This is a genomic window from Bombella dulcis, assembly GCF_026385505.1.
Lineage (GTDB): Bacteria > Pseudomonadota > Alphaproteobacteria > Acetobacterales > Acetobacteraceae > Bombella > Bombella dulcis.
Map to the genome: position 1 here is coordinate 1 of NZ_JANIDV010000005.1, position 114,115 is coordinate 114,115.

Annotated in this window: 98 protein-coding genes, 4 tRNA genes and 1 other RNA gene (1 of these 103 cut by a window edge); 66 read left to right on the forward strand and 37 right to left on the reverse strand. The window is 59.1% G+C overall.

Annotated features, from left to right (window positions below; translation table 11 throughout):
- Nucleotides 1-37: 37 nt before the first annotated feature.
- Nucleotides 38-877 (reverse strand): N-acetylmuramoyl-L-alanine amidase-like domain-containing protein, encoded by an 840-nt coding sequence (locus NQF87_RS07450; protein ID WP_266127786.1) that lies wholly within the window; start codon nt 875-877, stop codon nt 38-40.
- Between the two features lie 22 nt (nt 878-899).
- A complete protein-coding gene (locus NQF87_RS07455; protein ID WP_266127787.1) occupies nt 900-1,919 on the reverse strand; it encodes an MBL fold metallo-hydrolase in 1,020 nt (339 codons plus the stop codon).
- 153 nt (nt 1,920-2,072) lie between these two features.
- Here NQF87_RS07455 and NQF87_RS07460 point away from each other — a divergent pair, with 153 nt between their 5' ends.
- Nucleotides 2,073-2,567, forward strand: a complete 495-nt coding sequence (locus tag NQF87_RS07460) for a hypothetical protein (RefSeq protein ID WP_266127788.1) — start codon at nt 2,073-2,075, stop codon at nt 2,565-2,567.
- Nucleotides 2,568-2,600: 33 nt separating this feature from the next.
- On the opposite strand, the gene clpA is transcribed toward NQF87_RS07460, so the two are convergent.
- Both clpA and clpS read right to left on the reverse strand, forming a co-directional pair.
- The gene (clpA, locus tag NQF87_RS07465) at nt 2,601-4,931 is read right to left on the reverse strand and encodes an ATP-dependent Clp protease ATP-binding subunit ClpA (RefSeq protein WP_266127789.1); all 2,331 of its coding nucleotides are present in this window, start codon (nt 4,929-4,931) and stop codon (nt 2,601-2,603) included.
- An 84-nt stretch (nt 4,932-5,015) separates the two neighbouring features.
- Nucleotides 5,016-5,336 (reverse strand): ATP-dependent Clp protease adapter ClpS, encoded by a 321-nt coding sequence (gene clpS, locus NQF87_RS07470; RefSeq protein WP_266127790.1) that lies wholly within the window; start codon nt 5,334-5,336, stop codon nt 5,016-5,018.
- Nucleotides 5,337-5,717: 381 nt separating this feature from the next.
- Here clpS and NQF87_RS07475 point away from each other — a divergent pair, with 381 nt between their 5' ends.
- The 8 genes from NQF87_RS07475 to NQF87_RS07510 all read left to right on the forward strand — a co-directional run bounded on the left by NQF87_RS07475 (nt 5,718) and on the right by NQF87_RS07510 (nt 13,636).
- Nucleotides 5,718-6,704, forward strand: coding sequence for a D-alanyl-D-alanine carboxypeptidase family protein (locus NQF87_RS07475; protein ID WP_266127791.1), 987 nt, complete (start codon nt 5,718-5,720; stop codon nt 6,702-6,704).
- A 175-nt stretch (nt 6,705-6,879) separates the two neighbouring features.
- The gene (gene map / locus NQF87_RS07480; RefSeq protein ID WP_266127792.1) at nt 6,880-7,680 is read left to right on the forward strand and encodes a type I methionyl aminopeptidase; all 801 of its coding nucleotides are present in this window, start codon (nt 6,880-6,882) and stop codon (nt 7,678-7,680) included.
- A gap of 72 nt (nt 7,681-7,752) precedes the next feature.
- Nucleotides 7,753-9,531, forward strand: a complete 1,779-nt coding sequence (ggt, locus tag NQF87_RS07485) for a gamma-glutamyltransferase (protein WP_266127883.1) — start codon at nt 7,753-7,755, stop codon at nt 9,529-9,531.
- An 81-nt stretch (nt 9,532-9,612) separates the two neighbouring features.
- Nucleotides 9,613-9,709: signal recognition particle sRNA small type (gene ffs, locus NQF87_RS07490), an RNA gene on the forward strand.
- 101 nt (nt 9,710-9,810) lie between these two features.
- Nucleotides 9,811-11,883, forward strand: a complete 2,073-nt coding sequence (locus NQF87_RS07495; protein ID WP_266127793.1) for a DNA polymerase III subunit gamma/tau — start codon at nt 9,811-9,813, stop codon at nt 11,881-11,883.
- Nucleotides 11,884-11,934: 51 nt separating this feature from the next.
- Entirely contained in the window at nt 11,935-12,258 is a 324-nt protein-coding gene (locus NQF87_RS07500) for a YbaB/EbfC family nucleoid-associated protein (RefSeq protein WP_266127794.1), read from the forward strand.
- Between the two features lie 26 nt (nt 12,259-12,284).
- Nucleotides 12,285-12,881, forward strand: coding sequence for a recombination mediator RecR (gene recR / locus NQF87_RS07505; RefSeq protein WP_266127795.1), 597 nt, complete (start codon nt 12,285-12,287; stop codon nt 12,879-12,881).
- A 2-nt stretch (nt 12,882-12,883) separates the two neighbouring features.
- Nucleotides 12,884-13,636: an SDR family oxidoreductase gene (locus NQF87_RS07510; RefSeq protein WP_266127796.1), complete on the forward strand. Its 753-nt coding sequence runs from the start codon at nt 12,884-12,886 to the stop codon at nt 13,634-13,636.
- Here the strand turns inward: NQF87_RS07510 and NQF87_RS07515 are convergent.
- Together NQF87_RS07515 and NQF87_RS07520 are read right to left on the reverse strand one after the other, a co-directional pair.
- On the reverse strand, nt 13,572-14,264 hold the full coding sequence (locus NQF87_RS07515; protein ID WP_266127797.1) for a hypothetical protein: 693 nt from the start codon (nt 14,262-14,264) through the stop codon (nt 13,572-13,574). The two genes, NQF87_RS07510 and NQF87_RS07515, sit on opposite strands and share 65 nt — an antisense overlap.
- On the reverse strand, nt 14,245-14,562 hold the full coding sequence (locus tag NQF87_RS07520; protein WP_266127798.1) for an FYDLN acid domain-containing protein: 318 nt from the start codon (nt 14,560-14,562) through the stop codon (nt 14,245-14,247). Before NQF87_RS07520 ends, NQF87_RS07515 begins: the two co-directional genes overlap by 20 nt.
- 227 nt (nt 14,563-14,789) lie before the next feature.
- Between NQF87_RS07520 and aroA the strand changes: the two genes are divergently transcribed.
- The 6 genes from aroA (at nt 14,790) to NQF87_RS07550 (ending at nt 26,432) form a co-directional block, all read left to right on the forward strand.
- Nucleotides 14,790-16,118 (forward strand): 3-phosphoshikimate 1-carboxyvinyltransferase, encoded by a 1,329-nt coding sequence (gene aroA, locus NQF87_RS07525; protein WP_266127799.1) that lies wholly within the window; start codon nt 14,790-14,792, stop codon nt 16,116-16,118.
- The gene (gene cmk / locus NQF87_RS07530; protein ID WP_266127800.1) at nt 16,115-16,768 is read left to right on the forward strand and encodes a (d)CMP kinase; all 654 of its coding nucleotides are present in this window, start codon (nt 16,115-16,117) and stop codon (nt 16,766-16,768) included. Before aroA ends, cmk begins: the two co-directional genes overlap by 4 nt.
- A gap of 263 nt (nt 16,769-17,031) precedes the next feature.
- Nucleotides 17,032-18,741: a 30S ribosomal protein S1 gene (rpsA, locus tag NQF87_RS07535; RefSeq protein ID WP_182040949.1), complete on the forward strand. Its 1,710-nt coding sequence runs from the start codon at nt 17,032-17,034 to the stop codon at nt 18,739-18,741.
- Nucleotides 18,742-18,975: 234 nt separating this feature from the next.
- Nucleotides 18,976-22,356 (forward strand): glycosyltransferase family protein, encoded by a 3,381-nt coding sequence (locus tag NQF87_RS07540; protein ID WP_266127801.1) that lies wholly within the window; start codon nt 18,976-18,978, stop codon nt 22,354-22,356.
- A complete protein-coding gene (locus tag NQF87_RS07545; RefSeq protein WP_266127802.1) occupies nt 22,353-25,373 on the forward strand; it encodes a glycosyltransferase in 3,021 nt (1,006 codons plus the stop codon). The genes NQF87_RS07540 and NQF87_RS07545 overlap by 4 nt, the downstream gene beginning before the upstream one ends.
- Before the next feature lie 33 nt (nt 25,374-25,406).
- Nucleotides 25,407-26,432: a CgeB family protein gene (locus NQF87_RS07550; RefSeq protein WP_266127803.1), complete on the forward strand. Its 1,026-nt coding sequence runs from the start codon at nt 25,407-25,409 to the stop codon at nt 26,430-26,432.
- Between the two features lie 82 nt (nt 26,433-26,514).
- Here NQF87_RS07550 and NQF87_RS07555 read toward each other — a convergent pair whose 3' ends face one another.
- Complete coding sequence (locus NQF87_RS07555) at nt 26,515-29,253, reverse strand: M16 family metallopeptidase (protein WP_266127804.1); 2,739 nt, start codon at nt 29,251-29,253, stop codon at nt 26,515-26,517.
- Nucleotides 29,254-29,400: 147 nt separating this feature from the next.
- On the opposite strand from NQF87_RS07555, the gene NQF87_RS07560 reads away from it, so the two are divergent.
- Nucleotides 29,401-29,931: a hypothetical protein gene (locus tag NQF87_RS07560; RefSeq protein ID WP_266127805.1), complete on the forward strand. Its 531-nt coding sequence runs from the start codon at nt 29,401-29,403 to the stop codon at nt 29,929-29,931.
- Entirely contained in the window at nt 29,921-30,457 is a 537-nt protein-coding gene (locus tag NQF87_RS07565; protein WP_266127806.1) for an MliC family protein, read from the forward strand. Before NQF87_RS07560 ends, NQF87_RS07565 begins: the two co-directional genes overlap by 11 nt.
- A gap of 153 nt (nt 30,458-30,610) precedes the next feature.
- Here the strand turns inward: NQF87_RS07565 and metE are convergent, their stop codons facing one another.
- Nucleotides 30,611-32,938, reverse strand: a complete 2,328-nt coding sequence (gene metE / locus NQF87_RS07570; RefSeq protein WP_266127807.1) for a 5-methyltetrahydropteroyltriglutamate--homocysteine S-methyltransferase — start codon at nt 32,936-32,938, stop codon at nt 30,611-30,613.
- A 276-nt stretch (nt 32,939-33,214) separates the two neighbouring features.
- Between metE and NQF87_RS07575 the strand changes: the two genes are divergently transcribed.
- Both NQF87_RS07575 and metF read left to right on the forward strand, forming a co-directional pair.
- Nucleotides 33,215-34,183, forward strand: coding sequence for an ArsR/SmtB family transcription factor (locus tag NQF87_RS07575; protein WP_266127808.1), 969 nt, complete (start codon nt 33,215-33,217; stop codon nt 34,181-34,183).
- 26 nt (nt 34,184-34,209) lie between these two features.
- The gene (metF, locus tag NQF87_RS07580; RefSeq protein WP_266127809.1) at nt 34,210-35,088 is read left to right on the forward strand and encodes a methylenetetrahydrofolate reductase [NAD(P)H]; all 879 of its coding nucleotides are present in this window, start codon (nt 34,210-34,212) and stop codon (nt 35,086-35,088) included.
- Nucleotides 35,089-35,193: 105 nt separating this feature from the next.
- Here metF and infC read toward each other — a convergent pair whose 3' ends face one another.
- From infC to NQF87_RS07600, 4 genes are all read right to left on the reverse strand, one after another.
- Nucleotides 35,194-35,754: a translation initiation factor IF-3 gene (gene infC, locus NQF87_RS07585; protein WP_266127810.1), complete on the reverse strand. Its 561-nt coding sequence runs from the start codon at nt 35,752-35,754 to the stop codon at nt 35,194-35,196.
- 114 nt (nt 35,755-35,868) lie between these two features.
- Entirely contained in the window at nt 35,869-37,815 is a 1,947-nt protein-coding gene (gene thrS / locus NQF87_RS07590) for a threonine--tRNA ligase (RefSeq protein WP_266127811.1), read from the reverse strand.
- Nucleotides 37,816-37,972: 157 nt separating this feature from the next.
- Nucleotides 37,973-38,908, reverse strand: a complete 936-nt coding sequence (locus NQF87_RS07595) for a glycosyltransferase family 9 protein (RefSeq protein ID WP_266127812.1) — start codon at nt 38,906-38,908, stop codon at nt 37,973-37,975.
- Between the two features lie 28 nt (nt 38,909-38,936).
- Nucleotides 38,937-39,572, reverse strand: coding sequence for a nucleotide exchange factor GrpE (locus NQF87_RS07600; protein ID WP_266127813.1), 636 nt, complete (start codon nt 39,570-39,572; stop codon nt 38,937-38,939).
- Nucleotides 39,573-40,281: 709 nt separating this feature from the next.
- On the opposite strand from NQF87_RS07600, the gene rapZ reads away from it, so the two are divergent.
- From rapZ to NQF87_RS07625, 4 genes are all read left to right on the forward strand, one after another.
- Nucleotides 40,282-41,211, forward strand: coding sequence for an RNase adapter RapZ (gene rapZ / locus NQF87_RS07610; RefSeq protein WP_407652027.1), 930 nt, complete (start codon nt 40,282-40,284; stop codon nt 41,209-41,211).
- Nucleotides 41,208-41,750: a Fur family transcriptional regulator gene (locus tag NQF87_RS07615; RefSeq protein ID WP_266127814.1), complete on the forward strand. Its 543-nt coding sequence runs from the start codon at nt 41,208-41,210 to the stop codon at nt 41,748-41,750. The genes rapZ and NQF87_RS07615 overlap by 4 nt, the downstream gene beginning before the upstream one ends.
- A gap of 200 nt (nt 41,751-41,950) precedes the next feature.
- Nucleotides 41,951-43,351, forward strand: coding sequence for a sugar porter family MFS transporter (locus NQF87_RS07620; protein ID WP_266127815.1), 1,401 nt, complete (start codon nt 41,951-41,953; stop codon nt 43,349-43,351).
- Between the two features lie 151 nt (nt 43,352-43,502).
- The gene (locus NQF87_RS07625) at nt 43,503-44,936 is read left to right on the forward strand and encodes a sugar porter family MFS transporter (protein WP_266127816.1); all 1,434 of its coding nucleotides are present in this window, start codon (nt 43,503-43,505) and stop codon (nt 44,934-44,936) included.
- A 118-nt stretch (nt 44,937-45,054) separates the two neighbouring features.
- Here the strand turns inward: NQF87_RS07625 and NQF87_RS07630 are convergent, their stop codons facing one another.
- Both NQF87_RS07630 and NQF87_RS07635 read right to left on the reverse strand, forming a co-directional pair.
- Nucleotides 45,055-46,581, reverse strand: coding sequence for a glycosyltransferase family 2 protein (locus NQF87_RS07630; protein WP_266127817.1), 1,527 nt, complete (start codon nt 46,579-46,581; stop codon nt 45,055-45,057).
- Nucleotides 46,582-46,612: 31 nt separating this feature from the next.
- A complete protein-coding gene (locus NQF87_RS07635) occupies nt 46,613-47,671 on the reverse strand; it encodes a quinone-dependent dihydroorotate dehydrogenase (protein ID WP_266127818.1) in 1,059 nt (352 codons plus the stop codon).
- A 141-nt stretch (nt 47,672-47,812) separates the two neighbouring features.
- Here NQF87_RS07635 and NQF87_RS07640 point away from each other — a divergent pair, with 141 nt between their 5' ends.
- The 7 genes from NQF87_RS07640 (at nt 47,813) to hflX (ending at nt 55,452) form a co-directional block, all read left to right on the forward strand.
- A complete protein-coding gene (locus tag NQF87_RS07640) occupies nt 47,813-48,094 on the forward strand; it encodes a hypothetical protein (protein ID WP_266127819.1) in 282 nt (93 codons plus the stop codon).
- An 88-nt stretch (nt 48,095-48,182) separates the two neighbouring features.
- Entirely contained in the window at nt 48,183-49,232 is a 1,050-nt protein-coding gene (dusB, locus tag NQF87_RS07645; RefSeq protein WP_266127820.1) for a tRNA dihydrouridine synthase DusB, read from the forward strand.
- Nucleotides 49,232-49,972 carry a helix-turn-helix domain-containing protein gene (locus tag NQF87_RS07650; protein ID WP_266127821.1) on the forward strand — a complete coding sequence of 247 codons (741 nt, stop codon included), beginning with the start codon at nt 49,232-49,234 and terminating at the stop codon, nt 49,970-49,972. Before dusB ends, NQF87_RS07650 begins: the two co-directional genes overlap by 1 nt.
- A gap of 17 nt (nt 49,973-49,989) precedes the next feature.
- A complete protein-coding gene (locus tag NQF87_RS07655; RefSeq protein WP_266127885.1) occupies nt 49,990-52,368 on the forward strand; it encodes a sensor histidine kinase NtrY-like in 2,379 nt (792 codons plus the stop codon).
- Entirely contained in the window at nt 52,358-53,785 is a 1,428-nt protein-coding gene (gene ntrX, locus NQF87_RS07660; protein WP_266127822.1) for a nitrogen assimilation response regulator NtrX, read from the forward strand. The genes NQF87_RS07655 and ntrX overlap by 11 nt, the downstream gene beginning before the upstream one ends.
- 11 nt (nt 53,786-53,796) lie before the next feature.
- Nucleotides 53,797-54,024, forward strand: coding sequence for an RNA chaperone Hfq (gene hfq / locus NQF87_RS07665; protein WP_266127823.1), 228 nt, complete (start codon nt 53,797-53,799; stop codon nt 54,022-54,024).
- 105 nt (nt 54,025-54,129) lie between these two features.
- Entirely contained in the window at nt 54,130-55,452 is a 1,323-nt protein-coding gene (gene hflX, locus NQF87_RS07670; protein ID WP_266127824.1) for a GTPase HflX, read from the forward strand.
- 61 nt (nt 55,453-55,513) lie between these two features.
- Here hflX and NQF87_RS07675 read toward each other — a convergent pair whose 3' ends face one another.
- The gene (locus NQF87_RS07675) at nt 55,514-56,968 is read right to left on the reverse strand and encodes a SulP family inorganic anion transporter (RefSeq protein ID WP_266127825.1); all 1,455 of its coding nucleotides are present in this window, start codon (nt 56,966-56,968) and stop codon (nt 55,514-55,516) included.
- 266 nt (nt 56,969-57,234) lie between these two features.
- On the opposite strand from NQF87_RS07675, the gene NQF87_RS07680 reads away from it, so the two are divergent.
- Nucleotides 57,235-57,310 (forward strand) — tRNA-His (locus tag NQF87_RS07680).
- Between the two features lie 45 nt (nt 57,311-57,355).
- Here NQF87_RS07680 and NQF87_RS07685 read toward each other — a convergent pair.
- Complete coding sequence (locus tag NQF87_RS07685) at nt 57,356-59,002, reverse strand: hypothetical protein (protein WP_266127826.1); 1,647 nt, start codon at nt 59,000-59,002, stop codon at nt 57,356-57,358.
- Nucleotides 59,003-59,333: 331 nt separating this feature from the next.
- On the opposite strand from NQF87_RS07685, the gene rplM reads away from it, so the two are divergent.
- The 3 genes from rplM (at nt 59,334) to NQF87_RS07700 (ending at nt 61,630) form a co-directional block, all read left to right on the forward strand.
- On the forward strand, nt 59,334-59,804 hold the full coding sequence (gene rplM / locus NQF87_RS07690; protein WP_266127827.1) for a 50S ribosomal protein L13: 471 nt from the start codon (nt 59,334-59,336) through the stop codon (nt 59,802-59,804).
- A gap of 11 nt (nt 59,805-59,815) precedes the next feature.
- Complete coding sequence (gene rpsI, locus NQF87_RS07695; protein WP_043558030.1) at nt 59,816-60,319, forward strand: 30S ribosomal protein S9; 504 nt, start codon at nt 59,816-59,818, stop codon at nt 60,317-60,319.
- Between the two features lie 225 nt (nt 60,320-60,544).
- Nucleotides 60,545-61,630: a branched-chain amino acid aminotransferase gene (locus NQF87_RS07700; RefSeq protein WP_266127828.1), complete on the forward strand. Its 1,086-nt coding sequence runs from the start codon at nt 60,545-60,547 to the stop codon at nt 61,628-61,630.
- A gap of 28 nt (nt 61,631-61,658) precedes the next feature.
- Here NQF87_RS07700 and NQF87_RS07705 read toward each other — a convergent pair whose 3' ends face one another.
- The 7 genes from NQF87_RS07705 to NQF87_RS07735 form a co-directional block, all read right to left on the reverse strand.
- On the reverse strand, nt 61,659-62,417 hold the full coding sequence (locus NQF87_RS07705; RefSeq protein WP_266127829.1) for a tetratricopeptide repeat protein: 759 nt from the start codon (nt 62,415-62,417) through the stop codon (nt 61,659-61,661).
- Nucleotides 62,418-62,425: 8 nt separating this feature from the next.
- Nucleotides 62,426-63,862 carry an ATP-dependent nuclease gene (locus NQF87_RS07710; RefSeq protein ID WP_266127830.1) on the reverse strand — a complete coding sequence of 479 codons (1,437 nt, stop codon included), beginning with the start codon at nt 63,860-63,862 and terminating at the stop codon, nt 62,426-62,428.
- Between the two features lie 56 nt (nt 63,863-63,918).
- The gene (locus tag NQF87_RS07715; RefSeq protein WP_266127831.1) at nt 63,919-64,194 is read right to left on the reverse strand and encodes an ATP-binding cassette domain-containing protein; all 276 of its coding nucleotides are present in this window, start codon (nt 64,192-64,194) and stop codon (nt 63,919-63,921) included.
- A 97-nt stretch (nt 64,195-64,291) separates the two neighbouring features.
- Nucleotides 64,292-64,378, reverse strand: a tRNA-Leu gene (locus NQF87_RS07720).
- A gap of 16 nt (nt 64,379-64,394) precedes the next feature.
- Entirely contained in the window at nt 64,395-65,066 is a 672-nt protein-coding gene (locus NQF87_RS07725; protein WP_266127832.1) for a M48 family metallopeptidase, read from the reverse strand.
- Between the two features lie 6 nt (nt 65,067-65,072).
- Nucleotides 65,073-65,567: a YcgN family cysteine cluster protein gene (locus NQF87_RS07730; RefSeq protein WP_266127833.1), complete on the reverse strand. Its 495-nt coding sequence runs from the start codon at nt 65,565-65,567 to the stop codon at nt 65,073-65,075.
- Between the two features lie 19 nt (nt 65,568-65,586).
- Nucleotides 65,587-66,489, reverse strand: a complete 903-nt coding sequence (locus NQF87_RS07735; protein ID WP_266127834.1) for an extracellular solute-binding protein — start codon at nt 66,487-66,489, stop codon at nt 65,587-65,589.
- A 498-nt stretch (nt 66,490-66,987) separates the two neighbouring features.
- Between NQF87_RS07735 and NQF87_RS07740 the strand changes: the two genes are divergently transcribed.
- From NQF87_RS07740 to NQF87_RS07755, 4 genes are all read left to right on the forward strand, one after another.
- The gene (locus NQF87_RS07740) at nt 66,988-67,431 is read left to right on the forward strand and encodes a hypothetical protein (protein WP_266127835.1); all 444 of its coding nucleotides are present in this window, start codon (nt 66,988-66,990) and stop codon (nt 67,429-67,431) included.
- Between the two features lie 336 nt (nt 67,432-67,767).
- Nucleotides 67,768-67,962, forward strand: a complete 195-nt coding sequence (locus NQF87_RS07745) for a DUF1656 domain-containing protein (RefSeq protein ID WP_266127886.1) — start codon at nt 67,768-67,770, stop codon at nt 67,960-67,962.
- Between the two features lie 15 nt (nt 67,963-67,977).
- Nucleotides 67,978-68,889 carry an HlyD family efflux transporter periplasmic adaptor subunit gene (locus NQF87_RS07750; protein WP_266127836.1) on the forward strand — a complete coding sequence of 304 codons (912 nt, stop codon included), beginning with the start codon at nt 67,978-67,980 and terminating at the stop codon, nt 68,887-68,889.
- Nucleotide 68,890: 1 nt separating this feature from the next.
- Complete coding sequence (locus tag NQF87_RS07755) at nt 68,891-70,399, forward strand: efflux transporter outer membrane subunit (protein WP_266127837.1); 1,509 nt, start codon at nt 68,891-68,893, stop codon at nt 70,397-70,399.
- Between the two features lie 5 nt (nt 70,400-70,404).
- Here NQF87_RS07755 and NQF87_RS07760 read toward each other — a convergent pair whose 3' ends face one another.
- Nucleotides 70,405-71,364, reverse strand: coding sequence for a glycosyl transferase (locus NQF87_RS07760; RefSeq protein ID WP_266127838.1), 960 nt, complete (start codon nt 71,362-71,364; stop codon nt 70,405-70,407).
- Nucleotides 71,365-71,483: 119 nt separating this feature from the next.
- Between NQF87_RS07760 and NQF87_RS07765 the strand changes: the two genes are divergently transcribed.
- From NQF87_RS07765 to NQF87_RS07790, 6 genes are all read left to right on the forward strand, one after another.
- Nucleotides 71,484-71,642 carry a hypothetical protein gene (locus NQF87_RS07765; protein WP_266127839.1) on the forward strand — a complete coding sequence of 53 codons (159 nt, stop codon included), beginning with the start codon at nt 71,484-71,486 and terminating at the stop codon, nt 71,640-71,642.
- Nucleotides 71,642-72,550: a J domain-containing protein gene (locus NQF87_RS07770; protein ID WP_266127840.1), complete on the forward strand. Its 909-nt coding sequence runs from the start codon at nt 71,642-71,644 to the stop codon at nt 72,548-72,550. The genes NQF87_RS07765 and NQF87_RS07770 overlap by 1 nt, the downstream gene beginning before the upstream one ends.
- 149 nt (nt 72,551-72,699) lie before the next feature.
- Nucleotides 72,700-72,852, forward strand: coding sequence for an archaellin/type IV pilin N-terminal domain-containing protein (locus NQF87_RS07775; protein WP_266127841.1), 153 nt, complete (start codon nt 72,700-72,702; stop codon nt 72,850-72,852).
- Between the two features lie 55 nt (nt 72,853-72,907).
- Nucleotides 72,908-74,473: a peptide MFS transporter gene (locus NQF87_RS07780; protein ID WP_266127842.1), complete on the forward strand. Its 1,566-nt coding sequence runs from the start codon at nt 72,908-72,910 to the stop codon at nt 74,471-74,473.
- Nucleotides 74,474-74,672: 199 nt separating this feature from the next.
- A complete protein-coding gene (locus tag NQF87_RS07785; RefSeq protein WP_266127843.1) occupies nt 74,673-76,259 on the forward strand; it encodes a carbohydrate porin in 1,587 nt (528 codons plus the stop codon).
- Between the two features lie 149 nt (nt 76,260-76,408).
- The gene (locus NQF87_RS07790) at nt 76,409-77,764 is read left to right on the forward strand and encodes an outer membrane beta-barrel protein (protein ID WP_266127844.1); all 1,356 of its coding nucleotides are present in this window, start codon (nt 76,409-76,411) and stop codon (nt 77,762-77,764) included.
- Between the two features lie 45 nt (nt 77,765-77,809).
- Here the strand turns inward: NQF87_RS07790 and queF are convergent, their stop codons facing one another.
- Complete coding sequence (queF, locus tag NQF87_RS07795; protein WP_266127845.1) at nt 77,810-78,298, reverse strand: preQ(1) synthase; 489 nt, start codon at nt 78,296-78,298, stop codon at nt 77,810-77,812.
- Nucleotides 78,299-78,449: 151 nt separating this feature from the next.
- On the opposite strand from queF, the gene typA reads away from it, so the two are divergent.
- Nucleotides 78,450-80,270, forward strand: coding sequence for a translational GTPase TypA (gene typA, locus NQF87_RS07800; protein ID WP_266127846.1), 1,821 nt, complete (start codon nt 78,450-78,452; stop codon nt 80,268-80,270).
- Nucleotides 80,271-80,404: 134 nt separating this feature from the next.
- Nucleotides 80,405-80,698 (forward strand): putative quinol monooxygenase, encoded by a 294-nt coding sequence (locus NQF87_RS07805; protein ID WP_266127847.1) that lies wholly within the window; start codon nt 80,405-80,407, stop codon nt 80,696-80,698.
- An 88-nt stretch (nt 80,699-80,786) separates the two neighbouring features.
- On the opposite strand, the gene NQF87_RS07810 is transcribed toward NQF87_RS07805, so the two are convergent.
- A complete protein-coding gene (locus NQF87_RS07810; protein ID WP_266127887.1) occupies nt 80,787-81,815 on the reverse strand; it encodes an NAD(P)/FAD-dependent oxidoreductase in 1,029 nt (342 codons plus the stop codon).
- Nucleotides 81,816-81,974: 159 nt separating this feature from the next.
- Here NQF87_RS07810 and tsaE point away from each other — a divergent pair, with 159 nt between their 5' ends.
- The 6 genes from tsaE to NQF87_RS07840 all read left to right on the forward strand — a co-directional run bounded on the left by tsaE (nt 81,975) and on the right by NQF87_RS07840 (nt 91,910).
- Nucleotides 81,975-82,448: a tRNA (adenosine(37)-N6)-threonylcarbamoyltransferase complex ATPase subunit type 1 TsaE gene (gene tsaE, locus NQF87_RS07815; protein WP_266127848.1), complete on the forward strand. Its 474-nt coding sequence runs from the start codon at nt 81,975-81,977 to the stop codon at nt 82,446-82,448.
- Nucleotides 82,445-85,516, forward strand: a complete 3,072-nt coding sequence (addB, locus tag NQF87_RS07820; protein WP_266127849.1) for a double-strand break repair protein AddB — start codon at nt 82,445-82,447, stop codon at nt 85,514-85,516. Before tsaE ends, addB begins: the two co-directional genes overlap by 4 nt.
- Nucleotides 85,513-89,193 carry a double-strand break repair helicase AddA gene (gene addA / locus NQF87_RS07825; RefSeq protein ID WP_266127850.1) on the forward strand — a complete coding sequence of 1,227 codons (3,681 nt, stop codon included), beginning with the start codon at nt 85,513-85,515 and terminating at the stop codon, nt 89,191-89,193. Before addB ends, addA begins: the two co-directional genes overlap by 4 nt.
- A 244-nt stretch (nt 89,194-89,437) precedes the next feature.
- Nucleotides 89,438-89,767, forward strand: a complete 330-nt coding sequence (gene trxA, locus NQF87_RS07830) for a thioredoxin TrxA (protein ID WP_266127851.1) — start codon at nt 89,438-89,440, stop codon at nt 89,765-89,767.
- Nucleotides 89,768-89,882: 115 nt separating this feature from the next.
- On the forward strand, nt 89,883-91,073 hold the full coding sequence (gene rnd, locus NQF87_RS07835; RefSeq protein ID WP_266127852.1) for a ribonuclease D: 1,191 nt from the start codon (nt 89,883-89,885) through the stop codon (nt 91,071-91,073).
- Nucleotides 91,074-91,226: 153 nt separating this feature from the next.
- A complete protein-coding gene (locus NQF87_RS07840; protein ID WP_266127853.1) occupies nt 91,227-91,910 on the forward strand; it encodes a GcrA family cell cycle regulator in 684 nt (227 codons plus the stop codon).
- Between the two features lie 81 nt (nt 91,911-91,991).
- On the opposite strand, the gene NQF87_RS07845 is transcribed toward NQF87_RS07840, so the two are convergent.
- Nucleotides 91,992-92,459, reverse strand: a complete 468-nt coding sequence (locus NQF87_RS07845; RefSeq protein WP_266127854.1) for a bactofilin family protein — start codon at nt 92,457-92,459, stop codon at nt 91,992-91,994.
- Nucleotides 92,460-92,751: 292 nt separating this feature from the next.
- Here NQF87_RS07845 and NQF87_RS07850 point away from each other — a divergent pair, with 292 nt between their 5' ends.
- Entirely contained in the window at nt 92,752-93,738 is a 987-nt protein-coding gene (locus NQF87_RS07850; protein ID WP_266127855.1) for an adenosine kinase, read from the forward strand.
- 70 nt (nt 93,739-93,808) lie between these two features.
- On the opposite strand, the gene hpnK is transcribed toward NQF87_RS07850, so the two are convergent.
- From hpnK to NQF87_RS07870, 4 genes are all read right to left on the reverse strand, one after another.
- On the reverse strand, nt 93,809-94,645 hold the full coding sequence (gene hpnK, locus NQF87_RS07855; RefSeq protein WP_266127856.1) for a hopanoid biosynthesis-associated protein HpnK: 837 nt from the start codon (nt 94,643-94,645) through the stop codon (nt 93,809-93,811).
- Nucleotides 94,646-94,811: 166 nt separating this feature from the next.
- Entirely contained in the window at nt 94,812-96,236 is a 1,425-nt protein-coding gene (gene hpnJ / locus NQF87_RS07860) for a hopanoid biosynthesis associated radical SAM protein HpnJ (protein ID WP_266127857.1), read from the reverse strand.
- 84 nt (nt 96,237-96,320) lie between these two features.
- Nucleotides 96,321-97,505: a bacteriohopanetetrol glucosamine biosynthesis glycosyltransferase HpnI gene (gene hpnI, locus NQF87_RS07865; protein WP_266127858.1), complete on the reverse strand. Its 1,185-nt coding sequence runs from the start codon at nt 97,503-97,505 to the stop codon at nt 96,321-96,323.
- Between the two features lie 144 nt (nt 97,506-97,649).
- Complete coding sequence (locus NQF87_RS07870; RefSeq protein ID WP_266127859.1) at nt 97,650-98,315, reverse strand: ABC transporter substrate-binding protein; 666 nt, start codon at nt 98,313-98,315, stop codon at nt 97,650-97,652.
- Between the two features lie 357 nt (nt 98,316-98,672).
- Between NQF87_RS07870 and hpnH the strand changes: the two genes are divergently transcribed.
- The 5 genes from hpnH (at nt 98,673) to NQF87_RS07895 (ending at nt 102,575) form a co-directional block, all read left to right on the forward strand.
- Nucleotides 98,673-99,872: an adenosyl-hopene transferase HpnH gene (gene hpnH, locus NQF87_RS07875; RefSeq protein ID WP_266127860.1), complete on the forward strand. Its 1,200-nt coding sequence runs from the start codon at nt 98,673-98,675 to the stop codon at nt 99,870-99,872.
- Between the two features lie 75 nt (nt 99,873-99,947).
- Entirely contained in the window at nt 99,948-101,240 is a 1,293-nt protein-coding gene (locus tag NQF87_RS07880; RefSeq protein ID WP_266127861.1) for a hemolysin family protein, read from the forward strand.
- 286 nt (nt 101,241-101,526) lie between these two features.
- The gene (gene dksA, locus NQF87_RS07885; RefSeq protein WP_266127862.1) at nt 101,527-101,940 is read left to right on the forward strand and encodes an RNA polymerase-binding protein DksA; all 414 of its coding nucleotides are present in this window, start codon (nt 101,527-101,529) and stop codon (nt 101,938-101,940) included.
- A 56-nt stretch (nt 101,941-101,996) separates the two neighbouring features.
- Nucleotides 101,997-102,071 (forward strand) — tRNA-Thr (locus tag NQF87_RS07890).
- A 150-nt stretch (nt 102,072-102,221) separates the two neighbouring features.
- Nucleotides 102,222-102,575, forward strand: a complete 354-nt coding sequence (locus tag NQF87_RS07895; RefSeq protein WP_266127863.1) for an arsenate reductase — start codon at nt 102,222-102,224, stop codon at nt 102,573-102,575.
- A gap of 291 nt (nt 102,576-102,866) precedes the next feature.
- Here NQF87_RS07895 and NQF87_RS07900 read toward each other — a convergent pair whose 3' ends face one another.
- A complete protein-coding gene (locus NQF87_RS07900) occupies nt 102,867-104,405 on the reverse strand; it encodes a glycosyltransferase family 2 protein (RefSeq protein ID WP_323670723.1) in 1,539 nt (512 codons plus the stop codon).
- Nucleotides 104,395-104,868 carry a hypothetical protein gene (locus tag NQF87_RS07905; RefSeq protein ID WP_266127865.1) on the reverse strand — a complete coding sequence of 158 codons (474 nt, stop codon included), beginning with the start codon at nt 104,866-104,868 and terminating at the stop codon, nt 104,395-104,397. The genes NQF87_RS07900 and NQF87_RS07905 overlap by 11 nt, the downstream gene beginning before the upstream one ends.
- A gap of 143 nt (nt 104,869-105,011) precedes the next feature.
- Between NQF87_RS07905 and gap the strand changes: the two genes are divergently transcribed.
- A complete protein-coding gene (gene gap, locus NQF87_RS07910) occupies nt 105,012-106,034 on the forward strand; it encodes a type I glyceraldehyde-3-phosphate dehydrogenase (RefSeq protein WP_266127866.1) in 1,023 nt (340 codons plus the stop codon).
- A 2-nt stretch (nt 106,035-106,036) separates the two neighbouring features.
- Nucleotides 106,037-107,230 carry a phosphoglycerate kinase gene (locus NQF87_RS07915; protein ID WP_266127867.1) on the forward strand — a complete coding sequence of 398 codons (1,194 nt, stop codon included), beginning with the start codon at nt 106,037-106,039 and terminating at the stop codon, nt 107,228-107,230.
- Between the two features lie 169 nt (nt 107,231-107,399).
- On the opposite strand, the gene rpoH is transcribed toward NQF87_RS07915, so the two are convergent.
- Nucleotides 107,400-108,305, reverse strand: a complete 906-nt coding sequence (gene rpoH, locus NQF87_RS07920) for an RNA polymerase sigma factor RpoH (RefSeq protein WP_266127868.1) — start codon at nt 108,303-108,305, stop codon at nt 107,400-107,402.
- Between the two features lie 220 nt (nt 108,306-108,525).
- Nucleotides 108,526-109,536 carry an RluA family pseudouridine synthase gene (locus tag NQF87_RS07925; protein WP_266127869.1) on the reverse strand — a complete coding sequence of 337 codons (1,011 nt, stop codon included), beginning with the start codon at nt 109,534-109,536 and terminating at the stop codon, nt 108,526-108,528.
- Here NQF87_RS07925 and NQF87_RS07930 point away from each other — a divergent pair.
- On the forward strand, nt 109,520-109,945 hold the full coding sequence (locus tag NQF87_RS07930) for a hypothetical protein (RefSeq protein ID WP_266127870.1): 426 nt from the start codon (nt 109,520-109,522) through the stop codon (nt 109,943-109,945). The genes NQF87_RS07925 and NQF87_RS07930 overlap by 17 nt on opposite strands.
- Nucleotides 109,946-109,954: 9 nt before the next feature.
- Here NQF87_RS07930 and NQF87_RS07935 read toward each other — a convergent pair whose 3' ends face one another.
- Nucleotides 109,955-110,281 carry an ArsR/SmtB family transcription factor gene (locus NQF87_RS07935; RefSeq protein ID WP_266127871.1) on the reverse strand — a complete coding sequence of 109 codons (327 nt, stop codon included), beginning with the start codon at nt 110,279-110,281 and terminating at the stop codon, nt 109,955-109,957.
- 159 nt (nt 110,282-110,440) lie between these two features.
- On the opposite strand from NQF87_RS07935, the gene NQF87_RS07940 reads away from it, so the two are divergent.
- Complete coding sequence (locus tag NQF87_RS07940) at nt 110,441-111,520, forward strand: alkene reductase (protein WP_266127872.1); 1,080 nt, start codon at nt 110,441-110,443, stop codon at nt 111,518-111,520.
- A gap of 71 nt (nt 111,521-111,591) precedes the next feature.
- On the opposite strand, the gene rlmB is transcribed toward NQF87_RS07940, so the two are convergent.
- On the reverse strand, nt 111,592-112,395 hold the full coding sequence (gene rlmB, locus NQF87_RS07945) for a 23S rRNA (guanosine(2251)-2'-O)-methyltransferase RlmB (RefSeq protein ID WP_266127873.1): 804 nt from the start codon (nt 112,393-112,395) through the stop codon (nt 111,592-111,594).
- Nucleotides 112,396-112,470: 75 nt separating this feature from the next.
- Between rlmB and NQF87_RS07950 the strand changes: the two genes are divergently transcribed.
- The 4 genes from NQF87_RS07950 to NQF87_RS07965 all read left to right on the forward strand — a co-directional run.
- Nucleotides 112,471-112,556: transfer RNA gene (locus NQF87_RS07950), tRNA-Tyr, on the forward strand.
- Between the two features lie 447 nt (nt 112,557-113,003).
- Nucleotides 113,004-113,348 carry a hypothetical protein gene (locus NQF87_RS07955; protein ID WP_266127874.1) on the forward strand — a complete coding sequence of 115 codons (345 nt, stop codon included), beginning with the start codon at nt 113,004-113,006 and terminating at the stop codon, nt 113,346-113,348.
- 121 nt (nt 113,349-113,469) lie between these two features.
- Nucleotides 113,470-113,847 carry a hypothetical protein gene (locus NQF87_RS07960; RefSeq protein WP_266127875.1) on the forward strand — a complete coding sequence of 126 codons (378 nt, stop codon included), beginning with the start codon at nt 113,470-113,472 and terminating at the stop codon, nt 113,845-113,847.
- A 141-nt stretch (nt 113,848-113,988) separates the two neighbouring features.
- Nucleotides 113,989-114,115, forward strand: the 5' portion of a protein-coding gene (locus tag NQF87_RS07965; RefSeq protein WP_266127876.1) for a hypothetical protein. It continues 29 nt past the right edge of the window; only the first 127 of its 156 coding nucleotides appear in the window; its start codon is at nt 113,989-113,991; its stop codon lies off the right edge, out of view.

Below are 114,115 nucleotides of genomic sequence, written 5' to 3' on the forward strand. Positions count from 1 at the left end.
GTTGAAAGTGATGAGTGTTGAGGATCTTTTTGAGTTGTTATTTTATTGGTTGGTACACTAGTAACCCCCGTCGTTCTTTTAGGTAATTATCTAGGGGGCTATCTACGACATAACGATGTTCGGGTAGGGACGACGCGTTGCGGAAAAATAGTTTCTTCTTATGCCAAATGGCCAGGCCAATATGAAAAACATCCAGTCCTGGTAGTGGACTGTAAATTCCAAGGACATCACCGGTTTTTATCCGTCCATGCACGCCACCGGCGTGAAGATCACTCAGAAATGGATGTGTCGGCAGATAAGTGATGAGGCGTTTCCTGAGTGGAATGCCGGGGAGGTAACGTTCTGACGTAGTACGCTGAGACGTTCCGGAACCATCAGCGGGCAGTTTCAGGTTCAGTGTTTTTTCCACGTGTTGGGCATAAGGGAATGTCACGCTCAGGTCATGGCAGAGAACGGGTGTGCCATGCAGCCAGTCGCTCAGAAAATGGCGTCGTTCTGCAAAAGCAACGTGATGATGACGGTAGCGTGTGGCAATCAAGGCATGGATGAACTGTTCGACAGTAAGGCTCTGACTGGCGGCCAGAACAATTTCTACGAAGGTCATGCAGTTCACGCCACGCCATGACAGGATGAGTTCTTCTGGCGTGGTATTAGAGCCAATGAGAGGCGCGGCCAGATAGGGCGTGCCCTTCATGCGCTGTGAGATCAGTACAATACGTTCCTGTCTTGATTTAAGAGGAGCTATGGAGACGAGGTGACTGATCTGCTGGCGGGTTGACTCCGACAGAGCACTGAGGGGCGGTGCGTCAGCCAGAGACGGGTTACAAAAAATCAGGCCTCCCACACCACAGCCGGTGAGGAAGGCCCGTCTCTTCATCAGGGGTCCGCAATTGTAACTGTCAGACAAGGTAACGTGCGCTCTGTTCTGCCATCATAAAGTGAATGCCAATGTCATTCCCGTCCTGAAGCTCCCGGTAAATCTGCTGGACAGGGTTCCCGTTATCATGGAACGTCTCTTTCACATGGCTGATCAGCACCCGCAGACCACGGATGTGATGGCGGCCACCGCAGACATGTCCGAGGTCCCGCAGGCTTTTCAGAAGGTCTTTGGGGCGAAGCTGGCCGCACAGAGCATCGTCAGGCTGCCCGTCCGGATAGGTGACCCCCATGATGATGGTCCGCAGCTTATCTTTCTGTACCAGCGGGGAGACAGCCTTCCAGAGGTCAAGAAGGTTCTGTGGTCCATCAGGCTGGTCGGCCTGCGTGTCACCCAGATAAAGGATGGCCTGCCCATGATGCTGGATCAGGAAAGCCGTGGAGGTCGTGCTGGCATGGCTGAGAGGCCAGGCCGTAACGTCCAGCTTGCTGTTTTCAATGGTCTGGCTCTGCCCTGGTTCCATGTCCCTATAGCTGTATTTGCTGATACGGGGTTCAGGGCCTTTATCCCCCATGACACCCCAGACACGGCCATTGAAGAGATTTTCGGACAGGATGGCATTGGTCTGCGGTAGGGCATGGATGGGTTTCGGCGTATCTTCCGGGGAGGACAGGACCAGCCCGGCCACATGGTCGAGATGAGCATGGCTGATCAGATAGGCACGGACACTCTGCTTGAGGACATGCCCCGCACGGCTCAGCGAAGAATCCGGCATGATGGGAATGTCGTCCAGAACACCTCTGGCCTCGGCTTTTTTCAGTCCATGCCCCAGGGTACCGGCATCACAGATGACAGATTCACGTGTTCCCAAGGGGCGCACCAGATAGGAGGAGAGGTTGCCATCAGCCACGCCGCTCCGTACCCCAAGAGCCACGATTTCAAACACGGGATGGCTGTCAGCAAAGGTGACGGGTGTTTCTGCTGTTCCTGTCTGTGTTTTCTTCAGCCGGTCACGGAGTGTTTTCAGGTGATGTAGGGGCATGGGTCTTGTCCTCCCTGGCAGTCAGACGGGTGACGGAAGCGTCTGGTCGTGAATGTGGTTGAGCCGTTGCGGCGTCATCCAGTAATGATGGATGTCATCAAGGATACTCCCGCCTCGTCCATGGGGAAAGGGGGAAGAGGAGAAGGAGGTGCTATGCGATCTGTTCATTCTGCCCTGTTGGGGGTCGTGCTGCTGGGCGCACTTACAGGTGGTGTGGGTGTCGGGCAGGCACGGGCTGAATCCACCATGCCGGCACAATGTGACAACGGCCAGTTCGTGAAAGACCAGACGGCCTATGCACAGCAGTTTTCCCATAGGCAGGTGCCTTACGGCCAGCATCTGGATCTGCCGGAGCATGTCTGTGGCACTGTTGCACAGGTATATCGGGCACGGCGTAGCCGGAGCGGTATGCATGGCTATTTTCTGATGGCCATTCCCGGTGGGAAACCGATCCGGGTGGTCTCCAATCTTGATGAAATGAAGGCCCCCTCCTGGCCGTGGGTGAAAACCGGGGATCAGGTCGAGGTCCAGGGGCGGTATTATTACGATGGCCCCAGCCGGCAGGGGCTGGACTGGACCCATCACGGAACAAGCCGCAAATGGCCGTGGGCCGGTTATGTCACCGTGAACGGCCAGCGTTACGAGTAAGAATGACGGGACTGTCGCTCCGGCTGAACGGGTTCAGGCCGGGGCGAGCGTCTTCGTAGGGCGGCGGCCCTGCCTGTCCGTGGCAGCCTGCGAAGTGGAGGAGATGGCGAAGGTCAGCTGTCCATCCCGTGCCCCGATCCTGACGGACCCTCCTTCCGTCAGTCTGCCGAAGAGGATTTCCTCGGCCAGTGGCTTCTTGATGTGGTTCTGTATCAGGCGGCCGAGGGGGCGGGCACCGTTCGTCCGGTCATGGCCATGTTCAGCCAGCCATGCTTTGGCAGCAGCCGTAAGATGCAGCGAGACATTTTTGGCGGCCAGCATGGTGGTCAGCTGTTCGATGAATTTCTCCACGACGTGAGAGACGACTGCCGGCGTGAGGGGCGAGAAGGGAATGATGGCATCCAGCCGGTTACGGAATTCCGGTGAAAAGAGCCGTTTGATGGCTTCCTCATCATCGCCGGAACGTGCCGTGCGGGCAAAGCCGATGGCTTCCCTGGAAAGGTCGCTGGCTCCGGCATTGCTGGTCATGATGAGAATGACGTTACGGAAATCCACCGTCTTCCCGGTATTGTCCGTCAGCTTGCCGTGGTCCATCACCTGAAGCAGAATGTTGAACAGGTCAGGATGGGCCTTCTCGATTTCATCCAGCAGCAGGACGGCATGAGGTGTCTGGTCTATCGCACTGGTCAGCAGGCCCCCTTGTTCAAAGCCGACATAGCCGGGGGGCGTCCCGATCAGGCGGGATATGGAGTGGGCTTCCATATATTCGGACATGTCAAAGCGGATCAGTTTGATGTCCAGTGAGCGGGCGAGCTGACGGGCAGCTTCCGTCTTGCCAACTCCCGTCGGGCCGGAGAAAAGATAGCTGCCGATGGTTTTCTCCGTATCACGCAGCCCGGCACGGGACAGTATGACGGCGGAGGACAGGGCATCCAGGGCATCATCCTGTCCGTATACGGCCTTGCGGAGGTCCGTCGGCAGATGGCGGATGGCCGTGCGGTCATCCGTGGAGAGGTGACGGGGCGGGATATGGGCAATCCGGGACACCGTGGCCTCGATGTCCTTCACGCCGACCGTGCGCCGCCTGCGGCTGCTGGGCAGGAGGCGGCAGGCAGCCCCGGCCTCGTCAATTACGTCAATGGCTTTGTCCGGCAGCTTGCGGTCATGAATGTACCGGGCGGAGAGTTCCACGGCACAGCGGATGGCCGGGTCGGTGAAGCGTATGTCGTGATGTTCCTCATACCGCTCTTTCAGTCCCCGCAGGATGCGGATGGTGTCGGTCTGTGAGGGTTCCTCGACATCGATCTTCTGGAAACGCCGTGTCAGGGCGTGGTCCTTTTCAAAATGCTTCCGGTATTCCTGATAGGTAGTGGAGCCGATGCAGTGCAGTTTTCCCGTCGCCAGAGCAGGCTTGAGCAGGTTGGAGGCATCCATGGACCCGTTGGTGGTGGCTCCGGCCCCGATAAGCATGTGGATTTCATCAATGAAGAGCAGGCTGCCGGGATTCTGCTCCAGCTCGTTCATGATGGCCTTGAGGCGTTCCTCGAAGTCCCCGCGGTAGCGTGTGCCAGCCAGCAGGGCGCCGAGGTCCAGACTGTAGAGGCGGGCATCGGCAAGAATGTCAGGCACCTGACCCTGCACGATTCTCTGGGCAAGTCCTTCGGCTATGGCCGTCTTGCCGACACCGGGGTCCCCCACCAGCAGGGGGTTGTTCTTTGTCCGGCGGCAGAGAATCTGGATGACCCGTTCCACCTCCTTTTCCCGGCCGATGAGCGGATCAATCCGGTTATGGTGGGCACGTTCGTTGAGGTCCGTGCAGTAGGTCTGCAGGGCATCCCTGGTGTCGGTTTCCACGGTTTCCGTGCTGTCAGTGTTTTCCTTGCGGCTGGTTTTTGTTTTCCGGTGGCTGCGGCTTTCTCGGTGCGGGCCGGCTGCCACGTCATCATGCTGTATGGCATGGATGGCATTGAGCCGTGTCAGGCCCCGCTGCTGGAGGAAGAAGACGGCGTGACTTTCCTTCTCGGCAAACATGGAAACCAGAACATGTGCCCCGGTCATGATGGACTGGCCGGCACTCTGGATATGGACGGCAGCCCGCTGGATGACCCGCTGGAAGGCAGCCGTCGGCTGGGGGGCATCTTCCAGCTCCGGCCGGACGATGGCCTGTTGTTCGTGAGAGAGAAAGTGATCGACGTCCTGTCGCAGTTGTTCCACATCAGTCTGGCAGGTCGTGAAAATGGCCACGGCATCACGGTCATCACACAGGGCGAACAGGAGATGTTCCAGTGTGATAAATTCATGGTGATTCCGACCGGCAAGGATAAGCGCGCGCTGAAGCGTCTGTTCAAGTGTGGAGGACAACATAAGGCGCTCCTTGTGACATGAAGGAATGTCAGAATGATGAAATGACCGCAGAGAAATCCGTTGGGTATTTAGGTGGCGACGGGTTCAGGCTTTCTCAAGGGTACATTGCAGGGGGTGCTGGTTCTTTTGCGCAAGGTCCATGACCTGCCCCACTTTGGTTTCGGCAATTTCATAGCTGAAGATGCCACAGACCCCGCTGCCCCGGTTGTGAACCTCCAGCATGATGGCCCGGGCCTCATCCGGAGACTTGTCAAAGAACTGCTCAAGCACGAAAACGACGAAGTCCATCGGGGTGTAGTCATCATTCAGGAGAATGACCCTGTACATGGAAGGATGGACAAGGTTTGTCTTCCGGGCCGTGAGGATGTCTTCCTGCGCGGCAAGGGTAGGGAGGTCAATGGTCATGTCTGCCACGGCATAAGTTATGGGGCCCCACGTGTCATTGCATATGACTTGAACTGCATGGGAACCCTCCTGATTCGAGGATAAATATATGGCTCCATCCTAATCAGGAAAAGGTAGCAATCATACGGTGCTGTCATGAAGCTGGAACAGTCCTGATGCAGGTGTCTCGGGTATGGCCGTGGCGTTCTTCTGCTGTTTGTGACTTCATTTTAAGGCAGTGCCTGTAACGGCTTTGTGATGGACTGGATTTCTTTATTGAACCGATATCCAGTAGTTATTGCGTCACGGACGAAAAATCTGGACATGGCAAGGCGTAGAATATTAGAGTTGCCTGGATTTCAGTCTTAGTGAGTCCCGCCAGTTTAAGGATGATGCCTTCTGATGCGCCCGTCTTTCAGTCGTGCCCGGTTTTTGTGTGTGGTTGTTTTGTCCATGTTCGCTGGTACGGCGCGGGCACAGTTTACGGGGCATATTTCTTCGTTAGTCATTAATGCACGGACGGGGGGCGTTCTGTCCGAGTCCGATGCGGATCTCGAGCGTTATCCGGCGTCGCTGACGAAGATGATGACGCTGTACATGACATTTCAGGCATTGGAGCGCAGCAGTATCACGCTGGGTGATGAGATGCCCGTTTCCATCCATGCGTCCACACAGGCTCCGTCCAAGCTGGGGATGCGTCCTGGAACACATCTCTCTGTGGAGCAGGCGATTCTGGCCCTCGTGACCAAGTCTGCCAATGATGCCGCCTGTGTGCTGGGCGAGTATCTGGGCGGTGGGGATGAAACCCGGTTTGCGGCACTGATGACCTATCAGGCCCGACGGCTCGGCATGAGGCATACGACCTTCCGCAATGCCTCCGGCCTTCCTGACCCGGATCAGGTCACCACGGCACGGGACCTGTCCGTCCTTGCCCGAGCCCTGCTGCGGGATTTCCCACAATATTATCACTATTTCGGCGTGCGGGAATTTCCGTTCCGCCGTCACATAATTCCCAATCATGATCCGCTGCTGGGGCTGTATCAGGGGGCGGACGGTTTCAAGACAGGCTATACCGATCTCGCCGGTCATAACCTTGTCAGCTCGGCCCAGCAGGGTCAGGTGCGGCTGATTGGGGTGGTTCTGGGGGCACCCAGTAACGAGAGCCGCAATGAGACGATGATTTCCCTGCTGGATGACGGGTTTTCCGCTTCCGGGCAGGCTCCCCTGCCATTGGTGAAGCGGCCCGTCTCCTATGCCATGGCCCGTCATGGGGCCGGGCACCGGCTGCACATGCGCCGGGGTGTCGTACTGGTGTCATACCGTTCCCACGGGGCACCGCGGGGCCTGCATCATTCATGGGCGTCCCGGCGGGGGCATCACCGTTCCTGATGACGGCAGGCGGGCCGTCTCTGATGGTCTCTCATTCTGTCCTGTGATCTCTGAAAGAGCCGTCCATCATCCGCAGGCCCTTGCACTGTGGCAGGGCAGGGCGCATTCTGTCGGAAGTTTCTGACACAGGTCGGCTCATTGCAACATCCAGATAAAACAGGGATCACGTTACTTCATGTCTTCTCAGGACGGACGCAGCATCCAGCATTACACAGCAGACGATTTCACACATCTCAAGGCAGCCGGGCAGCTTGCCGCCGCCACTCTGGACATGATCACCGAGCATGTCCGTCCCGGCATCACGACGGGCGAGCTGGACCGGATCATTCATGACTACACGCTGGAGCATGGTGCCACGCCGGCTCCGCTCAATTATCATGGCTTTCCCAAATCCTGCTGCATTTCCCTCAATCATGTTGTCTGTCATGGCATTCCCGGCGACCGCCGCCTTCAAGAAGGTGACATTCTCAACATTGATGTCACGTCCATCCTGAATGGCTGGTATGGGGACACGTCCCGCATGTATGTGGTGGGCAAGCCCCCCCGTAAGGCTGAGAAGCTGATTGACCTGACCTATCAGGCTCTCATGCTGGGGATCGAGCAGGTGCGTCCGGGAGCCACGCTGGGTGATATCGGCCATGCCATCCAGAGTTTTGCCGAGAAGAACCGTCTGGGCGTGGTACGGGATTTCTGTGGCCACGGCATTGGCCGCAATTTCCATGAAGCTCCGAGCGTCCTGCATTATGGCCGCCCCGGTCAGGGAACGGTCCTGAAAGCGGGTATGGTCTTCACCATCGAGCCGATGCTCAATCTCGGCCGTCCGGACGTGAAGGTGCTGGCTGATGACTGGACCGCCGTGACACGGGATCGCTCCCTGTCCGCCCAGTTCGAGCATCAGCTTGGCGTGACGGAAGACGGGTATGAAATCTTCACCCTGTCTCCCCGTGGGTATACGAAACCGCCTTATTCTCTCTGAGTCTGATCTGCGGAATGGGAGGCATTCATGATGGCATTGCGTAAACTGGCCACCCGGCTGGCCCTGGGGGGAATGCTGCTTGGCAGTGTCTCCCTGTCCCACGCTGAACCGCTGAGTGCAGCGCATGATCCTCTGGCCTATGGGCCGGATACCACCCGTCCCGGCACGCTGGTGAAGGGTGAGACAGGCATGGTCGTCTCCGCCCAGCATCTGGCCTCCGAGGCGGGGGCGCAGATTCTGCGGGAAGGGGGTAATGCGGCCGATGCTGCCGTGGCCGTCGGTTATGCGCTGGCCGTAGTCTATCCGGCCGCCGGAAATCTTGGCGGCGGTGGATTCATGACCCTGCGCCCCCCGCATGAGCCTGCCGTGTTCATCGACTTCCGGGAACATGCCCCCCTGCGCTCCCAGCCGAACATGTATCTGGATGAATCCGGTCATGTGAAACCGGGTCTTTCCACCGTGGGGTGGAAGGCCGTGGCCGTGCCGGGGACAGTCGCCGGGCTGGAAGCCGTGCGCAGACGCTGGGGACGGCTGAGCCGGGCGAAGGACATGGCCCCGGCCATTGCCCTGGCACGGGACGGGTTCGTGCTGGAAGAAGGTGATGTGGAGCTGCTGCACACCTCAACCGACTATTTCCGTCAGGATGAGTATGCCCGTGGCGTTTTCCTGCGGCCTGATGGAAGCGAGCTTGCCGTGGGTGACCGGCTGGTCCAGCCGGGCTTGGCCCGTTCGCTGGAACTGATCGCCAGAGGAGGTGAACAGGCTTTCTATCGTGGTCCCATCGCTGCAGAAATCCTCCGTGCCGCTCGTCTGGGTGGGGGCTTCCTGACGGAAGCGGATTTTCATGCCTATAAACCACGTTTCCTGAAGCCGATTACCTGCCAGTATCGCGGCTACCAGATCGAGACGGCACCGCCGCCGAGCGGGGGTGGTGTGGCCCTGTGTGAGATACTCAACATCCTGTCCGGCTATGACATGGGCCGTCTTGGCCTGCACAGTGCGTCTGCCGTCCAGCTGGAGCTGGAGGCCATGCGCCATGCTTATTCCGACAGGCGGGACCTTGGTGACCCGGCCTTTGTGGTCAATCCGGTATCGTACCTGCTGAATCCGGCCTATGCGGCACAGATACGGGCTGCCCTGCCAGCGAACAGGGCCGTGCCGTCTGATGCGCTCCAGATTGGCCGTCCTGCTCCGGGCAAGGTGCAGCCAGCAGCTGAACCGGCGGTGGAGAAGCATGAGACGACTCATTTCTCCACGATCGATTCCCGTGGCATGGCAGTTTCCACCACCTATACGCTGAATGGCTGGTTCGGGGCGGGTGTCATGGGGGGACGTACCGGCATCTGGATGAATGATGAGATGGATGATTTCTCCATCAAGCCGGGTGAACCGAACATGTTCGGCATTGTCGGGTCTGTGGCCAATGCCATCGCACCGGGCAAGACACCGCTTTCCTCCATGACGCCAACCATCATCAGCAGGGATGGGCATGTCGTGATGGTGACGGGCAGCCCCGGTGGTTCCCGTATCCCGACCATCGTGCTGTCCAGCCTGCTCGGTGTCGTGGATTATGGGCTTGATCTGGCACAGGCGGTCGATCTGCCCCGCCTGCATGAGCAGTGGAAGCCTGATGACGTGGAAATGGAAACGGGTGCCCTGAGTCCGGAGGTCCAGAAAACGCTGGAGCAGGAAGGGTATCATTTCGTTGCCCATCGTCCGTGGGGCATCACGGAGGCGATTCTGGTGGGCGGGTCACGGCTGGATGGGCAGGCTGCCTCATCGAAGGAGCCGGGGCCGTTCTATGGTGTGGCAGACCCCCGCCATCCCGGTGGTGGGGCCGTGGCTCCCTGAAGGGGGCCTTGAAGAGGCAGGGGGTACTGGTGAAAGTAAGGCTTGCCTGCCCCCCCTGTTCCTGTGCTAGAAGCCCGCTTGGGAGATCGGCCCTGGGCGGTTGACCTGCAAACCCGGTCAGGCCCGGAAGGGAGCAGCCGTAGCAGGTTCATATCGGGTCGGGTGTCCGGTCTCCTCTGATTGCCATGCAGGCCTCTGGACGCAGGGAGCAGAGCAGGCCGCAGTGCCTCCGGGGCGTCCTTTCCAGACAATGAAAGCTGTGGGAGGCACGTTGTAGCCGTGAGTGAAGAAGAGATTCCCCTCCCCCCTGAAGGCGGCACCGGTTTTTTCTCCGATACATCCCCTGTCGAGGCGGACCCTTCGCCGGAAGGTAGCGGCACGCCCTACCGTGTTCTGGCCCGCAAATACCGTCCCCGGACATTTGATGACCTGATCGGTCAGGAAAGTCTTGTCCGCATCCTGCGCCGGGCTTTTGCCGTGGGACGTGTGGCTCATGCCTTCATGCTGACAGGCGTCCGGGGTGTGGGGAAGACCACCACGGCCCGCATCATCGCCCGTGCCCTGAACTGTACCGGCGTGGATGGCACAGGCGGCCCGACAGCGGACCCGTGTGGTGTCTGCCCCAACTGCAAAGCGATTCTGGCAGACCGTCATCCGGACGTGCTGGAAATGGATGCGGCCTCCCGCACCGGCGTGGATGATGTGAGGGAGATCATCGAGGCCTCCCGCTTCCGGCCCATGCAGGCCCGCATGAAAGTCTTCGTGATTGACGAAGTGCACATGCTGTCCCGCAATGCCTTCAATGCCCTGCTGAAAACGCTGGAAGAGCCACCTGCACAGGTCACATTCATCTTTGCCACGACGGAGCTGCGGAAAGTGCCCGTCACGGTGCTGTCCCGCTGCCAGCGTTTTGATCTCCAGCGTGTGCCACAGACCATGCTGGCCGAGCATTTTGCCCGCATCGCCAGAAAAGAAGGGGCCGAACTGGAAGAGGGTGCTCTGGCCCTCATTGCCAGGGCCGCTGATGGTTCGGTGCGTGATGGCCTTTCCCTGCTGGATCAGGCCATTGCGCAGGGGGCGTCTGATACGGCCAGTGTAGCGGACATGCTGGGTCTGGCGGACCGGGGCATGGTGTTCGACCTGCTGGAGGTAGCTCTGCATGGGCAGGTGGCCTCCGTGCTGGAGATTGCCGGACGGGCCTATGCCCGTGGAGCCGATCTCGGTGTCCTGCTGACGGACCTGATGGACGTGCTTCATCTCCTGTCCCGCATCAAGGCCCTGCCGGAGCTGCGTGATGGCCTCGAACTGCCGGAAATGGAGCGTGTCCGTGGCGGGGCGATCGTGGACCATGTGGGGGTCACGGTTCTGGGGCGGGCATGGCAGCTTCTCCTGAAGGGGCTGGCCGAGGTGGATGCCGCACCGGACCGGCGGCAGGCTGCCGAGATGGTGCTGATCCGTCTCTGTCATGCCAGTATGCTGCCGACACCGGACAGGCTGATCCGCCAGCTGCAGGAGGTTCCAGCCGGGGCTGCCCGGACGGATGGTGCGCCGCTTCCGCAGGGGCAGGTAGCGTCATCGGGTCATCAGGGGGCAGCCTTTTCTGCTGGTGGCGGGTCAGCTTCTTCGTCCCGTCCTGTTCCGGCGCAGGGCGGGCATGATGCCGGGCCTTCAGCGTCCGTGCAGGGGGGTGGGCCAGTGGCCGGAGCGGGAGCAGTCCGGCAGGGCAGCACGGTCCTGAAGCCACAGCTGGCTGAATCCGTGCCGGAGCCAGTCCCCGCACCGCAGCCGTTACGTCTGGCCACGCATAATGGTACGCCTGTCCAGCCGCAGGAGGAACAGCCTTCCGGAGGTGACATCATACCGCCCATGCCCCGCAGCTGGCGGGAGCTGGTGGCTCTCGTGGGGCAGCAGAAGGAAGCCCGCCTGCACGGGACGTTGCGGCATCTGGGGCATCCGGTGGAGTTTGCCCCGCCCCGGCTTGTGCTGCGTCTTGCCGAAAAGGACGGGGAGCAGAAGAGGCAGGCCTTCCGTGCCCTTACGGGTCTTCTGGACAGGCTTTATCCCGGCCGCTGGCAGGTGATCGCTTCAGAAGAGCAGGGTGAACCGACACTGGACGAGCAGGGGGCGGAAGTCATTGCCCTGCATCAGGACAGGGCAATGCAGCATCCACTGGTCCAGGCCATCATGCGGCGTTTCCCGCAGGCGCAGATCGGTGAAGTGCGGGATCATAGTCTGGATGATTACGGCCTTCCGCCGGAAGAGCCGATCGTGTCCCTGGGGGAGGATGTTCCGCCTGATTTTGAATTTGCCCCGCCAGATGCCGACTATTCTGATGAGGATGAGTTTTACTGAAACAGGGGCTGTCATGGTTCCGGTTCAGTTCTGTAACCAAGGAGTGACGTAATGAAGAATCTTGCTGGCATGATGAAGCAGGCGACCCAGATGCAGGCCCGCATGAAGGAGGTTCAGGCGAAGCTGGAATCGGCAGAGGTGGAAGGTGAGGCCGGTAACGGGCTGGTGCGGCTGATCCTGACGGGGAAAGGTGCACTCAAGACCCTCACCATCGACCCCAAGCTGGCGGACCCGGACGACATGGAAACCATGCAGGACTTGATCCTTGCCGCCTTTGCTGATGCCCGCAGGAAGACGGAGGCCATGAGCAAGGAAGAGATGAAGAAGGTCACGGGTGGCCTCCAGCTGCCACCGGGCATGGACTTTCCGTTCTGAAGCAGGAGAGAGGGTGAGGGTCTGACGTGCGCATAAGCCCTGAAATTGAAACCCTGATTTCCCGTCTGGCCCGTCTGCCCGGTCTTGGTCCCCGTTCAGCCCGCCGGGCGGCACTGGCCCTGCTCCAGGCCCCGGAGACACGTCTCCAGCCGCTGATTGCGGCCATGCAGGAAGCAGCCCGGTCGATTCATACCTGCCCGCAATGCGGCAATCTGGACAGCTGCACGCCCTGTTCCCTCTGTGCGGACCCGCAGCGTGATCCCTCCGTCATCTGTGTGGTGGAGAGTGTGGGTGATCTCTGGGCACTGGAGCGGGCCGGGATGCATCGGGGGCGGTATCAGGTGCTGGGCGGTGTGCTGTCTGCCCTTTCCGGCCAGGGGCCGGAAGACCTCAATCTGGCAGGCCTCATGGAACGTGTGCAGTCCGGTGTGGTGGAAGAGGTCATTCTGGCCCTTGGGGCCACGGTGGACGGGGCGACCACGGCCCACTGGCTACAGGAGAAACTGGCCCCTTATGGTGTGGCAGTAAGCCGCCTGGGGCATGGTGTCCCGATGGGCGGTGCGCTGGATGTGTTGGATGAAGGCACGCTGGCGGCGGCCCTGTCTTCCCGGAAGGTTCTGTAGACATGATCGGTCTGTCGCCTCACATGCCCCGTGTTGCGCTGGTGACGGGCGGGGCACGCCGCCTTGGTCGTGCGATGGTGGAGATGCTGGCCCGTGAAGGGTTTGCCGTGGCCATTCACTGTCGCCACAGCCGTGATGAGGCCGAGGCCCTGCTGAAGCATATTGGTGGGCATGGCTGTGTCGTCCAAGCCGATCTGGCCGAGGAAGCGGCTCTGCTGCCCATGCTGGCGGAAGTCGAGGCCCAACTTGGGCCGGTGGGCGTCCTCATCAATAATGCGTCCGTTTTTGAGCGGGATGAGCTGGGTGACGTGACCCGCCAGAGCTGGGATGCGCATATGGAGCCGAATCTCCGGGCACCGTTCGTCCTTTCCCAGGCCGTGGCAGACTCCCTGCCGGAAGGGGCTGAAGGGCTGATCCTCAACATGCTGGATCAAAGGGTCTGGAATCTGACCCCTCATTTTGTCAGCTATACCGTGTCCCGTTCCGCTCTGTGGAGCCTGACCCGCAGCATGGCTCTGGGGCTGGCTCCCCACATCAGGGTGAACGCCATCGGGCCGGGGCCGGTCCTGCCCGCAGCGGGGCAGTCTCTGGAGCATTTCGAGAGCATGTGTCGCCGCACGCCCCTTCAGCGGGGGGCGGACCCGGATGAGATCGCCGCCATTGCCCGTCTGTTCCTGATGCTGCCGTCTGTCACGGGGCAGATGCTGGCTCCTGATGGGGGGCAGCATCTGAACTGGTCTCCGGTGTCTCCCTGAAACCGGGTGCTGAATCCGTATAACGCTCGATCAGATAGGCGAAGCCTTTGCCATCCGTCCTGCGGTGCAGGATGGCCCGGTTTTCCAGCACGATACCGTTCGGCAGGTCTGCAAAACGGCCGCCCAGCCTCTGGCGGGTGAAATTTCCTTCCCCGACAGCCCTGCCGAACGGTGTGCGGCCATTGGCCAGTGTCCGGCGGGCCTGTGGCGTCAGACGGTCCGGTAGATACAGGTTCCATGCTTCCGAGCGCATGTCCGTTCCACAGAGAAGCTGAACGTGTCGGATGTCCAGCCGTGCCGTGGAGGAGGTTTTCAGGGCCAGCCGGGCGTCCTGCTGCAGGGCTGGTGATGCCTGCCTGTCCAGCAGGCGTGCCGTGATGGGGGTGGGGCAGTGCTGCTGCAGGGTGGCCGTGGCACTGTCACGTTGGGCCAGTTCATAGGCCAGAGCATCTGCCGTGGTGGGGCGGGAAGGTATGGCACGGGCCGGTGCCGTGCCGGTCATCAGGATGCCGGCCGCACAGAAAAGCCGCATCCGGGCGGGGATGCGGCTTCTGAAAAAGGAAAGACCTGGCCGGGGGCCGGTCTCTCCATGCAGAGGGGTCTGCCTCTTATGAATCGTCGCGGTCATCTTTGTCGGTGGAGACTTCGATGTCCTTGCTGATGTCATCGTCATCATCCAGATCATCGTCATCGGAGATGACATCATCGTCATCACCGGTGTCGATGTCCACATCATCCTCGTGGTCTTCCTGGGAAAGATTCTTGTCCTTCTCGTCAGCCAGTTCATCTTCTTTCTTCAGGCGGGAGAGGTTGGTCGGCTGGGTTGTCCCGCATTTCGGGCAGACGGCTGGCACGCGGTTGAGATCATAGAAGCGTGCATTACAATCGACGCATGTCCGTTTCAGACCGAGTTCTGGTTTTGCCATAATGTTGGAAGCCCGTATTGCCACAGAAAGAGAAGTGTCTGGGCCATGCCACTGAAATGTCCTGCTGTCAAATATTTCTCCATCCGATGGCAGAAGACGCAAAGTCCTGCCCTGTGGCCTGCTCCCGCAGGCAGAATTGCAGCATGAAGGGGACAGACTTTTCCTGATGAATGGAGTAATCTGGTCTTACATAGATGATCCACCCTTGAATGATGTGAAGCAGGCTTATGACAGCACAGCGTCCCTTGACCGTTTCTTCTGCCCGGACCGGGCTGGCAGGGCGGGTTCGTGTTCCCGGAGACAAATCCATCAGCCATCGTGCTTTGATGTTCGCCGCCCTCGCCGAGGGGCGGACCCATATTTTCGGCCTGCTGGAAGGTGAGGACGTGCTGCGGACGGCAGAAGCCATGCGTGCCCTTGGTGCGAAAGTTGTGCAGAAGGATGGTTGCTGGATTGTTGATGGCTGTGGCGTAGATGGGCTGAAAGAGCCTTCCGACGTGCTGGACATGGGCAATTCCGGCACGGCAGCCCGGCTGCTCAGTGGTGTTCTGGCGACACATCCTTTCATGAGCATCATGACGGGCGATGCGTCCCTGCGGAGCCGCCCGATGGGGCGGGTCAGTGTTCCGCTGAGTGAGATGGGGGCACGATTCGTCACCCGTGCGGGGCAGAAACTGCCGATGGCCGTGGAAGGAACGGGCAAGGGTAAGCCGCTGCATTATCGTCTGCCGGTGGCCTCGGCCCAGGTGAAGTCCGCCATTCTTCTGGCGGGCCTGAACTGTGAAGGTGAGACGGTGGTGGAAGAACCCGCCCCGACCCGTGACCATACCGAGAACATGCTGCGTCATTTCGGCACGGAGGTGAAGGTTGAGGAGCTGCCTGAGGCCGGACGGCGCATCACGCTGAAAGGCCCGGCCCGTCTGGTCGCACAGGACGTTCTGGTCCCCGGAGACCCGTCATCAGCCGCTTTCCCGGTTGTGGCGGCCCTGCTCGTGCCGGGATCGGAGATTGTCGTGGAGGCCGTGGGGCAGAATCCGCTGCGGACTGGCCTGTTCAGGACATTGAAGGAAATGGGGGCGTCCCTTGAAATTCGTGATGAGCGGGTTGAGGGCGGCGAGGTCATCGGGGACCTGCATGTCCGTGCGGGACGGCTGAAGGCCGTGGATGTGCCCGCCGTGCGGGTGCCGTCCATGATCGACGAATATCCGGTGCTGGCCGTGGCCTGTGCCTTTGCGGAAGGGACATCCCGCCTGCGGGGTCTTGCCGAGCTGCGGGTGAAGGAGAGCGACCGTCTGGCCTCCACCGTGGCCCTGCTGGAGGCCAACGGGGCAAAAGTGCATGTCGAAGGGGATGACCTGATCATCGAAGGGCAGAAGAGCCTGCCCGGTGGTGGAAAGGTGCAGACCCATATGGATCACCGTCTGGCCATGAGTGCCACCGTGCTGGGGCTGGCGGCTGAAAAGCCTGTCCATATTGACGATACCGCTTTCATCGAGACCAGCTTCCCCGGTTTCGTGTCCCTGATGAATGGTCTTGGGGCAGGGCTGGAGGTATGAGCAGGCGGGGCATGAAATATCCGGTCATTGCGATTGATGGTCCCGCAGCAGCGGGCAAGGGTACCTTGGCCCGCCAGCTGGCGGAGGTGCTGGAGCTGCCCTATCTGGATACGGGTCTTCTGTATCGGGCCGTGGCCCGCCGGGTTCTGGATCAGGGGGGCGATCCTGCTCATGACGGGCCGGAGCAGGCCCGCCAGCTCGTGCCGGAAGACATGCGCCGGACGGACCTGAGGGAGCCGGAGGTGGACAGGGCAGCCTCTGCCGTGGCCCGCCATCCTGAGGTCCGGGAGGCCCTGCTGGAGCGGCAGCGTCACTTCGGGCGTGCCCGTGGGGCCGTGGTGGATGGGCGTGACATTGGCACGGTCGTGTTCCCCGATGCCTCCGCAAAGTTTTTCATTACGGCGTCATCTGAGGTCCGGGCGCAGCGGCGGTACATGCAGCGTCACGGGCATCCCTGCACGGACCCGGCGGAGCTGGCGGAGGAAGTGGCGGCCATCAATGCCCGGGACCAGCAGGATTCCGCCCGTGAGACGGCTCCGCTCCGCCCTGCTGAAGATGCCGTGCAGATCGTCACGGACAGTCTCGATGCGGCCGGTGTGCTGGAGCGTGTCTGCTCGATTTTGCAGGAGAAGGGCATCATCCGCCGCTGATTCACATCTTCGGTGTTGACAGTTCCCCCTTTATGCGTGTTGGTGAGGGGGAATGTGATGCCGTACAGCCCACGGCATCGTGAATCCTCATGCCATCCGGGCATGGGGTATCTGTAATGATGACGACTCCCGCTTCGGGCTGTGGAGCAGGGAGGAGACGCCGTCTTGTCCGGTCCGCTCCGCATTTCTGCTGGCCGGAGGATGCGGCGCATGGCTGGGTGCCGGGCACTGGCTGCTGCGGCCCCCTGGAATGCTGGAAATACATGGCTTCTGCCACTCAGAATACACCGGAACACGGTAAAGAAGATTTTGCTGCTCTGCTGGAAGAAACACTGGGCAGCGACAGTGCGTTTGACGGTACCGTTGTCCGCGGTCGTGTCATCCGTCTGACAGACGATCACGCCATTGTCGATGTCGGCCTGAAGAGTGAAGGCCGCGTGGCTCTGCGCGAGTTCGGCCCTGTGGGCACAACCCCGGACGTGAAGCCGGGCGACGTGTTCGAGCTGTTCATCGAGCGTTACGAGGACCGTGACGGTTCCATCGTGCTGTCTCGTGAAAAGGCCCGTCGTGAAGAGGCATGGACCGCTCTGGAGAGTGCCTTTGCTCACAACCAGCGTGTCAATGGCACGATCTATGGCCGTGTGAAGGGTGGCTTCACGGTTGATCTGGGTGGTGCCATGGCCTTCCTGCCGGGCAGCCAGGTTGACATCCGCCCCGTGCGTGATGTCGGACCGCTGATGGGCCAGCCGCAGCCGTTCCAGATCCTGAAGATGGACCGTGCCCGTGGCAACATCGTCGTGTCCCGTCGTGCCGTTCTGGAAGAGACCCGTGCCGAGCAGCGTTCCGAGCTGATCCAGGGCTTGAAGGAAGGCATGATCCTTGACGGCGTCGTCAAGAACATCACCGATTACGGTGCGTTCGTTGACCTCGGCGGCGTTGATGGCCTGCTGCATGTCACCGACATTGCCTGGAAGCGTATCAACCATCCGTCCGAAGCCCTTCAGATCGGCCAGCCTGTCCGTGTGCAGGTGATCCGCTTCAACTCCGATACGCAGCGTATCTCCCTGGGCATGAAGCAGCTTGAGGCTGATCCGTGGGAGAACGTGGCTGTCAAGTATCCGGTCAATGCCCGCTTCACGGGCCGTGTGACCAACATCACGGATTACGGTGCATTCGTTGAGCTGGAGCCGGGTGTTGAAGGTCTGGTTCACGTCTCCGAAATGTCCTGGACGAAGAAGAACGTCCATCCGGGCAAGATCGTGGCCACCTCTCAGGAAGTTGAGGTCATGGTTCTGGATGTGGACAGCGCGAAGCGTCGCATCTCCCTGGGCCTGAAGCAGGTTCAGCGCAATCCGTGGGAGCAGTTCGCTGAAGAGCACAAGGTTGGCTCTGTCATCGAAGGCGAAATCCGCAACATCACCGAGTTCGGTCTGTTCATCGGTCTGTCCGCTGACATTGACGGCATGGTTCACATGTCCGACCTGTCCTGGGATGAGTCCGGCGAAGAGGTCATGAAGCGTTACGAGAAGGGCCAGGTCGTTCAGGCCAAGGTTCTCGATGTGGACGCCGAGAAAGAGCGCATCTCCCTGGGCATCAAGCAGCTTCAGGAAGACCCGGCGGCCGATGTGCTGGACCGCATCAATAAGGGTGATGTTGTCACCTGCGTCGTGACCGCTGTTCAGAGCAACGGGATCGAGGTCAAGGTTGATGACGTCCTGACAGGCTTCATCCGCCGTGGCGAGCTGGCCCGTGACAAGAGCGAGCAGCGTCCGGAACGCTTCGCTGTTGGCGAGAAGGTTGATGCCAAGGTTGTTGGTCTGGACCGTTCTTCCCGCAAGCTGTCCCTGACCATCCGTGGTCGTGAGGTCGAGGAAGACAAGCAGGCCATCAGCGAATATGGCTCTTCTGACTCCGGTGCTTCCCTCGGTGACATTCTGGGTGCGGCCATCCGTCGCCGCAGCACGGAAGACTGAGAACGACATCGTTTAGATGGGGGAGATATTGTTTTAGTCCCCCTCGAGTTGGGGAAACATAAAGGGTGGTTGGGAGGCCACCCTTTATGTTGTTTCATGAGGGTAATGGTGATAAGTCCCTGTTCGGAGCATGCTCTAAGCGAGGGTATTTTGTTATAGGCAAGTCGTCATTGCCGTCTGCTTGGTATAGCTAGACTGTAAGGTAGGATTTTCTATCATGTTGTGGGGTTATTAATGGCAATTATCTATAACACAAATTATACCCATAACCCGAACGCCTACCTGACACTGGCGATACAGCGTGCGGCAGAAGAGCTTTTTGGGAAGAAGAATATTTTTGTCGCCGATAACATGAGCTTGGCAAGTGCAGCGGCGTCCGGTCAGCATGACACCTTGCTCTGTATTGATGGTCAGCGTCTTAATCAGGCTTTGATCCGTCGTGTTCGTTCTGCTTTCAAGACTGTTATCCTCTGGACGTTTGAAGATCCCTTCATGCAGGGGATTAACGCTCAACTTGTACCGCTTTTTGACTATATTTTTACGAATGATCCCGCCTCCGTGGATGTCTATCAGGGCAAGGGATACTACCTGCCGCTGGCTGCCAGTCCGAGCCTGCATGAGCGTCCTGTCCGAAACCGGCCTGACTGTGATTACGACCTTTTCTTTGCAGGGACGATGTGGCCGAACCGTGTGCGGACCCTGCGCCGTGTTCTGGCTAGCTTCCCAGATGTGCGATTGAAGCTTGTTTGCCCGAGCAATGAATATCTTCCCCCTTTGCCGGATGACATTGCTGCTCTGGCTTTACAGCGGCCCGTCAGCCATGAAGCCTTTATTGACTTTGCCAATGTCAGTGCCGTGACGCTGACAATGTTCCGTGACTATGCCAGTCATGGTGATGTCAGTCAGGCTACGGCCCCAGGTCCCCGTTATTTCGAGTTGGGGTTGGCCGGTACGGCCCAGGTGGTTGAAGTCGCCTCCGGGATGGATGTTGAGCATTTCAGGAGCGTGGATGGTATCCATCTTGCCCATGATGATGACGGCGTGGTGGAGAGCATTGCGAAGCTGCTGGATGACAGCAAGCTGCGGCAGCGTTCTGCCATTGCTTCGCAGAAGTCGGTACTTAGCCAGCATCTTTACATTCATCGCCTGAAGACTATTCAGAAGGTGACGGAAGCAGAGTTCGGGTGTTGTGCTCCGGCTGCGGTCGTGCCGACACCACGGCGCAACCGTCTGCGTGTTCTGTTCTGCACACATTCCACCATCCATGAACAGGTCTGGGGTGGTGTTGAGGTCTATCAGCGGGAGCTTTGTTCTTTTCTGGGCCGAGATGTAGAATTCTTCTTTTGGCTGCGGCGGGGTACCTGCTGCCGCCTTCTGTCTGCCAACGGGCATGAGCTGGAGCGTTTTGACATTGCCGAACGTGGTTGGGATGACATCGTTTGTGATGCCCAGGAGGAAACGGCGTTCTCCAGCGTGTTGAGCCAGTACAATATTGATGTCGTCCATTTCCAGCATCTTGGGCATCATGCTTTGTCTTTGCCTCTCATTGCCAAGGCAAGCGGGACGGGTGTTTTGTTTTCGGCGCACGATTTTTGGCTGGTGTCGTCTCGATATAATCTATTGAATCAGGACATGCGGTATGTAGAAGGTGAGTTCGGTTCCGTCTTGTCAATGGATATCGTATTGAAGTTGGCTGAAGGAATTGGATATGGTGGGGAGCAGACACGCCGTGCCTTTGTGGACCGGATGCTGCATTATGTCGATGCGGTTATGTTCGGCACGAGACATTCCCGTGATTTCATCCATCATGTTTATCCCGTGCTGGATAAAAAGATCAGCCTGATCAATGGTATTCCCAGCCCGGATGTAACATTGCCGGTCGTTCCCAATGAATACAGGCCCCTTGATGGTCGCCCCCTAGGTGTGGCCGTGGTTGGTAATTTTGCGCGCACTAAGGGTGCAGACAGCATCATTTCTCTGATTGAAGCGGCCCATCCTGATCATTTTCACTTTCATATTCTCGGTTATATTCATCCGGACTATCAAACCGTCATGGAAGGCATGATAAGCCGACCAAACGTGACGGTTCATGGGCGGTATGAAATAGGCAATACGGATGTTATGAAGCAGGCCGATGTGGCTCTGTTCCTTTCCATATGGCCTGAGACTTATTGTATTTCTCTGTCTGAAGCATGGCAGTATCGACTCGTTCCTATTGTGACGAGCGTTGGTGCCCTGAATGACCGTGTGACGGATGGTGTTAATGGCTTCAAAGTACCTCTTAATCGACCAGACAATGTGTTGGAGTGCTTAGAGCTTTTGCGGTCCGTAGAGGAGATACGTAAGGCCATGATGGAGGCTATCACACCTGAGTTGTGGACGCGTGAGAGTGAATATACCGAGAGGCTGCTGAAGCTCTATCATGATCTGGCACCTCGGCGGCTGCTCGGCGTATCTGATCTTATGTTGGATGCTGGCCAGATTAATCTTTTGCCTATTTCTTCATGGAAGAATCAGGCCCCGCCGCGTCACATCTTTGATCCGCCGCTAGTACGTGATCTTGCTGTTAGTTTGCCTTCGCATATCAATGACTGGTTCGCCATCCAGGGAGCTAACTGCTATCTGGATGACATCTGCCATCATGTGCTGGTTGAAGGGGCGGAGAAGACTTTCCAGCCAGCGGATGAGTTTCATCTCCGTGGCTGGCTGTTCCTGCCCGGTGTGACCACGTCAGGGCAGATTCACGTCGTGCTCATTAATGGTGACAGGAACAGCCCGCTCATCTTCCTGAAGAGCGAGCGTGAAATCCGTACGGACATTTCAGAGCTTTTCGGCAATGACGTGCCTCGTCGTTCCGGTTTTTCTGCTAAGGCGGCCTTGAGAGGCAAATGGTGCGAAGGTTGGTATCGTATTGGTGTTATCAATTCGATTAATGGTCGGGGTGCTTTCCAGATGCTGTCCTATGGATTGGAGGTTGCTGGTGGCAAGATCAGGAGCATCCGTGCCTGCAGGCCGGATAATGACATTATTTTGAGTGACTTTCATAGGGTCGTCAATAATGATAACGTGTTGCGGGGTGTTCCGCTGGCTCGCTTCCCGCGAGGACGGCTGTTTGCACAGGAGCAGGTGGGACAGTTTTATTTCATTGATCGCCTTGAACTGATCACTGCTGATGAAGAAGCGGATGTGGGGGGTAGGACGGACGATCTGGGTGCTGTGGAGCTGCGAGGCTGGAGCTTCATGGCCGGGCATGGTCGTGCCGGTATGGTCTATGCCGCCATGGTGAGCGATGACAGGGGTGAGGTGGTGCTGTTTGCCATGTCCCGCTTTGCCCGTGATGACGTGCGGCGGGCACACCATGACGCACCGCTCTGCTCCGGGTTTGACGGTATCCTGCGGCCGTGGAAGGGACGTACCACACCGATGACGGGTGTCTGGCGTCTGGCCATCGTGAATGTCATCGGGGAAAATTTTGCCCTGGCCGTGACAGACATCTGCCTGCATCTGGAGGGCGTGCGGTGCCAGGCCATCTATCATGAGGAGGCAACGGACGAGCAGCAGGCTCGCATCAGACGACTGGTGGTGGAGCTGTCTGATCAACAGTCTAGTCAATGAGTTTGGCCATTTCAGGTTCGGAGGCCATACCAGCAGGGGGGCTGTCTCCCCGCTGGCTGGAGTTTCATGAGGACTGGTACCTTCTGCGTCATTCCGACGTGAAGGAGCTGATGCATCAGTATGGCTACAGTGATGCACAGCTCTTTTATGAGGAGATCGGCTGCCACAGGGGGCACTCACCCAACCGGTATTTTGATGAGGTCTGGTACCGCCAGACCTACCCGGAGGTCCGTCGTGGCCTGCTGGAAAAGCGGTGGAAGTCCGGCTTTGAGCATTACTGCATGGAGGGCTATCATAGTTTCTCTCCGCACTGGCTGTTCAGCGAGGTTGCCTATCGCCGCCGTTATCTGGAGCTGACGGACCAGCATCTGGTGGAGCGTGGTTTCTGCAACGGGTATGATCACTACCTGTCTTATGGAGAGGGACATGGTTTCCGGGCCGGGCCGTTTGTTGATGTTGCCCTGTTGCAGAAGATGGCCCGGCAGCATGGGGAGTGGTTCGGCCCGGAGGGGCTGCTGGCCTCATGGCTGGCCCTGCCGTCCCATGTTGCTGATTCCATGCCGATGTCGTGGTATTTCGATGCGGGATGGTATCTGAGAACCTATCCGCAGGTCGGTGAGGCCATTGCCGCAGGGGAGTATGGCAATGCCCTGCACCATTATCTGACCAACCCGACACCGGATGCGTTCAGCCCGTCTCCCTGGTTTGATGAGGCGTATTATCGCCGGACATCGCCGGATATTCTGCCGTCTGTCGGTGTTGGTGGCCTGCGGAATGGCTATGAGCATTTCGTCCTGTTCGGTGCCCATGAGGGGCGTTCCCCGGCAGAAGGGATTGATCTGGCTCTTTACAGACGTCACCCTCTTGTCTGGTCGGACTGTGAAGGGGGTGTTCATGACAGCCCTTTCACCCGCTTCGTGGCGGAGCAGCATGGTCTGGCCGTGCCGGTGGGGCATGAGGAGCCACCGCTGGACGAGGACCAGACACGTCAGCTCTTCCGGGATGAGGCGGCCCTGTATCTTCCGGCAATTGCCCGTCAGAAACTGGATTTCCGGGTGCGTGGCATGGCGGAGGTCAGTGTCATCATGGTCGTGCATGACCAGATCGACCTGACCCTTCAGGCTCTGGCCTCCCTGCGGGCCGGGTATGAGGGAGCGATTGAACTCATCATCGTCGATTCAGGCTCTCGTGATGAAACATCCGGGCTGGAAGAGCTGGTGGAGGGGGCCATCATCCTCCGCCACAAGGTCAATGTCGGGTATCTGCTGGGTTGTAATGAGGCGTTGGAGCATGTCACGGCTCCGGCCGTCCTGTATCTGAACAATGACATACGTCTCTATCCCGATGCCCTGCACCATGCCCTGAAGCGTCTGTACCGGCTGGAGACGACCGGAGCCGTGGCGGCACGGCTGGTGCGGACCAACCTGTATCTTCAGGAGGCCGGGTCCATCATCTGGCGGGATGGGGCGACTTATGGTTATCGGCGGCAGGATGACCCCAATATTCCGGAGGCCAGTTTCAGCCGGGAGGTTGATTACGGGTCTGCGGCTTTCCTGCTGGTGAAGACGGGTCTGCTCCGGCGGTTGGGGGGGTATGATACCCGGTACTGGCCTGCCTATTTCGAGGACACGGACTTGTGCGTCCGGCTCCAGAAAATCGGGGCCCGCATTGTCTATGAGCCTCTGGCGATGGTCGAGCATCTGGAATTCGGCAGTTCCGGGCAGAGCGGGTCCCATCAGCTGATCCAGCGGCACTGGAAGGTGTTTGCCCAGCAGCATCAGGAGTTCCTGCGGCAGCAACAGCCCCAGCATATCCGTAATGCCCTGCTGGGGCGTGAACGGCGCAGGCCGGAGCGTCAGCGTGTCCTGCTGATCGAGGACCGGATTCCCCTGCGTGGTCTGGGATCGGGCTATGTGCGGTCCAATGACATTGTCCGGGCACTGGTGGCACTGGACTATCATGTGACGGTATTCCCCGTCATGCGGGACCCGGTGCCCTCTTTCCTGCTGTACCGGGACTTCCCGGAAGAGGTGGAGCTGGTCTTCAATCAGGACATGTCCACTCTGCCGGCGTTTCTGGAAGAACGGGCCGGGTATTATGACCTGCTCTGGGTCGGGCGGACCCATAACATGGCCCGCCTTCTGCCGCTGCTGAATGAGGCCAGCCGATTCCTGCCACATTGTGGTTCCGTGCTGGATACGGAGGTCGTGGCGGCCCCCAGAACGCTCCTTCAGCAGAAGGTGCTGGGGGTGACGCCGGAAGGCCAGCCCGCACCGGAGCTGACGCCTGCCGAGGAAGAAAAGGAGCTGGACAGGCTGCTGGCAGAAGAGCTGCGCTGTGCCCATTACTGCCAGCAGATCGTGGCCGTGACCGAGCATGATGCGGAACTGGTCCGCCGTGCCGGTTATCCGAACGTGATGGTGCTGGGGCATGGCATGGAGCCTGCCCCGACGGCCCGGCCTTATGGGGAGCGGAAGGACATTCTTTTCCTCGGTGCCTTCCATTGTGAGAAAGCCCCCAATTATGACAGTATGGTATGGTTTGTGGAGGAGGTCATGCCTCTTCTGAAGACCCTGCCGGAGGATGCCTGCCTGCATGTGGCCGGTTATGTGCATCCTTCAGTGGACATGACGCCGCTGGGCCGTCATCCCCGTGTTGAAATTCTGGGGGCCGTGGACGATCTGGACGCCCTGTTTGACCGTTACAGGGTGTTCGTGGCACCGACCCGTTTTGCTGGCGGGCTGCCTTTCAAGGTTCACGAAGCCGCTGCACGGGGGCTGCCCATGGTCGTGACGGACCTGCTTCAGCAGGAAGTGGGCTGGAAGGCAGAAGAGAGCCTGCTCAGCGCAGCGGCGGATGACCCGGCGGGTTTTGCCGCAGCGGTGGAGCGGCTTTATGGTGATGAAGCACTCTGGCAGCGTGTCCGCCAGTCAGCCCTGGAGGCAGTCATGCGGGATACGGACCTGGAGCAGTTCCGACATAGAGTGAAACAGATTGTGGATGCCTCCCTGAACTGACACAGGGTGAGGAGTTGTGGGGATGAGTGACAGATGAGCGCAGATAAGAAGCAGGCCGCCGGGACGGGCAGTCAGAAAGAGACCAAGGTGAAAAAGGAGCATAAGGTTCTGCTCTGCAGCGGTGGCCGTTATGAGAGCCATGCCAACGCTCAGGTGCGCGCCACCATCATGGACGGGCTGGAGGACTGCTTTGGCAAGGGGAACGTGATTTCCGTTCACGTGACGGCCGCTGCCGCGGCCATTGCCATCCTGAAGCCGACACTGGTCTTTGCTATGGGGTCCTATCTGCCGGAAAGTACCTATTTTGGTGAGGTTTCACGGGCAGCCAGGACGGTGGGAGCCGTGACGACCTTCTGGGCTACGGAAGACCCTTACGAGCAGGATGCTCATTATCAGATCAGCAATGATTTTGATGTGATCTTTTCCTGCGATCACTGGGGCCATCATTTCTACCAGCGTGACCGGGTGTTCCATCTGCCGCTGGGGGCGTGCCCGAAATTGCATTATGTGCCGATCGACCGGCAGGTGGAAAAGACCATTGACGTTCTCTTCTGTGGCGTGGCGTTCAGTTCCCGCAAGGAGGTCATCGGCAATCTCATGCCTGTCCTCCAGCAGCTCAACATCCGTATCATCGGGCCGGGCTGGGGCGAGATGGGGGTTGGTTTCTCCGATGCCCGGATCGAGAAGCAGCAGCTCATTGATCTTTATAGCCGGTCCCGCCTTGTGCTGAATCTGGGGCGTTCCCTGCATTTCGAGAACAAACGCTTCATGATCTCGCCTTCCACGCCGGGGCCACGCACGTTCGAGGCCGCCGCCGCCGGGGCCTTCCAGGTATTTCATGAAGAAACCTATGAACTGCGCCGTTACTACGATGCGGATGAGATTCCGGTTTTTTCAAACCGGGATGATTTCGAGCGGATCGTGAGGCTCTATCTCCACGATGACAAAAAGCGTTTCGAGATGGTCAAAAAGGCGCAGGAACGCACCATGAAGGAGCATCTGTACGGCAACCGCATTCTTCAGGCCGTGGATTATCTGATGGATGAAAACCTGCTCTGATACGCAGTGTCATTGTCAGGCAGGGAATGAAAAAGGGCACCCGATGAGGGTGCCCTTTCTGTATGGGTGGGATGGAAAAGACTTATCTGGCGGGAGCCGGCCCCATGATGATGCGGGCCATGTCCGCCGGGCGGATCCACCGGGCGAAGGCCTGCTGTACGTCCGTGGCCTTCATCTCATAAACGGCTCTGGCGGCCTTGTCCGGGCTGTCCAGCGGCAGGTCCAGATCAATCAGGGAGAGCCAGAGACCGGCGAGGGAGTCGAAGCTGGCCCGGTTCATCGGGAAGCTGCGGAGCAGGCTGGCCTTGGCCAGGTCCAGCATGTCGTCAGAGACGGGTTTCGTGCGCAGCCTGTTCAGGTCCTTCATGGCGAGGGCCTGGGCGGCGGAGACCTTGGCCGGGTCTGCCCCGAAGGTGATGGAGAAGCTGCTGCGGGTGCGCCCGTAGTTCAGGCTGCTGCCGACACCATAGACATAGCCTGTACGGACACGGAGGTCCTGCATCAGCAGGGATGAGAAGCCATCGCCCAGAATGGTATTCCCTACGGCCAGAGCGTGCCGGTCCTGATTGGTGACGGTCAGCCCCAGTGTCTCGGTCAGGGTCACCTTGTCCTGAGACCGGCCAGGATCAGCAACGACCGTCCTGCTGGCACGGCTGAGTGGAACGGGCGGGAGGTCAACCTCCGGAGCCGTGCCTCTGGCCTGCCACCCTCCGAAAGCTGCCGTGATCTTCTGGACGGCATCTTCAGGGGTGATGTCCCCGATGATGATGATGGTGGTCAGGTCAGGCCGGTAGGCCAGCTGATAATAGGCATTCACGTCACTGAGCTTGAGTGCCCGTATGCTGTCCGGCGTGGCTTCACGCAGGGTGGGGTCCTTGACGGGTACCAGGGCTTTCCTGATGGCCCGGCTGAAATGATAGGCCGGGGATTTCAGTGTACCCTGCTGGCTGCTGGCCTCCTGCTCCCGTGTGATGAGGAAGGCCTGGGCCGGGAAGGCGGGGTGGAGTTCATGTTCGGCCAGCAGGGACAGGCCCTGGCCGAAAGATTCCGTCAACGTGCTGAGGCTGAAACTGCTCCCGGCTTCTTCCTCGGCGGAAATGTCATCAAGGGCACGGGCCAGGGCCAGCCGGTCATGCTGCGTGCTGCCATAGAGGAAGAGACGGTCTGTCAGGGCGGCCACGCCTTCCTTGCCCGGAGGCTGTTCCAGTGCCGGATTCTGGCGGATGGTGCCGTACAGCTCGATCGTATGGCTCACATGTTCAGGCTGGACGATCAGCCGGAGGCCGTTGGGCAGCGTGGTGGCGTATGGCTGCGGCGAGGCCGGGGGTAGGGTGAGGCGGGCGAGGGCCTTCTCAGCCCAGTCCGGCAGGGTGACGTGATCTTTGGGGGGATTGGCAAAGGATTCAGCCCCGCCGAACCCTTTGTCGGCCAGAGGCTTGCCGGAGTTGCTGGGTGTCAGCGTGGCACTGATGGCATGGCTGGGGTCCAGCCATTCCTGGGCCAGGGCGTCAATGTCCGCCTTGGTGACGGTCTGGAAGGCCCGGATCATGTCACGGGGGTTGCGCAGGTGCTGGATGGCCACAGCCTGTGACCAGCTTTCGGCCTGCCCGCTGATGCTGTTGGCGTTGAATTCCAGCGCAGCGATTTCACGCTTCCGGGCGGCTTCGATGAGGTCTGCGGGCAGGCCGGAGGAGCGGTAATTTTCCAGAATGGAGGCCATTTTTACCCGGACAGGGTCAGGGTCTCCCCCCTGCGGGAAGACGGCATAGGCCGTGGCAATGCCCCCCTGTGCTTCCGGGTCGTACATGAAGCCGGTTTCGAGGGCCTTGCCCTGTGGCACGAGGGCGAACAGGTCGGCCCGCTGGCTGGCCAGCACGTCTGCCAGAAGGGTTGCCGCAGCATAGCGGGGGTCACGCTGTCCGGGCATCTGCCAGGCCAGCGTGACCAGTCCGGCCGGAAGGTCCGTCGGCAGGGACAGGGTCTGATGGGGGACGGGCTTTGGTGTGACCTGTGGGCGGTCCGGCAGGGTGCGAGTAGGCAGGGCACCAAAGGTGGCTTCAACCTTCTTCAGGGTTTCGGTCGGGTCCACATCCCCGGTAATGACCAGAACGGCGTTATTGGGGGCGTACCAGCTCTCATAGAACTGCCGCAGCTGATCAACCGTTGTGGAATCGAAGGAGGGACGGCTGCCCAGAGCATCGGCCTCGTACGGTGTGCCCTTGTAAAGCAGGCCCCTTACCTGTGAGAGGTAACGATAGATCGGGCTGGACAGATCACGGGAGACTTCCTGCTCGATGGCACCCCGCTCATGGGCCCACTCATCCTTGCTCAGCGTCAGGCCCTCCATCCGGCCTGCTTCAATGCGCAGAAGGATGTCCAGATCACTGGCGGGGGCGGTGAAGTAATATTGCGTGACGTCCGCCGTCGTGTCGGCATTGTCATTATTGCCAAGCCGTGCGCTGAGTGTGGCCAGCTGGTCCCGGCTGAGAGACTTGGAACCATTGAACATCATATGTTCCAGCGCATGGGCCGTGCCGGGGAAGCCTCTGGGGGCGTCAACGGACCCGACCTCATAATTCATCATGGTCTGCACGACCGGAGCCAGATGATTCTGGACGATGATGACACGCAGGCCGTTTGTCAGCGTGGCCCGGGTGACGCCTTCCTCATCACCGGACGTGGTGGAGATGGTGCTGGCTTTTGCCGGAGCAGGCTGGGAGGGAGCTGCCGTATCGGCCAGGGCAGGCAGGGCCGTGAGGCTGGTGGTCAGAAGGGAGGCCGCAAGCAGGGCCGGGCGGAACAGTGAAGCGGGCAGAGCCATGAGGGCTACGCATCCTTTCAGCAGGGGAAGGTTGTCGTCTGTTTTCGGTGTGTCGGTGACATATCGTCAAGGGGGCGTGTTCTGTTATAGTCGCAGCCAGAACAGATCATGCTGGGCAGGGCATGATACCAGAGAAAGGGAGACAGGATGAAGGAGGGGGTTCTTCAGGCACTGGATGATTTCATTCTGGACAGGCTGTTCCAGCCTGTGGCGGACCGTATGCCCGAGAGCATGTCGGCCTGGAGCATAGGGATCAATTTTGAACTTGGTTCCGTCATCCTCCAGTTTGCCTGCATTGCGGCACCGCTGGCCCTGTATGGAGGGTCCCTCAGTGAAAGCGTGCAGTCCGTCCTGATCCTGTTATGCAGTGTCGTCCTGTTCATCGGGTTCCAGCGGTTCCGTCCCCTGGTGAGGCCCAACACGCTCAATCCTCTCCGTCCGCTCATGCGGAGCCTGCGGCTGGTCTGTCTGGCCTTTCTTGTTTATGAGACGATATCCGTTCTTGTCTCCCCGGCCTCTCCATCCATGTGGCTGTGGAACCGTCTGGGTCTGCTGTCGCAGCTGGCTTTCGTGACGGGGCTGTATTTCATGGCCTGCCAGCCCCGCCCGCCGGGTGAAGAGCGCAGGACCAGGACACGTCTTGCCGAGCTGAGGGGGACCGTGACAGATGGTATCTGACAGAGTGAAGGCGATGGCCGCATGGGGGCTGCTGGGCGTGGCCTTTTGGGGCGGCCCTGTTCTGGCAGATGATGTTGCCGGTTCTGGTGCGTCTGCTTCTTCAGGAGGACGGGCTGTGCATGGTGCATCTCATGGCGGGTCTGGCCCAGCACATAGGGTGGATAATCATCTGCTCATTCCTCTTCCTGCTGATGAAGTCGTGGGGCGGCAGGATGTCGAGTACACATGCAGCCTTGATGAGAAGAAGGCTGGTGATGATGTCCGTTCCCTGCGGATGTCCCTGCCTGCGGACTGTTTTTCGGTGACCTATCTGAGTGCGGACATCATGGCTCTGGCTGTTCTGCCCGTGGATGGCAGGGTGATGGTCTTTGCCAATGTCGTGGCGGGTGATGGGGCCAAATATGTGGGGGACCGTTACAGCTGGTGGGCCAGGGGCGATCAGGTCACTTTTGCCCGGGAGGACAAGGAAGGCGTGTCCTTTACCTGTCACGTTGTTCCGTCTGTCGGGAAACCAGCCGATCACTGATCCAGCGGGATGACTGGATGAGCATACAGAAAAGGGCTCCCCGGTGAGGGAGCCCTTTTCATGTGGAGGAGACTGTTCTAAATCGCCCCCCGGAACCCGGCTTCATTGGATGGATCGTGCTAGGTAACGAAGCCGGGTTCCATCTCTCAGCCTTCAGCCACGCAGGATTTCGGCAGCTTTGACCATGTTGGTGATGGCCGGGCGGACTTCCTTCCAGTTACGGGTCTTCAGGCCACAATCAGGGTTCACCCAGAGCTGGCGGCGGGGCACCTTCTTTTCAGCGGCACGCAGCAGCTCGACCATTTCTTCGACGGACGGGACACGGGGGGAATGAATGTCATACACGCCCGGGCCGATCTCGGCGGGGTACTTGTGGTCGGTGAAGGCTTCCAACAGTTCCATCTTGGAGCGTGCCGTCTCAATGGAGATCACGTCAGCATCCATGTCGGCGATGGCCCGGATGATGTCGTTGAACTCGGAGTAGCACATATGGGTGTGGATCTGTGTCCTGTCCTGCACGCCGCTGGCCGTGACACGGAAGCTCTCCACTGCCCAGTCCAGATAGTGCTGCCAGTCCTTGCGGCGCAGGGGGAGACCTTCACGCAGGGCGGCTTCGTCAATCTGGATGACGGGGCAGCCAGCCTTCTCAAGGTCCTGCACTTCGTCACGGATGGCGAAGGCGATCTGACGGCAGGTTTCGGAACGCGGCTGATCGTCACGGACGAAGGACCAGTTCAGGATCGTGACCGGGCCTGTCAGCATCCCCTTGACCGGCTTTTTGGAGCAGGACTGCGCATACTGCCACCAGTCGAGCGTCATGGCTGCCGGACGGGAGACATCACCGAAGATGATGGGCGGACGGACATAGCGGGAGCCATAGGACTGCACCCAGGCATGTTTGGTGAAGACGAAGCCTGACAGCTTCTCACCAAAATACTGCACCATGTCGTTACGCTCGAACTCACCATGCACGAGCACGTCCAGCCCGACCTCTTCCTGCCACTTGATGGCGGATTCCGTTTCCTTCTGAAGGAAAGCCACATAATCCTGTGTGGAGAGTTCCTTCTTGGCGTGGCGGGCACGGGCCTGACGCACTTCCTTCGTCTGCGGGAAGGAGCCGATGGTGGTGGTAGGGAAGAGTGGCAGCTTCAGGGCCTCTTCCTGTGCCTTCTGGCGGACAGGGAAGGTGGACTGACGCTGTGTCAGCTTGGCATCCTTCTGGGCGGCACGTTTCTTCACATCCTGATTATGGATGCGTGTGGAGGTGCGGCGGCTTTCGGCAGCAGCATCGGAAGCATCCAGAATGGCCTTCACGCTGTCATGGCCTTCATTGAGGGCCTTGGCGATGGTGGCGAGTTCCGCAATCTTCTGTACGGCGAAGGCCAGCCAGTTCTTCACCTCGGCATCCAGCTGCGTTTCACGCTCCAGATCAATCGGGGTGTGCAGCAGGGAGCAGGACGGTGCCACGATGATGTCACGCTTGGCGGCAACCGGAGCGATGTGCTTCAGAATCTTGGAAAGGTCAGCTTTCCAGATGTTCCGGCCATTGATCACGCCGAGGGAGAGCAGCAGGTCCGGGCGTGCCTTGGCAACAACCTCTTCCAGCTGGTGCGGGGCACGGACCAGATCAACATGCAGACCATGAACCGGCAGGGACAGGGCCGTGTCCAGATTGTCACCCAGACCACCGAAATAGGTCGTTAGCAGCAGCTTGATGTCCGGAACGGCACTGGTGAGGCTCTGATAGGCAAGGGCGAAGGCCTTGCGGGCAGCGTCATCAAGGTCCAGCACCAGCGTCGGCTCGTCAATCTGGACCCATTCGGCACCCGCCTGACGCAGCTCACGCAGCACCTCCGTATAGACGGACAGCAGGGCAGGCAGCAGGTCCAGCTTGTTGAAGGCCTTGCCGTGTGCCTTGCCCAGCAGCAGGAAGCTCACCGGCCCCAGCAGGACAGGGCGTGTCTCGATGCCCTGAGCCTTGGCTTCCTTATATTCGTCAATGATCTTGGTGGAGGAGAGGCTGAAGCTCTGGCCTTCCCTGAATTCCGGCACGAGGTAGTGATAGTTCGTGTCGAACCACTTCGTCATTTCCGCAGCGGGAACATCGGTGGCTGCATGGTGATGGCAGGAACAGTCTGCGTGACCTTCGGCCACCTCACCACCGGTAACCTGACGGCCACGGGCGATGGCGAAATAGGTGGTGAGGTCCACCTTGCCGCCCTTGTGGCCATAAATTTCCGGCACGGCTCCGACCAGCGCACTGGTGTCCAGCACATGGTCATAGAGGGAGAAGTCGTTGGAAGGGATGATGTCCGCTCCCTGTTCCTTCTGGCGGGTCCAGTTCTCCTTGCGGAGGCCGGCAGCCGTCTGGAGCAGCTCGGTCTCGCTGCTGTTGCCGGCCCAGAAACTTTCCAGAGCCTTCTTCAGTTCACGGCGGCCACCGATACGGGGAAAGCCCAATGTTGCGACGCGTACGGTCATGACATGCCTCCTGGCGTTTGGCGGGGACCGGTCCATTTGCCTTCCACCACCCTGCGGGGAACCCGCAGGGGGAGAAAGGCAAACGGGCGGGAGTCTGTGCCCCACCGAAAAAGATCAGGACTGCCTCAGGTGAGGCAGCCGGGAGATGCGTCCTGCCCGCTCTCATGAAGGATGGAGAAGCGGGCCGGGGTGCGTTTCGGGAACCAGAAGTGGCAGGGCTTTTTAAATGTGTCAACAGATATTGCATATATAATGAAGTCATTATATATAGTTTGTATGGATCGTGCTCTTATAATCTTTCAGGCTCTTGCAGAGCCGACACGTTTGAGAATTTTGCGCCTGTTGCGTGAAATGGAGTTGTCAGTTGGCGAACTGGCTCAGGTTCTGGGCCAGAGCCAGCCGCGGGTCTCCCGGCATGTAAAGGTGCTGGCCGAGGCCGAACTGGTGGAACGCCGCAAGGAAGGAAGCTGGGTTTTTCTTGCCCTCGGGGATGAGAATGATCTGGAACCCATCTTTGCAGCGTTGGACCATTGGCGGCGTTATCATGAAGAGGATGATGACGAGATGGGCCGGGCGGACCGGCAACGCCTCCAGGCCGTGCGCAATGTCCGTATGGGTGAGGCCGAGGATTGGTTTGAGGTCCATGCAGCGGAGTGGGATGCGATTCGTTCCCTGCATGTTTCGGAACAGTCCGTCGAGTCGGCCATCATGAGACTGGTGGGCGACGGGCCGCTCGGTCGTGTTGTGGATATCGGGACAGGAACCGGGCGTATGCTCGAGCTTCTGGCCCTGCAGTGCGAAAGTGCCATCGGGTTTGACCGCAGCCCCTCCATGCTGAGGCTGGCCAGGGTCAAGCTGGAAGAGAACCGGACGGCCGATGGGGAAGAGATCAAGCTGCGGCAGGGGAATTTCTATGCCCTGCCACTGGCTGCCGGTTCGGCGGATCTGACCATCCTGCACCAGGCGTTGCGCTATGCGCAGCATCCGGCTGCCGTCATTGCCGAGTCGGCCCGGATTCTCAGTCCCGGCGGGCGCCTGCTGGTGGTGGATTTCGCCCTGCATGACCGTGAGGAACTCCGCACGCGGGATGCTCACATGTATCTCGGCTTCAGTGATGAACGTATGCGCCAATGGTTCGAGGCGGCAGGGCTGGACATGGATGCCCCTGTCTCTCTCGACGGAGAATTGACGGTAAAGCTCTGGATGGGCCGCTTGCCGTCGGATCAGCAATCAAGGGTTACATAGAACCGTATGTAAAAGGAACTGGCATCATGCCTGAGGTCTCATTTGAATTTTTCCCGGCGAAGACGGATGAAAAGGCCGCCGCCCTGCTGCGTGTCGCCCGGAGGCTTACCGCCTATGAGCCACGCTTCATGTCCGTCACCTATGGGGCTGGCGGTTCTTCCCGGGACCGTACTCTTGAGACCCTGCGGCAGATGTCAGGGAAGGTGTCCACGCCACTGGCAGGGCATCTCACCTGCGTGAATGCGTCCCGTGGGGAAGTGGATGACGTGGCCAGAGCCTACTGGGAGATTGGCGTCAGGCACATCGTGGCCCTGCGGGGAGACCCGCCTGTTGCAAAGGGAGCGGCTCCCGTTCCTTATGTGCCGCATCCGGATGGGTACCGGTATGCAGCGGACCTTGTGGCAGGGCTGAAGAAAATTGCCCCGTTTGAAATTTCCGTGGCGGCCTATCCTGAGACTCATCCTGAGGCGGTGTCATCCAGCTCTGACATTGACCATCTGAAGGAGAAGTTCGATGCCGGGGCCGACCGGGCCATCACGCAGTTCTTTTTCGACCCGGAGAGTTTCCTGCGTTTCCGGGACCGGGCGGTGAAGGCGGGGATCACGAAGCCGATCGTGCCGGGAATCCTGCCGATTGGCCGGGCCTCACAGGCGTGGCGTTTTGCCAGAATGTGTGGGGCATCCGTGCCGGATGAGCTGAAGGCCCTGTTTGAGGGCGTGGACGATCTGGCCCCGATCCGGTCCCGCCTGAGTGCCGTGGTGACGGACCGCATCTGCCAGAGGCTTGGTGCGGAAGGGGTGGAGCATTTCCATTTCTACACGCTCAACCAGAGTGCGCCGACATCGACCCTCTGTACGCTTCTGGGGCGGCAGCGTTCTCATGCACTGGTTGAGAATGTTGCCTGAGAGGCAGGAACCGGCATGAAAAAAGCCCCGCTCCCTGTTTTCTAGGGGCGGGGCTTTTTTCATGGGGCAATCCGTGGCCGACTTGTCAGAGGCCAGCCATGAAGATCACTTGGTGTCCCGCTGCTTGCTGGGAGCCAGAATCATAATCATCTGACGGTTCTCAAGCCGGGGCATCTGTTCAGCCTTGGCGATGTCATCCACGGACTCACGGATGCGGTGCATCATCTTGGCACCGAGGTCCTGATGGGCAACTTCACGGCCCTTGAAGCGCAGGGAAACCTTGACCTTGTCGCCTTCCTCCAGGAAGGAGCGCACGGCCTTGGCCTTGGTCTGGAAGTCATGCTCGCCCGTACCGGGGCGGACCTTCACTTCCTTGATTTCAATGACCTTCTGTTTCTTGCGGGCTTCGTTACGCTTTTTCTGCTGTTCGTATTTGAACTTGCCGTAATCGAGGATCTTCGCAACCGGAGGCTCCGCCGTCGGGCTGATTTCCAGAAGGTCCAGCCCCTCGGAGAAAGCACGGGACAGGGCCTCGCGCGTCGACATGATGCCGATCATTTCGCCTTCGGCGTCGATAACACGTACCTGCGGCACTCGGATCTCTTCATTGACACGCGGCCCATCGCGGTTCGGGGCGGCATGAAACGGCGGTCTAGCTATGGTCATCTCCTGTTGATGCTACGGCCCTGTCACGATGGAAGAGCAACGGGACTCAAACTACCTGTTCAGATTCATACCCCCCGTACCGGTATGGTGCAAGGGGGGCAGGAAGGGTGCAGATCAGGCCGTTTTCTGAGACATGGCACGCAGGATGTCCGGCGGTGTGGCTTCCTCTGCCAGGGCGGTGATGATCGCATCGGCGGCCGTCACGGTCTGGTTCTGTTCACCAAGACGGCGGACACTCACGGTGCCTTCTTCAGCTTCACGGCGGCCAACCACGAGCATGACCGGCACACGGGCCAGACTGTGTTCACGCACCTTGGCGTTGATCTTCTCATTGCGGATGTCCGCCTCGGCATGGAGACCGGCCCTGCGCAGGCGTTCGGTGACGTCCAGGGCGTAATCAGCGGCATCGGTGACGATGCTGGCCACCACGACCTGGGTCGGGGCCAGCCAGAGCGGGAACTTGCCTGCATACTGCTCGATCAGGATGCCAAGGAACCGCTCGAAGCTGCCCAGAATGGCCCGGTGCAGCATGACGGGGCGGTGACGGGCACTGTCTTCCCCGATATAGGATGCATCCAGACGTTCCGGCAGGACATAATCCACCTGAAGCGTGCCGCACTGCCAGTCACGCCCGATGGCATCCGTCAGGACGAATTCCAGTTTCGGGCCATAGAAGGCGCCTTCACCGGGATTCAGTTCATATTCCACGCCGACCATCTCGCAGGCCCGTTTGAGGGCACCTTCGGCCCGGTCCCAGACCTCGTCAGAGCCTGCACGGGTTTCGGGGCGGTCGGAGAATTTCACACGGAAGCTCTCGAAGCCGAAATCCTTGTAGACTTCGCCCAGCATGGTGACGAAACGGGCCGTCTCTTCAGCAATCTGATCATCCGTACAGAAGATGTGGGCGTCATCCTGCGTGAAGCCACGCACCCGCATGATGCCATGCAGGGAGCCGGACGGCTCATACCGGTGGCAGGCCCCGAATTCGGCCATACGCAGCGGCAGTTCACGGTAGGAGCGCAGGCCGTGACGGAAAATCTGCACATGGCAGGGGCAGTTCATGGGCTTGAGGGCGAGGGTCTTGTCCTCATCCTCCACCGTGGCGATGAACATGTGTTCGCGATACTTGTCCCAGTGGCCGGAGGCCTCCCAGAGGGTCCGGTCCACGAGCTGCGGGGTGCGGACTTCCTGATAGTCGTTCCGGTTCTGGGCACGGCGCATGTAGTCCTGCACGGCCGTATAGAGACGCCAGCCTTTCTGGTGCCAGAAAATCTGCCCGACGGCTTCTTCCTGAATATGGAAGAGGTCCATGTCCCGGCCAATGCGGCGATGGTCCCGCTTCTCGGCTTCTTCCAGCCGCAGGAGGTAGGCTTTCAGCTCTTTCCTGTCGCGCCATGCCGTGCCGTAGATGCGGGTCAGCATGGGGTTGCGGTGGTCACCACGCCAGTAGGCCCCGGCCACACGCATCAGCTTGAAGGCATTGCCCACATCCGCCGTGCTGCGGAGATGCGGCCCACGGCAGAGGTCCAGCCATTCACCCTGACGGTAGATGGAGATGTCCTCGCTCTTCGGCAGGTCCCGGATCAGTTCGGCCTTGAACTTTTCGCCACGTTTCTCAAAGAAGGCGATGGCCTCGTCACGGTCCCAGACCTCACGGGTGAAGGCATCACCCCGTGTGATGATCTCGGCCATCTTGGCTTCAATGGCTTCAAAATCCGCCGGTGTGAAGGGCTTGTCCCGGAAGAAGTCGTAATAGAAGCCATCCTTGATGCTCGGGCCAATGGTGACCTGCGTCCCCGGCCAGAGTTCCTGCACGGCCTCGGCCATGACGTGGGCGGCATCGTGGCGGATCATTTCCAGCACGTCATCATCCTTGCGGGTGATGAAGCGGACGGCACTGTCCCTGCTGACCGTGAAGCCGAGGTCCACGGCTTTTCCATCCACTTCCATGGCCATGGCGGCACGGGCGAGGCCCGGCCCGATGGCCTCGGCGATGGCTGTCCCGGTCACGGCCCTATCGAAGGTGCGAATGCTTCCATCGGGTAGGGTAATGGCGGGCATGGAGGAACTCCTTGGTCATTGATCAGAAAAAGATGCCGTGTTTCTGGTGAAAACAGGGAAAACGGCAGGAACAGGTGCAGCGAAAATGGCCTTTTATGGCTTCATTCTGCAAGCCTTAATTACAGGCAGGGGACTGGAGGGGTGTTTTCCGCCATTTTCAGGCAGGTCCTGCAAGCAGTCCCCAGTCCCGGACCAGCCGGATGACACGGTCTGGTGAAAGGGTGGACAGGTCCGGGCCGTCCAGTATTTGGCTCCGTCCGGGCGTGATGCTGAGCGGGGCACAGCGTCTGGGGTCACTGTCGGTTGAGAAGAGGGTCAGGGTCGGGCAGTCCATCATGGCGGCCATGTGGAGCGGGCCGGTATCATTGCCGATGCAGAGGGCCGCCCGGTGGAGCAGGCCTGCCAGAGAGGGCAGGTCTGTCCGGCCTGTCAGGTCCAGAGCCTGTGGGGTCCGGGAGCAGATGATGTCTGCCAGAGGGCGGTCCGCTGCGCTGCCGATGATGACGGGCTGGTGGCCCCATGCACTGATGGCCTGGGCCAGTATCGCAAAATGGGACGCAGGCCAGCGTTTGGCTGGGCGATGCGGGGCCGCTCCGGGCACAAGGATGACATAAGGAGAGGGCAGCTGTGGTCCCAGCCCTTTCAGGAAGTCCGGGACAGTGCGGGGGAGTGGGGTTATGCCTGCGGCCCGGAGCTGGTCGACCTGTCGCATGAGTGTATGCATCTGTCGGGCCTGCGGGTTGCGATGGGGCAGGCTGGCTTTTCCGTTCTGGCCCGACCATGCCGTACCGGGGCGGGCAAGGTGGAAATAGCGGGCTGTCCGGCCGGAGTTCTGGAGGTCGAACACCATGTCCATTTCCCGCAGGAGGTGGCGGATTCTCAGCCAGTGGCGCAGGTCGGTGACGGGGGGGCGGTCATCCGTGGCGATGGCATCAAACCACGGGCAGCACGATGCCAGACCGTGATAGGGGCTGGCCGTCAGAAGAGTGATGTGGGCGTGGGGAAACGCATGGCGGATGGAGGCAAAGGCCCCGAACGCCTGACAGGTGTCCCCCAGAGCACCATGACGGATAACCAGTATCTTACGTGGCATGATGCTCCGGAGGATTCATCTGGAAGGATCAGTCCTTCCCGGGGGCAGACCCCGTGGAGGAAGCGTTGGAGACGATGACCATGGCCGGCTTCAGCAGGCGATCCTTCAGCATCCATGTCGGTGTCCATGCCTGCACGACATGATTCGGTGGCAGGTGATCAACTTCCTGCTCCTGCATGGCCTGATGCAGGTTGGCATCAAACGGCCCGTGAGTCGGGTCGACTCTGGTGATGCCATTCCGCTCCAGAATGGAGAGGAAGGAGCGTTCCGTCCCTTCGAAACCCTCACGCAGGCGGGTGATGAGGGCATCCTCACCTTCTGCCTGTGGCGGAAGGGCGGAAAGGCCACGGTGAAGATTTTCGGCCGCCTCGACCACGTCACGGGCGAATTTCTGGACGGCGTAATGGCGGGTGTCTTCAAGCTCCCGCTTGTGGCGGGAACGGAGATTCTGGTTGTCCGCCTCGGACCGCTTCCAGCGGTCTTCCATCTCGGCCAGTCTCTCCTCAAGGGCGGCGATGCGCTCCTCGGCACTGCCTGCCCCGGCCAGACTGTCTTCACCGTGAGAATCGTGATTTTCCGCCTGTGCTGCCGCTTCGTGAGGCTGGGCCTCATGCTGTGGGGCGTTGGCCTGTGGCGTTTCGTTATGAGACGTCTTTTCTGTCATGTTGTGACCCTGTCTTCATCTTGTCGGGCTGGTTTCCTGCGGGGCCGTCCCATCACCCGGATGGCCGGCATGGCAGGGCAACAGGCCCCTTTCATGCTTATAGGAGATAGTATCCTGTACCGTAAAAACAAGGGGGAGGACGCTCTCGGCAGAACGTTAAATAAAAGCTAATATAATACATAAAAATTAAGAAAAATGTATGATTTTTCTAATTTTGGGATATTTTTTTATCATCAATTTGTTTTTAATTATATTATACTCTAATTGTTTTTCTTATTGCGTGGACAGGATTTTGCATAAAGAGGTCCTTTTTCCTTCCCGAAGCGTCATCTAACATCGATAGAGACAGATGGTCCAAAAACGGAGCAGGTCCTCATTACTACTCTGGCAAATGAAGTCTGTCCCCAGCAATGCTGGAATGGGAGAGAAGTTGTCTTGACTGTGCCTGAATTTCTTCTTGGGAAAGCGTTGGTCGTGTGTCTGGGATTGGTGAAGTTCTGTGACCAACTTGACTGGGGCGGCTTACGGGAGAACATGTATCTGTGGTGCCCGTTTTGTCATCCGTCTGCCCCGTTTCATGTCCGCGACGGCTCCTGCCTCCCTGAGGTGAGTCCTCCGGCGGGGCTGTTTCTTGCCGGATGGAGACTGTGTTATGGTGCGGCCATCATGGCAGTTTGGCCATTGCGGCACAGGGAAACAGAGCATGGGCATGAAGACGCAGGATCAGTCTTCACGGAATATTGTGCTGGTGACGGGACTCTCCGGTGCAGGGAAGGCGTCCATCCTCCGTATGCTGGAAGACCTTGATTATGAGGTTGTGGACAATCCCCCGCTTGACCTGTTCGATGCCCTGATTACCCAGTCCGGTCCCCGTCTGGCCATCGGGGTGGATGTCCGAAGCCGGGGGTTTGAATCACACCGTATCGTGGATTTTTTGACACTGGCCCGCAGGGAGCGGAACTGCTCGGCTCAGCTCCTGTTCGCCACGGCGGATTATGATGTCCTGCTGCGCCGTTTCACGGCCACGAGGCGGCGTCACCCGCTGGCGGGGGAAGGTGGTGTCAGGCCTGCTCTGGAGCAGGAAGCCGGGCTGCTGGAGCCTCTGCGTGCCCTGGCGGACCTTGTGGTGGATACGAGTGACCTTCCCCTGCCTGATCTGCGGCAGATGATCGAGGCCCGTTTCAGTGCCGGGGTCGGGACCATGCTGTCCGTGGCCCTGATGTCTTTTGCCTATCCTGCCGGTCTGCCACGGGAGGCCGACATCGTGCTGGATGCCCGCTTTCTCCAGAATCCGCATTATGATGACGTGCTGCGCCCTCATACGGGGCTGGATGCCGCTGTGGCGGATTATGTGAAGGCGGATCCGTTCTACCAGTCTTTCTATGACCATGTGCTGGGACTGGTGCGGACGGTGCTGCCCCGCTTCGCACAGGAAGGGAAGAAATATGTCACCATTGCCGTGGGGTGCAGCGGGGGGCGTCACCGTTCCGTCACGGTTGTGGAAGCTCTGGCACGGGACCTTGCTGATGACCCCATGATTGGCAGGCTGCGTGCCCCCGTGATGGTGCTGCACCGGGAGCTTGCCCGTAATGGCCTGACGTCATGCCGCTGGGCCGTGCCGCCGGACGGGACATCATGAACGCTGGGCCTGATGTGAAAGAGGGCGTGCAGGCAGGGGAGCAGGCGTTCAGCAGGGATGTTCTGGCCCGTCTGGATGACGTGGCGCACTGGTGCCAGCATCATGGCCAGAGGCTGACGGCTGTCCGGCGTCTGGTGCTGGGGCTTGTCCTGTCAGAGGACAGGCCGCTCGGGGCCTATGACATTCTGTCTCTTCTGCGTGTCCATCAGCCGAGGGCCGTGCCACCGACCGTCTATCGGGCACTGGATTTTCTGCTGGAACAGGGGCTGATCCATCGTATTGAGCGTCTGAGTGCGTTCGTGGGCTGCCGTCACCGTCTGGACTGTGAGGAATGCTGTACGTCCCATAAGGCATGGGGGGGGCATCGGGCACAGTTTCTCATCTGTCGTGCCTGTGGTCAGGTGCAGGAGCTGGAACAGGATGTCGTGGCTGCCGTGCTGCTGCAGTCGGCCCGGGGGCAGGGGTTCCGGGCGGAAGCGGCGACGGTTGAGATTGAAGGACTCTGTGCCCGCTGTGATGGGAAACAGCCGACAGCATGAGAGTGAGAGCGGGACGGCGTTCCGGGGCCGTGGAGGAAGGCCTGTCCCTGTTTCTGCGGGGGCGGTAAATCAGGCGTTTCCGGTGGCTCGCATAACTGTGATTCAGCGGGTAGATGTAGCCTCTAGGGTAAACTGTTTTTTATGATAGGGATGATTCCATCCAATGGAGGGTGTTCCTCCAGTGAAAAGGTCCAAATATTATGAACGGGACAACTGAGTCTCCTCGCCACGCCATTGATCCTGCTGTAAGACGGCGTGTGCTGCTCATCTGTATTCTGGCGTCTCTGGCCGGTCTGATGTGCGGCATGGACATCGGTGTCATTTCCGGTGTCCTGCGGCCATTCGGGCGTCAGTTTCATGCGTCCACGGTGGCTCTGGAGTGGATTGTCGGTGGCATGCTGGTCGGGGCTACCATTGGTGCCCTGACAGGCGGCCAGTTGACTCAGCGTCTGGGGCGCAAATATACCCTGACCGTGGCTGCGGCCTTCTTCTCCATCGGGGCGGCAGGCTGTGCGGCGTCCCAGTCCGTGGCTATGATGATTGTCTGCCGCATTCTGGTGGGTATCGGCATGGGGCTGTCCGATTTTTCGACCCCGCTCTATCTGTCCGAGGTGGCCCGGAAGGAGCAGCGTGGTGCGATGGTGTCGCTCTATCAGCTCCTCAAGACGATCGGCATTTTCCTGGCCTTCTTCTCCAACAGCTGGTTTGCAGCGTCCGGGTCATGGCGGTCCATGCTTGTGGTTGAGGCCGTGCCGGCGGTGGTTTTTCTGGTGATCTTCCTCTGCCTGCCGCAGAGTCCACGCTGGCTGATGATTCAGGGGCGTGAGGAAGAGGCCCTGGAGACGATGACCCGCCTGCGTGACGCACCGGCCCAGGCCCGGCAGGAGCTGGCGGCGATCGGGGAACAGCTGCAGACGAAGGAAGAGGGCTGGAAGCTGCTGCGGACCAGCAGCAATTACCGTCGTTCCCTCGGGCTGGGGATGCTGCTTCAGATCATGCAGCAGTTTGCCGGCATCAACATCATCATGTATTACGCCCCCCGCATTCTGGAGGCTGCCCATTTCAGCCTTGAAGCCCAGATGTGGTGCACGGCCCTGATCGGGCTGGTGAACGTGCTGATGACATTCGTTGCCGTGGGGTATTCCGACCGCTGGGGCCGCAAGCCGATCCTGTATGCCGGTTATTTCAGCATGGCTGCCAGCATGGCCATTCTTGCCTTCCTGCTCTGGTACGGTACGGGCAGCCTGCTGCTGCAGCTTCTGGCTCTGGGCATGATCATCATTTTCGTGGGTGGGTTTGCCATGTCGGCCGGGCCGCTCATGTGGGTCATCTGCTCGGAGATTCAGCCTGCTGCGGGCCGCAGTCTGGGCATCTCCATTTCCACCGGTACGAACATGCTGAGTAACCTCCTGATCGGGACGACCTTCCTCAGTGTGATGGAGCTGATTGGCAGCCCCAATACTTTCTGGATGTTTGCTGGATTCAATGCTCTTGGGATCGTGTTACTCTATCTCTTCGTTCCTGAGACAAAAGGCGTATCTCTCGAAACTATTGAGCAGCGTCTCATGAGTGGTGTAAAACTGCGTGACCTTGGTCGTTAAGTAAGAGGTCGGCCCTTTTCTATTCTGCCGGGCGGGGGAAGCAGCCCGCTTTCTCCGCCCGGGCTGTCATGTCTGGCTGATGGGGCCGTGTCACGTAGGGTGCTGGCTGTCCGGGGCCAGCCTGTCAGTTCTGGAGAGGTTGTCTCTTTACATGGTAGATGAAGTCGATCCCCGCACCGTGCCTGCTGGTACGGGCGATGATGGTGACGGTACGTCATTCTTCGATCCAACAAAGTTCAAGATTCTGGTCATCGGCATTGTGGCTGCGCTGGGTGGGCTGATGTCCGGCATCGACATCGGCGTGGTCTCCGGTGCTCTGGACCTTTTCTCACGGGAGTTCCATCCCTCCACGATTGCCCTGTCATGGGTGGTCAGTGCCATGATGGCGGGGGCGGCCCTTGGCTCCATCAGTGCCAGCAAGCTTGCCCAGAAAGTCGGCCGCAAGCGTGCGCTGATCTGCGGGGCAGGCGTGTTCGTGCTGGGTGCTCTTGGCTGTTCACTGAGCTGGTCGATTCCGTCCATGATCTTCTTCCGTGTGGTCATGGGGTATGCTGTCGGCCTGTCCGCCTTTACCGCACCGCTCTATCTTTCCGAGATTGCGAGTGAAGAATCCCGTGGGGCCATGATCTCCACCTACCAGCTGATGCTGACGATCGGGATTTTCACGGCCTTTCTGGCGGACACGTATTTTTCCTATCGTGGCAGCTGGCGGGGCATGTTCGGCTTTGCGGCAGCCCCGGCCGTCCTGTTCTTCATCGGGGTGCTGTTCCTGCCCTACAGCCCGCACTGGCTGGTCATGAAGGGGCGGCACAAGGAAGCCCGCCGAATCCTTCTCGACCTGCGGAATGACCCGCTGGAAGCCGCCAAGGAGATTCAGGCGATCCGGCAGCAGCTTGAGACCAAGCAGGAAGGCTGGTCCCTGCTGAAGCGCAACAGCAATTTCCGCCGTTCGGTGCTGCTGGGGGTTGTTCTCCAGGCCATGCAGCAGCTGGCAGGTATCAATATTGTCATGTTCTATGCGCCGAAGATTCTTCAAGCGGCGCATTTTGATTCACATGCCCAGATGTGGTGTACGGCCATCATCGGTCTGGTGAACATGCTGGCGACGTTCGTGGCGATCGGTCTGGTGGACCGCTGGGGGCGCAAGCCGATCCTCTATGTCGGTTTCTCCGTCATGACCCTGACGATGGCAGCCCTAGCTGGCCTGCTTCATGAAGGGATGGCAGAGCAGGCGTCCCAGATGATGGCTGTCTTTGTGCTGATGGTGTTCTGTGCCGGTCATGCCATGTCCGCTGGTCCGCTGATGTGGGTGCTTTGTGCGGAGATTCAGCCCATTCAGGGGCGCAATTTTGGCATGTCCATTTCCACACTGACGAACTGGCTTTCCAATATGGGCGTGAGTGTCAGCTTCCTGCCCCTGATGGAGATGTTTGGGGCATCCGGTACGTTCTGGCTGCTGGCCGTGTTGAATTTCCTCTTCATTGGCCTGACGTTCCTGTATGTTCCTGAGACGAAAGGGATGTCTCTGGCCAAGATCGAGGAACGGCTGATGAGTGGCGTGAAGCTGCGCAAGCTGGGACGGTAATCCCTGCCGGAAGGGGACATGCTGCTTTCGGTTGAACGGAAAAGGCTCACCGTCGTGAAGAGGGTGAGCCTTTTTTAGTGGCCGTGAGGTCGAGTGAATAGACTTTCGTCTGTCAGCTTCACAGAATGAAGGGTGACAGTGCCCCCAGATAGCCACGCAGTTCCCTGAGCTGCAGGTCATTCAGATGAACCGCCAGTAGGGGGAGGAGCCAAATTGTGGCTTTACGGTCAATTTCTGCGAGGACCATGATGGTCTCAAGAGAAAAGGAAGAAGATTCTAGGGCCATTTCTGCCAGATGGAAAGCAGGAAAATTTAGCCATGAAGTTCCTAATGGCGTTTCATCTCTTGGAACGGCAAGGAAGCATTCCCAAAGATTGGCTTTCATTCGGTTGGGGGTGAGCGGCTCCCTAGGGGCTGAACACAGGAATTGCCCGCTATGGGGAGCATTCCTTTGTTGTTTTAGGGCCACAGCCGTCTGTTCGACAACCGGTAGAATGTCATAGCGGGGTAGGCCTGTCAGACGGCCATCCTGAAGAATGAAAAAGTTTCTAATCTTCTGGGACCCGTCCAGCCCGAAAAGGAAGGCTGCTCTTGGGTGCTGTCGGCTCTGGAGCATGAAGAGCTGGAAGTCGTCGTGCTCCTTGGTGGGTTCGCCCGTATCGTAGAGCAGGTCGTCCACGACGGAGAGGCGGCGCATTTCCTTCGGATAGAGCGCAAAAATCTTGAATTGGGCCGGTTTCTGCTTCGGGCAGGGTGGGGAGAGCCTGCTTATGGGCGGATGCTGCTGGCGTATCTGCTCCAGAGCCATGATGCAGCCTGACGTGACGACAGGCCTGATCCAGCGCAGGGTCTCGGCCGTTTTCCTGCGGGGAGAGGCGTCCTCAATTTCATTCCACTGGTTGAGCTGGTGGTTTGCCAGTGTCAGCTGAATGTCTTTGCGGTTGCGGGCACGTTCCACGAACTGTTCCAGACTTCTGTTCTGGAAGTGCATGAGGCTGGCAACGGACCAGTCTGGCTGGTTCCGTATGATACCGGGCGTGTCGGACCAGTCGACGGGCTGGCCGGATGGCGTGGCGTAGCGCCCCTGCTTCAGCGGGAAATAGTGCACGTTGATCCATCCTCCCGCCTGCCAGCAGGATGGACGTATGAAGCTCTTCACATGACGGTTGATGCTCTCGCTGGAAGGGCCGTGACGGCTGAAGCTGTGGAAAGGCGGAAGGCTGGGAGTCGTGATGTGGTCGTTATGACCATATGTCTGCCAGTTGAGAGCCACGGCCCCGATATCCGGCCCCATTGAGCCGAGAAAGTCCTTCAAGGAGGAATGCGTGCGCAGCCGGACATATTCATCCGTATCCAGGAGGCCAACCCAGTCATAATGCTCACCAATAGCGGTGAGGGCATCCATATAGACTTGCTTCTGGCGGTTGATGTGCCCCTGTTCCGTCAGGTCAAGGCTGTGCTCGCTGATATGGAACAGGTGTATATCCCAGTGCAGGCAGGCGGCCCTGATGAGGTCGCGTGTCCCATCCTGTGAGTCATCGTCGAAGAGGATGAAACTGTCGATGCCAAGCAGGGCGTGCCACGCCAGCCAATACAGGATGTCGTGGGCTTCGTTCTTGATGATGCTGATTAGGGCGATTTTCATGAGATGATACGGTGTCCTGCGTGACTGTGGTTCAGCGGCGAAGAGCGGCGAGGCTGTGGATGCCGGAACGGCTCATTTCCTGCAGCAGCTCCTGCTTGAGGCGTGTCAGGAGGGCCGGTCCTTCATAGATGAAGGCCGTGTAGACCTGCACGAGGTCCGCCCCCAGCTTCAGGCGGGCAAGAATGTCCCGGCCTGTCTCGATGCCGCCGGAAGAGATGAGGCAGAGGCGGCGGGCATTGAGCTGGCCCACGAGTTCCAGCACGTCCCATGTCCGTTCGGTCAGTGGTGCGCCGGAGAGGCCGCCACTTTCCGCCCGGTGCGGGCTGCGGAGGCTTTCAGGCCTGGCAAGGGTCGTGTTGGTCAGGATGAGGCCATCCGCACCGCCATCAATGGCGGTCTGAAGGATGGGCGCATAGGCCTTGTCACCCAGGTCAGGAGCCAGCTTGACCAGAAGGGGTGGCCGGTCCGGATGGGCGGTCTGGATGGCCTCCAGCAGGCGGCTCAGCATGTCGGCGGCCTGAAGGTCCCGGAGGCCCGGTGTGTTCGGTGAGGACAGGTTGATGGTAATGTAATCGGCGTAGGATTTGGTCCGGCCTACCAGGGCGGGGTAATCGACAAGGGGATCAGCCCCTGTCTTGTTGATGCCCAGATTGATTCCCAGTGGTGCGCTGGCTGGCTGTACCTGACCGTTCCTGTCGGGGCGGAAGAGCGGAGCCAGATTCTGGCAGAATCTGTCAATACCACAGCTGTTGAACCCCATGCGGTTGATGATCGCCCGGTCTTCGGTCAGCCGGAAGAGGCGGGGGCGGGGATTGCCAGGCTGGGGGCGGGGCGTGACCGTGCCTGTCTCCACGAAGCCGAAGCCCAGATTGGCCAGCCCTCGTACGGCACGGGCATTTTTGTCAAACCCGGCTGCGAGGCCGATCGGATTGGGGAAGGACAGCCCCAGAATGTCAGTCCGCAGGGCAGAGTGATCGGGCCGCCCATGTCCTGCGAGGCCACGGGCGATGCTGTGGATGGCAAGCTCATGTGCAGTTTCGGGATCAAGACGGCGCAGAAGCCATGTGGCTGTTTTTCCGATATCGAGCATTCACTCTTCCCTTACTGGCGGTTAAAAAACCTTTCAGAACGCATGGCCCCTCTTGTCAAGGAAATTTGCGGCACTGGCGGGTGGGGCTGAGCTGCGGACAATGAGGAATTATGAGATGTTGAGACGTCAGGAGCAAGGATCATGAGCTGGGACGAACTGTATCTGGAAACCTGCTGCCGGTCGGCCCTGCACCGGCTGGTGCTGAGCGGCCCGACGGGCCGCCCGGTGGGGCCTCCACCAGAAGGGCGCATGCCGGATTTCCGTGCTCCCCTGAAGGACCGGTCCTGTCTTGTCCGGCTGGCCGGGATGGGGCTGGCCCGCCAGAGGGATGATGGCCGTTTTGAAGTCACCCGGGATGGTGAGAAGAGGCATGAGCGGGAAATTCTCTCCATGAGACGGGCACGCCGCCGCAGGCATGGGTGAGAGCGGCGGCGGTTTGCGCTTTGGAGGGTAGGCCGGTAAAGTCGCCGCCCGATCTGCTCCATGACAGTCTGACAGGTACCCTGCATCCATGCCGCATTCTATTTCTCTGCCTCCCATCACTCTGGGGCCGGGCTGTGTGATTGATGATCCCGTCATCCTCGCGCCCATGTCCGGTGTCACGGACCTGCCTTTCCGCAGGTTGACGAGGGAGCTGGGGGCCGGGCTGGTCATTTCGGAGATGATTGCCTCATGGGCGATGGTGCGGGAGAATGAACGGACCCTGAGCATGGCCCGCAGTGCGGGGGCCGGTGGTGTCAATGCGGTCCAGCTGGCAGGGTGTGACCCGCAGGCGATGGGTGAGGCGGCGAAGATTGCCGTGGCCGGTGGGGCGGATGTCGTGGACATCAATTTCGGCTGCCCGGTCAAGAAGGTGGCGATCGGCCAGATGGCCGGGTCGTCCCTCATGAAGGACGAAGTCCTGGCTGCCCGTCTGCTGGAGGCGACCGTCAAGGCGGTGGAGGTGCCCGTCACACTGAAGATGCGGATGGGCTGGGATCATGACCATCTCAACGCCCCCGCTCTGGCCCGGATTGCCGAAGATGTGGGCATCCGCATGATTACGGTTCACGGGCGGACCCGTCAGATGTTCTATAATGGCCATGCGGACTGGAAGTTCGTCCGCAAGGTCAAGGACGCCGTGACGCTGCCGGTGATCGTCAATGGTGACATTGTCAGCATGGCCTCGGCCCGTCAGGCCCTGGCGGATTCTGGGGCGGATGGCATCATGGTGGGGCGGGGCTGTTACGGGCGGCCCTGGTTCCTGGCCCAGCTGGTCCAGTCCCTGCGGAGTGGTGTGGATGTGCCGGACCCTGACCTTGTCACGGAGAAAGAGATCGTCCTGAAGCATTACCACATGATGATGGACTATTTTGGCGAGCGGCCCGGCCTGCGTCTGGCCCGCAAGCATGTCTCCTGGTATTCCGCCGGTCTTCCGGGGTCTGCGGCCTTCCGTGCGGAGGTGAACCGGCTGGATGACGCCACGGCCGTCATTACCCTGCTGGAGCAGTTCTATGATGAAGCCATTGCAGCAGGCATTAGGCGGGACCGCGAAGCCGCCCTTGCCCGGCATGTGGCGTGATGGGGGAACAGACCGCCCGTGAGGTCCGTGCCATGCGGCCCCTGTTCCTGTACGGGGCCAGTTCGCAGGAGCGTCTGGATGTGGCTCAGAGGATTCATTCCCATAGCCCCTGTGCCGAGGGAGCCTTCGTTGTTGCGGGGCTGACAGCCGTGCCCCGTGCCCTGCGGGAGGAGCGGCTCTTCGGTACGGCAGGGAATGGCTGGCTGGAGCAGGCCCGTGGTGGTACGCTCCTGCTGGATGAGCTGGACTGTCTCTGTCCGGAACTTCAGAAGCGTTTTGCCGCCTTTCTGGCGCACAGGGCACAGGCCAGACGGGAAGATGCCGTGCGCATCGTGGTGGCCAGCCGCCATGATCAGGCCACCCTTCTGCGGCATGGTGAGCTGGAAGACGGGTTGAAACACTGGCTGGCCTCCCTGCCAGCGGCACAGTGCCTCGGGCCGGAGCGGCTGCGGGCTGTCCGTGCCCTGTCCGGTGACCGCAGTGGCGGGCTGGCGGCGATGTTCGAGCCTGTCATGCGGAGCTATGTGCGGGCGGGGCTGGAAGCAGGAAGCTGCAATCTGCATGGCAGCGTGGTGGGAGCCGTGGAGCGGCCCCTCATCGCCATGGCCCTCCAGCATACGGGAGGCAACCAGCTGCGGGCGGCCTCCCTGCTGGGGCTGAACCGCAACACGCTGCGCAAGCGTATCAGGGAACTGCACATTGTCGTGCCCCGGCCCGGTTCCCGGTCAGGGGACCGCTGAAAAGAGACGTTATCGTGATGATCAGATTTCTTGCCGGCAAGGCGCGTGCGTTCATCGGGCGGCTGACCAGTCCGGATGGCGTGGTGATGCTGACGGTCATTGCCCTGATCCTGACCTTCGTGACCTTCATCGTGCTTGCCGGTGGCGTGTCCCTGGCCCGGGTACCACGGGCACAGGCCCTGCTGTTCCTGATGGATTTCATCATCATCATGCTCATCGGGGCGGCAGCGGTGCGGCAGATCGGCCGCATGCTGGCCGAACGGCGCATGGGGCAGGCAGGGGCACGGCTGCACAGCCAGCTTGTCATGCTGTTTGGCGTGGTGGCTGTTGCGCCTACCCTGATGGTGGGTGCCCTGTCGGCCCTGTTCTTCCATTATGGCGTGGAAATCTGGTTCTCGAACCGGGTCAACACGGCCCTGAGTGAAGCACGGTCCGTGGCGGCTGGCTATCTGCGGGAGCATAACGAGAATACGAGGACGGAAGCCTTCGCCCTCGCCAATACGCTCCTGACGGTCCAGAATGATGAAATGTTCGCTCATGGAACGGACCTGTTTCATGACCAGTCCCGCCTTCAGGCCCTTCTGGAAGATGAGGTGACGGAACGGGGGCTGAATGATGCGATCATTTTCAACCCGATCACCTACAAGATCATTGCCACGGGGGGGCTTTTGGCCATACGGGCCGGTGACCCGGAGAAAGAGCTGCCTCCCCGGTCCGTTGCGGCCATGGCCCGGACGGGTGAGGTCGTGCTGCTGGACCAGCCGGAGGCACGGGTGGTGCGGGGTGTCGTGTCGCTGGGCGGCAATTCCGGCCTCATGCTGGTCATCACCCGCCCGGTGGACCCGGAAATCCTCCATCACATGACCCGGACGAACACGCTGGTGCAGGATTATCAGCGGATGCTCAACAATCGTGGCAAGACACAGCTGACACTGGTCGTGCTTCTGGCCCTGATGGGGCTGCTGGTCCTGGCTGTGGGGATGCTCAGCGGCCTTTCTCAGGCCAACGGGATCACCCGCCCGCTCAGCCGCCTGATCTGGGCGGCCCGCCGCATTTCCAAAGGGGACCTGACAGCCCGTGTACCTGTGGAGAGCCGGGGGAATCGGGAAGATGAGCTGGTTGCCCTTTCCCGGGCCTTCAATCTGATGACTGACCAGCTGGCGAGCCAGCGTGCCGAACTGATGCTGGCCTATGACCAGATCGATGAACGCCGCCGTTTCACGGAGACTGTTCTGGCAGGCGTGTCAGCGGGCGTGATCGGACTGGATCATGACCAGAATGTTGAACTGCCCAATCGTGCGGCGTCCTCCATCCTCCAGCGGAATCTGGAACAGGCCAAGGGCTGCCCGCTTGTGGATCATGTGCCGGAATTTGCTGCGCTCCTGCGGGCCGTGCGGGAATGCCCTGAAAAGGAACATGGGGCCGAGATACAGATTGACACTGAAGGTGCCCGTGCGCCAGGCGGGCCGGGCAGTGGCGGGGGAGCCGGGGCCGGACGCACCCTGCTTGTCTGTGCCGTGGCGGACCAGAATGGTCATGAAGACAAGCGGGGCTATGTCGTCACCTTTGATGATATCACCCTGTTGCAGGTGGCTCAGCGCAAGGCGGCCTGGGCAGATGTGGCCCGCCGCATTGCCCATGAGATCAAGAATCCCCTGACGCCCATCCAGCTTGCGGCGGAAAGGCTGCGGCGGCGGTTCCGCAAGGAAATTACCAGCGACCCGGAGATTTATGACCAGCTCATCAGTACGATCGTGCGGCAGGTCGGTGACATCGGGCGCATGGTGGATGAGTTCTCGTCATTCGCCCGGATGCCGCAGCCGGAGATGGCCGAGCATGATCTTGTCCGCCTGTGCCGGGATGCGCTTTTCCTCCAGCAGAATGCCCATCCCGAGATCGCCTACAGGCTGGATGTTCCTGCCGGGGGGCCGGTCATGGTGCGGTGTGACCATCGCCTGATTGGTCAGTCCCTGATCAATCTGCTACAGAATGCGGCGGATGCCGTCCTCATGACAGGACGTCATGTCACGGAGGAGAGGCCGGTGGTGGGCTGGATCGTCCTCAGCTTGACGCTCGAGGATGGAGCGGCAATCATTGGCGTGGCCGACAATGGTATGGGTCTGCCTGTCGGGGAGCATCAGCGTCTGACCGAGCCTTACGTCACCCACAAGGAAAAGGGAACGGGGCTGGGGCTGGCCATCGTGCACCGGGCAATGGAGGCCCATCAGGGGCAGCTGCACCTGCGTTCCCTGACAGAAGAGGAACGTCAGGCGTTGGCGGGCACTGGAGACAGGGGGATAGCGGGCACGTTGGTTTCATTGAGTTTCCCGCTGGCGGGCAGGGTCCCTGCGGCAGAGGGCGTGAGCGGAGCATTGAAGGTATCCCATGGAGCATGACATTCTGATCGTTGATGACGAGCCGGATATCCGCTTCCTGCTGGCCGGGATTCTGGAGGATGATGGCTATGTCACCCGGAGTGCTGCGGAGTCCGATGAGGCCATCCGTGCCTTCAGGGAGAGTCGCCCTTCGCTGGTCATACTGGATATTTGGCTTCAGAATTCCCGACTGGATGGTCTGGCACTGCTGCGTCTGTTTCGGGAGGAGCAGCCGGATGTTCCGGTCATCATGATTTCCGGTCACGGGACGATCGAGACGGCCGTCTCCAGCCTCCATCAGGGGGCCTATGATTTTCTGGAGAAACCGTTCCAGTCCGACCGGCTTCTGGTCATCGTACGCCGTGCGCTGGAGGCCGCCCGCCTGCGGAAGGAAAATGCCGAACTGCGCCTGCGGGCCGGGGCACAGAGTACCCTCATGGGCAACAGTGCGCTGGTCAATGCGCTGCGCAGCCAGATCAGCCGGGTGGCCCCCACGAATTCCCGCGTGCTGATCACCGGTCCTGCCGGAGCCGGCAAGGAGGTTGTCGCCCGGACGATCCATGCGGAGTCAAAACGGGCGGAAGGTCCGTTCGTGGTGCTGAACTGTGCGGCTCTGGCCCCGGACCATCTTGAGGAAGAACTGTTCGGGGTGGAAGGAACGGGCGACCAGCCCGGGCGGCCGGGGCTGCTGGAACGTGCCCACAGGGGCACCCTGCTGCTGGATGAAGTGGCCGACATGCCGCTGGAGACGCAGGGCAAGATCGTGCGTGCCCTGCAGGTCAACACGTTCGAGCGTCTGGGTGGTACGCATAGCGTGAAGGTGGATGTCCGTGTCCTGGCCACCACCAGCCGGGACCTTCAGGCCGAAATTGCCAGACGCCGCTTCCGGGAGGACCTGTATTACCGCCTGGCCGTCGTGCCGCTGCAGGTTCCGGCCCTTTCGGAACGGCCGGAGGATATTCCGGTCATGGCGCAGCATTTTCTGGAGAGCTGTGCCCGGTCTTCCGGCCTTCCGGTCCGGACGCTGGCCGTTGATGCGCTGGCCTGTCTCCAGACCTATGAGTGGCCGGGGAACGTCCGGGAACTGCGGAACCTGATGGAACGGATGCTCATTCTGGCTCCCGGTGGGGAGGGCGAGGCGCAGAACGTCATCCGGGCGGACATGCTGCCGGATGTCGTGCGGGAGGGTGCCCCTTCCATGACCTACCTGACGCCCAATGCTGACGTGATGAGCCTTCCCCTGCGGGAGGCACGGGACCAGTTCGAGACGCAGTATCTCCAGGTCCAGCTGATGCGCTTTGGTGGCAACATCAGCCGGACAGCCAATTTTGTCTGCATGGAGCGGAGCGCACTGCACCGCAAGCTCAAGCAGCTTGGTGTAACACAGGAAGACCGGTCCGCTGCTCTGTCAGGGCGTCACGGGCAGGATGGGAAGTGATGAAGGAATCCATGTCGGAACAGATGAAGGATGACGTGCAGCAGCAGTTTCTGGCGCATGTTCAGCAGCGGGAAGAGCCGGTGACGGTGTTTCTGGTCAATGGGGTCAAGCTTCAGGGGGTCATCACACGGTTTGATGCCCGGACAGTGCTGCTCCGCCGGGACGGGCACGTGCAGCTTGTCTATAAACATGCTGTCAGCACCATCATGCCCGTGGCGGCCCTGTCAGACCTGCCCTGACCCGTTTCCGCGTTTCGGAGTTCTTGTGTCTGGTGCGTGGCCATCCCATATGAGGCCGGCCTGAAGACAGGTAGCCACAGAGTTTAAAGACAGGATATTCCGGATTTGAGACGCCAGCCCCAGGAAACCGCCCGTAAACCCACCCTCGCCGCTGTCATTCTCCCTGCGGAGAAGCAGGCCTTTACGGAGGGACGTGCCGCCGAGGCCCGTCTGGAGGAGGCGGTTGGGCTGGCAGCGTCCATCGGGCTGGAGATTGTCCATACGGCCATCTATCCGCTGCGGACCAGGCGGCCTGCCACACTTCTCGGAGCAGGACAGCTGGAAGAGCTGGCGGAGATCGTCAGGGCGGAATCGGTCGGTGTCGTGGTGATGGATGCCCGCCTGTCTCCTGCCCAGCAGCGCAATCTGGAAAAAGAGATGGGCTGCAAGGTGGTGGACCGTACAGGCCTGATTCTGGACATTTTCGGCGCACGGGCTGCCACACGGGAAGGTGTGCTTCAGGTGGAGCTGGCACATCTGGAATATCAGCGGTCCCGTCTCGTCCGGCTCTGGACCCATCTTGAGCGTCAGCGGGGCGGGTTCGGCTTTCTTGGCGGGCCGGGTGAAACGCAGATCGAAGCGGACCGGCGGATGCTGGATGAACGTCTGGTCAAGCTGCGGAAGGAGCTGGAGCAGGTCCGCCGGACCCGTGGCTTGCACCGTCATGCCCGCCGCAAGGTGCCGTTCCCGGTCGTGGCACTGGTCGGCTATACCAATGCGGGAAAATCCACCCTGTTCAACCGGATCACCGGGGCAGGTGTCCATGCACAGGACCAGCTCTTTGCCACGCTGGACCCGACCATGCGGAACCTGACCCTGCCGTCAGGCCGCCGGGTGATCCTCTCCGATACGGTGGGCTTCATCAGTGACCTGCCGACCGAGCTGATTGCGGCTTTCCGGGCGACGCTGGAAGAAGTGGCCGAAGCGGACATCATCCTGCATGTGCGTGATGCGGCCCATCCGGACAGTGCTTCCCAGCGGGAAGATGTGCTGTCCGTCCTGGGTGACATGACGGCGGATGACATGCTGGATGAGGCCTGGCCGGAACGGACGATTGAGGTGCTGAACAAGGCCGATCTTCTGGGCGGGACGGAGGCCGTGCCTCGGCGTGAAGGCAGCGTGGCGGTTTCCGCCCTGACGGGTGAAGGCCTGCCGGACCTGATGGAAGCCATAGATGCCTTCATGACACGTTCCATGAAGCATTTCTCAGTGCATGTCCCCGTGACGGATGGCGCAGCACTGGCATGGCTCCATGAGCATGGCGAGGTGATGGAACGGCTGGACGGGGAAGAGACGCTGCATCTGCGGGTCCGTCTCTTTCCGGCAGATCAGCAGCGTTTTGCCCGGCAGTTCCCGGCCCTGAAGCTCATTCCGGAACAGGCAGGCTGATGAAGAAACCCCCCGGCAGGAAACCGGCCGGGGGTTTTGTGTAACGTGCATGACATGGCCTTCAGATGGTGAAGGCCTTCTCATCGGACTGTTCCGTCAGGATGCCATGCTGGGCGTGATCCAGCCCGCAGACGGTGACATCCTTGCCATGCTTGCGGAATTTTTCGACGATCTTTTCCAGGGCCTGCACGGCGGTGATGTCCCAGAAGCGGGCGTGGGAGAGGTCCAGTGTCACCCGGTGGGCATGGGTCGTGTATGTCATGGCTTCAGCCATCAGGTCGGCCGAGGCGAAGAAAATCTGCCCCTGTATGTGGTAGGTCAGTATGTCATGCTCTTCCGTGGAGCGGACCTGCACCAGTCTGGCCGTATGCCATGCAAAGAACAGGCCGGAGAGCAGTACGCCGACCAGCACGCCAGCCGCCAGATTGTGGGTGAGGACGACCACGCCGACAGTGACGAGCATCACGAGGCTGGTCAGTTTTGGGTGGTGGAACAGGTCTTTCAGGCTGCCCCAGGCAAAGGTGCTGATGGAGACCATGATCATGATGGCCACGAGGGCGGCGACCGGCACCCGGGCGACCCAGGGATGCAGCACGACCATCAGCAGCAGGAGGAAGGCTCCGGCCGTGAAGGTGGAAAGCCGCCCCCGCCCGCCATAGCGCAGATTGCCGACCGTCTGGCCGATCATGCCGCATCCGGCAATGCCGCCGAACAGGCCCACGAAGATGTTGGAAATGCCCAGACCCGTACATTCTCTCTGTGGTCTGCCATGTGTGTCTGTCAGTTCATCCACGACACTGGCGGTCATCAGGGATTCCAGCAGGCCCACGGCGGCTACGGCCAGCGCATAGGGGAAGGTGATGGCAAGCGTTTCCATGTTCAGGGGGATATGGGGGAGGGTGAACTGCGGCAGGCCGGTCGGCAGGGCACCGAGGTCGGCAATAGTCCGCACGGGCATCGGATGGATGATGGTGATGGCCGTCAGAACGATGATGCAGATGAGTGGTGAGGGGATGGCCCTGGAAATGCGGGGCAGGAGATAGATGATGACCAGCCCGATGAGGATGAGCAGATGGGTCTGCCAGCTCACGCCCAGCATCTGCGGCACCTGGGCGGAGAAGATGAGAATGGCCAGTGCATTGACGAAGCCGGTGCGGACCTCACTGGAGACGAAGCGCATCAGTGAATGAAGGCGCAGCAGCCCGAAAAGGACCTGCAAACCTCCTGCCATCAGTGTGGCCAGCAGCATGTACTGAAGCCCATGAGCATGAACCAGCGGTGCCAGCACCAGAGCGACCGATCCCGCTGCTCCGGAGATCATGCCCGGTCTGCCGCCAAATATGGCGATGGAAACGGAAATGACGAAAGAGGCGAACAGGGAAACAGCCGGGGAAACCCCGGCAATATAGGAGAAGGCGATGACCTCGGGGATGAGGGCGAAGGTCCCCACCATGCCTGCCAGAATGTCTTTGACGGGTCGCTGGGTCCATTGCTGGATGTAGGAATCACTGGCCATGAATGCGGCGGGTCCTTCTCTCTGTTGCGGCTGTATGGGCAGGTGTACGGCACTGCCGGGAGATCACCGTGTGCGGCTGACTGTCCCGTGACTTATAGGCTGCCCGTGGAGGGCTGTGAAGCATCATGGCCGTGTGGTGCAGGAAGCCTGATGAAGCCGTGGACTCACGGGGGTGATGGAAAAGCGTCAAAAAAATATGACAAAAAAAATGCTTTTGAGGGCTGGACGAGAAAAGCAGGATTTAATAAGTATCCGACTGCTGTGTGGCGGATGTAGCTCAGTTGGTAGAGCGCCGGTTTGTGGTACCGGTGGTCGCGGGTTCGAATCCCGTCATTCGCCCCAGTCTCCTTTCCCCGAAAAGCTGAATCGTTGTGGCGGGCCAGTCCCTCACTGTTCCTGTGTGACGACACTGACGACATGCAGCCGGTCGAACCGTATTTCGTCATTGGTGTCGTCGGCGATATGGGCCAGCTCTTCAAGGGAGAGCGGGCCGGTTTTGAAGGACAGGGTGCGCCGCTCCGGGCTGAAGAGGAAGTCGAGAACCGGTGTCAGGATTGGCCTCTGAAGAGCCAGAGCGTTGAAGCGTGGCGTGATGACGTAACCCTGTTCGGCCATGAGGGAACCCTTCGGGGTGGCTATCATCGGTTTGTCTGCCGCTTCTGCCGGTTTTGTGCCATTCGAGGCGGGCGTGATCTGGTGGATCAGGACGCCGTAATAGGAGAAGATGTCCAGCCCCTGTACGGTCAGTTCCGTGCCAAAGCACTGTCCGGCCTGAAGGAAGCGGGATGCACTGTCATCCGAGAAATGGAGCGGATTGATGTCTGGCAGGTTGACGTCAGAGACCAACTGGGTGGGGCTATCCTTGCCGAAGACGGTGCGTAGCTGGAGGGTTTCCTGCCATTCACCCATCTTTCTCTGGGAGGAGGTGGTGATGTGATAATCCGCCGGCATGCTGACGGGCGAGGCCATCAGTGAAGGAGGGGGCGAGATGCGGGTTGTCAGGCCGTGCAGGTCCCCTTCTGTACGCAGGTCGCCATTTTCGCCTGCCCTCCGTTCACCGGAGAGATGATTGAGGATGAGGGTGCGACGAAGGTGATTCTGGTTGAAGAGAAGGGAAAGTCCGGCAATCTCCAGCTTGCCGGGCTTCTGCCACAGCGTGCCAGCGGGGTCCTGCCAGAAGGCCTCGGCAGGATTTCCGGAATGCTGGAACGGGCGTTTCAGCCACTGGATATAGCCTTCCCGGGCTTCCAGATGCTGGAGGGCCAGATGCATCTCTATGGGAGCTTCGGGCTGGAGGACGGCATCGCCACTATTGGGCAGGAGAATCTGCCGCAGAACGGGTGGAATGGCTCCGCCATTGCCACCGGGCAGCTGGAGGGCAAGGGACAGGCCATTCATGAGTGTATGGACACGCATCCCCTGCCCATAGCCTTCCACAACCAGCGTATCGGCTGAAAGTGTCTGGATGGTGAAGGGGCGTGACAGGGTTTTCCTGGTTGCAGCAGGGGCATCCTCCGTACGGGTGATCTGAAGTTTGTTTAGCTGCATGTGTTCAAAGCGCAGGGAGGTCACATCTTCCGGCTCAAAAGACATGATGGCGGCCAGGGAGCGCATGCTGTCCGCCTCGCCATGCCCTTCATGAAGGGTTTCGGCCGAGGAGGGGATGAGGAGGTGGTGGAAGGAGGCTTCGGTGGCAGTGATGTGGTGAGTGTGGTCCGTATAGCTGGGAGACTCCAGCAGCAGGCTGGCCAGACTCAGCGTTCCGCTGGAAAGGAGCTTGGGATAGCCGAAGCGGACCCGCTGTGCGTGGAAATCCGTCCCTTGATAATGGAAGGAGACGTCATACAGGGTCACCCCGCCAAGCAGGAGGGCAGGCCGGACTTTGCTGTAATGGAAAACGGCTCCGGCGGGCAGGGCCGTCCTGAAACGTTCCAGCGCATGGGAGAGGCGGTTTCCGGCTTCCCGGTAAATGCCCAGCCCCCCCATGATGAGGACAAGAATGGCCAGACAGAAGGGAAGCCTTAACCGTTGCATGCTGACATACCTCACTTGGGCACTCTGGATATGAGCCAGCACAATAGCCGCTGGTAGGGCTGTGGGCAAACGGGGGGTGACACCGGCCGTGCAGAATTATTTTACGGTATCAAGATACCACATGAAGAAAAATGGCAGTTTCCAGCCCCTTTTGGGCTGTCCGGTATGAAAAGGAGGGCTTGACCTTTTCCGTCTCACCCGCAATAAGGCCACATCCTGAATCTGTTTCCGGCTTCGGGATGTTCTGCCTGTCACGGGCGGGGCATCGTCGGGGACAGCCCTTTTCCTGGTGCTGCGATGTTGCGGCACCTCAAACTGGAAATGATACGTCATGAAGACCACACTTTCGCTGAAACCCGCGGAGGTGACGAGAAACTGGATCCTGATCGATGCCGAAGGGCTGGTTCTGGGCCGTCTCGCCACCATCATTGCCACCCGTCTGCGTGGCAAGCACAAGCCGCAGTACACACCGCACGTTGACTGTGGTGATGCGGTTGTCGTCATCAACGCTGAGAAGATCGCCCTGACAGGCAACAAGGTCGGTCAGAAGCTTTTCCACTACCACACCGGCCATCCGGGTGGGATCAAGGAGCGTACCATCACGCAGCGTCTCGAGGGCAAGAACCCCGGTCAGGTCGTGGAGAAGGCTGTCGAGCGCATGATCACCCGTGGTCCGCTCCAGCGTGCCCAGATGAAGCACCTGTATGTCTATGCCGGTACGGAGCACCCGCATGAGGGCCAGAAGCCCGTCAAGCTGGACGTTGCTTCCCTGAACCGCAAGAATACCCTGAAACGTCAGTAAGGCCTGCCAACATGTCAGAAACTCAAGAGCGTCCCGCCGCCGAGCTTACCGGCACTCTGCAGGACCTGGCCAATGCGGCTCCTGCTGTTGCCAATGCAGCTCCTGTCTACGAAGCCAAGCGTGATGCGCAGGGCCGTTCCTATGCAACGGGCCGTCGTAAGGACGCTGTGGCCCGTGTGTGGATCAAGCCGGGCAAGGGTGAGATCACCGTCAATGGCCGTCCGGTCACGAACTATTTCGCACGCCCCGTGCTGCGCATGCTGATCACACAGCCTTTCCTGCTGACAGACCGCTACAACCAGTTTGACGTGTACTGCACGGTTACTGGCGGTGGTCTTTCCGGTCAGGCCGGTGCTGTCCGTCACGGCATTTCCCGTGCCCTGACTCATTATGAGCCGGAGCTGCGTGGCGTGCTGAAGATGGCCGGCTTCCTGACCCGTGACAGCCGTGTTGTCGAGCGTAAGAAGTACGGTAAGGCCAAGGCTCGCCGTTCCTTCCAGTTCTCCAAACGCTGATCTTTCAGTCTCACGGAAAACTGGCTTGTGCCGGGAAAACCCTCACCCTTCCGGGTGGGGGTTTTTTCTTGGTGTCATGGCGGCAGCCGTTTGGGCTGGATGAAATAAAATTTCAAAAATATGTTATTATGGGACACAGTATTTCGTATATTATCCCCTTGACGGAACAGCACATAATTTCCGAAATGTAACTCCTCTGAATTGACCGGTAAGGCAGGAAACATCATGGCAGAGTTCAGCATTGAGCGGACAGCGACCCCCACATCAGCCGAGCAGCGACAGGCCCTGATGGTGGACCCGAAGTTCGGGCGTGTCTTCACGGATCATATGGCGGTCATCCGCTACACGGACGGGAAGGGCTGGCATGATGCCAGAATCATTCCCCGTCAGCCTCTGCAGATCGATCCAGCTTCTACCGTGCTGCATTATGGGCAGGAGATTTTTGAAGGGCTGAAAGCCTATCGTGGCAAGGGCGGGGGCGTTACCCTGTTCCGGCCGGAGGCCAATGCGGCCCGTTTCGCAGCTTCGGCCCGCCGGCTTTCCATGGCGGAACTGCCGGAAGAGCTTTTTCTTGGTGCCATCAGGGAGCTGTTGAAAGTTGACCATGACTGGGTGCCGTCCAATCCGGAGCAGAGCCTCTATCTGCGCCCGTTCATGATCTCCAATGAAGTGTTTCTGGGCGTGAAGCGGGCTAATGAATATCTGTTCATCGTGCTGGCCAGCCCTGTGGGTGGCTACTTCAGCGGGAATGGCAGCATTCCGGTCTGGGTGTCCGAGACCTATACCCGTGCAGCCCCCGGTGGGACGGGAGAGGCCAAATGTGGTGGCAATTATGCGTCCAGCCTGCTGCCGCAGCAGGAGGCGACGGATCATGGCTGTAGCCAGGTGCTCTTCCTTGATGCGAAGGAACGCCGCTACATTGATGAAATGGGTGGGATGAACGTCATGTTTGTGCGCAAGGATGGCAGTGTGGTGACGCCGCCGCTTGGTGGCACAATCCTGCGGGGCATCACGAGGGACAGCATCATCAAGCTGGGCCGCAGGATGGGTCTGACGATGGTGGAGGAGCCTCTGGCCATTGATGACGTGTTCAGGGCTGCTGAGGCAGGTGAGATCACGGAGGCTTTTGCCTGTGGTACGGCGGCGGTTATTTCACCGATTGGCGAATTCCGCCGGGAATCCGGTTCCGTGGCCTTTGGTGATGGCAAAACGGCTGGTCCGGTCACCATGAAGCTGCGCAATGCCCTCTGTGCCCTTCAGCGTGGTGAAGAGGCAGACCCGTTCGGCTGGGTTCACACGGTGTCTCTCTGAAACGTGTCTGATGAAAGCCGGAGACCAGTCATCTGGTCTTCGGCATGGCGGCATCCAGCCGTGCAAGAAGCGTTTTCATGAGGTCCGGGTCCTGAGGGGCATCGGGCTGGGTCAGTTCCCGGTACATGGCCTGAAGGATGTCCGGCGTGGCGTCCTGCACGGCCATGCGCCAGTAACGCAGGGCTTCATCCGGTCGACCCAGGCCAACCAGGGCCGTGGCGTAGTTGTGCTGGCCCCGGTAATCGCCACCATCAGCGGAACGCTGATACCATTCCAGTGCGGCGATGGGGTTGGCGGGGGTTTCCCATCCTTCTTCGATGAAACGGGCCAGCAGGTTCATGGATTTCGCATGGCCCCGCAGAGCCGCACGGCGGAAGAGCATGAAGGCGTCCCGTCGGCTGGCTTCCACGCCCATGCCCCGCATATGGCAGATGCCGAGATTATAGGTGCCCCACAGGTCGTCCAGTTCCGCTGCCTTCCGGTAATAGCGTACGGCATCTTCAAGGCTTAGAGGGCATCCCCAGCCGAACTGGGCACAGCGGCCCAGCATGTTATAGGCAGGCCCGTAATTGGCCGCTGCTGCAATGGAGAACCATTCCCGTGCCCGGTCCACATCCCGGGGCACATACTGGCTGTCCAGCAGGGCTTTCCCCCAGAGCACCTGTTCCAGCACATGCCCGTTCTGTGCCTGACGGTATATTTCCGCCAGATTGTCCGGCAGGTCAGGCTTCTCGGGCCGATAGGCTGAAGATTTGGTGAAGAACTGGTTGAGCCGGTTGAAAACCATGATGGTCCTTATTCTGTGGGCATGGGAGGAGTCTGAGGGGGAATTCCTTTTCTCTTGGGATTATTCAGCCATTCTGCAATCTGATCAATGAAATCCCAGACATCGCCTTTTGCTGGTCTGACATAATCATCCTTACTTGGGTCGTCTCCCATTTTTTCAAATGCGGGGATTAGCCATTTTGAACCGTGTCTAGACTTGGGTATTTGTAGTTCAGGTAGCCAATTCTCCAACTCACCATGGGGGATTATGAAAATCCCATAATCTTTCCAGTATTTGATATGTTCTTTGGCAAATTGGAGGTCGTCGCCTTTGAGAATGGATATTCCTCCTTTTGATTTGTATTCCTTTTCTGATTTTTTTAGTCTTTCATTTATATCTGCTCTTTCTTCCCTAAGTGATTTTTTCTTTGGTTCAGGAATGTTTGCAGATTTTAGAAATTTATTCAGTTCATCATTTCCACATTTGAAGAAATCGATGTCACATATAGCGGCGGCCGGGATGCCAATTTCTCTGAGTGGAGCAAGTATTTCAGGGATAGTCTGTTTGTTTTGTGCATTCAGGAAAAGACAGTTTGGTATTCCCCTTCCTGCTTCTAATAGACGTTCATTGATTTCCTGATAAAAAGCTCGGTCTGAGTCTGCTTCAGTGACTATGACACTTTCGTAGAAAAGCCCCGCCATTACACCAGTTGAACGGAGTAAGGGATTTTTCATTAAATGAGATATGCGTTTGCTTTCTAACATACGGGCGGCTGCATGGCCTTCACGGTGTGTTAGCCTGACTATGTTGATTGGCACACCGGCCTGTATGCACCCCATGAGGAAGTGGGAGCTGTGTGTTGCGGCAAGCATCTGCTTTGTACCGTCGGTTTGAGACAACAATCTAGCTATTTCGAGGCCTAGTTTGAAAGCAAGTGGGGGATGTAAAAAGGCTTCTGGTTCGTCTATTAAAATCAGACGTGGATCACCTGCAATTATTTCTGATATGATACCAATGAAAGATTTTAATCCGTCACTTGATTCTGAAACGAGATGAGCTTTTTTATGGAATTCAATGGATGGTTCATTGAGTCCTTTTTCTAAGTCATCGGATATTGGAGGGGTGGGAGAAAGTCTGAGGCGAAGGTGCTTTCCATCTGTCGGATCCATGACTACGTAGCGATTGAATCCTCTGAAAATTATATTTCTAAATTCGTTACGTAAGTTGTTATTGCGGAATAATTTTTGGAAACTAAGTACAGGTCTATTGTGTAAGTTGCCTATGGGTTGTTGATTGATGATATCCATACGATTGTGGCCATCAAGAAAAATTGTACATTGGTTTGTATAAGTGCTTATGAAGAAAGGTCTGTGATCTGGTGAGTTTGGGTAGAAAGAAACTTCTTCTAAAAAAGATTTTCTATCATCCTTATCTAATTCTAAAAAACACTCTTGATATTCATTCATGTAAGGCTTATCAAGGTAGTCATATATAACTTCTACTGAATTTTTTGAAAAATCTTCTATGGTTTTTTCATCTTTTTTTTAAATATGATCTCTTCCAATAAAAGATTTTCATTATATTTTTCATCGGGTTCATTTTCATGTAATGGCGACGAATATTCGTCATCAAACGAATTCTCAATGCCGTCCTTCATAAGTTCAATATAGATTTCTCTGAGTAGTTTGCTTTTTCCTGAATTGTTCGGGCCAACAATTATCGTAATATTTTGAGGATTAATTTTTAAAGAGGGGGTGTTTTGGCCTGAGCCAAATTTAAGTTTTATGTTTTCGATCATGAGATGTTGCCAACGAACTATATGGGATTAATTCCCGGAAAGGTAGGCACTATATCCTAAATTGCAAGGTGGAAGTTTTTGTTATGGAAAGCCCCCTTGGTGCGCGCTGCGGGACTTGAACCCGCACGTTCTAACTGAACTCGAGATTTTAAGTCTCGTGCGTCTACCATTCCGCCAAGCGCGCAGAGGAAGTGGAGGGCTTATACCATAGCCAGCAGGCGGGCACCATTCTGTGTAAGCCATTTTTCAGCTTTTTTGCGGCCCACCTGTCCGCCCGGAGAGTACTGATCCACCAGTTTCCAGAAGTCCGGCCCATGATTGAAATGGCTGAGATGGGCCAGTTCATGCACCATGACATAAGTATAGATGTCCGGTGGGGCCATGATGAGCCGCCAGCTGAGCATGATGCACCCCTGTCGTGTGCAGCTGCCCCAGCGGCTTCTGACATCACGCAGGCTGAGTTTCGTGGGGCGGGCGTTCATGCGCAGGCTCTGCTGCTGGAAGAGGGGCGGGAAAAGAGCTTCCGCCTGACGTTTCAGGAAGGAGAGCAGATAGCGGGCATGTTCCTCGGAGGGGTGGCCGATATGCAGCCCATCATTCGTCAGGCGTGTGCGGCCATCCAGTGTCATGGTGGGCAGGATGGGCGTGGGCGTGCCTTCAAGCCATATCAGTCCCTGTTCCACGGCGGAGTGGGGCAGGTCTTCAAGGGCCTGTGCGACCCATTGGGACTGGCTCTGGAGAAAGCGCATTCCCTGCTGGCGGGTGACGCCGGTGGGCAGGGTAACGATGATGGCCCGTCTGCGAATGTCCAGACGAAGAATGATCCGCTTTGCCCGTGAAGACACACGCCAGAGAACAGGCGGGGCGAGCATCAGGTTTCAGCCGTCATGTCTGTGGGGCAGGGAGATGCAGGGTGCGGAATGTTCCGGCCATTCCCCGGGCCAGTCAGCGATGTGATTCTCCAGCATTCCGGCCCGCCGTTCGCTGATGCAGCGGCCACTGGCAGAGGCTCCGGCCCTGATGACCGTTTCGCTGGTGCCACTGCGGAGGGGGTGCCAGTCCGGCAGGTCGAGGCCATCATGCAGCAGGCGATAGGCGCAGCTGGGTGGGAGCCAGTCTATGTCATCCAGAAGCTCAGGTGTCAGGGAGACACAGTCAGGGACACGGCGGTGGCGTTTCTCGTAATCAGTGCAGCGGCATGTCTTGGTGTCGAGCAGACGGCAGGACACGTCCGTCCAGACAATGTCATCCGTATCTTCATCCCGCAGCTTGTTCAGGCAGCAGCGGCCGCAGCCATCACAGAGCGATTCCCACTGGTCTGGTGTCATGTTCTGAAGGGAAGTGGTCTGCCAGAAGGGAAGCGGATCTGTCATCGTTGGAACGGCTCTGCCTTTAAGGAGCGGGTGGTGGAGACTGAGCAAGCCATGCATTGAAACGCTCACTCAGGAAGATGGCATGTGTTGCCCAGAAACTGTCACTGATTTCAAGTGATTCGGTCGGCATGGGGTCAGGAATGCTGGCCAGACGTGGCGGGCCGGTCAGGAGGATTTTCCTTGTTTCGCTGGATTTTTCGGCAGGGAGCGTGGCCGGGATGCTCCAGACAGCCGGACTGTACAGGATGTTCTTCATCTGGGCCTGATAGGGGCGTGCCAGGGTGTTTCTGGTCTGGGGGGAGAGAATGATGGCACTGGGCGTTATGCCCATCAGCACCGTCTGTTCCTGGAGGATATGATAGGCTTCCGCAGGAGAACGCCACCAGATGATATAGGGCCGGAGCTGGCTGAGCTTGTGAAAGGCCCTGTCGATCCCTGCTGATGTGGAGAGCTGGGCGTAGATTTTCTTTGGCGGGACGCCATCAGCCAGCAGGGCGAGTTCCAGCGTCAGGCGTGGCCCCCGGAAGAAGGCCCTCTGGCCGGGATAGCGGGCGACGTCCCACAGGGCGGCCCAGTGCGGCGGTGCCGTGAGGCGGGAGGAGTCCCAGAACAGGACACTGCGGAAGAAACCGGCAGGCTGGCCGCACTGGCCAAGGGCATGGATGGGCTGAAGCCACGCCCGGGCACAGGCAATGGCGGATTCCGTACTGTCCAGCATGATGGCCTGCACATGCTGCGGGCGGGCAAGCGTCAGCTGTTCAATGTCATCCAGGCTGTTTCCGCTGCGGTTCAGAAAATGGAAGGGGCGATTTTCTGACGTTGTGGTGACGAAATTATGCCCCGGTATGGCCCAGTAATAGGTTGGCGCAGCCCTGAGAGGGGACGGAGTCGCCATCAGGGCCGCAAGGGCCAGTATGGTCATGACCACGCAGCGGATGGTCGGGCAGATGTCCGTCAGGAGATGGCTGAAGGCGTGACGTACCGTAGCGGGGCAGGACAGACGGCGGCCTCCAGGTAGAGAGGGGGGGCAGACGTTGGTGGCCCTGGGGACGGGATGTTCTCATAGTGTTGCGGCACCATACGGACATGAAGGGTGAGAGCAGTTATGATATGTAGTGGCCAAGTCGGGAACTGGTCGAAGTGGCGGGAGAGTATATAATAATCCTTGAAACTTCGTTACATATGGCGGGAGAAAGTGTGAACGAACATTTTTGTGCCTTTTTTGTGAGGTATCCTCGAAAAGAGATACTGTTTTTCTGAAGATGAAGTTCTTCCATCCGGAACCGGTGGAGTGCTTTGGTTTTCGTTGGTGCAGTGCTATATGGGGCGGTAGCCTGCGGAGGGATACGGCCTTGCCAGTTTTTTCTCCAGCATGAGCTTTGCACGTTTTCATGAATCTGGAATAGGCAGGAGTCGTATCATGAATGGTCTACTGGAAATTGGTCAGGCAGCTCTTGCTGCCCAGGGGAAAATCTTCAAGGAATGTGCGAAGCGTCACGGGCTTCGGGTTGCTTTCGTCATTGTAGCCGTCGTGTTCCTTGGGTTTGCCGCCATCAGCCTGCATGGGGTCTTCTGGGCATTCTTCCAGCAGGTCTGCCATCTGGGGCTTCTGGCCTCCGCTGCCTGCGTGCTGGGGGTTGATGTGCTGCTGGCCGTCATCTTCCTGCTTCTGGCCCTGCGTGCTGGTCACTCAGGTCTTGCAGAGGAGCGTGCCCGCATGGAGCGGGACAGGAAGCTGCATGAGCTGAAGCAGAGCTTTGCGTTTGCCTCCCTGTTCAGTCTCGCCAGTGGGCCGGTGGGCCGTTACGCTGGCGGGCAGACATGGCGTATCGTGAGGGGTATCTTCGCACGCCGGAAAAAGTGATTTTGCTGGTTCCAGCAGTTTGTGGGAAAAAAGAAGCGGCCTTCAGGGGCCGCTTCTGCTATGGGCCGTCCGTCTGTTCCGGTCAGTCCGGTCCGTGACTGATGCCACGGGGTGGCGGGGCTGTTTCTGTCCCTGTGGGCAGGCGGGAAAGGCCTGGACAGGGTGTTTCGCGCTGGCCGTTTGAGTAAAGTCCGGTATGATCCGTTCCGGACAGGAAGAGTCTGGCCCGTCCGGCTGAAAGCCGGACCTTTTGCAGGTGCGATAGGGAGCAACGTGAGCGAAGCGTCAGACATATGGCCTGCATTATCCCGGTCTCTGGGGAGATAGCGGCGCATGATGCTCTCAGAAGTCAGCCTCTGTGGTGTTTTTGTTTCTCCCATAGTCGTTTATGCCGTCTGTGCGGTGCTGGTGACGCTGGCACTGCGCTACGTGCTGTGGCGTCTTGGAGTCTTGAGCTGGTTCTGGCATGTCGCCCTGTTCGAGATTGCGCTTTATGTCTGCGTTCTCTGTCTGCTGGTTATTTTTGTCTGAGGTGGAGGCAGGGATATGAACTGGTTACGGCGTCTTGTACGTCCATTACTGACACTGGTCGTCATCGCTCTGGCCATTGGCTTGGGGTATGTCGTGTGGGACCTGTATGTCCTCGACCCCTGGACACGTGATGGCCGTGTCCGTGTCTATGTCGTTACGGCAACGCCTGAAGTGTCGGGAACGGTTGTTGCGGTGCCGGTCGTGGACAACCAGTTCGTCCATAAGGGTGACCCTCTTTTCACGGTCGATCCGTTGCGTTTCAGGCTCAGGATAGACGAGGCGAGAGCGCGTCTGGCCGGGGTGACGGAGGATTACAGGCTCAGCGTCATGAATGCCAGGCGGCGGAAGGGGCTGGGTGGTGTGGTCTCCCGTGAAGAACAGGATGTCTTTGATTCGGAAATGGAGGTACGCCGTGCCCGGGTGGAAGAGGCCCGGTCCGCTCTCGATATGGCCCTGCTGAATCTCCAGCGTTCCACCGTCTATGCGGCCGTGGATGGCTATGTGACCAACCTGAATCTTCGTGTCGGGGATTATGTGACGGCTGGCCAGCCCCGCATGGCCGTGATCGATGCCAACAGTTACTGGGTCTACGGCTATTTTGAGGAAACCAAGATGCATGGCGTGCATGTTGGTGACAGGGCACGGATCAAGCTGATGGGTTATCGGCATATTCTCAGGGGCCATGTCGTCAGCATTGGCCGAGGCATCAATGACACGAATGGTATGCCCGACAAACTCGGCCTGCCGGACGTGAACCCGATCTTCACATGGGTGCGGCTGGCACAGCGTATTCCCGTCCGTGTCGAGATTGACGAGATGCCGCCGGAGGTCATCCTCTCTGCCGGCATGACGGCGACCGTGGCCGTTGGGCAGGAAAGGGCGGGTGGCCGTGGCCTGCTGACGACATGGTTGCAGGATCATCTGTGAAATGAAGATGCGGTTTCTTCCCCTTGCTGTCAGCAGCTGTCTTTTCCTGACGTCCTGCATGGTCGGGCCGGAATATAAACCGGACAGGATGAAAGTGCCGGGCCATTTTGCCAGTGAGCCGCACCCGGCCACAAAGGAAGAAATCGCCGAGACGGAGGCCAGTCTCCGGGACTGGTGGGCACAGTTTCAGGACCCCGTGCTGGACCGGCTGGTGGAGCAGGCCATCAGGGGGAATTACGATCTTCAGGTGGCGACCGAGCATGTTCTGGCTGAACAGTCCGTCCGCCGGCAGGCGCAGTCCAACTGGTATCCGCAGCTTGATGCCAATGCAGGGGGCGGGGACAACCGTTATTCCATCAATGTCGATAACTGGCCCCTGCGGCCGGGCAATCCGGCGAACCATCCCCATGCCTCTGTGCTGACGTACGGTGCCCGGGCAAGCTGGGAAATCGACATTTTCGGTCATATTTCCCGGCAGGTGCAGGAGCGCAAGCGGCTGGTGGAAGTCAGCATCGAGGAGCGGCGGGGGCTGCTTCTCTCCCTGCTGAGCCAGCTGGTGACGGATTATGTCGAGCTGCGGACCATCCAGACACGGATGAGCGTGACGGAAGACTCCATCCGCACGGCCCGTGACAGCACCCATCTGGTGGAACGGCTCTTCAATAATGGTGTCGGCAATACCCTTGCCATTGCCCAGTCCCGGACGGAAGAACATGCCGAGCTGGCCCGTCTTCCCCCCCTGCGGGCACGGCAGGAACAGCTCATCCATGCCATCAATGTGCTGATGGGCGAGATGCCCGGCAAGGAGCAGCCTGACCTGGAAGAGCGGCGGCCCATACCGACCCTGCCTGCGTTCCCGGCCATGCTGCCTTCCACCGTGCTGACCAACCGGCCTGACATCCGTTCCGCCGAGCGGCGTTATGCGGCCAGTGTGTCCCGCATCGGGATCACGATTTCCAATCTGTATCCCAATTTCAGCATTCCGCTGACATTCAATCCCAATGCGTCAGCGGCCTATCAGGCGTTCCAGCTGGGGGGAATGAGCTGGAACGTCATGATGATGGCGTCCCTGCCGGTCCTGCATGGCGGGAAATACAGTGCCCAGATTGCCCAGGCCAGAAGCGAGGCGGAAGCCAGCCGCCTGCAATACCGGCAGACCGTCCTGAATGCGTTCCGGGAAGTGGAGGACAGTCTGGATGACTGGCATCAGGACAATGAGTTGGTGCGTGAGGAACGGGAAGCCGCCGCACAGGCTGGCCTGGCCCTGTCCCGTGCCCGCAAGCTCTATGCTGCGGGGCTGACAGGGTATCTTGATGTCCTGAATTCCCAGCAGACCTACCTGTCCCGCCGGGTCGCCGCCGTTTCGGCAACGGGAAAGCGCATGGATGACGCCATCTCGCTTTATGTTGCCTTCGGTGCTGGCTGGCAGGGGCGGGAGCTGTCCAGTACGACCCTGAAGGTGGAACAGCATGAAAGCAAAGACATGATCCTGCGGGCCTTCAGCCGGTAGGCTGGTCAGTCCAGCCCGTGCAGTGTCCGGTAGGTCCGCATCGTGCTGAAACGCAGATTGAGGGCGTGTGTTCCTCCCATCCGGTCGGGGACGTCCAGCGTGGTGGCCGGGTCCAGCCGCATGGCATCATGACCAGCCAGATGAACGATGCCGACGGGATCATGAGGGAACGTGATTTCGCAGAGCAGGCCTGTCTGCGGGTCAAGCTGCCACGGTCCCAGATAGTTGCATCCGGCAGGCATCAGGGCGGTGGCGTAGCCATCATGGTAGCTCGTCAGGGCCAGGGCCAGCTGGCCGGAACTGAATATCTTGCCATGACGCAGGGCCACGCCCTGCCAGTATTGCAGGCGGGGCCAGTGCGGTGCCATGCGGGAAAGGGCGAACACACCGGCATTGAGGGTCGGACGGACGCCGATGCTGCGGCAGATCGGGCGGGGCAGCCGTGCCAGCCGGGCATTCTTGTACAGGATGGAACGGAGCCTCACGAGGCCGAAAGGCAGCCAGCGCAGGCGGAAGAGCGGTTTGTGCAGGAAGATTTCCGGCGTGATGGCCAGAGTATGTGGGGTCTGCTCAGCGGCCCGGAGAAGCAGCTCCACGGCCTGACAGTCCTGCACCCATGCATCCGCATCAATCCACAGGAGCGTGTCATGTTCCGGGAAGAGCTGGTCCAGCCACATCTTGGAGAGTTCGATGGCTAGATTGGGCCGTCGCCGCAAGGCCCATCGTGAGACATGGGGGAACTGTTTCGGGGAGCGGACGGTGATGCCGTTCTGTTCCAGCCATGTGACCTGTTTCTTCTTCAGCCCGCCATCAATGCAGCCGATTTCCAGACCGGCCAGTACCGGGAAAGCCCGGATGGAGGCGATCAGCTCCTGAAGAAGAGGAAAGTAACGGCTGTCACTGCCCGTAATGATGAGCCGGCGGGGTACCGCATCGGCAGGAGAAAGGCTGTCAGCATGAGGCATGAAGGATGGTCTTTGACAGGATCATGGAAGGGAGCAGGAAATGGGAAAGTGAACGTTCAGTCTCTATTGACCTTATCTTATAGGCACACCACCTCTTCAGGAAAGAAAGGTTTTTTCTCATGACAGATGCGCCAGTAGAGTCAGCCGCCGATTTCCTGCGCCCACGGGTGGAGACTCTGATGAAAGAGGCAGAAACGGCCGGTTATTCCAGAAGCAGGGTTCTGGCCGTGCTGATCAACCTGCTGGAGACGACGGAACTGGAGGATACAGGACAGTAATGGCGACTGACCCATACAAGGTTCTTGGTGTAAGCAGGACAGCTTCAGACAAGGAAATCCGCAGTGCCTACCGGCGGTTGGTCAAGCAGTATCATCCTGACCGCAATCCCGGTGACACGAAGGCGGAGGAACGCTTCAAGGAAATCGGCAAGGCCTATGAGGTCATTGGCGATGAGGAGAAGCGGGCACAGTTTGACCGGGGCGAGATAGACGCTGACGGGCAGGCCCGTGGTCCTTTCGGTGGTGGCTTTGGTGGCGGCGGAGCTGGTGGCCCCGGTGGCGGGTTCGGCGGTTTCAGTGGTGGTTTCAATCCGGAAGACCTGGGGGACATCTTCGGGGCCTTCGGTGGAGGCGGCGGTTTCCGGTCTGCCCGTCCACGCCGTGGCGAAGACCTGCATGGCGAGCTGCGCATCAGCATGGAGGAATGCGCGCTGGGTACCCGCCGGGAAGTCAGCCTCGGGCATGGTCGTGAGGTCTCCGTGGCCATTCCGGCCGGTATCGAGGATGGCAAGACATTGCGGCTGAAGGGGAAGGGTCAGGCTGGCCCTCCGGGCATGGATGGTCGCCCCGGTCCTGCTGGTGACGTGCTGCTGAAGATTCATGTGGCGGAGGACCCTTACTATAAGCGTGAGGGCCGTGACCTTCGTGTCACGCAGGACATTGATCTCCAGACGGCTGTATTGGGGGGCAAGGTTCATGTCCGCACTCCGGCCGGAACGGTTGCCCTGAAGGTCAAGCCGCATTCTGACAGTGGTACGGTCCTGCGTCTGGGTGGCCGTGGCATTGCTGCCGACAAGCGTCATGAGGCCGGGAATCTGCTTGTCACGCTTCGGGTCGTGCTGGGGAGCATTTCGCCGGAGCTGGAAGCCCTCATGCGCAAGGAAGCGGGAGAAGAAACTTCTGATTAAAGGTTAAAATATTATATAGACCCTGGCTGAAGCGGGGCTATGTTAGCGTGAAAAGAGGAAGGCAGGTATTCGGCCCATTCTGGGTAGTGAAGACCTGCCTTCGTCATGTTGAAGGCCGCACCGGGCCGGGGCAGGCAGGGAAAGGACAGATGGCTATGGTCTGGGGAGTGTCTTTCTGGCAGCGCATCAGGCAGTCTAGTATTTTGGGGGCACTCGTGGCCGTACTGTTTGTCGTGGCCCTGTGCGTGCTGGGCCTGCTTGGCGTTTCACATGTCAACGGGTTCCATCTCGCAGGCGGCTGATTTTTGCGCTAGGGAAGGAAGATCAGTTTCTTTCCCGTAACGGATGCGTGCCTTCATGACCGATCAACAGCACTCTGCGGCGACTTTCCTTTCCGCCCGACGGCGGGCCTTTGCCGTCGTCATGGCCATCGAGCTGTGGGAGCGTTTCGGTTATTACGGGATGCAGGCCGTCCTGACGGTCTTCATGGTCGCTCAGCTGCACATGCGGGATCATGACGTCAATCTCATGCAGGGCGGGCTGGGGTTCCTTATTTACAGCCTTCCGGTACTGGGCGGGATTCTGGGGGATCAGGGCCTCGGTACACGCCGGACCATGCTCATGGGGGCGTTCGGCCTGATGGCAGGTTATGGCCTGCTGGCCATGTCGCTCGATCATCAGGCCGTGTTTCTCCCCGCCCTGACACTGATTGCCCTGTCCAACGGACTGTTCAAGCCCAATGCGGGGACGCTGGTGCGGCGTATCTATGCCGGAGATGGCACGGCACTGGATGCCGCCTTCACGCTCTATTACATGGCCATCAATGTCGGTTCGACCGTTTCCATGCTGCTGATGCCCTGGCTTCAGCAGCGTTACGGGGCGGCCGTGGCGTTCCTTGCCTGCGCTGGGGGGCTTCTGGTCGGGCTGGGCTATTATGCCGTGCGGGGTGGGCGGATGCGCCGTTTTCTGGCTGGGCGGGCGGTCGAGGCGGTGAAGCGTCACGGGCCGACCGTCATGCCCGTGCCGTGGATGGAGCGTCTCTCCGGCCCCGTGCAGAAAGGAGGGCTGGGTGTGGGAATTCTGCTGGCTGTCCTGCTTGTCTGGGTTTTCTGCACCTGGGTGCTGTACAGCCCGGCCCTGGTCCGGCTCTGCATCATTCTGGCGGGAGTCGGGCTGATCCTGCTCTGGGTCTGGCTCTATTTGCGGGCCAAGGAAAGTGAAAGGCCGGGGCTGCTTCTGGCCTACATTCTCTGTGCGCAGACAATGGCCTATCAGATTTTCTATCAGCAGATGCAGACATCCCTGACGCTGTTTGCGATGCGGGATGTTTCCGGCGTCTATCAGCTGGGGCCTTATCGGCTGTTTACCATGACGGCAGGTCAGTTTCAGGCACTCAATCCGATTGCCGTCATGCTGTTCAGTCCTGTTCTGGCATGGCTGTACCGGCGCAGTGCCAGCAGGGGGCATGATGCACCCCCGGCTGCAAAAATACTGTGTGGCTATGCTCTGGTCGGGCTGGCCTTCCTCATCTGGTGGCTGGCCGCAGGACACAGCACGGGTCTGGTCTCGCCGTGGGTCATGGTGGCGGGGTATGGCACCATGTCGCTCGGGGAGCTTCTGACCATCGGTCTCGGTCTGGCGATCGTGGCCCGCTATGCCCCGGCCCGTGTCAGTGCGGTGCTGATGGGGGCACTGTTCCTGCTCTGGGGGATTGGCATGTATCTGGGGAGTCTGGTGGCAGACCTCGCCAGCGTCCCTGCTGATGGTGGTGGAAGTCTGGCGGGCTATGTGGCCCTGTTCAGGGGGCTGTTTCTGGGATGTGTCGGCCTGTGTGCCGTGCTGGCGGTGCTGCTGCCTTATACCCGTCGCCTCGGGCAGAAGCACCGTGAACAGATGGTGAAAAAGCCGGTAACAGTCACATGAACTTGACGCAATATAACAGGACTGGATCGGTACAGACAAATTTCACCACTGGAAGTTAGCGATAAAATTTATATAAAGGGGGCAATCTTGTCTGTTGCCGCAGTGCTTTCCGTAGCCTGTCCGGCATGTCGTGCTGAAGGTTGCCGTGACGCGCCTAGCCTTTGGCCCCTCTCAGATCAACGGCTATGAAGGCTAGTATATGTGTGGAACGTGGCAAAAGGCTGGTGCAGCGGCAATAGGTATTACCTTGATGCTGGGGAGCCGTGCCACTTTTGCCCAGAGCACCGCTTCCGGTTCACCGGGTGTGGTGCAGGCAGCAGCCTCCAGTGGGGATGTCACGCCTGCACAGCGTCAGGAACTTCTGAAGGCGGGGAATTTTGGTGCGCCGGCCCGGAATGAGCAGCGTGCCTTCGGTTCCGTGCCGATTCCCATTCCGGGAGACGTCTTCTCTCGCGGGGCGTCCGAGCAGGCGGCTCCGGAGAAGCAGAAGGGTCTTTTCCCCAACAGCTGGCATGATTTCGTCAATCAGGATGGTTTCTTCGGTGATCCGTGGGGGGCACGGAGCTGGCTGGCTGATCATGGTGTGACCGTCGGCGGGCGTTATTTTCAGGATACGGCAGGGAATCCGTTCGGAGGCAAATCCAGGGCGGCCCGCTATGCGGATGAGGAAGCCCTGTCTCTGGATTTCGACCTGAAGAAGCTGACGGGTGTCGCCTTCAATGCCGGTGTGCTGCATTTCCTGACCCTGGCCCGCCAGGGGGCCGGGCTGGGGAATACGCTGCCTGTCATCGACAGTCCGATGGAGATTTACGGTGCTGGTGAGACCATGCGCCTTGGCCGTCTCAGCTGGGAAATGCACTGGAACAATTATGTGCAGACCGAGGTTGGTGAAATCAATACGGAGAATGACTTCGAGCAGTCTTCCACCTACTGGGGAGCCAATCTGTACTGTCAGTTTCAGAATAACGGCATCTGCGGTATGCCCCAGTCCATCGCCATGAATTCAGGGTACGGTTTCTACCCGACGGCCCATCCGGGAGCATGGATCAAGCTTTATCCGGCAGGGAATGACCATTATCTGGTGCAGTTCGGGGCTTACAGTGTGGACCCGACGATTTCCGGCGTGCGGAATGGCTGGAAGATGAACCTGCATGGGGCGACGGGTACCTTCCTGCCGTTCCAGCTTGGCTGGCACCAGGGCGGAAATGACGATTACAGCGGCCCGATGCAGACGAACGTGAAGATTGGCGGATATTGGGACACATCCGAGGTCAAGAATGTCTATGGCCAGATGGGGACGTACAACATTCCGGCATCAGCGGCGCAGGATGCACCAGTCTCCAAGGTGCGGGGGCGGTTTGGTGGATGGTTCCAGTTTGATCGCATGCTGCAGCGTGACGGGGCTGACCCGCACCGTGGCACGGCCTTTTTTGCCTCCTTCACATGGGGTGACCCTCGTACGGCCATTGCTCCTTATTTCGTGACGGCCGGTATTACCCGCAAGGGCACCTTTGCCAGCCGCCCCGATGATACGATCAGCCTTGGCATGAAGGCCCTCTGGGCCAATCCGAAGGTCACGCACTGGATCGAGCATCTCCAGCATACGGGCCGGGGGGCCGGGCTGTATGCTCCCCATTCGGAAGAAGCCATTGAACTCAATTACGGGTATCGCCCCACCCGCTGGCTGCTGCTGCGGCCGGGGCTTCAGTATCTCTGGAGTCCGGGAGCCGTGAAGCGGTACAAGGATGCCATGCTGATTGATCTGGAATCCTCGATTTCTTTCTGAGGGATGAGGGACGGTGGATGAGGGGCCATGCATCTGCGTGGCCCCTTTTTTCATGTCCGGTTTTTTGCTCCGGAAGGCTGCTTTGCTGTTGTCCCGTTTTTCAGAAGATGGATATACTTACGGAAGCGGAACAATAGGCAGGATGGGTCATGCGGCACTGGCGGTATTTTGTGATGATGATGGGGTTGTGTGGCGGAGCTGATCTGGGGCTGGAAGGCGCGCAGGCGGCTCCCAGCGAGCAGGGAGGGCCGGTTCAGGCCACGCTGGCCAGCTCTGCCGCTTCCGGCATGGCGGCTTCCTCTCCGGCTCCGGTAGCGGCTTCCAGTGCCGTGCAGCCTGCTACGGTCCCATCAGCTGGGAAGAGCTGGTTCTCCGACATTGATGTCGGCCTTCAGATAGAAGGTGGAGCGATGGCCAATACGGGTCATCCTGAGAATGGCATGAATTTCGGCCAGCTTCTGCAATCTCACAGTGATACGGCGATGCTCAATCAGGTGGCCCTGACGGTCACCAAGCCCGTGGACCCGATTGGTGGTGGCTATGGTCTGGGGGCCAATATCCAGATGCTCTATGGCTCCGATGCCAGAGCCTACATCATCACGGGGATTTCAGACCGCTGGCTGGACCATCATCGTTACCAGCTGACCCCCATTCAGGCCAATATTGCCCTGCACATGCCGTGGCTGACGAAAGACGGGCTGGACATGCAGCTGGGCATCCTGTCCTCCCCCATGGGGGTGGAAGTGCTGAACCCGGCAGGGCGTGCCTTCTACACCATGTCCTATACGGCGCAGTATTCCAATCCGTTCGAGCATGTCGGATTCTACGGGCAATGGCACCTGAATTCACATTACGCCGTCCTGTTCGGAATGGATGCGGGGAACCAGAAATCTTTTGGGCGTGGGAACAATAATGGTGAGCCGGCGGGTTATGTGGGGTTCAATGCCAGCCAGCTGGCTGGGGGTGCCCTGTCCGTGACCTATCTGCTGCGTGTCGGGCCGGAAGACCCCCGCCGTCTTCTGGGCAGCCACCGGGCGCATGAGGCGCAGCGTTTCTGGAATGACATCAATGCCACATGGCAGATCAATCCAGAATGGAGCCTGACGGCTGAGGCTACGCAGGTGCATGATGAAGGGCTGGATGCCAATACGTGGAGTGGCGTTGTCTGGGGAGCCTATGCAGCAACCCCGACCCTGACCTTCAATGCCCGTGCGGAAGTGTATCGGGACAGCACGGGCCAGTTTGTCGTGCAGTATCCGGAGGATACGGGCTATGGCCGGTCACTGTTGGGCCTGTCCGCCCGTACCTACACGGCCCCGGCAACGACTTATGGAGACCTGTCCTTCAACGCCGTATGGCGGCCGAATATCGGCCATCACGTCAAGCTGCTTCAGATACGCCCGGAAATCCGGTTTGATCGCTCTTTAAACAATACCCGTCCCTTTGCTGATTTCCGGCACCAGAATCGCATCCTGATCGGTGGAGACGTGACGCTCGGTTTCTGAGGAACGGAATGGGGCACGGTCTGTTCCGTGCCCTATCATGGGGTTTCAGCCACGTCCCCGATAGCCGGGAACATCCTGTGCGGGAATCCAGACATCAGCCGGGGCGGGGCCTGTCTGCCAGAAGACATCAATCGGCATGCCGCCACGGGGGTACCAGTAGGCCCCGATGCGCAGCCATTCCGGGTCCAGCAGTTCGACAAGGCGTGTGGCGATGGTCACGGAGCAGTCCTCATGGAAAGCCCCGTGATTGCGGAAGCTGGTGAGATAGAGCTTGAGGGACTTGCTCTCCACGATCCAGTCCCGTGGGATGTAGTCGATGACGATATGGGCAAAATCCGGCTGTCCCGTCACCGGGCAGAGAGACGTGAATTCCGGTGCCGTGAAGCGGACGACATAACGCCGCCCCTTGTGGGGAGCCGGGACACGTTCCAGTTCGGCGACTTCAGGCGACTCCGGCTGGATGGTCTGCCGGCCAAGCTGGCTGAGTTTTTCCGTGCCGGGGGTGGTGGGGCCTTTGGGGTGATGGTCAGGCATGGGCGGCTCCTCTGTCGCTTGAATGAAAAGATGATGGCATGAAATCTGATGCTGTGCGGCTTAATACACGGTTCGGATTTGCAAAAAAATCAGTTTCGGTGCAGTAAGGGCACCATTCTGTCCCAATCTGTCACTTCCTGAAAGATCGTTCATGGACATCCGTAACATTGCCATTATTGCCCATGTCGATCATGGGAAAACGACACTCGTCGATCAGCTGCTCCAGCAGTCCGGTACCTTCCGTGAGAATCAGGCCGTCACCGAGCGTGCGATGGACAGCAATGATCTCGAGCGTGAGCGCGGGATCACCATTCTTGCCAAATGTACCTCCGTCGTGTGGAAGAATACCCGCATCAACATCATCGACACGCCAGGCCACGCCGACTTTGGTGGCGAGGTGGAGCGCATCCTGAGCATGGTGGATGGTGCCGTGATTCTGGTGGATGCCGCCGAGGGTGCCCTGCCGCAGACGAAGTTCGTGCTGGGCAAGGCTCTGGCCCGTGGCCTGCGCCCGATGGTCGTCGTCAACAAGGTTGATCGTGGTGATGCCCGCCCGGACGAAGTGCATGATGAGGTGTTCGACCTTTTCGCCGCCCTTGGTGCCAATGACGAGCAGCTGGACTTCCCGATGCTTTATGCTTCCGGCCGTCAGGGCTGGGCGGATACGGAGCTGGAAGGCCCCCGTGAGAACCTGCATCCGCTGTTCGACCTCGTCCTGAAGCACGTGCCAAGCCCGGGGCTGGACAAGGACAAGCCGTTCGCCATGGTGTCCACCATTCTGGAGAGCGACAACTTCCTTGGCCGTATCCTGACGGGCCGTATCGAGCAGGGCCGTGCCAAGGTGAACATGCCGATCCGTGCGCTGCGTGCTGATGGCAGTGTGGTCGAAACAGGCCGCATCACCAAGCTGCTGTCCTTCCGTGGTCTGGACCGTGTGCCTGTCGAGGAAGCCGAAGCGGGCGACATCGTCGCCATTGCCGGTCTGTCCGAAGCCACCATTCCTGATACGCTGGCCGACCCGTCCATCGATGCGCCGCTGCCGTCCACACCGATTGACCCGCCGACCCTCTCCATGACCTTCCGTATCAATGATGGTCCGCTGGGTGGCCGTGAAGGCAAGAAGGTGACGTCCCGTCAGATTCGTGATCGTCTCTTCAAGGAGACGGAAGGCAACGTGGCCATCAAGGTGACGGACAGCCCGGAAAGCGAGGCTTTCGAGGTGGCTGGCCGTGGTGAGCTTCAGTTGGGCGTTCTGATCGAGAACATGCGCCGTGAAGGCTTTGAGCTGACCATCGGCCGTCCCCGTGTGCTGTTCCGTGAGAATCCGGAGACGGGTGAGCAGGAAGAGCCTTTCGAGGAAGTCGTCATCGATGTGGATGAGCCTTATTCCGGCGTGGTCGTGGAGAAAATGTCCCTGCGCAAGGGCGTGATGCAGGATATGCGTCAGTCCGGCGGTGATAAGGTCCGTCTGACATTCATGATTCCATCCCGTGGCCTGATCGGCTATCATGGCGAGTTCCTGACTGACACCCGTGGGTCCGGTCTGATGAACCGTCTCTTCCATTCCTACCAGCCTCATGCTGGTGCGATTGAAGGCCGCCGTAATGGCTCCCTGATCTCTGCCGAGGATGGTGCAACCACGCCGTATGCGCTCTTCTCCCTTCAGGATCGTGGGACGCTTTTTGTGGATGCAGGTGAGAAGATCTACACTGGCATGATCCTTGGCGAGCATTCCCGTGAGAATGATCTGGAAGTGAACGCCGTGCGTGAGAAGAAGCTCACGAATATGCGTGCTTCCGGTAAGGATGACGCCGTCGTGCTGGTTCCGCCCCGCAAGATGAGCCTCGAACAGGCCATTGCCTACATTGAGGATGATGAGCTGGTGGAAGTCACACCGTCTGCCATCCGTCTTCGCAAGCGTTATCTGGACCCGCATGAACGTAAGCGCGCTGCCCGTGGTGCCAAGGGCTGAGGTTCAGGCATCCGTTTTCGGGTTATAGAAAAGGCCGGGGCATCTGCTCCGGCCTTTTTGTATTCGGACTGTATTGTAGCTGTTTCCTTGTGGCATGATGGTGTCATCTTATGGAATGAGGAAGGAATGACGTCATGACCAGAAGCCTATACGCCACCATGAAAGCACTGCCCGGCCATCGGGAGAAAGTTGCCAGTCTGCTGACAGCCCTTGCCGGGAATGTACGGGCCGAGCCGGGCTGTGTGCGGTTTGTTGTTTACACGCTGGAGGATGAGCCGGACCTGTTCCATGTTGAGGAAAGCTACCGGGATGAGGCTGCTTTCAGGGCGCATATGGGGACCGAGCATGGCCGTGTGTTCAACAAGGCGATCGAGACCCTTGTTGAAGGGGGAGCCTCAAAGGTCGTCTTTCTGAAGGAAATTGCCTGAACAGGACGTGCCATCAGGCGGATGAAAGAAAAGCAGGTGACCCGGTCCGGGCACCTGCTTTTTTTAGTGAAGGATGGTCAGGGCCGTATCAGGGTGTGCCCGGCTGGCCCCGGCTTGTGGAATGTTCAAAGCGCAGGGCCTTGTCAGGATGGGCGACATGATGCGCTGCATGGGCGGCCACGGCTCCTTCGGAGAAGCCCTGAAGGATCAGTTTCATCTTGCCGGGATATTGGGCCACGTCACCAATGGCGAAGATGCCCTCCAGGCTGGTCTGCATGGTGGCCGGATTCACGGCAATGGTGCTGCGCTGAGTCTCCAGTCCCCACGAGGCAACCGGGCCAAGATCGGTGGAAAGACCATAGAAGGGTAGAAGCACGTCAGCTTCCAGAGAGCGGATCGTGTCATCCATGGCGATGAGGTCCACATGGGTCAGCTGGCCATTGTCGCCCCGCAGGCCATGCAGCTGGTAGGGAACGACTTTTTCGATGGCTCCAGCGGTGATTTTCGCATCAATCTGGGCCAGTGTTTCCGGTGCTCCACGGAAGCGGTCCCGCCGGTGGACAAGATAGACCTTCTCGGCAATGTCGGAGAGGGAGAGTGCCCAGTCCAGGGCAGAATCTCCACCGCCTGCCACGACGATGCGTCTGCCGGTGAATTCGGCCCGCTTTTTCACATAATACTGCACGGTACCGCTGCGTTCGTAGGCGTCCAGCCCTTCCAGAGGAGGGCGGTTCGGCCCGAAAGCACCGGCACCGGCGGCGATGATGATGGCTTTGGCATGGATGGTATCGCCACGCTCGTTCTTCAGGGTGAAGGCTCCGGCTTCACCTTCCAGATGGCTGACCCGGCTGCCAAGCAGGCGGGGCACATGGAAGGGGGCGATCTGCTCCTCAAGGGCGGTGATCAGGTCTCCACCCGCGATGGAGGGATGGGCCGGAATGTCATAGATCGGCTTCTCCGGGTACAGGGTGGCACATTGCCCGCCCACACTGTCGAGAACATCCGTCAGGATGCAGTCCAAGCGTAACATCCGGCATTCAAAAGCGGCAAAAAGCGCCGTTGGGCCTGCGCCAATGATGGCGACATCTGTCGTGTGGGTAGAGGCTTCGTGTATCATGCGCATATTCATAAGCATTTTTCGCCTTGCAGAGTAGAGGTTTGTTCTTATGCCGCCCTTTCCTTCCGGGGGAGCCAGCTATACCAGTCTTGTGTCCGGGTGAGGCTTCGGCAATGCTGGCGGATGTTTCAAAGGTCGTGATACGGGGCAGCTCTTCTGATGAAAATGCATCTTTCATCGCCGCAGCAGACGGTTTTTCTGGCGTGGCATCTGGCAGGCATGTTGCGGTATGGGGATTGCGTGGCCCTTGAGGGAGAGATGGGGGCAGGCAAGAGCACCTTTGCCCGTGCACTCATCCGCAGTCTGGCCGGGGATGAAGCTCTGGAGGTTCCCAGCCCGACTTTTGCGCTGGTGCAGCCCTATAATACGAGGATAGGCCTGATATTCCATTACGACCTCTGGCGGCTGTCCAGTTCTGATGAACTTTATGAGCTGTCATGGGATGATGCCTGCGAGAGTGTCATGGTGGTGGAATGGCCCGATCGTGCGGGAGACCTTCTGCCAGCCAGTGCCCTCCACCTTCATTTCATGCAGGGTGTGAGAGAGCAGGAACGGATCGTGACCCTGCGTGGATGGCCGGAGGAACGGCTGGAAGCCCTGTCTGCTCTTCTGGAAGGAGGGCAGGGCCGATGACACGGTCCCGCCCGCTGAACATTGCCACCATTCCGGCATCCTGTCCGTTTCTGGATACGGTGGCACGGAACTGGCTGGCCCGTGCGGGCGGTGATGGGGGGCTGGACCGGCGTGGTGGTGACAGTGGAACGATTCTGGTTCCCGGCCGCCGTGTGGCCCGTGCCCTCATGGAGGCCTTTCTGAGGGTTCTGGATGGTCGTTCGGCCCTGCTCCCGGCCATTGTCGCTCTGGGGGATGTGGAGCAGCAGAGCCTGTTCCCCATGACGGTGGATGAGACCGTGCCGCCCGCCGTGGGGCCGGTCTTCCGTTTGGCCATTCTGGCCCGGCTGATTCTGGCGGCACCGTTCTTCACGGGCGTGTCGGGCCGGGATGGCGGAACGATTGACCGGGTCTGGCCGCTGGCGCAGGCTCTGGCGGAGCTGATGGATGACGCCGAGCGGAATGGCGTGGACCTGCATGAGGCCCTGCCGAAAGCTGTGGCGGATGATTTTGCCGGACACTGGCAGAAGACCCTTGAATTCCTCACGATCGTCACGGAGGCATGGCCTGCGATCCTTCGGGAGGAAGGGCGCAGCAACGTCATGGCCCGTCAGGTCGCCCTGATTGAGGCGCAGGCCCGCCTCTGGGCAGACATGCCACCGGATTATCCTCTCTGGGCCGTGGGGTTCGTGGATGGTTCTGCCGGTGTGGCAACGGCACTGGAGGCCGTGGCGGCCCTGCCGCAGGGCATGGTGGTCTTTCAGGGAATGGATGGCAGCATGGATGACGGGCTGTGGGAGCAGCTCCCGCCGACCCATCCACAGGCCCTGTTTCAGGAATTTCTGTCTCGGGCTGGGGCAGACCGGTCGGACATTGCCCGGTGGGGAGAGCCGCTGCGTCCGGAGCGGGAAAATCTCTTCCGGTACGTCATGCTGCCGGAGGCGGGCATTTCCCGCTGGGGGCAGCCGGTGGGCGATGTCCGCCCTCGGGGGATCAGCCTGCTGCCAGCAGCGGATTCGCAGCAGGAGGCGCAGGCCATTGCGCTGATCCTGCGGGATGTGGCCAGCCAGCCGGGGCGTTCCGGTGCGCTGGTGACGCCGGACCGTGGGCTGGCCGACCGTGTCCGGGCTGAGCTTCTGCGTTTCGGCATCCATGCGGATGACAGTGCGGGGGAACCGCTGGTCCGTACCCCCACGGCTGTTTTCCTGCGGCTGATCGCCCAGGCCGTGACGGCCCGGTTCAGCCCGGTTGCGCTGCTTTCCGTCCTCAAACATCCGCTGTCGGCTCTGGGCATGAGTCCCGGCCGTGCCCGTGCGAGTGCCCGCCTGCTGGAGAGGCGGCTTCTGCGTGGCCCTGCGCCCCAGCCGGGGCTGGAAGGGCTGCGCCGTGCCCTGGGGGTGTTGCAGGAAGCACAGAGGACGGATAACGGCTATCAGGCTGATGCTCCGGACAGTCCCGAAAGTCTCGAGACATTTCTGGATCAGGTGGAGGCTGCCTTCAGGCCCCTGCTGGTTCTGGAGGGTACGGCCCGTGTGCCGGACCTTCTGTCAGCCCTTCTGGAAACGGCCGAACGTCTTGCGGCGGTGAAGGATGAGGGGAATGAGGACGATCAGTCCCGTCCCGGTTCCCGCCTCTGGCTGGGGGAGGATGGTGGTGCCCTGTCCCGGCATTTCGTGGAGCTGATGAGCCATACGGGTGATCTTCCTCCCCAGCCTCCGGGTGCGCTGGAGGGGTTCCTGACGGGCAGCATGGCAGGCAAGACGCTGACGGGCCTGCGGGGCTATCAGGGCGGTGTGGAACTCGCCCATCCCCGTATTTCCATCTATGGCGTGTTGGAAGCCCGTCTGCTGGCGTTTGATACGGTCATTCTGGGCGGGCTGAATGAAGGCATCTGGCCTCCCATTGCGGAATCCGGTCCGTGGATGAGCCGCCCGATGCGCCAGCGTGTCGGCCTGCCATCGCCGGAGCGGCGCATCGGGGCACAGGCGCATGACTTCGTGTCCGCTGCCCTGTCTTCGGAGCAGGTCATCCTGTCCAATGCCCAGCGGCGTGAAGGGGCACCTTCTGTTCCGGCCCGGTGGCTGATGCGTCTCTCAGCATTTCTGGAAGGACGGCAGATCACACTTCCCGTTCACCCGGCACTGGCATGGCAGACCATGCTGGACATGCCCGCCGGGGAGGCAAAGCCTGTCGATCCTCCTGCACCATGTCCTCCTTTGCCTCTGCGGCCCCGGCGGCTGAGCATCACCCAGCTGGACACGCTCAAGCTGGACCCATACGCCATCTATGCCCGCCATGTGCTGGGGCTGAAGGCTCTGGCCCCGCTGGAAGAAGGGGCGGAACACGCCGATTACGGGAAAATCGTTCATACGGCTCTGGAACGCATGATCCGGCAGCATCCCGGTACATGGCCGGATTATGCTGCAAAGACCTTGCACAGCCATTTTGATGATGCGCTTGATGAGGCTCTGGTAAATCCGGCTCTTGCCAGCTGGTGGCGGCCCCGGCTCCATCGCATTGCTGACTGGGTGCTGGCACAGGAACACTGGCGGCATGTGGGACGGCTGAATTGCACGTCCCATACTGAAGTCTCTCTGACATACACGCTGCGGAATCTTCCGGGGGGTGATTTCCGGATCACGGGGCGGGCCGACCGGATTGATCTGTGGACCGTACCGGGGCAGGAGCCAACAGGACGCATTCTTGATTACAAGACGGGAACACCTCCCAGCAGCAGGGATGTGGTTGAAGGCTGGTCATCCCAGCTGGTGCTGGAGGCCGCCCTGCTGGTCGAGGGAGCCTTTGAGGGGCTGCCTGCCGCAGCGACGGAGGCACTGACATACTGGAAGCTGAGCGGTGGTGAGACGGCGGGCGAAGAGACGGTCATTCCGTCTGCCAGAGCTTCAGTGACGCTGGGTGAACTGATTGACCCGGCTCTCGGGCAGTTGCGGACGCTGCTGGAGGATTATGATGATCCGGATCGGCCTTACCGGTCCCAGCCCTGGGCAGGGCGGGAGGCCCGCTACAGTGATTATACCCAGCTTGCCCGTGTGGCAGAGTGGCGTCTGTCAGGAGGTGATGAGGAATGACCCAGCGCACAGGACAGAGAAAGGCCGATCATCAGAAGGCTCTTGATGCTGCCAATGAGGCGCAGAAAAGGGCCTCGAATCCCATGGCGTCCGTTTTCGTGTCGGCCTCGGCCGGGTCGGGGAAGACGAAGCTGCTGATTGACCGGCTGTTACGCCTCATGCTGCCGCTGGAGCAGATCGGTGAGGATGGGCAGCCTGTCCTTCTGGGGGGATCAGAACCGTCCCGCATTCTGTGCCTGACCTATACGAAAGCCGCCGCCGCCGAGATGGCGCACCGTCTGCAAAGCCATCTTGGTCACTGGGTGTCCCTTTCGGATGAAAAACTGGGGGAGGCTCTGGCCGCACTGGACGTGCCCAACACGGCTGCCACACGGGAGCGTGCCCGTGGGCTGTTCCTGAAAGTGCTGGATGCGCCGGGCGGTTTGCAGATCGAGACCATCCATGCCTTCTGCCAGTCCCTCCTGCGGCGTTTCCCGCTGGAGGCGGCCCTGGACCCGCATTTTGTCCTGATGGAAGAAGCGGACAGCCAGATGGCTCTCCGCCGTGCGCTGGAGGACAGCCTGGCCCGGAATCAGGACCCTGTGCAGGTGCTGGCCACGCTGACGGGTTTCGACAGGCTGATGGGGCTTCTGGAGCAGTTCAATGCCCAGTCCGGTCTGCTTCAGCCTCTGTTACATTTGTGGGAGCGATGGCCGGAGCGGCTGAAACAGGCCTATCAAGGGCTTCTTGATGCGGGAAGTGAATCTTCGGAAGAGCTGATGGTGGAAGCCTGCCGGCTGGAGGATGAAGCGGCATGGCGGGCGGACATTCAGGCGGCGTTACCCCAGCTGGCGGATTTCAAACGGGAGCAGTTCGGGACCTTTCTGGCATGGCTGGAGCAGACACCTGCCGGACGGGACAGGCTGTTCCTGACATCCCTCCTGTTCACGCAGAAGGGCGAGATCAGGAACATGAGCCGTCATCTGGGGGCGAAGGCCCGCAATGCCGCTCCCGGGCTGGAACAGCGTCTTCTGGATGAAGCCAGACGCCAGCAGGAGATGCAGGAGCGTATCCGCACCCAGCGTCTTCTGGAGATCAATACGGCTTTTCTGGCCCTCGCTCTTCCTGTCATGGGGCGTTTTGCCGATGAGAAACGAAGCCGTGGTACGGTTGACTATAACGATCTGATCGCCCGGACGAGGGATGTCCTGCGGGAACCGGGCGCAGCATGGGTTCTGTACAAGCTGGATGGCGGCATAGATCATCTTCTGCTGGATGAGGTGCAGGATAATTCCGGCCTGCAATGGGAGATTGCCGGTGCCCTGACAACGGATTTCTTCTCTGGTGCCGGTGGGCGGGAGGAAATGCCCCGGCCCCGGACCGTTTTTGCGGTGGGGGATTTCAAGCAGTCCATCTACAGCTTCCAGGGGGCGGAACCGGAGCAGTTTCATAAATGGCGGCAGGAATTTGCCCGTCGTGTGCAGAGTGCCGGCCTGTTCTGGGAGGAGCCGGGACTTCATGTGTCGTTCCGGTCTCTGGAGCCGGTGCTGACATTCGTCGATGCCGTCTTTGAGGATGATGCGGATGCTGGAGGCAATGAGGCACTGGATGGCCTGAGGGAACAGGGGGACAGCAACCGGCTTGAGCATCAATCGGCCCGTTCCGGCGGCGGTGGACGCGTGGAGCTGTGGCCGCTGGTTCCTGCTGACAGGGTGGCTGCTGCGGGTGTGGAAGGCGGGCCTGCCGGACAGGTGCTGGACCCGTGGCGGGCACCGGAAAAGAATGAAGACCAGCGTAGTGCCCAGCAGCGTCTGGCGGATGCGCTGGCTTCATATCTCAGGGGACAGATCGGTCATCCGCTCCAGCCGGGCACGGCACCGCTGAAGGCGGGCGAAGTGATGATTCTGGTGCCCAAACGTTCTGCCTTCCTGCGGGCGTTGATCCGCGCCCTGAAGGCACGGGATGTGCCGGTGGCCAGCTTCATCAGCAGTGGCCTGGTGGAACAGCCAGCCGTGCAGGACCTGATGACATTATGTGATGCCCTGCTGCTGCCGCAGGATGATCTCAGCCTTGCCAGTGTGCTGACATCCCCTCTTGGTGACCTGACGGATGAGTCTCTCATGGCCCTGGCCACGGCGGACGGGCAGAGGCGGGAGCTGGGGCGGGACGGAACACCTCTCTGGAGTGTCCTGGCCCGCAGGCATGAGGAACGGACTGAATGGCGGGCGGCGTGGCAGCGGCTGCAGGCCCTTTACAGGCGGGTGGATTACGACACGCCGTATGACATTCTCATGCAGGCTCTGGGTGTGCAGGGGGGGCGTGCCCGTCTTCTGGCCCGTCTTGGCGCAGAGGCTGCCGAGCCGGTGGATGAACTTCTGACGGCAGCCCTGACATATGAAACCCAGCATCCGCCTTCCCTTCAGGGGTTCCTGCACTGGCTGCGGTCCAGCATGGTGGACAGCCGACGTGAAGTGGAGGCCGAGATTGATGCCGTACGCATCATGACGGTTCATCGGTCCAAGGGGTTGCAGGCCCGTCTGGTCATCCTGCCGGACACGACCAGCACGACTGGCCGACCTGATCCTCTTCTCTGGACGGAACTGGAAGCCGACATGCCGCCGGAGGGGAACCTTGCGGGTGATGCCCTACATGGGCCGCTCTGGATACCACAGGTCAGGATGGGCACGGAGCGGACACGGGAGCTGCTGTCACAGCAGAAGGTCCGTCAGAGAGAGGAAAAAAACCGTCTTTTCTATGTGGCCCTGACCCGTGCCAGTGATGCGCTGCTCATCTGTGGCTGGGAACCCAGAAATGCCGGGAGAGATTCCAGCTGGTATGACTACTGCCGTGCCGGGATGGAACGGCTTGACGTTGCGGAAGCCCTGCCTTTTGAAGGCGACTGGGGGGATGAGAAGCTCGTGCTGGAGATGCCTGTCACGGCATCATGGACGGGCGATGGAGCTTCCGGGTCCTCTTTCGTCAGGCCCGCACTGCCGGACTGGATGGGACAGGCACCGGACTGGCAGGTGCAGCCTGCGCCTCATGAAGATGCTCTGGCCCGCCCGCTGGCACCGAGTCGGCCGGAGGCGATGGCGTATGGTCCCCTGCCTGCGGCCCGGTCTCCGCTGGAGATCATGCGGGAAGGGCTGGTCATTCCCCAGCCTGCCCGCCGCCGTCAGGACGCCATGGAACGGGGAACACTGGTACATAGGCTGCTCCAGTTCCTGCCGGACCTGCCTGCGGGGGAACGGCAGGGGAAGGCCGAGGCATGGCTGCGGCATACCATGCCGGGGCTGGCTGAGGCGGATGTGGTCAGTCTGGCGGGGCATGTCGTGTCCGTCGTGGGGATGGACGTTCTTGCCCCTCTTTTCGGTCCGGGGAGTCGGGCGGAGCAGGGTATTTCCGGCACGCTGGGCCATCCGGGGGACGGGACGGGACGGGTTGTCCTGGGGCAGGTGGACCGTTTCTGCTTTGATGGGCAGACGGTCTGGCTCTGTGACTACAAGACGGGCCGGTCTCCCTCCCGGCCGGATCGTGTTCCGGCGGCCTATCTGGGGCAGATGGCCAGTTACCGGCGTGTCATGCAGGGGCTGTATCCCGGTCATCCCGTACGCTGCTTTCTTGTCTGGGTGGATGGCCCGGCCGTGACGGAACTGCCTGCGGCCCTGCTGGATGAGCAGAAGATGGTGCCCGGCTGAGACTGCCTGCTAACGGCCTGTTACCGTTCGTTTGTTATAGAGGAAACAGGTTACTCAGGACGATAATACCTGTTTCTCATTTCGACGGGTCGTCTGCAAAGGTTAACAGGACTGGATGAGTACGCAATGTTGGATGCCTTTTTGTGAGGGTCTGCACTGCTTGTCGGCTGGTGGCTACTGTTCGTGATGTATGGCAGAGACATCAGGGTGAGAGATCATATTTGTTGAGGGGAAGGACCATATCATGAGCGAGCATACAGTAGCGGTGACAGACCAGAGCTTCGAGGCGGATGTGCTGAAGGCGGATGGTTTCGTTCTGGTGGATTTCTGGGCGGAATGGTGTGGCCCCTGCCGCATGATCGCCCCGGCACTGGATGAGATCGGCAGGGATTACAAGGGGCGTGTCACGGTGGCCAAGGTGGATATTGATTCCAACCCTGAGACACCGACGACATTTGGCGTACGCAGCATCCCGACCATGATCCTGTTCAGGGATGGCAAGCCGGTTGCCCAGCAGATGGGTGCCCTGCCGAAGAGCCAGCTCAAGGCATGGCTGGACTCCCACATCGGCTGATTCCGCTCCGTCAGGCGTGATGATGGCCTGCTGGTGAGGGGATGACCCCTGCTGGCAGGCCATTTCTGTGAGGGGCGCATGGGGGAGATGGTCAGCGTCTGATGGACGGTGTAAGATGGCCGCCATGTCAAAAAAGCCCGATTTTCCTGCACCAGTCCTGATCACCACATCTGCCGGGGTTGCAGCACTCTGTGAGAAGCTGCGCCACGAACCGTTCGTGACGGTTGATACGGAATTCGTGCGGGAAAAGACCTACTGGCCCCGCCTGTGCCTCGTCCAGCTTGGTGGTGTTGAAGATGTTGCCCTGATTGATTCCTGCGTGCCGGGGATTGACCTGTCTCCTCTGGCAGCCCTGCTGGCTGAGCCGGATTGCGTGAAGGTCTTTCATGCGGCCCGGCAGGACCTCGAGATTTTCCTTCACCTGTTCGACCAGCTACCCGTCAATGTGTTTGATACACAGGTTGCTGCCATGGTGGCCGGTTTTGGTGAGCAGGTGGGGTATGACAGTCTTGTTTCCGCTCTGACGGGACAGACCATCGACAAGTCGCACCGTTTCAGTGACTGGGCTGCCCGTCCTCTCTCGAAGGCGCAGATTGCCTATGCGAGTGCGGATGTGACCCATCTGCGGGTCATCTATGAGACACTGACCCGTCAGCTGGAAGAGCAGGGGCGTCTTTCCTGGGTAAAGGGCGAATTGGCGGCTCTGGGCGAAGTCAGCTTGTTCCGGCCTGATCCCAGAGGGCTGTGGGTGAAGCTGAAGCCCCGGACAAATAACCGCAGGGTGCTGGCCATCCTGAGGGAAGTGGCCGCATGGCGGGAGGAGGCGGCCCAGCAGGAAGACATGCCCCGTCAGCGCATCATCCGGGATGAGAGCTTGCTGGAAGTGGCCGTGGCTCGCCCGCATGATGAGGGAGTACTGGCCCGGATTCGTGGCGTCACGGCGGATTTTGCCAGAAGTGCGCTGGGGCGTGATCTGCTGGCTGCCGTGCAGCGGGGCGAGGCATGCCCTGAAAGCGAGCGGCCCGAACCGCCAGCAAAGCGCAGGATGGAGCGTCCCCGTGCGCCTTCCGGCGTGCTGGCCCTGCTCAAGGTGCTGCTGACAGCCCGAAGTGAGGAAGGACGTGTTGCCGCACGGCTGATTGCCTCATCGGACGAGCTGGAGCGTCTGGCACAGGGCGAGACGGACCTGCCTGTCCTGAAAGGCTGGCGTGCCGAGCTGTTCGGGTATGAGGCCCAGGCCCTGCTCAGAGGGGAGAAAGTTCTGTTTGTCAGCAGGGGGCAGTTGCAGGTAGTGGACAGAGGGTGATGCCTTTCCATCTGATGGCCGTGCAGGCCGGGTGAGCTGCGTATCGGATGAGGAAAGCGGGCTGGTTTTGGGTTGACCCGGTTTCTGCTAGACATGGTGCAGGATCGCCATGATGACGTGCCGTGGAAATGAGTGGAGAAAACGTGGATGGCTATGGAATGGACAGACGAGCTGATCGCACGGCTTAAGGAGCTTTGGGAACAGGGTCTCTCGACGGCAGAGATTGGCCGTCAGCTTTCTATTACGAAAAATGCGGTTGTCGGTAAGGCTCATCGTCTGGGGCTGCCGCCGCGCCCGTCGCCCATCCGTAATAAGGCCGCTGCGGAGGGTACTAGGAAGCAGCCTCGTGTCGATAGGTCTGATAAGCTACTGGTTATGGTTAGGGAGAGTGTAGAGACAGAGGAAAACGCCGAGGTAGGTTGGAGGGCTGTTTCTCAGGTCACAGAGGAAAAAATAGCTTCTTCTATAACGACGTTCGGCGAGGAGAAGAAGGCGGTTAGGGTGAAAGGGGTCAAGGAAACTAAGAAAGTAAAAGTTGAGGCTCCTTTAAAGGGGACAAAAGATAGAAAAAATACTGGAAGAGTTGAAGGAAGTGAGGCTGATAAGGCGTCTATCCGTCCGGGGGAACAAGTTTCACGGAGAAAGAGGGCTTCGCTTCATTGCGTGAGTGATGTAATGGATCGTTCGTCTCGCCAAGGACCAGTGTGTCAATGGCCAATAGGCGATCCTAGTGCACCCGATTTTCATTTTTGTGGTGTAACGCCGCTCCCAGGAAAACCGTATTGCGCAGAGCACGCCGCCATCGCCTATGTAAAGGTTCGAGATCGTCGGCATTGAATTTAGTCATTTTAGGGGGGATTGTAAGGCAAGACTGTCGCCTTCGAGTAAAGTGACAGCCTTGCCTTCGTATTTATAAAGTTAGTTTTTAGTTGTTTCGTGGGAGTATTCTTTCGTTCCGGGGAGGGCGGAGGAGGTCATTTCTAGTTTTCCGGTTATTTGTCCTCCTTCCTCTACCTGAAGGCGACGACATTCGGCATCACCAATCAAGCGTCCACTTGCTCGAATAGTAAGTGTGTTACGGACGGTCAGTTTTCCCTCCATAACACCGGCAATTTCGGCAGTGCCTGCCTCTGCGACGCCACGGAACACACCTTCAGGAGCAATTAATATTTCTTTGATGGTTAAGTGTTCTACTTCAACTGTTCCTTCGATGATTAGACGTTCTATACTTTCGATAATGCCGCGTATAGCAATCCCATTATGGACGATGAGAGTACGATTGTTGTCAGTATAGTTGCTATTCTCACGATTATTCAGACGGCTGGAAGAAGCACGCTGACGGGGAGCAGAACCGGGCATGGGGGAGGGAGGGGTAGGTAGAGACATGATTTCCTTTAGTCAGGCGGTTAGGGTGGTGCTGGATGGTGGCTCTGTTTCACCAGACGATGGTACCCTCCTGCGCCAGCAGAAGGTCTGAGCCTTAAAATAGAGCCAAGACGTGACCTTGGCTAGGCGGGCTGTTCAGTAAGGGTGCTTTTCCATGGGCTGTCAATGCCGTCAGGCATGAGGGAAGGGTGTAAGGGCCGGGGCGGGCACTGTAAAGATGGATTGATCTGCCCGCCGTGAACGTTATGGTGGCAGATGAATTTCCTGAAAGATGAATGGAACCTGTCTTATCATGCCTTCTACTACTCCAGAGTATGATCTTCTTTTTGTCGGTAATGCCATCGTGGATGTCCTGGCCACGGTCAGCACCGAGCTGCTGGCCGAGCTGGGGGCTGCACCGGGGAGCATGACCCTGATCGACGCCCCGAAGATGGCGCAGATCGAGCAGCGCATCCGTGTCGAGCAGGTTGCGGGGGGTGGTTCGGCTGCCAACAGTGCGGTCGTGGCGGCCCGCATGGGCACGAAGACGGCCTATCTGGGCAAGGTTGCTGCCGACAGGGCCGGTGAGGATTTCACGGCGGACATGAAGAAACAGGGGATCGCTTTCCCGTCCTCTCCCCTGGTGGGAGATGGCAGCATTCCCACGGCCCGCTGCATTGTCCTGATCACGCCGGATGGCCAGCGGACCATGTTCACCTATCTGGGGGCCTGTGTGGAATTCACGCCGCAGGATGTGGTGGCGGACGTGGTGGCTGGTTCTGCCATCACCTATCTGGAAGGTTACCTGTTTGACCGCCCGCAGGCGCAGGAAGCCTTCTACACGGCTGCAAGGCTGGCGCATGAGGCCGGGCGGCAGGTCTCCCTGACCCTTTCGGACAGCTTCTGCATCCAGCGTCATCAGGCGGCTTTCCGGTCTTTCGTGGCGGAATCCGTGGATATTCTTTTTGCCAATGAAGGCGAGATTCTGGCTCTGTATGGGACTGAAAACCTTGATGAAGCCCTGAAGGCTCTTTTCGCTGATGTGGCCCTTGGTGTGGTGACCCGTGGGGAGAAGGGGGCGATCGTGCAGGCTGGTGAGACCCGTCATGAAGTGCCGACAGAACCGGTGAAGGTTGTGGACACGACCGGTGCCGGGGATGCGTTCGCAGCCGGGTTCCTTGCCGGATACAGCCGGAAGCGGTCCCTGGTGGAGTGTGCCACGCTGGGGAACAGGGCGGCCGGTCATGTCATTGCCCGCCTCGGTGGCCGCCCGGATGAAGGCTTTGCCCTGAAGGCATGATGCTGGTTTCATGATGAAGGAAAGGCCAGTTCCGTGATGGATGGAACTGGCCTTTTTTCATGGCTCCGCTTCAGAGGGCATCCCATGTGGTGGTCTGTATACCGCTGGCTGCCAGAAGGTCTTTCGTTGCGGGGCTGGTCAGTGTGGCCAGCTCCTGCTCCGGCTGGTAGCCGGGCATGAGGTCAGCCATCTGCGCATTCTGTCCCTTGGCAGGATGGAAGTAGATTTCACTGACGCCGGGCGGAAGCTGTGGAATGAGCTGATGGATGCGCTCTGGCGTCATGTGGCCGGACCAGCGCAGACCGAAGCAGGAATCATTGGTCTTCATGCCTGCCCTGTGAATCTGGTGACGCAGGACACGGGTCCACTGTTCCAGGGCCTGATCGCCAAGGGTGGGGGCTTCTCCCAGCGGGCCTGCGGGTTCCATCGGGGTGCGGACGGCTTTCAGCCCGTATGTCCGGCCAATATGAATCATCATGTGCCCGATGGTCGGATGCAGGTGCATGTGCTTGTGGGCGTTGGCATGGTTCAGCCGCAGCCCCGTGCGGGCAAACTGCTGGAATTGGGCATGGATTTCTTTTTTCAGGGCCGAGCGTGTTGCCGGAGAAAAGAAATACTGGAAGCCGAGCTGAAGCTGGTTCCGTCCGAACCAGCCCTGCTGGTCCGTGATGATGGGCAGATGGAGCAGTGAATCGCCCTCAATGACAACCAGATGAAGCCCCAGACGCAGGCTGGGCATTCTCTGTGCCCGTTTCAGGGCGTCTTCAAAGGCGGGGGCGGCCACCATGAGGCTGGCCGTGCTGAGAAGGCCCTTGCGGTGTGCTTCTTCAATGGCTTCATTGACTTCCACACTCATGCCGAAATCGTCAGCGGAGAAAATGACACGGCGGGGGGAGGAAATAGTCATGGTCTGACTCATGGGAGAAAGGGAAAGGACATCATGGCACGTCATGTGCAGCGGACAGGGGCCATGATGCCTTAATCAGACCGTCATGGGAATGTCAGGGCAGGTCATGAAAAAAGGCGACCCTTGATGGATCGCCTTCTGTCTGTCCGACTGTTTCAGCCTGTCTTCAGGAAGAATGACGCTGACGGAGGAACTGGAAGAACTCCACGCCTTCACGCAGGCGGCGTTTGAGCATCTGCGGGTCCGTGACCATTTCCTTGACGATGGCGAAAATCTTGGAGGGGCGGAAGTAGAACTCCTTGTAGAAGGTCTCAACGCTCTTGAAGATTTCCGTGTGGGACAGGTGTGGATAATGCAGCGGAGCGATCTGCACGCCGTTCTCGTCGATCAGCTCGGCCTCATCTTCGTTCAGCCAGCCATTCTCGGAAGCCTGCTTGTGCAGGAACGTGCCCGGATAGGGCGCTGCAAGGGAAACCTGCATGGTGTGCGGGTTGATTTCCTTGGCGTATTCGATGGTTTCACGGATGGTTTCTTTTGTCTCACCCGGCAGGCCGACAATGAAGGTCCCGTGAATCTTGATGCCCAGCTTGTGGCAGTTCTTGGTGAACTCACGGGCTGTCTCGATGCGCATGCCCTTCTTGATGTTGTGCAGGATCTGCTGGTTGCCGCTCTCATACCCGACGAGCAGAAGACGCAGGCCATTGTCACGAAGGATTTTCAGCGTGTCGTAAGGCACATTGGCCTTGGCGTTGCAGGACCATGTCACACCCAGCTTGCCCAGCTCACGGGCAATGGCCTCGGCACGGGGCAGGTCATCGGTGAAGGTGTCATCGTCGAAGAAGAATTCCTTCACCTGAGGGAAGTACTTCATGGCGAGCTTGATCTCGGCTGCCACATGCTCCGGGCTGCGCGTGCGGTAACGGTGCCCACCCACGGTCTGCGGCCACAGGCAGAAGGTGCAGCGGGACTTGCAGCCACGGCCCGTATAGATGGAGATGTAAGGGTGCTTCAGATAGCCGATGAAGTAATCTTCAATCTTCAGGTCCCGCTTGTAGACTTCCGTCACGAAGGGGAGGCTGTCCATGTCTTCGATCATGGCGCGGTCTTTGTTGGTGATGATCTCACCATTTTCATTGCGCCATGTGATGCCATCCACCTCGGCAAGGGGTTTGCCTTCGGCAATTTCCTTGATGGTGAAGTCGAACTCGTTGCGGGCCACGAAGTCGATCGGGCTGCCCTGGGCCAGGCTCTCATCCGGCTGGACGGCCACCTTGGCCCCGACCATTCCGATCTTCAGCTTCGGGTTGGTTTCCTTCAGCATCTTGGCCACACGGACATCAGACGGGAAGGAGGGGGTGGAGGTGTGCATGATCACCAGATCACGATTCTTCACATCCTCAAGGATAGGCCCCATGCCCATCTTGGCCGGGGGGGCGTCAATCAGGCGTGAACCGGGCACCATTGCTGCAGGCTGGGCCAGCCACGTGGGATACCAGAAAGAACGGATTTCCCGTTTTGCCTGATAGCGTGAGCCAGCACCACCATCGAAGCCATCAAAAGATGGGGGCTGCAGAAACAGTGTTCTCAACATGAACGGACACTCCTGATAATGTCGGGCCTGTCAACGCCGGTATCGCTGACAGGGGAAGAAGGGCACAAGGCTGGTTGGGTTTTCTTATAGGGACTTCGGAAGTTTTTTGCCACGGGAGATATGCAGCGACTGCCCCCGCCAGGTGACTCGTGTGCCACGGGCACTGCCAAGCATGACGGAGAGAGATAGCCAGTCCCGAAAGATAAGAAATGGGAAAAGACCGGGCATGGGGCAGTTTGTCAGCCGCCCGATGTGACGGGTCATAGCGTTGCGGCATAGCAGCCCTGCTCCCAGCATGACCCAGGGAAAAAGGCGTGCTGGTGCAAAAAGGACACAGAGGCTGCCCCAGAACAGTGGCAGCTGAAGGGCGGAAAGCCCATAACCGACTGGCTCCACACTGCGGACGGTGCGCCCCCAGCGCAGTTCGTGGTGGAAGAGATCCTTCAGGCTGGTTTCAGCCACGGTGGTCTGGCAGATTGTGGGAGCAAGGGTGATTTTGCCGCCATTCTGGCGGATGAGCCGCCCTAAGAGGGCGTCATCGGCCACATGCTGGACGAGAGTTTCTAGTCCGCCGATGTCTGTCAGATGCTTCCGTCGCAAGGCCATCGTGGCCCCCAGGCAGTCTTCTCGCCCCATGAGGCGGGATATCATGACTCCGGGAAGGAAATTGGCATTGATGCTGTAGGCACCCAGCTTACGGATGAGGGTGTTACTTGCCGGAAGACCGGCATAAAGGGTCGTGACAAGCTGCACGCCGTCCTGATGGAGCGCATGGACGATGCTGCTGATGTAATCCGTGCTGACATGGATGTCAGAGTCCGAAATGATCAGGATGTTATGCCGACAGGACGGATACATGTTGATGAGGTTGCCAACTTTGCGGTTGGGGCCGTGGTGGGTCGGGTTGATGACGACAGTCACATCCCGTTCCGGGTAGCGTTGCTTGAGACGCTGGAGCACGGTCAGGGCTGGGTCAGCCTCATCCTGTAATCCGAAGACGATCTGGCAGGTGGCGGGATAATCCTGTCGGAAGAAACTTTCCAGAGCCTCTTCGAGCAGCGGTTCGTCCCCATGAAGGGGCTTCATAAGGGTTACACCTGGCAGGATGTCATGCCGGGCTTGGGGCTGAGATGAAAGCGCAGGGGCACCGGGAACCCGGACAGTACGGCGGAAGCGGTCCAGCAGGATGGTGCCGATGGCTTCTTGTATATATCCGGCCAGTGAGAATACGCCGCTCACGGCAGACGCAAGCGTAAGCAGTGAAGGCATCAGCTTGGGTACTCATCGGGATGGTAAGGGGTGACGGAGGGTGGCTCCCCTTTCCGGCCCGCAGGGAACCCCCGGCCCTGCCGGTCCGTCATGGCGAATCTGGCAGGAGCGGGCATTGCGGAAAGGGGAAGAGCCATGCGGACGTTATTCGCGCAGGAAGTCGTCTGCTTTTTTCGTCAGCGTATGGGCCAGACCGGTGGCACCACTCTGGCTGAAGATGGCCTTGAAGTCGGACCGCTGTGCGGCCACCTGGCTGATATGGCCATCCAGCAGGATGTCCACGATGCGCCAGCCATCCGGTCCCTTGACCATCACATAATCGATTGACGTGGCGGAATCGGCAGGGTCACCCTTGTTGCCGATGGTCGTGTGGACGATGGTCCGGCCATCCTGCACGCTGCTCTGCGCAACGGTGAAGGTGGCATCCGTGCCCGGCCTGAAGGTGGAGGCATAGCGGGCCACGGTGAAACGCCTGAAGGCCGTGACAAGCGTGCTGCGCTCTTCAGCCGAAAGCTGGTCATAATGCAGGCCGACGGAACGCTTCAGGATGGCATCCATGTCAAAGGCCCGGGTGACCATCGGAGCGATCAGGGCACTGCGCTGGCTGATGCTGGTGCTGGTATCTGAATGTTCGGACTGCTCCAGTGCCTTGTACAGTCCCGCAATCGGGGCCTGTGGCGTGGAGGTAGCCGCAGACGACGGAGCCACCTGCGCACGGCCTGCTGCCTGTGCGGGGTGGTGGCCGGTAGTGGCAAGGGCACCTGCCAGCAGGGCCATCATACCAATGGAAGACATAAGACAACGTTTCATAAGCATGCTCTTTCCTCCTATGCGCCTGTTTATGCAAGAGGCCATGAGGCTTTTTTGCAAGAGAGACCCCGGCATGACGCCGAACAACTGTGATGAATATGTTACAGTCGAGAAGGCACCATAACGCATTATCATTGAATGAACGAGTCTGGTGGGAGTATAGTCGAAGGCCAGTAGTGCGAGGGTTCTGCACAGGGGGGTGCAGTATCCCGCTTCACTTGCATTTGTGTGCTGCTTCTGCGAAGGAACCGGACAGGTTTCGTGGCAGGTCCCGGCCGTGATGGGGGAGTCCATAGGCCGGGCACGGGTGTTCTGATACCGTGTGCAGCCCCGATGGAGAATTATCAGAGGATTATAATGGCCGTACCATTGATGCAGGCTGTCCGAGTTGGACGGTACGTTCTCAAGCAGCACCTTACCGGGCGTAAACGTTATCCGCTGGTACTGATGCTTGAGCCGCTGTTCCGCTGCAATCTGGCTTGCGCAGGTTGTGGCAAGATTGATTACCCAGCGAAGATCCTCAACCAGCGCATGAGCTATCAGGAATGCATGGATGCCGATACCGAGGCCGGGGCACCCGTGATCGCCGTTGCCGGGGGTGAGCCGCTGCTTCACAAGGAGATGCCGCAGATCATCGAGGGCCTGGTGGCCCGCAAGAAGTATGTGTATCTCTGCACCAACGCCCTGCTGCTGGAAAAGAAGATTGACGACTACAAGCCGTCCCCCTTCTTCTCATGGGACGTGCATCTGGATGGTGACCAGCAGATGCATGATTCGTCCGTCTGTCAGGAAGGCGTGTATGAGCGGGCCGTCAAGGCCATCAAGCTCGCCAAGTCCAAGGGGTTCCGTGTCTCCATCAACTGCACGCTTTTTGATGGCGTGAAGCCCGAGCGTGTTGCTGCTTTCTTTGATGAAGTCATGAAGCTGGGCGTTGATGGCGTGATGACGGCACCGGGCTATGCCTATGAGCGTGCTCCGGACCAGGAACACTTCCTGAACCGTCAGAAGACGAAGACGCTGTTCCGTGACATTTTCCGTCTTGGCAAAGGCCATAAATGGCGGTTCACGCAGTCTCCCCTGTTCCTGAACTTCCTGGCCGGGAACGAGACCTATCACTGCACGCCGTGGGGCAAGCCGCTGCGTACCGTGTTCGGCTGGCAGCGTCCCTGCTATCTGCTGGGTGAAGGCTATGCCAAGACCTTCAAGGAGCTGATGGACGACACGGCCTGGGACCAGTACGGCACAGGTGCTTATGAGAAGTGCGCCGACTGCATGGTTCATTCCGGCTATGAGTCCACGGCCGTGATGGATGCTGTCCGGCGTCCTCTTCATTTCATCAAGGTTGCCCTTCAGGGGCCTGAGACGGAAAAGCCGATGGCTCCGGAGATTTCTCTGGCCAACCAGCGTCCGGCTTCCTACGGCTATGATGACGAGGTGGCCCGTCAGCTGGAGCGCATTGAAGGCGAAGAAGCCAAGGGTGGCAACAAGCCGGCCCGTGGTCCGCGCGTGCGCATCAATGGCCGTGCGGAGAGTCCGGCGGCCTCTGCCGCCAAGTAACAGGGCGGTTTCTGCCATCTGTCCTGATCTGGTCCCTTCTTGTGATGCGGGGCAGATCAGGGCAGGATGGGCCTCATGATGATCTCTGTTCTGACAATCATTCTGCTCATTTTCCTGAATGGCATCTTCGCCACGGGAGAACTGGCTCTCATTTCCGCCAAACGTGCCCGGCTGGCCAATCTGGCACAGAAGAAGGTTGCCGGGGCGGAGCGTGCGCTGAAGCTCGCCGAAAATCCCCAGAATTTTCTGCCGACCGTACAGATCGGCATGACACTTGTGTCCATTCTGGAAGGTGCCTTCGGGGGCAGCCAGATTGAAGAGACTGTCCGGCATTTCATAGAGCACTGGTCCGTTCTCCAGCCTTTTGCTGGTGAGCTGTCCATCATCGTCGTCGTGGCTCTGATCACCTTTGCCATGCTGGTTTTTGGTGAGCTTGTTCCCAAGCAGATCGCCTTGCGGCGGCCGGAAACCATTGCCATCAAGCTGTCTTCGGCCCTGCTGATGCTGGCCTGGTGTACGAGGCCGGTCGTCTGGCTGCTCAGCCGGACGTCAGACCTTGTCCTGCGCCTGATCGGCATTGGTTCCCTGCCCCGTGCAACCGTGACGGAGGAGGAGCTGAAGGCGGTCCTCCAGGAAGGAATGCAGGCTGGCATTCTGGAGACGGAAGAGCGGGCGATCATTGAACGTCTCCTGCGTCTGGCGGACCGGCCTGTCCGGGCCATCATGACACCCCGGAATGAACTGTTCTGGATTGACCGCAATGCGGATGAGGAAACGCTGGCGAGAAAGCTGCGTCAGTCTTCCTATGGGCGCATTGTCGTCTGTGATGGGGACGTGGATCATCCTGTCGGTGTCATGCTGGCCAAGGATGTCATGGACCGGCTTCTGCTGGGGCTTCCCCTGTCCGTTGATGCTGTGCTGCGGACCCCGCCTGCCATTCCGGACAGTCTGACCGCTCAGGGGATGATCGAGCGGCTCAAGGGCATTTCCCTAGGTATTGTTTTCGTTTTTGACGAATATGGTTCGTTCGAGGGGGTTGTGACGCCGTCTGACGTGTTCGAGGCCATCATCGGGGATGAGGCTCTGGACGTGTCGACCCAGCGGGGCAAAGAAGCCGACGGGAAGGAAGAATACATCCTTGATGGCACCATGCCTGTTGATGAGGTTTGTGCCCGTCTGGAAATTGCCGTCCCGCCGGAGGATGGTCGTTATCATACGCTGGGTGGTGCCCTGATGGCTCTTCTGCGTCGTGTGCCTGCCAAGGGGGACAAGGTCGTTTTTTCCGGCTGGCTGTTTGAAGTGCTGGAGATGGAACGCCGCCGTGTCCTGCGGGTGCGTGTCAGCCGATGGGCACTGGCCAAGAACTGACCATCTGGCCTTCTTTTCGGGCAAGGCGGACTGTTAAATCTGAATAAAGAGACAGTAGATTTTGTGTAAACGGATAGTGGAATTTATGAGGTCTCAATAGTCCATTTGGTGCCTTCATAAGAAAATTCCCAATAACCTTCTCCTGAAGGGGAATATCCGTCAAAAAAACGTGACGTGAGTCTTGGCCTTTTCTAGTGAGGCCGATATAAACCAGGACGCCACCTTCCCTGGATCGTGTCGTGGTGGAACGGTGAGGTGGAGGAGGCTCTGTGAGAAGGAGTTGCGCATGATAACGCTTTCACCTGATTATCGCCCTTCCAAAGATGAAGAATTCATGAATGAGCAGCAGCTCGCCTATTTCCGTCAGAAACTGCTGCTATGGCGGATGGATCTTCTCAAGGAGGCCGGGGAAACGCTGGCCAGTCTTTCTGAAGGTGGTATCCATGAAGCTGATCTGGCCGACCGTGCCACGGTGGAAACGGACCGAGCCTTTGAACTCAGGACCCGTGACCGTGCCCGCAAGCTGATCATCAAGATCGACATGGCTCTGGCTCGGATTGAGGACGGGTCATACGGTTACTGTGAGGAAACAGGCGAGCCGATCGGCCTTCAGCGGCTGGAGGCCCGCCCCATTGCCACCCTGTCACTTGAGGCGCAGGAGCGGCATGAGCGGCATGAAAAGATTTATCGGGACGACTGATTAGGGGTTGCATGGCGGGGATGAACAGGCTAGTTAACCCGCCATAGGACAGCAACGCTGCTGTAGCTCAGTGGTAGAGCACTCCCTTGGTAAGGGAGAGGTCGCGAGTTCAATCCTCGCCAGCAGCACCATCCTTTCCCGGCTTCCAGTCATTTCTCTGTTGAGGCGGCAGGCTGTTCCGGATATTTCCTGAAAAATAGATCATGTTCCGGTGCTGGGGATGTAGTACCTCTGGCCTCTGTTCCGTTATTTTTTTCATTTCATGACGAGGCATGTTCATTATGGCTGATGTGGTGGTCCTTTATGGAATCAAGACCTGCTCTACAGTAAAGAAAGCCCTGAAGTGGCTGGAAGACCAGGGTATTACGGTCCATTACCATGATGTGCGCAAAGATGGTCTGACGGCTGCTCTGCTGGAGATATGGAGTGGGGTCGTGGGCTGGGAGAAGCTTCTCAACCGGTCCAGCCTGACATTCCGTCGCCTGGATGACGCTGAAAAGCAGGACATGACAGAGGCGAAGGCTCTGGCCTTGATGCTGGAGCATCCAACCCTGGTGCGTCGCCCTGTTCTTGAGGCAGGAAAGACGGTGATTGTTGGATTCCAGCTAAAGAAGTATGAGGGTTTGCTTATTTAGGGAGAGTCTAATGGGGACGTAGTGAGAGGTGACGGCTCTTTGTGTTTTTTGTGAACGTTAACGTGAAGAAAAAGGAAGTATGTTTTTCGGTATATGGTTAGACACTTACAAATAAAATGTCATATTTTTATTAGGGCAGAGATTGCTGGAATGCTGAATATATAATTCTATAAGATAGAAATTGTTTTGTATTGAACGATGGGCCTGTATATTTTTTGAAGCTTTTGAGAGAGCTCCTTGGTTGAAGGCAGACCCTCTCGTTTTTCGTTTAATGGGACTGGAAAGGGCTAGTTACCGAGGTAGGAAGTCTGCTGCAGAATGAAGCGGGAAGAATTCTTCCAAAATTGGAACTAAATTCCGCAGGTGTTGAACAGAGCTCGGTGATAGTAACAAGAGGGTACGTCGCAAATCAACGGGGTGTAGATAAGGATGTCCAAGTAGCCATGTAAATAATCCCTTGATACTTAATCCATTAGGCTCATCGACTGGAGGAAGAGGGGTAAATAAGAAGGGAAATGGCATATTCGCGGGCACTATTTCTAAAGGGGTATGATTGTAACCAGTTTCTTGAGGAAGGTATATGATCTTTTCTTGAGAATCGAAACTAATTCGAAGGCTACTTATTCCGAAGGGGCAAGGGACGTCGCCGAGTGTAAAAGGTGACATATCTTGTAAGCAGAGGGAGAGAATAGATGGTACCTTTTTTTGCCACAAACCGATAAGTGGCTCTTGATGGCTCGGCGGGTCGTCTTTCAAAAGGCGCCCCTCAGCAGAACGAAGTAAAACTACATATTCTGGTTCGTATTCGGCTGAAAAATGTTCGTTCAATAATAGCGTATTACGGAATGAAGGGGGAATCCGTTCATAATGGAATGTATCATGCTGGACATGGTTAGCGAGAGCTTGATCAATATTCCATTGATCAGCAGAGCATTGTGATTGTGCATAATGGTTCTTAGCTAGATGAAGTAAGCGTGCGAGGCCCGTTTTTAAAGCGCTTTCTCGTATTTGGTTGGCTAGTGGGCGCATGGTTTCAAGCTGACGGTGAGGTACAGGGGCTAGCTCTTCATTCCTATCATAATAGGCATGCATAAAAGGGGGAAGTTCACCATCGTGGGCTTGGGCACAAATGTAATGCTGAATGCATCCGCCTTCCCATAATATTGGAGTTGATACGTATTCGTAGAGTGAACCGTCGAGTCGAATGATTTGATCTATCGGTTGGTCTAGTGTGAACGCATTGTTAAGGGTTAGCGGTTCCGGGATAGCGTCAAGACGAGTGAGAAGGCGGACAAACTGATGATCGGCATACGTAGGAGGGGCATGCCAAAGGTGATTGGGTATTATGTGACCGGGTGGCGTAGCAAGATGCCCCGCGGTCCCGTGAATTCGCCAATGTATTGCTATAGCGGTCGTATCGGTTGTAGCGTTACGGACTAAGTCACTCAGATTATGGTCGGGTTTGAGGTATTCATCTGCATCTAAGATTAGAATCCAATTTTCTATTGATGGCTTTTGGTTGTCTACGATGTCGGTGGTCGGAGTGATTTTTTGTGTAACCTGATGTAGCTGATCTATAGCGCACCGGGTCAGTTCTAATCGGCGCGCCTCTGCAGAAAGTTCGTTTGGAAGTTCTACTGGACACCATGAGACAGGCCAGTTTGGACTGAGGCTTTGAGCGATCTGTCTGCCTCCGTCGCAGACTCCAGCATCAATGATGGTGATATGTTCCATACCCAGAGAAAGATGCCATGCTAGCCATCCCATGAGGTGACGGTCGGCCTGATTGACGAGAACAGCACAGGTAAAACGTGGGCATTTAGCGGACATATATGTAGACCATATTGTTCTGAATGGTTGGGTTGGAGCTGACACGCATGTCAAGCTGGATGGGGCGGGCACCGGCGGCCAGAATGTGGCTGGCAACAGGGTTGACGAGGTCTTTTGTCAGACTCTGGAGGGATTTCGTCTCGGCCTCCGGCGTCTCCTGCATGGGAGCCATGCCCTGAACGATGAACAGGATGTTGCGCTTGCGGCTCAGTGCCAGTTTCGTGGCTTTTTCCACCTGCGGGCCGTAGTCGTCCTCCGGTGTGCCACCGGCAATCTGAAGGAAGGCGGGCCTGCCGGGAGGCGTGGCGGGTAGAGCAGGAGCGGCCACCTTCGGCGGCCTGCCGGCCTGGGGGTCGAAGGTGCGCTGGTCAATGGGATTGCAGCCACAGAGGGACGCCGCCAGCACTGCCAGAGCGGCAGAGCGGACTCGCAAAACGGAGCGGTGGACAGAGAGAGCCATCATAAAACAATTAGTTACAGGAAGCGGGGCATGACGCAAGAGGGAAGCAGGCCTGCTTCAAAAACTTCATTTTCCCCCTGTTGCTCTGTCGCAGTGGTGCTATGGATAAAAGAGTCCTTTAGCTACCAATATGGAGGAAGCGACCAATGGCCGTTAAAATTGCAATCAACGGGTTCGGACGTATCGGGCGTCTGGTTCTTCGTGGCATCATCGAAAGCGGACGCACTGACGTCGAGCCGGTTCTGATCAACGATCTCGGTTCCGTGGAGGCCAACGCTCACCTTCTGAAATATGACACCGTCCATGGTCGCCTGCCGGCTGAGGTTGAGGTCGTCAATGGTGACCTGCTCATCAAGACCCATCAGGGCCGCACGATCGGTCCGATCAAGGTGACAGCCCACCGCAACCCGGAAGAGATTCCGCTTCAGGGCGTTGATGTGGCCATGGAGTGCACAGGCCTCTTCACGGCCCGTGACAAGGCTTCCGCCCTGCTGAAGGCTGGCGCCAAGCATGTGCTGGTCTCCGCTCCGGGCAAGGATGCTGACGCCACGATCGTGTACGGTGTGAACAACGATGCCCTGAAGCCGGGCATGCAGATTGTTTCCAACGCTTCCTGCACGACCAACTGCCTTTCCCCGGTTGCTTCCGTTCTGGACGAGACATTCGGCATCGAGCGTGGTTACATGGTGACCGTTCACTCCTACACGGGTGACCAGCGCACCATCGACACGCTGCACAAGGACCCCCGTCGTGCCCGTGCCGCTGCCGTCAACATTATCCCGACCTCCACGGGTGCTGCCCGTGCTGTTGGTCTGGTTCTGCCGCACCTCAAGGGCAAGCTGGACGGTACGGCCATCCGTGTGCCGACACCGAACGTCTCCCTCGTGTCCCTGGACTTCGTGCCGAAGCGCAAGCCGTCTTCCGTCGAGGAAGTCAACGAGGCCATCCGTGAAGCTTCCGAAGGCCGCCTGAAGGGCATCCTCGGCTACAACACGGAGCCGCTGGTGAGCCACGACTTCAATCACGTTCCGTTCTCCTCCACCTTCGATGCCACGCAGACAGCACTGGTTGACGGTGGTGAGCTGGTCCGTATCTGCGCATGGTACGACAATGAGTGGGGCTTCTCCAACCGCATGTCTGACACGGCTTCTCTGTTCGGGAAACTCTGATCATGGCTTTTCGCACGCTTGATAAGGCGGAGGTACGTGGCAAACGCGTACTTCTCCGCGTTGACCTGAATGTTCCCATGCATGAGGGTGCCATTACCGATACGACCCGTATCGAGCGTGTGCTGCCGACCATCCGTGAGCTGACTGAGAAGGGGGCCAAGGTCATCCTTCTCAGCCACTTCGACCGCCCCAAGGGCAAGGTCGTTCCTGAGATGTCGCTGGCACCGGTTGGCAAACGTCTGGGTGAGCTTCTGGGCCGCCCGGTTGCTTTCGCTGCGGACTGCGTAGGCCCCAAGGCCAAGGAAGCCGTGGATGCGCTGAAGGACGGCGGTGTTCTCCTGCTGGAAAACACCCGCTTCCACGCTGAGGAAGAGAAGAACGATCCCGAGTTCTCCAAGGCCTTGGCTGCCAACGGGGACATCTATGTGGATGATGCCTTTTCTGCCGCTCACCGTGCCCATGCCTCCACGGAAGGCGTGGCCCATCTGCTGCCCGCCTATGCTGGCCGCCTGATGGAAGCCGAGCTGAAGGCCCTTTCCGCTGCTCTGGAAAGCCCGAAGCGTCCTGTTGGTGCCGTGATCGGCGGGTCCAAGATTTCCACAAAGCTGGACCTGATCGGCAACGTGCTGGACAGGGTGGACGTTCTGTTCATCGGTGGAGCCATGGCCAATACCTTCCTCGCTGCTGAGGGCGTGAAGGTTGGCAAGTCCCTCCAGGAAGCCGACATGCACGAGACGGCTCGCAAGATTGCTGCTCATGCCAAAGAAAAGGGCTGCAAGCTGGTTCTCCCGGTTGATGCCGTCGTGGCTCGTGAGTTCAAGGCTGGTGCCGCTTCCGAGGTCGTGCCGGTGGACAAGGTGCCGGAAGACACCATGATCCTCGATGCTGGGCCGAAGACGGCCGAGCTGATCTCCAGGCATCTCGCTGATCTGAAGACACTGGTCTGGAATGGTCCGCTGGGTGCTTTCGAGATCGCTCCGTTCGACAAGGCGACTGTGGATGTGGCCCGTGCCGCTGCCAGGCTGACCGAAGAGGGCAAGCTGCTGACAGTGGCTGGCGGTGGTGACACCGTTTCCGCTCTGCGTCACGCTGGCGTGGCCGACCGTATGAGCTACGTCTCCACGGCTGGCGGTGCGTTCCTTGAATGGCTGGAAGGTAAGACCCTTCCGGGTGTTGAGGTGCTGCGCGCCAAGTAAGATCAGTCTGAACTGATTTTCATGGGAAAGGCGGCTACTCTACGGAGTGCCGCCTTTTTCTGTATCTGCTGGTCAGGTCAGTTCTGAAAAGTGCTAGGCATGAAAAAACGCAGCAGGAATTTTCCTGACTGCGTTTCCCTGATGATGAAGCTGTGGAAAAGACGGGCTGTTATTCCTCGTCTTCCGTGAAACCCTGCTCCCTGCGGCGTTCCTTGACGGCGGAAGCCATAGCCTTCTGCAATTTCTCCATGGCCCGGGCTTCAATCTGGCGGATACGCTCACGGGATACGCCATGATGATGAGACAGCTCTTCCAGCGTGGAAGGGTCTTCTTTCAAGCGGCGTTCCGTCAGGATGTGACGCTCACGTTCATTGAGAGTCTGCATGGCCTCGGCGAGCAGGGCCTTGCGGCCACTCATGTCTTCGCTCTCGGCCAGCGTGTCTTCCTGATTTTCGTTCTGGTCCACCAGCCAGTCCTGCCATTCCTGCTCACCATCCACACGGAGCGGGGCGTTCAGGCTGTGATCCGGTGCCGTGAGGCGGCGGTTCATGGAGATGACGTCCTGTTCCGGCACGCCGAGCGTTTTGGCGATGTGGTCGATCTGTTCCGGCTGGAGGTCGCCTTCCTCGTACGCCTGCATCTGGCCCTTGAGGCGGCGGAGATTGAAGAAGAGTTTCTTCTGGGCAGCCGTCGTGCCCATCTTCACCAGAGACCAGCTATGGAGGATGTACTCCTGAATGGCCGCACGGATCCACCACATGGCATAGGTGGCCAGACGGAAGCCACGCTCCGGGTCAAAGCGGCGGACAGCCTGCATCATGCCGATATTGCCTTCACTGATCAGCTCGCTGACGGGAAGGCCGTAGCCCCGGTAGCTCATGGCGATCTTGGCAACGAGACGAAGATGGGATGTCACCAGCTCGTGGGCGGCACTGCTGTCATGCTTGTCCCGCCAGCGGCGGGCGAGAGCAAGTTCCTGCTCGGAGGTAAGAAGGGGGAACCGGCGGATTTCCTGAAGATACCGGGACAGGTTGGTCTCCGGGCCGATGGCGGGAAGAGTTGAGGGAGACTTCATGCGACTTCGACTCCTTGCACCCAGCTGGTGAAGAGGCGGGTAAACCAGACCAGCCCATCCACCACAGGAACGATGAGACCAGCCCGTGCAGTTTATAGCCGGTCTGCTGTTGTCTCCACCGCAAATAAGACAATGGAGGCATGTTCCCGTTCATTATAGGACGCTTTTTGTCCTATAAGTCTCTAATTGATTCTTTCGGGAAGTCAAACTTAATAAAAAGTTAGATGGACTGCTCTCCCGAGAGGGCGTTCATGAGCGTCTGGAAGTCTTCCGGGAGGGGGGCCTCGAAGCGGAGGAATTCCTCCGTTCTGGGGTGGATGAAACCCAGCGTGGCGGCATGGAGAGCCTGCCTGGGGAAGTCGAGGGCCTGGTGGCGCACATCTACAGGCAGCTTGCGGGCAGCAGCCGGAACACGACGCAGATAGACCGGGTCGCCCAGTAGGGGGTGCCCATTATGGGAGAGATGGACACGGATCTGATGGGTCCGCCCGGTTGCCAGCCGGCATTCCACAAGGGATACGCCAGCATGGAAGGTCTCTTTCGTGGTGAACCGTGTCAGGGCGTGTTTGCCGCCCTGGGAAACAACAGCCATGCGCTTGCGGTCCTTTCTGTCACGACCAATGGCCCCTTCAAATTCACCTGAAGGAGGCAGAAGCCCCCATGCCAGAGCGAGATAGGCCCGCTCCATCGTGCGGTTGGCAAAGGCCTCGGAAAGGGCCTCATGGGCAAGGGGAGTCTTGGCCACGACCATCACGCCGGATGTGTCCTTGTCCAGCCGGTGGACGATGCCGGGGCGTTTCTCTCCGCCGATGCCTTCAAAGTCCGGCCCGCAATGGCCCAGCAGGGCGTTGACGAGTGTGCCCGTCTCATTGCCGGGGGCAGGATGGACGACCAGTCCGGCTGGCTTGTCCAGCACGATGAGGTCCCTGTCTTCAAAGAGAATGTCCAGCGGGATGCTTTCGGCCTGTGGGCGGGCAGGTTCCGGTGGGGGCAGACGCAGTTCCAGCCGCATTCCTTCACGCAGGGCGAAGGCAGGGTCTCGCCGGGGTGTGCCGTTGCAGGTAAGGTGGCCCGTCTCAATCAGGGCTTTGACACGGGAGCGGGACAGGGTACCGATGGCATCGGCCAGCATACGGTCGGCCCGCTGCCCTGTCTGCTCGTGCGTGATGGTGAAAGAGAAGAGTGCGGGTGCATCCGCCGGGAGAGAATCGGAAATGAGTGAGTCGGACATGTCCCCCAATCTAGTCGAGCCTGGGCAAAACAGCGAGTCGAACCCCCCCCGTACGCCCAAGGCTCTGGTGGCGGCGGTCATCATCATGGGGGTGATGATCATTCTGGGGACGGTCCTGCTGGTAGGAATCATCATTCACCGGATGATGAACCATTCTGCGGCGTCTTCAGCTCCGGTGCCTTCTCCGGCGATACAGGCAGCCGCGGGAGCATCATCACTGGCCGGACCGGCCCTGTTGAAGCTGCCCCGGCATGAGGATGAGCAGGTCATGGCCGTGACGGCCCGACCGGACGGAATGCTGGCCGTGACGCTCAGGGATGACCAGGGCAATGCCCGAATTCTGCTCTGGCAGCCGGAGCAGGCCCGCCTGGTGGCAGAGCTGACACTGGCTGGCCCTGCCGGACATTAGGCAGAGCTGTCAGATTTTTTCTGGAAGATCAGCCGGACATTCCCGGAGGATGGCGGACATAAGGCCGGGAAAACGCTCTTCCAGAACATCCAGGCGGAGCGTGTTGCGGTGCTGCACGCCTTCCACCCGTGTCTGGAGGATTCCGGCTTCCCGCAGCACCTGAAAATGATGCGACATGCTGGATTTCGGCCGTCCCCGCAGGAGGGTCGTGCAGTTGGCCTCTCCCAGACTGTGCAGGTGGTAGATGATCCCCAGACGCACGGGGTCCGCTACGGCCCGCAACAGGGGCAGGAGGGTGATCTCTTCCGGGGCGGGGTGATGATACAGCGCAGCCATGAGGGTGTGTATCCGGAGTTGGGGGGCATTTTGTCAAGGTTTCATTGTTCCATGTTGATGGAACAATAAGAACATGTTAGCCCTTGATGAAGAGGGGTGGTGCCGTTCGGCATCATCGGCCCCTGTCATCATCATGGCCATGTTTTTGAGGAGAAAACCATGCCAACACTCTTTGACCCCATTTCTTTCGGGTCCATCAAGGCCGCCAGCCGCATCGTCATGGCTCCGCTCACACGGGCACGGGCGGGCAAGGATGCCGTCCCAACGCCGCTCATGGCGGAATATTACGGCCAGCGGGCCAGTGCCGGGCTGATCATTTCCGAGGCTGTGGGCATTTCCCGTCAGGGGCTGGGCTGGGCCTATGCCACGGGCATCTGGAATGATGAGCAGGTGAAGGGCTGGAAGGCCGTTACCGATGTCGTGCATGAAAAAGGCGGCAAAATTGTCTGCCAGCTCTGGCATATGGGGCGGATGGTGCATTCTTCCGTTACGGGAGAGCAGCCGGTGGCACCGTCTCCCTCAACGGCACCGGGGCACATTCATACCTATGAGGGCAAGGCCTCCTATGAGGAAGCCCGTGCGCTGCGTCTGGATGAAATTCCGGGGGTTGTGGAGAGCTATGTCAAGGCGGCCCGCAATGCGATGAAGGCCGGTTTTGATGGCGTGCAGATTCATTCCGCCAATGGCTATCTGCTGGATGAATTCCTGCGGGATGGCACCAATCACCGGGCGGATGCGTATGGCGGATCCGTTGAGAACCGTCTGCGTCTGCTGCGTGAGGTGACGGAAGCTGTCATCGGGGAAGTGGGAGCCGAGCATGTCGGTGTCCGTTTCTCTCCCAATGGGGAAGTGCAGGGCACGGTGGACAGCAACCCGGAGGCTGTTTTCATCCCGGCGGCAAAGATGCTGAATGACCTCGGTGTGGCATGGCTGGAGCTGCGTGAGGCCAGCCCTGCCAGCACCTATGGCGTGGCGACTGAACAGCCCAAACTGTCCCCGGAAATCCGCAAGGTCTTTACCCGTCCGCTGGTGCTGAATCAGGAATATACACGGGACGAGGCCCTGAAGGCCGTAGCGGAAGGCAGGGCCGATGCCATCAGCTTTGGGCGTCTGTATATTTCCAATCCTGACCTTGTACGCCGCCTGAAGGATGATCTGCCGTTTCAGGAAGATGATATGGAAACACGCTATGGCCCGATTGGAGCAAAAGGCTATACGGATTATCCGTTTGCCAGATAAAAACAGGCGATAATGCCCGATGGCGGGGTGGTGACTGGTGTTCCCGGTCCCACCCCGTTTTCATGAGAGGGTCAGTCCAGCGGGCGGGTCAGTTCGTACAGGGCCACGGCGGAGGCATTGGAGACGTTCAGGCTTTCCATCGGGCCGGACATGTAGATGGAGGCGATTTCATCGCAGGTTTCCCGTGTCAGGCGGCGCAGACCCGCTCCTTCGGCTCCCAGAACCAGAGCGACCCGGCGTTCCCCAAGCTGGTTGCGGTTCAGTCTTGTGCCGCCTGCATCCAGCCCCACGACCCAGAACCCGGCCTTCTGAAGCCCCTGCAACGCACGGGAAATATTGGTTTCCCGGATAATGGGCACGACATCCAGCCCGCCGGAAGCGGCCTTGGCCATGGTGCCGGTTTCATCGGGGGTGTGACGGTCCTGCACCAGAAGGGCGGCGGCCCCGAAAGCGGCGGCAGAGCGCAGGATGGCCCCGATATTGCGGGGGTCCGTTACCTGATCCAGCACCAGAATGGGGCCGGGGCGGTCGATGACATCCACAAGGGCAGGATTATCCAGCGGTTCGACATTCAGGCAGACGCCCTGATGCACGGCATCTTTCCCGCAGAGGGCATCCAGCTCTTCCCGGCTGACAATGCGGGGTTGGTGTGCCGTATCGGGCAGGGAGTCTGCCGCCTCTTTCGTGGCCAGAAGGCTGTAGATGACCCGTGCCGGATTCAGGAGGGCGGCCTCCACGGCGTGCTGACCATATATCCAGTACCCCTTGCCGGTGGCGGGGGCTCCGTGTTTGGTCGTACTGCGACGGGAGCGGTTGCGGGAGAGATTCTGTGTCTCGGGCAGGGCCACACGGCGGGAGGATGTTTTTCTAGCCATAATCCTTTGTATAATCTTTCCTGATCGCATTGACATAGTAGGAAATGCATATTATCACACGCTCATCCTGAGTTCGGAGGGGTGCCCGAGTGGCTAAAGGGGGCGGACTGTAAATCCGCTGGCGTACGCCTACGTTGGTTCGAATCCAACCCCCTCCACCATGCATGCTTGAAGACCATAGAGTTCCCTTATGCCAAGGAGCAGTCCTCGTTTTATCGGGCTCTTGAGATTGGTTTAGTAGAGATATTGTGCCGACTGCTTGATGTTCGGGCGAGGTGGCTGGCTCTTTCCGGCGTCTTGTGTGTCGTTTGCTTTTTTGTGTAGATTATAAGAAGTGCCAGGGGATTCCTCGTCACTTCGCGTATCATTAGAGTAAGAGTTGCTTTTCTTGTTTTAACGGCGGAAGCTTGCCGAATCTAACTTTCGCATTTTTGTTTTGGCAGAGTTTATAGAGACGCCTTTTCGAAAATCTGTTGGGTGTAAGCCCTATATTCGATACGATGGATGGAGCGGTCTGATCATTTGTGAATCGAAGCCAAGGGATGGTTCCGGATGAAAAAGTTCGGGCCATCCTGCCGGGAAATGGCATCTGGGAGTGAATGGGGAATATGGCCGTGAAACGTCTGGTGTTGTGTGCCGTCATGGCATTGGCTCTGTCCGGGGTGGCGCGGGCTGAGGAAGCGACCTATCTGAGAAATGACAATGGGTCCTTCGCGATAGACCCGCATCAGGCTTATGAGTTTCTGCACAAGGCCTATTCCAGCAGGCGGATTGCCGACAATGCCTATGACGTGCTGATGAACAGGAGACGTGGCAACTGCTATGATGCCGTCATCCATCTTTTCAGGTATTTTGATGACGGGGCAGGCAATGTCGTGAAATACTGCTACAGGCCGGATCTTGCGGATGATCATGCCGTAACTGAGGAGCCACAGGGGCTTCGCTCTCCCTGAAGCGGGCCAATTTTGCCATAAAGCTTCGCTAGGGAACAGGCCGTCTGCCTGAGACCATGCTGGGTGGAGAATGGTTGCGTATCATGCTCCGTCCTTACAATGTAATGCGGGAACCTTGTTCATGAGACATCTTCTTTTTGTTGTCGCTGCGGTCGTTGCGTGGGGTGGTGTGGCCAGTGCCGATGAGCTGAGCCATATGCCGGAGACGAAGGGTACTCTCTCCCAGGCGTTGCATAGTGCAAAGATGGAAGCCCACCGGGGGCCGGAGCATCAGGAAGTCCGGACGGATGACATGAACCTGCGTCGTCTGGGCCTGTCAGATGAGACGGTCAGAAATGGCCTCTGGGCTGTTGCACATCGTCCCAAATCTCCCTGTGCCCAGTATATCCGGCAGCTGACAGCCGATGCGAAGGGAACCTCTGCAGCTCTTCTCCAGGGGGATCAGAGGCTTGTCACATATGTCGAGAATTCTGGCATCTGCGACCCGGTAAGGCGGTAGAAGTGAGGTCTCTGCAATGCAGTCGTGCAGTGATGGAGGGGAGACCCACTTGATCAGACCTGCCTGATGGTCCAGTGGTGTGCTGCGGTGGCTGCCCGGAGGGTGCGGCCACCCACTGGATCATGAACGGAAGGGAACATCGTGTCTGACAAGAAAGAACCGGCTGCAAATCCCGTGAAAGCAGTGCAGGACGTCATCAGGGACATGCCAGCGGATGAGCGTCACAAGGCGCACGAGCGTCATCACGAGCTTCTTGATGAAGTGTCCA

Excerpts from the sequence above, each read along its gene's own strand:
- NQF87_RS07450 (WP_266127786.1), bottom strand. The coding sequence starts at position 877 with ATGAAGAGACGGGCCTTCCTCACCGGCTGTGGTGTGGGAGGCCTGATT.
- NQF87_RS07455 (WP_266127787.1), bottom strand. The coding sequence starts at position 1,919 with ATGCCCCTACATCACCTGAAAACACTCCGTGACCGGCTGAAGAAAACA.
- NQF87_RS07460 (WP_266127788.1), top strand. The coding sequence starts at position 2,073 with ATGCGATCTGTTCATTCTGCCCTGTTGGGGGTCGTGCTGCTGGGCGCA.
- clpA (WP_266127789.1), bottom strand. The coding sequence starts at position 4,931 with ATGTTGTCCTCCACACTTGAACAGACGCTTCAGCGCGCGCTTATCCTT.
- clpS (WP_266127790.1), bottom strand. The coding sequence starts at position 5,336 with ATGACCATTGACCTCCCTACCCTTGCCGCGCAGGAAGACATCCTCACG.
- NQF87_RS07475 (WP_266127791.1), top strand. The coding sequence starts at position 5,718 with ATGCGCCCGTCTTTCAGTCGTGCCCGGTTTTTGTGTGTGGTTGTTTTG.
- map (WP_266127792.1), top strand. The coding sequence starts at position 6,880 with ATGTCTTCTCAGGACGGACGCAGCATCCAGCATTACACAGCAGACGAT.
- ggt (WP_266127883.1), top strand. The coding sequence starts at position 7,753 with ATGCTGCTTGGCAGTGTCTCCCTGTCCCACGCTGAACCGCTGAGTGCA.
- NQF87_RS07500 (WP_266127794.1), top strand. The coding sequence starts at position 11,935 with ATGAAGAATCTTGCTGGCATGATGAAGCAGGCGACCCAGATGCAGGCC.
- NQF87_RS07510 (WP_266127796.1), top strand. The coding sequence starts at position 12,884 with ATGATCGGTCTGTCGCCTCACATGCCCCGTGTTGCGCTGGTGACGGGC.
- NQF87_RS07515 (WP_266127797.1), bottom strand. The coding sequence starts at position 14,264 with ATGACCGCGACGATTCATAAGAGGCAGACCCCTCTGCATGGAGAGACC.
- NQF87_RS07520 (WP_266127798.1), bottom strand. The coding sequence starts at position 14,562 with ATGGCAAAACCAGAACTCGGTCTGAAACGGACATGCGTCGATTGTAAT.
- aroA (WP_266127799.1), top strand. The coding sequence starts at position 14,790 with ATGACAGCACAGCGTCCCTTGACCGTTTCTTCTGCCCGGACCGGGCTG.
- cmk (WP_266127800.1), top strand. The coding sequence starts at position 16,115 with ATGAGCAGGCGGGGCATGAAATATCCGGTCATTGCGATTGATGGTCCC.
- rpsA (WP_182040949.1), top strand. The coding sequence starts at position 17,032 with ATGGCTTCTGCCACTCAGAATACACCGGAACACGGTAAAGAAGATTTT.
- NQF87_RS07540 (WP_266127801.1), top strand. The coding sequence starts at position 18,976 with ATGGCAATTATCTATAACACAAATTATACCCATAACCCGAACGCCTAC.
- NQF87_RS07545 (WP_266127802.1), top strand. The coding sequence starts at position 22,353 with ATGAGTTTGGCCATTTCAGGTTCGGAGGCCATACCAGCAGGGGGGCTG.
- NQF87_RS07550 (WP_266127803.1), top strand. The coding sequence starts at position 25,407 with ATGAGCGCAGATAAGAAGCAGGCCGCCGGGACGGGCAGTCAGAAAGAG.
- NQF87_RS07555 (WP_266127804.1), bottom strand. The coding sequence starts at position 29,253 with ATGGCTCTGCCCGCTTCACTGTTCCGCCCGGCCCTGCTTGCGGCCTCC.
- NQF87_RS07560 (WP_266127805.1), top strand. The coding sequence starts at position 29,401 with ATGAAGGAGGGGGTTCTTCAGGCACTGGATGATTTCATTCTGGACAGG.
- NQF87_RS07565 (WP_266127806.1), top strand. The coding sequence starts at position 29,921 with ATGGTATCTGACAGAGTGAAGGCGATGGCCGCATGGGGGCTGCTGGGC.
- metE (WP_266127807.1), bottom strand. The coding sequence starts at position 32,938 with ATGACCGTACGCGTCGCAACATTGGGCTTTCCCCGTATCGGTGGCCGC.
- NQF87_RS07575 (WP_266127808.1), top strand. The coding sequence starts at position 33,215 with ATGGATCGTGCTCTTATAATCTTTCAGGCTCTTGCAGAGCCGACACGT.
- metF (WP_266127809.1), top strand. The coding sequence starts at position 34,210 with ATGCCTGAGGTCTCATTTGAATTTTTCCCGGCGAAGACGGATGAAAAG.
- infC (WP_266127810.1), bottom strand. The coding sequence starts at position 35,754 with ATGACCATAGCTAGACCGCCGTTTCATGCCGCCCCGAACCGCGATGGG.
- thrS (WP_266127811.1), bottom strand. The coding sequence starts at position 37,815 with ATGCCCGCCATTACCCTACCCGATGGAAGCATTCGCACCTTCGATAGG.
- NQF87_RS07595 (WP_266127812.1), bottom strand. The coding sequence starts at position 38,908 with ATGCCACGTAAGATACTGGTTATCCGTCATGGTGCTCTGGGGGACACC.
- NQF87_RS07600 (WP_266127813.1), bottom strand. The coding sequence starts at position 39,572 with ATGACAGAAAAGACGTCTCATAACGAAACGCCACAGGCCAACGCCCCA.
- rapZ (WP_407652027.1), top strand. The coding sequence starts at position 40,282 with ATGAAGACGCAGGATCAGTCTTCACGGAATATTGTGCTGGTGACGGGA.
- NQF87_RS07615 (WP_266127814.1), top strand. The coding sequence starts at position 41,208 with ATGAACGCTGGGCCTGATGTGAAAGAGGGCGTGCAGGCAGGGGAGCAG.
- NQF87_RS07620 (WP_266127815.1), top strand. The coding sequence starts at position 41,951 with ATGAACGGGACAACTGAGTCTCCTCGCCACGCCATTGATCCTGCTGTA.
- NQF87_RS07625 (WP_266127816.1), top strand. The coding sequence starts at position 43,503 with ATGGTAGATGAAGTCGATCCCCGCACCGTGCCTGCTGGTACGGGCGAT.
- NQF87_RS07630 (WP_266127817.1), bottom strand. The coding sequence starts at position 46,581 with ATGAAAATCGCCCTAATCAGCATCATCAAGAACGAAGCCCACGACATC.
- NQF87_RS07635 (WP_266127818.1), bottom strand. The coding sequence starts at position 47,671 with ATGCTCGATATCGGAAAAACAGCCACATGGCTTCTGCGCCGTCTTGAT.
- NQF87_RS07640 (WP_266127819.1), top strand. The coding sequence starts at position 47,813 with ATGAGCTGGGACGAACTGTATCTGGAAACCTGCTGCCGGTCGGCCCTG.
- dusB (WP_266127820.1), top strand. The coding sequence starts at position 48,183 with ATGCCGCATTCTATTTCTCTGCCTCCCATCACTCTGGGGCCGGGCTGT.
- NQF87_RS07650 (WP_266127821.1), top strand. The coding sequence starts at position 49,232 with ATGGGGGAACAGACCGCCCGTGAGGTCCGTGCCATGCGGCCCCTGTTC.
- NQF87_RS07655 (WP_266127885.1), top strand. The coding sequence starts at position 49,990 with ATGATCAGATTTCTTGCCGGCAAGGCGCGTGCGTTCATCGGGCGGCTG.
- ntrX (WP_266127822.1), top strand. The coding sequence starts at position 52,358 with ATGGAGCATGACATTCTGATCGTTGATGACGAGCCGGATATCCGCTTC.
- hfq (WP_266127823.1), top strand. The coding sequence starts at position 53,797 with ATGTCGGAACAGATGAAGGATGACGTGCAGCAGCAGTTTCTGGCGCAT.
- NQF87_RS07675 (WP_266127825.1), bottom strand. The coding sequence starts at position 56,968 with ATGGCCAGTGATTCCTACATCCAGCAATGGACCCAGCGACCCGTCAAA.
- NQF87_RS07685 (WP_266127826.1), bottom strand. The coding sequence starts at position 59,002 with ATGCAACGGTTAAGGCTTCCCTTCTGTCTGGCCATTCTTGTCCTCATC.
- rplM (WP_266127827.1), top strand. The coding sequence starts at position 59,334 with ATGAAGACCACACTTTCGCTGAAACCCGCGGAGGTGACGAGAAACTGG.
- rpsI (WP_043558030.1), top strand. The coding sequence starts at position 59,816 with ATGTCAGAAACTCAAGAGCGTCCCGCCGCCGAGCTTACCGGCACTCTG.
- NQF87_RS07700 (WP_266127828.1), top strand. The coding sequence starts at position 60,545 with ATGGCAGAGTTCAGCATTGAGCGGACAGCGACCCCCACATCAGCCGAG.
- NQF87_RS07705 (WP_266127829.1), bottom strand. The coding sequence starts at position 62,417 with ATGGTTTTCAACCGGCTCAACCAGTTCTTCACCAAATCTTCAGCCTAT.
- NQF87_RS07710 (WP_266127830.1), bottom strand. The coding sequence starts at position 63,862 with ATGAATGAATATCAAGAGTGTTTTTTAGAATTAGATAAGGATGATAGA.
- NQF87_RS07715 (WP_266127831.1), bottom strand. The coding sequence starts at position 64,194 with ATGATCGAAAACATAAAACTTAAATTTGGCTCAGGCCAAAACACCCCC.
- NQF87_RS07725 (WP_266127832.1), bottom strand. The coding sequence starts at position 65,066 with ATGCTCGCCCCGCCTGTTCTCTGGCGTGTGTCTTCACGGGCAAAGCGG.
- NQF87_RS07730 (WP_266127833.1), bottom strand. The coding sequence starts at position 65,567 with ATGACAGATCCGCTTCCCTTCTGGCAGACCACTTCCCTTCAGAACATG.
- NQF87_RS07735 (WP_266127834.1), bottom strand. The coding sequence starts at position 66,489 with ATGACCATACTGGCCCTTGCGGCCCTGATGGCGACTCCGTCCCCTCTC.
- NQF87_RS07740 (WP_266127835.1), top strand. The coding sequence starts at position 66,988 with ATGAATGGTCTACTGGAAATTGGTCAGGCAGCTCTTGCTGCCCAGGGG.
- NQF87_RS07745 (WP_266127886.1), top strand. The coding sequence starts at position 67,768 with ATGCTCTCAGAAGTCAGCCTCTGTGGTGTTTTTGTTTCTCCCATAGTC.
- NQF87_RS07750 (WP_266127836.1), top strand. The coding sequence starts at position 67,978 with ATGAACTGGTTACGGCGTCTTGTACGTCCATTACTGACACTGGTCGTC.
- NQF87_RS07755 (WP_266127837.1), top strand. The coding sequence starts at position 68,891 with ATGAAGATGCGGTTTCTTCCCCTTGCTGTCAGCAGCTGTCTTTTCCTG.
- NQF87_RS07760 (WP_266127838.1), bottom strand. The coding sequence starts at position 71,364 with ATGCCTCATGCTGACAGCCTTTCTCCTGCCGATGCGGTACCCCGCCGG.
- NQF87_RS07765 (WP_266127839.1), top strand. The coding sequence starts at position 71,484 with ATGACAGATGCGCCAGTAGAGTCAGCCGCCGATTTCCTGCGCCCACGG.
- NQF87_RS07770 (WP_266127840.1), top strand. The coding sequence starts at position 71,642 with ATGGCGACTGACCCATACAAGGTTCTTGGTGTAAGCAGGACAGCTTCA.
- NQF87_RS07775 (WP_266127841.1), top strand. The coding sequence starts at position 72,700 with ATGGCTATGGTCTGGGGAGTGTCTTTCTGGCAGCGCATCAGGCAGTCT.
- NQF87_RS07780 (WP_266127842.1), top strand. The coding sequence starts at position 72,908 with ATGACCGATCAACAGCACTCTGCGGCGACTTTCCTTTCCGCCCGACGG.
- NQF87_RS07785 (WP_266127843.1), top strand. The coding sequence starts at position 74,673 with ATGTGTGGAACGTGGCAAAAGGCTGGTGCAGCGGCAATAGGTATTACC.
- NQF87_RS07790 (WP_266127844.1), top strand. The coding sequence starts at position 76,409 with ATGCGGCACTGGCGGTATTTTGTGATGATGATGGGGTTGTGTGGCGGA.
- queF (WP_266127845.1), bottom strand. The coding sequence starts at position 78,298 with ATGCCTGACCATCACCCCAAAGGCCCCACCACCCCCGGCACGGAAAAA.
- typA (WP_266127846.1), top strand. The coding sequence starts at position 78,450 with ATGGACATCCGTAACATTGCCATTATTGCCCATGTCGATCATGGGAAA.
- NQF87_RS07805 (WP_266127847.1), top strand. The coding sequence starts at position 80,405 with ATGACCAGAAGCCTATACGCCACCATGAAAGCACTGCCCGGCCATCGG.
- NQF87_RS07810 (WP_266127887.1), bottom strand. The coding sequence starts at position 81,815 with ATGATACACGAAGCCTCTACCCACACGACAGATGTCGCCATCATTGGC.
- tsaE (WP_266127848.1), top strand. The coding sequence starts at position 81,975 with ATGAAAATGCATCTTTCATCGCCGCAGCAGACGGTTTTTCTGGCGTGG.
- addB (WP_266127849.1), top strand. The coding sequence starts at position 82,445 with ATGACACGGTCCCGCCCGCTGAACATTGCCACCATTCCGGCATCCTGT.
- addA (WP_266127850.1), top strand. The coding sequence starts at position 85,513 with ATGACCCAGCGCACAGGACAGAGAAAGGCCGATCATCAGAAGGCTCTT.
- trxA (WP_266127851.1), top strand. The coding sequence starts at position 89,438 with ATGAGCGAGCATACAGTAGCGGTGACAGACCAGAGCTTCGAGGCGGAT.
- rnd (WP_266127852.1), top strand. The coding sequence starts at position 89,883 with ATGGCCGCCATGTCAAAAAAGCCCGATTTTCCTGCACCAGTCCTGATC.
- NQF87_RS07840 (WP_266127853.1), top strand. The coding sequence starts at position 91,227 with ATGGAATGGACAGACGAGCTGATCGCACGGCTTAAGGAGCTTTGGGAA.
- NQF87_RS07845 (WP_266127854.1), bottom strand. The coding sequence starts at position 92,459 with ATGTCTCTACCTACCCCTCCCTCCCCCATGCCCGGTTCTGCTCCCCGT.
- NQF87_RS07850 (WP_266127855.1), top strand. The coding sequence starts at position 92,752 with ATGCCTTCTACTACTCCAGAGTATGATCTTCTTTTTGTCGGTAATGCC.
- hpnK (WP_266127856.1), bottom strand. The coding sequence starts at position 94,645 with ATGACTATTTCCTCCCCCCGCCGTGTCATTTTCTCCGCTGACGATTTC.
- hpnJ (WP_266127857.1), bottom strand. The coding sequence starts at position 96,236 with ATGTTGAGAACACTGTTTCTGCAGCCCCCATCTTTTGATGGCTTCGAT.
- hpnI (WP_266127858.1), bottom strand. The coding sequence starts at position 97,505 with ATGCCTTCACTGCTTACGCTTGCGTCTGCCGTGAGCGGCGTATTCTCA.
- NQF87_RS07870 (WP_266127859.1), bottom strand. The coding sequence starts at position 98,315 with ATGAAACGTTGTCTTATGTCTTCCATTGGTATGATGGCCCTGCTGGCA.
- hpnH (WP_266127860.1), top strand. The coding sequence starts at position 98,673 with ATGGCCGTACCATTGATGCAGGCTGTCCGAGTTGGACGGTACGTTCTC.
- NQF87_RS07880 (WP_266127861.1), top strand. The coding sequence starts at position 99,948 with ATGATGATCTCTGTTCTGACAATCATTCTGCTCATTTTCCTGAATGGC.
- dksA (WP_266127862.1), top strand. The coding sequence starts at position 101,527 with ATGATAACGCTTTCACCTGATTATCGCCCTTCCAAAGATGAAGAATTC.
- NQF87_RS07895 (WP_266127863.1), top strand. The coding sequence starts at position 102,222 with ATGGCTGATGTGGTGGTCCTTTATGGAATCAAGACCTGCTCTACAGTA.
- NQF87_RS07900 (WP_323670723.1), bottom strand. The coding sequence starts at position 104,405 with ATGTCCGCTAAATGCCCACGTTTTACCTGTGCTGTTCTCGTCAATCAG.
- NQF87_RS07905 (WP_266127865.1), bottom strand. The coding sequence starts at position 104,868 with ATGATGGCTCTCTCTGTCCACCGCTCCGTTTTGCGAGTCCGCTCTGCC.
- gap (WP_266127866.1), top strand. The coding sequence starts at position 105,012 with ATGGCCGTTAAAATTGCAATCAACGGGTTCGGACGTATCGGGCGTCTG.
- NQF87_RS07915 (WP_266127867.1), top strand. The coding sequence starts at position 106,037 with ATGGCTTTTCGCACGCTTGATAAGGCGGAGGTACGTGGCAAACGCGTA.
- rpoH (WP_266127868.1), bottom strand. The coding sequence starts at position 108,305 with ATGAAGTCTCCCTCAACTCTTCCCGCCATCGGCCCGGAGACCAACCTG.
- NQF87_RS07930 (WP_266127870.1), top strand. The coding sequence starts at position 109,520 with ATGAGTGAGTCGGACATGTCCCCCAATCTAGTCGAGCCTGGGCAAAAC.
- NQF87_RS07925 (WP_266127869.1), bottom strand. The coding sequence starts at position 109,536 with ATGTCCGACTCACTCATTTCCGATTCTCTCCCGGCGGATGCACCCGCA.
- NQF87_RS07935 (WP_266127871.1), bottom strand. The coding sequence starts at position 110,281 with ATGGCTGCGCTGTATCATCACCCCGCCCCGGAAGAGATCACCCTCCTG.
- NQF87_RS07940 (WP_266127872.1), top strand. The coding sequence starts at position 110,441 with ATGCCAACACTCTTTGACCCCATTTCTTTCGGGTCCATCAAGGCCGCC.
- rlmB (WP_266127873.1), bottom strand. The coding sequence starts at position 112,395 with ATGGCTAGAAAAACATCCTCCCGCCGTGTGGCCCTGCCCGAGACACAG.
- NQF87_RS07955 (WP_266127874.1), top strand. The coding sequence starts at position 113,004 with ATGGCCGTGAAACGTCTGGTGTTGTGTGCCGTCATGGCATTGGCTCTG.
- NQF87_RS07960 (WP_266127875.1), top strand. The coding sequence starts at position 113,470 with ATGAGACATCTTCTTTTTGTTGTCGCTGCGGTCGTTGCGTGGGGTGGT.